Below are 113,219 nucleotides of genomic sequence, written 5' to 3'. Positions count from 1 at the left end.
ACCGGCTGCCGTTGCCGGTGCGTCGGCGCCTGGTCCGGTTGGCGGTGCCGAAGTACATCGTCGGCGCGGTGACCCTGGTCCGGGACGCCGAGGCGACGGGCGCGGGTCGGTTGCTCATGCTGCGCCAGCCGCCCGGCAAGGGTTGGTCACTCCCCGCCGGCCTGCTCAACAGGGGCGAGGCGCCGGTGGTGGGCGCGGCCCGTGAGCTGTTCGAGGAGTCCGGGGTCCGACTCCCCCCGTCCCGGCTGCGCCCGGCGGTGCCGAACGCGATAGTGCACGCCAAGGGCTGGGTGGACATGGTCTTCGAGGCCGAGGTGCCGGCGTCCAGCACCGAGCTGACAGTCGACGGCGGGGAGGTCTTCGAGGCCGCCTGGCACCCCCTGGACGACCTGCCCAAGCTGACCTGGCCGACGGCCCGGCTGCTCGCCTACTACGACATCGGGCCGCTGGCCGGGCAGTTCCCGCCGCCGGTGCCCGACGACACCCCGTGACCGGCGTCCCGGCGGAGTTGTGCGCCGTGGTGCTCGCCGCCGGCGAGGGCACCCGGCTGCGCCCGCTCACCGAACGGGTGCCCAAGGCGCTCTGCCCGGTGGGCAACGTTCCCCTGCTGGAGCTGGCGTTGGCACGGCTGGCCGGGTTGGGCCTGACCGGTCCCGACCGGGTCGCGGTGAACGCCTGCTACCTCGGCGACCAGGTGGTGGCGCACGTCGGCGACCGCGCGCACCTGTCGATGGAGCCGGGCGACCCGCTCGGCACCGCGGGCGGGGTGGCCAACCTGCGGGACTGGATCGACGGGCGGCCGGTGCTCGTCGGCAACGCCGACGCGTACCTCGCCGATTCGGCTGCTCCCCCTGGCCCGGACCTGTGCGCCCTGCTCGACGGCTGGGACGGGCAGACCGTACGCCTGCTCGGCCAGCCCGCCGCTGACCCGACGGCGCCCGGCACCTTCGCCGGGCACTGCTTCACCGGCTTCTCGCTGCTGCCCTGGCGGCTGGTCCGGGACCTGCCTGTCGTCTTCTCGGACCTGGTCCGGGCAGTGTGGCGGCCGGCGGAGGCGGCCGGTGCCGTGACTGTGGTGCCCTATCCGGGCACCTTCTTCGACACCGGCACCCCGGCCGACTACCTGGCGGCCAACCTGCACGCCGCGGCGGGCGGTGCTCTGGTCGACGAGTCGGCGACGGTGACTGGCCGCTGCGTGGAGTCGGTCGTCGGCGCTGGCGCACTGGTGGATGGTGACGTGTCCCGCACCGTGGTGTGGCCCGGCGCGACGGTACGTGCCGGCGAGCGGCTGCGGAACGTGATCCGGGCCGGGAGCGACCTGACGGTGCCGGGCCCCGCCCACCGCTGAGCCCGGTACGGTCCCGGCCTGGAACATCTAGCATGAGCGACGACGTCGACGAACGGAGAAATGCCCCGTGATCACCGCGATCGTGCTGATCGACTGCGCCACCGATGCGATCCCCGAGGTGGCGGAGAACCTGGCCAACCTTCCCGGCGTCAGCGAGGTCTACTCGGTGGCCGGGCACGTCGACCTCATCGCCATCGTCCGGGTTCGCGAGTTCGACCAGATCGCCCAGGTCATCGCGGGCAGCATCTCCAAGGTCCCGGGCGTGCTCAACACCGAGTCCCACATCGCCTTCCGGGCGTACTCCCAGCACGACCTGGAGGAGGCGTTCGCGATCGGTCTGGCCAGCGCCGACTGACCCGCTCGGAGGCCGGCACACGGGGCGCAGGGCGGCCGGCCCACCCCGTGGGGTGGACCGGCCGTCTGGTGTGGCTACGTCAGCTCTCGCTGGGAGCCGGTACCTCGGTGGTGCCGCCGCCCGGAGCCGGGGACTCGGTGCCACCGCCCGGAGCCGGCGACTCGGTGCCGGTGCCGCCCGGAGCCGGCGACTCGGTGCCGGTGCCGCCCGGGCTGGGCGTACCGCTGGCGCTGGTCTGCGGAACCGGAATGCCCAACTTGTTGGCGAGCGCCACCAACTCGTCGTAGTGCGTCTGCAGCGTCGGAAGCGCCGTCTGCGCCAACTGGACCACCGACTGCTCGGAGCCCTGCGAGATCTCCGTCTGGGTGGCCTGGATGGCCTGGACGTGACCGGCCAGCTCACTGGTCACCCAGAGCCGGTCGAACTCAGCGCCGCTGGCGTTGTTCAGCTTGTCGATGACCGTCTGCTGATCGGCGCTGGGCTCGTTCGGCAGTTCCACGCCGAGCTGCGACGCGGTCTGCTGCACGGTCTGGTCCAGCTGGGTGTGGTCGGTCTTCAGCATCGCGCCCAGGTCCTTGACCCCCTGGTCGTGACCCTTCTGCTGAGCCAGGTCACCAGCGGTGATCTCGAACAGGTTGACCTGGTGCACCGCCTGCAGGTACTGGGTGTCCTGCGTCGACGGCTGTGCCGCGGCCTGCGCCGCCGCAGCCGGCGCGACACCGACAAGTACCAGCGCGGCCAACAGGCCGAGGCGTTTGATACCCAACATGCTTCCCCCCCTTGAGACGTTGGACCGCACGGATACCCGGCTCACCGGGGTTATTCCTGCGATCGCCCGTCGCGCGGGGTCGACCGGTCCGGTCCGGGCCGTCCGACTCCTGGTCGGATGGGGCGGGGGACGCGGATACGACGGGGCGCCCGCCGGAATCCGGCGGGCGCCCCGTAACGGTGCGACTGGGCGGTCAGCGGCGGCTTTCGCCGCTGCCGATCTCCTCGCGCTCGGGTCGAGCCTCGACCGGCGGGTGCCCCGGCGAGACAGGTGCCTCGACCGGCTTCTCGATCGGGTAGAAGAAGCCCCGGATGGCCGGGCCGAGGGCCCCCAGCCGGTTCATCTTCTTGGGCACGACCCAACCGACGTAGTCCAGTTGGCCGTGACCGTCCGCGTGCCCGTTGGACGCGCTGAGCGGCTGGTGCACCTCGACGAACCGACCGTCCGGCAGACGCCGGATGATGCCGGTCTCCACGCCGTGCGCGAGGACCTCCCGGTCGTGCTGCTGCAGGCCCAGGCAGAGCCGGTAGGTGACGTAGTACGCCAGCGGCGGAACCACGAGCAGGCCGACCCGGCCCGCCCAGGTCATCGCGTTCAAACTGATCTGGAACTTGTCCGCGATCACGTCGTTGGCGCCGGAGAGCGTCAGCACGATGTAGAACGCGACGGCCATGGCGCCGACGGCGGTGCGGGCCGGTGCATCCCGAGGCCGCTCGAGCAGGTTGTGGCTCTTGCGGTCCTTGAGCTGGCGGGCTTCCAGGAACGGGTACATCGTCGACAGGCCCACCAGGATGCCGGGCAGCACGACAGTCGGCCAGAACAGCGGCGGGATGACGTACCCGTCGCCGAGCGGGATGTTGATCTCCCAGGCCGGCATGAGCCGGGTCGAACCGTCGAGGAACATGACGTACCAGTCAGGCTGGCTCGCGGCCGAGACCACCCACGCCTCGTACGGGCCGAACAGCCAGATCGGGTTGATCTGGAACAGACCGCCCATCAGCGCGATGACGCCGAAGACGACCATGAAGAAGCCGCCCTGCTTCAACGCGTAGCGGGGGAACATCCGCTCGCCGACCACGTTGTTGTTGGTCCGGCCGGGGCCGGGCCACTGGGTGTGCTTCTGCTTGAAGACGAGACCCAGGTGGACGCTGATCAACGCGACGAGCAGACCCGGAATGAGCAGCACGTGGGCGATGAAGAACCGGCTGATGATGATCGTGCCCGGGAACTCGCCGCCGAAGACCGACGACGTGACCCAGGAGCCGACCACCGGGATGGACAGCATGATCGCCGAGGCGATCCGCAGGCCGGTGCCGGACAGGCCGTCGTCCGGCAGCGAGTAGCCGGTGAAGCCGGCCAGGAAGCCCACCCAGAACAGCAGCGAACCGATGATCCAGTTGGTCTCGCGCGGCTTGCGGAAGGCGCCGGTGAAGAAGACCCGCAGCATGTGCACGACGATCGCGGCCATGAACAGCAGCGCCGCCCAGTGGTGCATCTGCCGCATCACCAGACCACCGCGGACGTCGAACGACAGGTCCAGGCTGGAGGCGTACGCGGCGGACATCGGCGTGCCCTGCAACGGCGCGTAGCTGCCGTCGTAGACGACCTCGGTCATCGCCGGCTCGTAGAAGAAGGTGAGGAACACACCGGTCAACAGCAGCACGACGAACGAGAACAGCGCGATCTCGCCCAGCAGGAAGGACCAGTGGTCCGGGAAGACCTTGTTCAGCAGTTTGCGCAGCGGCGTGGCCACCTGGAAGCGGTCGTCCACTCCCACCGCGGCCTTGCCCGGCGTCGCCGCAAGGTCAAACTTTCGACGCTTCATGGCCGCTCCCAGAAATCAGGCCCGACGGTCTCGGTGTAGTCGGACTTCGCCACGAAGAAGCCCTCGGAGTCCACCTCGATCGGCAGCTGCGGCAGCCGCCGGCTGGCGGGGCCGAAAACTGGCCGGGCGTTGTCGGTGATCAGGAACTGGGACTGGTGGCACGGGCAGAGCAGCCGGTTGGTCTGCTGCTCGTACAGGCTGGCCGGGCATCCCGCGTGCGTGCAGATCTTGGAGAACGCCGCGTAGTTGCCCCACATGTAGTCGCCGTGGCCGACCCGCTCGTTGGCCCGGCGCGACTCCTGCGCGTCGGCGTCGCGGAGGTGGATCAGCAGCGTCGGCGAGTCGGCGTGCCTGTTGCTCACGCCGTGCTCGATGCCGGGGAAGACGGTGATCTGCCCACCGGTGCTGATGTCCGCCGGGCGGATCGGGCGGCCGTCCTCGCGGACCAGGCGGATCCGCTGGGCGCCCTCAGGCGTCGCGAACCCGGTGGTGAACATCTGGTTGTTCTTGTGCGGCTGCGAGATCAGGCCGCCGACCAGCGGTGCCGCGGCGACCGCGGCGACCGGCGCGAGACCCGCCAGCAGCGAGATGCCGAGCAGGGGGCGACGCTTCACGCCCAGCTCGTCGGCCATGTAGAGCATGGTCTGGCCGGTGACGGTGCGGCCCTCGGAATCCACCTGACCCTCGTGCCGGTCCTGGATCGAGACCTCCTTGGGCAGCAACTTCTTGCCCCAGGTCAGGATGCCGAAGCCGACGGCGAGCAGCGCCACGCCGAGGGTGAAGCCGAGCAGCGGGGTGTAGAACTTGTCGCCGCCCCGGCCCGCCTCGTACTGCCACGGCCACCAGATGTAGATGGCCAGGAAGGCGGTCGCGGCCAGGCCGGTGATCAGGAAGAAGCCGGCGACCACCCGGGTCAGCCGACGCTCGGCCTTGGTGCCCGGCAGCACCTGCTGCTCGTAGTGGACGATCTCGATGTCGTCCCGGCGCGCGCCCTCACGAACGATGTCGAACCGGGTCAGCTTGGGGTCGTTCACGTCGAGCGGCTCCTGGCCCTGCGGGGCCTGGTGCTCGGTGTGGGTGCTCATGCCGTCACCTCGCTACGGGTGGCGCCGAGCGGCACCACAGCACTGAATCGGAAGGCCTGCTCGATCACGACTTACCCGCAATCCACAGGCTAGCGAAGACGAGCGCCACGATGCCAATCAGGAAGATAGCCAGACCCTCGGTGGAGGGGCCGTACCGCCCGAGGTTGAACCCACCCGGGTCCTGGTCGTGCTTCAGCGTCTCCTGGATGTAGGCGATGATGTCGGCCTTCTGCTCCGGCCGGAGCTGGTTGTCGCCGAACACCGGCATGTTCTGCGGGCCGCTCAACATCGCCGCGTAGATCTGGCGGTCGGTGGCGGGGTGCAGGCTCGGGGCGAACTTGCCCGAGGAGAGTGCACCGCCGCCGCCACCGAAGGCGTGGCACTGCGAGCAGTTGATCCGGAACAGCTCACCGCCGGAGGCGACGTTGCCGTCCTCCCGGAGGTCGTCGCCCGCGGGCACGACCGGGCCGCCGCCAAGCTCCTGGATGTACTGGGCCAGCTGACGGGTCTGCTCGTCGGTGAAGACCGGAGGCTTGCGGTGCGCCTGGGCCTCCTGGCGGGCCAGTGGCATCCGCCCGGAGCTGACCTGGAACTCGACAGATGCCGCGCCCACACCGATCAGGCTCGGTCCGCGGCCCTCGACACCCTGGGCGTTACGGCCGTGGCAGGTCACGCAGCTCACGTCGAACAGCGCCTTGCCCTCGGCGGCGGCGCCGGTCAGCTGGGGGTTGTCCTGTGCCTGGGCGCCCGGGGCGAAGACTGTGTATGCGCCGCCCGCGAGCATCAGCGCGGCGATCAGCCGGACCGCGGCGCCCAGCCGGCGGCGGCCCCTGCTGCGCGCGGCGGGCCGCTCGCGCAACCGCGCGAGCAGACCGCGTCGGCGGTCGTTGTCAGAAGTCATGAGCGGTGTCCTTAACCGGTTGGACCTGTCTCAGGGGACGGAGCAGCAGCGCGGAATGTGACGCGCAAGATCACTGGAGCCAGTAGATCATGGCGTACAGCCCGATCCACACGACGTCGACGAAGTGCCAGTAGTACGACACGACGATCGCCGACGTCGCCTGCGCCGGAGTGAACCGGCCCATGGTCGTACGGACCATGAAGATGATGAAGGCGATCAGACCACCTGTCACGTGCAGGCCGTGGAAGCCGGTGGTCAGGTAGAACACCGACCCGTACCCGTCTCCGTTGATCTTGATGCCGTCCTCGACCAGGTGCCGGTACTCGTTCAGCTGGCCGAGCACGAAGATCAGGCCCATCACGAAGGTGACGGTGAACCAGCGCCGCAGCGCGTGCACGTCACCCTTCTCCGCCGCGAAGACGCCGAGCTGGCACGTCACCGAGGACAGCACCAGGATCACCGTGAAGGTGGTCGCGTACGGGATGTTCAGCGCCTCGGTGTGCTTCTCCCACTGCTCCGGCGCAGCCGCGCGGATGGAGAAGTACATCGCGAACAGCGCCGCGAAGAACATGAGTTCGCTGGAGAGCCACACGATCGTCCCGACGCTGACCATGTTCGGTCGGGTCAGAGAGTGGATCCGGCTCTTGTCAATGGCTGGGGCCGCAGTCACGCCGTCATTATTGCCCCTGACCGGGGCCGGCGATCAGCGGGGTGGCAAACCTGCGCCTTCCGTGGCCCGAGCGTCACGGTCCGGTTCGCCTGGCCTAGCCTGAAAAGCGTGCTGCACGTCGATCCGATCTTCGCCGCCACCTCGGCCCCGCCGCCGTTCACCGTCGGCGCGGTGCTGACCGAGACCCGGCTGGACAGCTGGCTGGCCCTCGGCCTGGTGCTCGCCGCCGGCCTCTATCTCTACGGGGTGTACCGGCTGCGCCTGCGTGGCGACCGCTGGCCGGTCATCCGGACCGTGTTCTTCCTCGGCCCCGGGCTGGGCGGCATCGCGCTCGTCACGGTCAGCGGGCTGCACGCGTACGACACCGCACTGCTGTCCGTGCACATGATCCAGCACATGGTGCTCTCCATGGTGGCGCCGATCTTCCTGGCGCTCGGCGCGCCGATGACCCTGGCCCTGCGCACCCTGCCGGTCCGGCCCCGTAAGCGCCTGCTCGCGATCGTGCACAGCCGCGTCGCCCGGGTCTACAGCTTCCCGCTGGTGGCGTTCGCCATCTTCGTGGTCAACCCGTTCGTGCTGTACTTCAGTGACCTGTACCGCTACACCCTCGAACACGCCTGGGCGCACGAGCTGGTGCACGCGCACTTCATCATGACCGGCTGCGTGTTCTTCTGGCCGCTGCTCGGCCTCGACCCGCTGCCCGGCCGCTGGCCGTACCCGGCCCGGGCGCTGCTGATGCTGCTCTCCGTGCCGTTCCACACAGTGCTCGGCCTCACCATCATGCAGAGCAGCACGCTGTTCGGCGGCGACTGGTACCCGTCGCTCAACCTCGGTTGGGTCGACCCCTGGCAGGACCAGGTGGTCGCCGGCGGCATCCTCTGGGCCGGCGGCGAGTTCGTCAGTGTGACGATGCTCGCGGTGCTGGTGGTGCAGTGGGTCAAGCAGTCCGAGCGGGAGGCCCGCCGGGTGGACCGCGAGCTGGACCGCCAGGAGGCCCGCGAGCGCGCCGCCGACACCGCGCCCGCCTGAGCTGCCCGGACGGTACGCCCCGACGCGCGACGTCGGGCGGGATGTCGGCTGCGTCACGCCGACCGGTACGATCTCCGAGCAGCTACGAAGTGGAAGCGGAGTGCCGGCATGAGTGATCGACTTTGCACCGTGTTGCTCTACAGCGACGACCCGCAGGTCCGTGATCGGATGCGGATGGCAGTCGGCACCCGACCCGCGCCGGGTCTGCAGATCGAGTTCGTCGACGCGTCCACCTACGCGGAGACCATCCGGCTCGTCGACGACTACGAGATCGACCTGCTGGTGCTCGACGGTGAGGCGAGCCCGGGCGGCGGCATCGGCATCGCCCGGCAGATCAAGGACGACCGGGACGACGCTCCCCCGACCTGTCTGGTGATCGCCCGCGCCGCCGACCGATGGCTCGCCGCGTACGCCGAGGTCGACGCGACGCTTGTCCACCCGCTCGACCCGGTGACCACCGGCGGCACGGTGGCCGAGCTGCTGCGGACGCACGCACCCGCCTGACGTCCCACGCTCCTCCGGCACCCCACGGCGCCGGATCTCCTCGGCGCCGGTTCCAGCCCACCCGCACTTCGCATGCTCGGGAGGCCCGCCATGGGCGATCGGACCTGGCCGCACCTGCTCAACGCGCTGCTGCGCGGTGACGAACTTTCCACCGCCGACACCGCGTGGGCGATGGACGAGATCATGACCGGCTCGGCGAGCGCGGCGCAGATCGCCGCCTTCGCCGTGGCGCTGCGAGCCAAGGGCGAGACCCCCGCGGAGCTGGCCGGCCTGGTGGAGGCGATGCTGGGTCGTGCGGTCCCGGTGGCGCTGCCCGAGGAGCTGCGCCGTACCGCGCTCGACGTGGTCGGCACCGGCGGTGACCTCGCCCACACGGTGAACATCTCCACGATGACGGCGTTGGTGGTCGCCGGCGCTGGCGTCCGCGTCGTGAAGCACGGCAACCGGGCCGCCTCATCCCTGTGCGGCACTGCCGACCTGCTGGAATTCCTCGGCATCCCGCTCGACCTCGGCCCGGAGCAGGTCGTCCGCTGTGTCGAGGAGGCCGGCATCGGCTTCTGCTTCGCGGCCCGCTTCCACCCGGGGATGCGGCACGCCGGCCCGGTCCGTCGCGAGGTGGGCGTGCCCACCTTCTTCAACTTCCTCGGCCCCCTGACCAACCCGGCCCGCCCCCGGGCCGGCGCGGTGGGCTGCTTCGACCTCCGGATGGCCCCGGTGATGGCGAGCGTGTTCGCGGGCCGTGGTGACTCGGCGATCGTGATGCGCGGCGAGGACGGGCTGGACGAGTTCACCACCGCGGCACCGACCCGGATCTGGGCGGCCCAGGGCGGCACCGTACGCGAGGCCGTGCTGGACGCGACGGACCTGGGTGTGCCCCGGTCCACCCTGGCGGACCTGCGGGGCGGTGACGCCGCGTACAACGCGGGGGTGGCCCGTCGCCTGTTGGCCGGCGAGACGGGCCCGGTCCGGGACGCGGTGCTGGTCAACGCGGCGGCGGCGCTTGCCACCCAGGGCCCGCTGGACGGCGACCTCACCGAGGCCCTGCGCGCCGGCCTGGCCCGCGCGGCCGAGTCGATCGACTCGGGCGCTGCCGCCGCGACCCTGGACCGCTGGATCGAGACCGCCACCGCTGACCTCACCACCGCCTGACCCGTCAGCGCCCGCATCGTCCGTCGGCAGGTGGCGTCCCGGCCGGTGATCGACTCGGTTTCCGTGAAACCGCGGTGTCCCGGCAGCTCGGATGCCCCTACGTCAATGATGTCGAGTCGATCACGTGCCGAATCGGCCGGTGGACCACCGTGCGCGGAGATTTGTCGGACCCGTCTGGGAAACTACAGGTGAGTAGTTCTCTGCTGCCGTCGGTGCGCCGTTGTCGCATCCGGGGGCGGTCCGCCTGGTTTCGAGAGGAGACGCCCGTGTCGCATCGCGAGCTTCACTGCGACGTCTGCGAGGGGGTGGCGCTGTTCGAGGCGCCGCCCTGCGTCGACGCCCATGGCACCGACTGTCCAGAGCTGATCTGCACCGGTTGCGGCGCCGCCGTGCTGGTCAGCACGTTCACCTTCCCGGCCATCCGGCTGACCGCCCGCCGCCAGCCCGCCCGCCGGCGCGCCGCCTGACCCCGGCGCCACCCGAGCGCAGCCTGCACCGTGACCGAAGGCCCGCTCCCCTCTCGGGGAACGGGCCTTCGTCGTGCCAGGTCGGTCGCGACGGCGACCGGGGTGGGTCAGTGCTCGGCGGTACGCCGGGTGCCGCTGTAGTACTCGAACAGGAGCCCGCAGGCGGCGAAGACAACTGCCAGCAGGCCGCCGCCGATCAGCCAGAACTGCCAGAACACCAGGCCGAGCGCGGCGATCGCGGCAGCCAGCGCCAGACCGAACGGCCAGTAGCTGCCCGGGCTGAAGAAGCCGACCTCACCAGCGCCGTCGGCGATCTCGGCGTCCGGGCGGTCCTCCGGGCGGAGGTCGATGCGGCGGGAGACGAACCAGAAGAAGCCCCCGCACATCGAGCAGAGCAGGAACGACAGGAGCAGGGCGACCGTGCCGACCCACTCGACGCCGCCCGACTCCCCGTGCGTCCAGGCGCCGTAGAGGATGGTGGCACCGAAGAGGAACCCGGCGATGATCAGGAAGATACGCCACTCGGTCTTCATGCGGCTGCCTCAGCTTCCCGTGCGGGCCGGAGCGTCGTCCGGGTTGAAGTTGTCCTGCGTCCGCCGCGTGTCGAACGGCTGCGTGGTCTTCGCGTACGGCTGCTCGCCGATCGCGCTCAGCGCGTCCTGGGTGGACTTGCCGCTCTGCTTGGCCGCGAGGAACTGGTCGAACTTCTCCGGCGAGACCACCCGCAGCTCGAAATTCATGAACGCGTGGTAGCTGCCGCACAGTTCGGCGCAGCGCCCGACGTAGGCGCCCTCGGCGTCCAGGCTGGAGACCTCGAACACGTTGCGGATCTTGCCCGGCATGACGTCGCGCTTGAACAGCAGCTCCGGCACCCAGAACGAGTGGATGACGTCGCGGCTGGTCTCCTCGAACCGGATGGACCGGTTGGTCGGCAGCACCAGCACCGGGATGACCTCACTGGTGCCGAGCGTCGACGCCGTGGTGCGGGCTTCCGTGCCCTGACCGTCGCGGTAGTTGAACTGCCAGTTCCACTTGAAGGCGACGACCTCGACAGTGACGTCCGGGTTCTTCGACAACTTGTCGACGTCGGTCTGCACGATCGCCGTGTAGTAGAAGAGCACGGAGACGATCAGGATCGGCGCGATGGTGTAGAGGAACTCCATCGGCATGTTGTAGCGGGTCTGCACCGGCAGCGCGTTGCCACGCTTGCGGTAACGCACGACGCACCAGAAGATCAGGCCCCACACGAAGACGCCGACCGCGAGCGCGGCGATGCAGGAGGCGATCCACAGGTCGTACATCCGCTTGGACTCCGGCGAGATGCCGCCCTGCGGCCAGCCGAAGCCGTGGAACGTCTGACCGACGTCACAGCCGGTGAGCAGAACCAGCAACGCCACGCCACCGAGACCGAGCCCGGTCAGGCGACCAGCACCACGCCCCCGGCGTCCACCAACCCGTGGGGAAGCGCTGTGCCGTACGGCCGACGGCCGTACCTCCGAACTCCTTGCGACCACCTGGTCCTGCCTCCCTAGCGCGCCGCGGTGCGTCTTTCGTCAGCACCGGCGGCAAAGGCGTCACCGACGGTCGCAGATTACTCGACCATGGCGGACTCGGCGGTGGTGGGGTCACTGTCTCACCCCCATCGGGGGGATCCTGGGCATACCGCCGCGATAGCGTCTTGACGTGTGAGCGCGAGGAGCGAGCCGGGGTGGCGAGCCCCGCAGCCGCGAACGAAGGCAGGTCTGTGAGCGCATCCCCGGTCTACCTGGACGCGGCGACCGCCGCGCCGATGCACCCGGTCGCGCGGCAGGCGCTGCTGGCCGCGTTCGACGACGGTTGGGCCGACCCGGGCAAGCTGTACACGCAGGCCCGCCGGGCTCGGCAACTACTCGACGCCGCCCGCGAGGCCACCGCGCTGACCCTCGGCGTCCGCGCCGACGAGGTCTCCTTCACCCCCAGCGGTACGACGGCAGCGCACGGCGCGGTGCTCGGTGGCCTGTTGGGGCGGCGCCGGGTCGGGTCGACGCTCGTGCACTCGGCGATCGAGCACTCGGCGGTGCTGCACGCCGGGGAGCGGCACGTCGGCGCGGGCGGGTCCGCCACCGAGGTGCCGGTGGACCGGTTGGGCCGGCTGGACCTGACGGCGTGGTCGAGCGCCGTTGCCGCTCCGGGGGTCGCGTTGGCCGCGTTGATCACCGCCAGTCATGAGGTGGGTACGGTGCAGCCGGTCGCCGAGGCGGCTGCCGCGTGCGCCGACGCGGGGGTGCCGCTGTACGTGGACGCGGCGCAGTCGGTGGGCCGGGTGCCAGTGCCGGCCGGTTGGTCGGTGCTCACGGCGAGCGCCCACAAGTGGGGCGGGCCACCCGGGGTGGGGGTGCTCGTGGTCCGTAAGGGCGCCCGCTGGGAGTCGCCGTGGCCGGCCGACGAGCGGGAGGGTGGACGTACCCCCGGGGTGGTGAATCTCCCGGCGGTCGTGGCGGCGGCGGCGAGCCTGCGGGCGGCGGCGGCCGACGCGGCGGCCGAGGCGACCCGGCTGGCCGCCCTGGTGGACCGGGTCCGCGAGCGGGTCGCGGCGGAGGTGCCCGACGTGGAGGTGGTTGGCGACCCGGTGCTCCGGCTCCCCCACCTGGTCACCTTCTCCTGCCTGTACGTCGACGGGGAGGCGCTGCTGCACGCCCTGGACCGGCGGGGGTTCGCCGTGTCGTCCGGTTCGTCCTGCACCTCGTCCACGTTGCGCCCGTCGCACGTGTTGGAGGCGATGGGGGTGCTCTCGCACGGCAACGTGCGGGTCAGCCTGCACCGGGAGACGACCGAGGCGGACGTGGAGCGGTTCCTGGGCGAGTTGCCGGGGATCGTCGCCGGGCTGCGCGCCGAGGCCGGGGTGGTTGGGCTGTGACGATGCCGGACGAGGTGATCGACTGCCGGGGGCAACGATGCCCGCTGCCGGTGATCGCGGTGGCCCGGAGGATGCCCGAGGTGCCGGTCGGCACCGTGGTCCGGGTGCTGGCCGACGACCCGGCGGCGGCGGTCGACATCCCCGCCTGGTGCCGGATGCGCGGCCAGGAGTTCCTCGGCTCGGTAGACGGCCCGGACGGCCCCGCCCACGACGTCCGCCGCACCCACTAATCCACGTCATTCGTCGATCCAGACCAGCCTCAGTCGACGGCCCGACCGAGCAAAGAGCCGCACCGCGCTGTCCGGGCTCCGAAACCTCCCGGTGTACGCCTGTCCGTCGTCGCAGAGCAGGGCGCTGTCCTCGAATGCGAGACCCCACGCGAAGACGCGTCCGTCTATCCGGTCCCCGTACTCCTCGCAGATTGCGAAGCGCCGGGGTGCGAAGGCGTTGACCAGCTCGACCAGCATCAGGTGAAACTCTTCCTGTGTGCCGAGCGGTGCGGTAGCCGGATCGAGCATGGACACCTCCAACTAGACATAGCTATACGTATAGCCGCCTGCCTTGCGCAATGGAAGAGGGGACGGCAAAATAGCTCCCACCGTCGACCCACTGGAGGCGAGTTCGATGGGACCACGCACCGACCCCTCGGCCCTGCGCTGGCTCATCGGCGCCGAACTCGGCCGCTACCGCCGCGAGGCGACGATGACGCTCGCCGAGCTGGCCGCCAGAACCGGCATCGGCAAGCCGAAGCTCGGTCACATGGAGACCGGGCGCTACCAGCAGTTCCCGGAGGACATCGCGACAGTGCTGCGGGCCTGCGGCGCGGACCAACCCGCGATCGACCGACTCACCACGCTCGCCACCCGCTCTGACGCCAAGACCTGGTGGGCACCGTGGGCCGCGGTGATGCCCGACTGGTTCAAGACGTACGTGGGCTTGGAAGGGCTGGCCGACGGCGCGTTCGTCTTCGAGTCGATGGTCATCCCCGGCCTGCTTCAGACCGAGGACTACGCCCAGGCGCTCACCCTCGGCACCGGGTTCGTCCGCCCCGACCACGCCGAGCGATTCGTGTCGTTTCGGCAGACGCGGGCTCGACGGCTCACCGACGACGACCCGCTCGTCCTGCATGCGGTCATCGGCGAGGCGGCCCTGCGGCTGCGGGTCAACGGCGACGAGACCCGTCGCGCCCAACTCGCACACCTGATCACCATGTCCGAATTGCCGAACGTCACAGTGCAGGTGCTCCGCCCCGAGGACGGGCCGCATGCCGCTGGCGCGATCGGCAAGTTCGTCCTGCTGGACTTCGTTCACGTCCGGCCGATCGCCTACACCGAGGTGCTCGACGGGGCGATGTACGTGCAGGATCCGGACGGTGTGCGGACCTATAACATGGTGGCAGACAACCTGCGCCAGGTCGCCCTCTCGCCCGCCGAATCGCGCGCGTTGATCAGGGAGCTGGCCGGCGCGGCCTAGCCCCGGAGGCCACCGTGCCCACCCCCGACCTCGCCACCGCCCGCTGGTCCGTCAGCAGCCGCAGCACCAACAACGGCGACTGCGTGGAATGCGCCGTCCTGCCCGGGCAGATGGCAGTGCGAGACAGCAAGGACCCATCGGGTCCCGTGCTCGTCTTCCCCGCGTACCAGTGGTCAGCCTTCATCGCCGTAACCGGCGTGCTGCCGTCCGGAAGCACCCAGGCACCTCGCTGAACGTCGCATCGCGTCCCCCCCTGCACTCCTCTCGATCGCTTGACGCTCAGCATGCGCCCCGCCCGCGCCGATGTTGCAGTTTCAGTCGCCGATATGCGCGGAATACTCCGTTAGGTCGCGACAGTAAGCGCAAGATCGCGGAGGCGGCAGCCCACCCTGGTCGATCATGGAGTTACGGTGCCTGGTTTGGCTCGGCGTGGGCACTTTGTCACCCACCACAACTCCATGATCGACCGGACAGCGCCGGGTGACGAACAGCCACTCCGTCTAGCGCAACGGTGTTGCACTGCTGAGCGTCAACCGATCAAGAAACGCCGGGCTTGTGGGGCGGCGGCCTCAACCGCACGATCGGCCTTGGTAACGACACTGCCGTCCGACTTCAGCTCCCGAGGAAGCTCGGCGAGGGCAGCAAAGCACCGGAGGCCCACCGCAGCACCGGCGAGAGCAGCACGGCGAGCGACCGACAGGTCACTCATGGCAGCAGGTGGGGGCGGACCTCTTCTGCTGCGGCGTCGCCGTAGGACTCGGCGAGCCGCTTGACGAACAGGTCGCGGCGGACCTCGTACTCCTGGGTGCCGACGGTCTCCAGGACCAGCGTGGCCAGCAACGAGCCGACCTGGGCGGCCCGCTCCAGGCCGAGGCCCCAGGAGAGCGCGGTGAAGAAGCCCGCCCGGAAGCCGTCGCCGACGCCGGTCGGGTCGACCGCCCGAATCTCCCGCGCGATGGGCACGTGGATCGGGTCGATGCCGCGCCCGGCGATCTCCACACCGTGCTTGCCCAGCGTGGTGACCCGCACCTTGACCAGGTCCAGCAGTTGGTCGTCGCTGAGCTGCGTCTTGGACTGCAGCAGCGACTTCTCGTAGTCGTTGGTCATCAGGTACTCGGCGCCTTCGATGAGCGCCACCACGTCCTCGCCGGGCATCCGGGCGAGCTGCTGGGACGGGTCGGCGGCGAAGGCGTACCCGCGGCTGCGGCACTCGGCCGAGTGGCGCAACATCGCCTCGGGGTCGTTGGCGCCGACCAGCACCAGGTCCAGACCGCCGAGCCGGTCGGCGACCGGGGCCAGCTCGATGTTGCGGGCCTCGCTCATCGCACCCGCGTAGAACGACGCGATCTGGCACATGTCGGTGTCGGTGGTGCAGACGAAGCGGGCGGTGTGCGCCACCTCGCTGATGTGCACCGAGTCGCAGTCCACGCCGTGGCGCTCCAGCCAGGAGCGGTAGTCGGCGAAGTCCGCCCCCACCGCGCCGAGCAGCACCGGACGCATCCCGAGCTGGCCCATCCCGAAGGAGATGTTCGCCGCCACACCACCGCGGCGCAGCACCAGGTCGTCGACCAGGAACGAGAGGGACACCTTGTGCAGCTGATCGGCGATGAGCTGATCGGCGAAGCGACCGGGGAAGCTCATCAGGTGATCGGTGGCGATCGAGCCGGTGACGGCGATCTTCATGTCAACCCTCGGGGTCGGGAGCAGGGCGCGGTCAGCCTACCGGCACGGCAACCCGATGGTCACCGCTCGGTCGGACAACGGAAACCAAACCGCCACTGCCTGCGTCGGGACCGCTCCCAGGCCGGCGCGACCGCCCGCGGGTACGACGATGGGGCCGTCCCGCGGGACGGCCCCATCGTGGTGCGGAGTGTGACTCAGTTGAAGGAGTCACCGCAGGCGCAGGAGTTGCCCGCGTTGGGGTTGTCGATGGTGAAGCCCTGGGCGTCGATACGGTCGGCGAAGTCGATCTTCGCGCCGGAAAGGTACGGGGCGCTCATCCGGTCGACGACGACCCCGACACCGTCGAAGTCGGTCACGACGTCACCGTCGAGCGAACGCTCGTCGAAGAAGAGCTGGTACCGCAGGCCGGAACAGCCGCCCGGCTGCACGGCGACGCGGAGCCGCAGGTCGTCGCGGCCCTCCTGCTCGATCAGGGCCTTGACCTTCTGCGCCGCGACGTCGGTGAGGACGACGGAAGTAGGGGCCTGGGCCTCGGTCGACTCGGTCTGCGCTGGCGTGGTCACGTGGAAGTCTCCCTGCGCGGTTTTGGGTCCGGACGCACTGGCCAACGTCGCGCGCCGTCCAGTGATTCCCGGTTGTGGTCCTCAGCCGATCGTACGCCGCCCCGGCCGGGCACACCTGCGTGGCGTGACGGCCGCCCCAGGTCGGCCCCGGTCGGGGGTGGGGACCCGGGCGGGCGGGACGCTCAACGGCTCCACTGCCGGGCCAGCCGGGCGCCCAGCTCGCGCAGCCCCTCCGCGGGCCGGCTCAGCGCGGCGTCGAGCCCGCCACCCTCCTCGCCGCCGAAGTGCTCCACCAGGCTGTAGGCGTCGGTCACGCCGGCCGAGGCGGCCTCCCGCCGGCCGGTGCTCACCTGCCCGGCCACCACCACGCAGGGCACTCCCCGGTCGCGGGCGGCACCGGCCACGCCGGCGACGACCTTGCCGCGCAGCGACTGGTGGTCGAACGACCCCTCACCGGTGATCACCAGGTCGGCGGTGTCCAGGGCGTCGTCGAGTCGGGTGGCAGTGGTGACCAGGCCGATGCCGGAGTCGCTGTCGCCGCCCAGGGCGAGCAGCGCGGCACCGATGCCGCCGGCCGCCCCACCCCCGGGCAGCGCGCCCAGCCCCGGCGGGCAGCCGGTCAGGTCCCGTTCCAGCACCGCCGCGAAACGCTCCAGGGCGGCGTCGAGCAGCAGCACGTCGGCCCGGTCGGCGCCCTTCTGCGGCCCGAACACGTTGCTCGCGCCGTGCAGGCCGAGCAGGGGGTTGTCCACGTCGGTGGCCGCGACCAGCCGGACGCCACGCAGTCGGGGTGCGCCGTCGAGCGCGTCGACGGCGGCGAGCGCCGCCCCGCCGTACGGCAGAGCGGCGCCGCCCTGGTCGAGGGGGGTCACGCCCAGCGCGGCGAGCATTCCGGCGCCGGCGTCGTTGGTGCCCGAGCCGCCCAGCCCGATCACCACGGTGCGGGCACCGCTCTCCACTGCGGCGGCCACCAGCAGACCCAGCCCGTACGAGGTGGTGGTCTTCGGGTCGCGCTCGGCAGCGGACAGCAGGTGCAGGCCGCACGCCTGAGCGCTCTCCAGGTAGGCGGTCGCGCCGTCGGCGGTGAGCAGGATCTCACCGACCGCCGGACGGCCCAGCGGGTCGACCGTCGGCACCGGCACGCGCCGGCCGCCGAGGGCTTCGGCGAGCACCTCCACGAAGCCAGGGCCGCCGTCGGCGAGGGGCCGGATCAGCAGATCGTCTCCGTCGGTGACGGTGCGCCAACCGGCGGCGACGGCGGCGGCCACCTCCGGTGCGGACAGGGTGCCGGCGAACTTGTCCGGGCAGAGCAGCACGCGCATGCCGAGCAGTGTGGCAGCCCACACCGAGCGGAGCTGCGGCGCGCTCGTGCTGTGGGACCATGGGCTACGTGACTTCGACCTGGGTGGAACCCTCCAACACCGCGACGGCCCTGCTGCTGCTCGGCCGGGGCAGCGACCCCGACACGGAGCGCGGCGTCGAGTGTCCGGGCGACCTGCCGGCGCCCAGCGACCCGGATCTGGTGGCCCGCGCGACCGCCGCGAAGGCGAAGCTGGGCAGCAAGGTCTTCGTGCTGGGGCACCACTACCAGCGCGACGAGGTGATCCAGTTCGCCGATGTGACAGGCGACTCGTTCAAGCTGGCCCGGGAGGCCGCGGCCCGCCCGGACGCGGAGTACATCGTCTTCTGCGGCGTGCACTTCATGGCCGAGAGCGCCGACATCCTCACCACCGACAGCCAGCGGGTGATCCTGCCCGACCTCGCGGCGGGTTGCTCGATGGCGGACATGGCGGTGCTGGGCCAGGTCGAGGCGGCGTGGGACACGCTCACCGAGCTGGGCATCGCCGGCGAGACGGTGCCGGTGACGTACATGAACTCCTCGGCGGACATCAAGGGTTTCGTGGGCCGCAACGGCGGTGTGGTCTGCACCTCGTCGAATGCCAAGCGCGCCCTGGACTGGGCCTTCGAGCAGGGGTCGAAGGTCCTGTTCCTGCCGGATCAGCACCTGGGCCGCAACACAGCGGTGCTGGAGATGGGCCTGTCCCTCGACGACTGCGTGCTCTACGACCCGCACAAGCCCGGTGGTGGGCTCACCCCTGAGCAGCTGCGCGACGCCAAGATGATCCTCTGGCGGGGGCACTGCTCGGTGCACGGCCGGTTCACGCTGGAGAGCGTCAACGACGTACGGGAGCGGGTGCCCGGGGTCAACGTCCTGGTCCACCCGGAGTGCCGGCACGAGGTGGTCACCGCCTCCGACCACGTGGGCTCGACCGAATACATCATCAAGACGATCGAGGCGGCTCCGGCCGGCTCGGCGTGGGCGCTCGGCACCGAGCTGAACCTGGTCCGCCGGCTCGCGCTGGCGCACCCGGACAAGCAGATCACGTTCCTGGACAAGGCCGTCTGCTACTGCTCGACGATGAACCGGATCGATCTGCCGCACCTGGTCTGGGCCCTGGAGGAACTGGTCGCGGGCCGGGTCGCCAACCAGATCACAGTGGATCCCGACACCGCACACCACGCCCGGGTCGCGCTGGACCAGATGCTCGCGCTGCCCGGCACGGACACTCCGCCACCGACGACAGCCTGATCACGATCCGTAGCGCTCTTGGTACACAAAAGTGCCGGATCACCGATTAATGCCACACACGCCGATGTGACAGAGTCCTTTTTCGTCACCGAGGGCTATGCTGCCGAAGCGACGACATACGCGGGCCGTTTCGACCTGGCCGCATCCGGGGTAGCGAGGTACAGGCACCCCACCATCAACACGGCAGCACCGACGCGCTGGAGGTTGCGTTGACCGACGACGTCCTGGTTGTGCACGGAGGTACTCCGCTCGAAGGGCGGATCCGCGTGCGCGGCGCGAAGAACCTGGTATCGAAGGCTATGGTCGCCGCGCTTCTCGGCGACAGCCCGAGCCGACTGTTCGACGTGCCAAAGATCCGCGACGTCGAGGTGGTGCGCGGCCTGCTCGGCCTGCACGGCGTCAAGGTCACCGACGGCACCGAGGACGGTGAGCTCGTCTTCGACCCGGCGAACGTGGAGAGCGCCAGCACCGACCAGATCAACGTGCACGCCGGTTCCAGCCGGATCCCGATCCTGTTCTGCGGCCCGCTGCTGCACCGCCTCGGGCACGCGTTCATCCCGGATCTGGGTGGCTGCCACATCGGCCCGCGTCCGATCGACTTCCACCTCCAAGCGCTGCGCGAGTTCGGTGCCACTGTCGAGAAGCGGCCGGAGGGTCTGCACCTGTCCGCGCCGAACGGGCTGCACGGCACGAAGTTCGCACTGCCGTACCCGAGCGTCGGCGCCACCGAGCAGGTGCTGCTGACCGCCGTGATGGCGGAGGGCGTCACCGAGCTGCGCAACGCCGCGGTCGAGCCGGAGATCATCGACCTGATCTGCATCCTGCAGAAGATGGGCGCGATCATCAAGGTCCACACCGACCGGGTGATCGAGATCCAGGGCGTGCCGAAGCTGCACGGCTACACGCACCGGCCGATCCCGGACCGGATCGAGGCGGCGAGCTGGGCGGCTGCCGCCCTGGCGACCCGCGGTCACGTCGAGGTGCTCGGCGCACAGCAGGCCGACATGATGACCTTCCTGAACATCTTCCGCTCGGTCGGCGGCGAGTACGAGGTCACCGACGCCCGCGCGCCGAAGCTGGGCGACCCCGGCCAGGAGGGCGGCATCCGCTTCTGGCACCCGGGTGGCGAGCTGAACGCCGTGGCGTTGGAGACCGACGTGCACCCCGGCTTCATGACCGACTGGCAGCAGCCGCTGGTCGTGGCGCTGACCCAGGCCCGCGGCCTGTCGATCGTCCACGAGACGGTCTACGAGCAGCGGCTCGGCTACACCGAGGCGCTCAACTCGATGGGCGCCAACATCCAGGTCTACCGGGACTGCCTCGGCGGCACCCCGTGCCGCTTCGGCCGGCGCAACTTCAAGCACTCCGCGGTGATCGCCGGGCCGAGCAAGCTGCACGCCGCCGATCTGGTCATCCCGGACCTGCGGGCCGGTTTCAGCCACCTGATCGCGGCGCTCGCGGCCGAGGGCACCTCCCGGGTGTACGGCGTGGACCTGATCAACCGGGGCTACGAGGACTTCGAGGCGAAGCTCGCGGACCTGGGAGCGCACACCGAGCGTCCGTAACCTCGGTCACCAGATCGTTCGGCCACGACGGCTCCGGGTCGCACTGCGACCCGGAGCCGTCGGCCGTTGGACCGCGATGTGCACGGCGTGCGAACCGTTGGCTACCCTTGCCGCGTGCCGTCGCTCTTTCGCCGCAAGTCCACCGACCTCGTCGACGAGGCCGTCACCTCGGTGACCCCCGAGGAGACCGCCGACCGTCCCCGGGGTTACACCCCGGCCAAGGGTCGGGAGACGCCGAAGCGGCCCACCGCCGGCCGTCGTCCGGCCGGCCCCAGCCGCCCCCTCACCAAGGAGGAGGAGCGGGAGCGTCGCCGCCAACTGCGCGCCGAGGCCGCGTCGGAGTTCCGCCGCGAGGGCGGCCCCCGCGACCGCGGCCCGGAGCGGCTGCTGGCCCGCAACGTGGTCGACTCCCGGCGTACCGTCGGCACCTGGTTCTTCGGTGGCGCGCTGATCGTGCTGGTCGGCTCGAACGCGGCAATGCCGGCGCCGGTCCGGTTGATCTCCAACGTGCTCTGGGGCGCGCTCGCGCTGGGCGTGGTCGTCGACTCGGTGCTGATCTGCCGCAAGATCAGCAAGTTGGTCCGGCAGCGCTTCCCGAAGTCCGACCAGCGGATGGGCTCGCTCTACCTCTACGCGGTCATGCGGTCGATCACTTTCCGGCGGATGCGCGCTCCGGCGCCCCAGGTCAAACTCGGCGAAAAGGTCTGACCCCGGGTTCCCGCACCTCCAGGATCCGCGCGACGTCCGCGAAACTGCTGCCTCAGCCAACCCGGAGGCAGCAGTTTCGCCGTATCTGCGCGGATCGTGCCGCACGTTCATCATGCTGAACGGGTTGCCCCTGTTCGCCACACCGAACGTTCGACCCCATGGAGCGAAGGCATGCCTTCGGAACCGGCTGCCCCGCTGGCCACCATCGCCGCCGCCCTGCGCCGGGAACGGGAACGGGTCGGCGTCTCGCTGACCGAGCTGGCCCGCCGGGCGGGGGTGGCCAAGTCCACGCTCTCCCAACTGGAGTCGGGAACCGGCAACCCGAGCGTGGAGACGCTCTGGTCGCTGGGCGTCGCCCTCGGTGTGCCGTTCAGCCGGTTGGTGGAGCCCTCGGACGACGGCGTACGGGTCATCCGGGCGGGCGACGGGCCCAACGTCCGCTCCGAGCAGGCGGATTTCAGCGGAACGCTGCTCAGCGCCGGCGCGGCGCACCTCCGCCGGGACGTCTACCTGATCAGGCTGGAACCGGGGGCGGTCCGGGTCGGACACGGACACACCCCGCGCAGCACCGAGCACGTGGTGGTCGCCGCCGGCCGACTGCGGGTAGGACCCGACACGAAGCCGGTGGAACTCGACCCCGGCGACTACGCCACGTTCCCCGGTGACGCCCCGCACCGTTACGAGGCGCTCGCTCCCGGTACCTTCGCCGTCCTCATCATGGAGCACCCCTGAACGAGGGCGGCGATCCCGCCGCAGCGGGCTGGGCTTCGAGTGCGGTAGGGTCGGAGTTCAGATTCGGTTATAGGACCAAATGTCCGAAACCAATGGGATAACGTTTGCGTCGGTGGGCGGCAGCACAGTGGCGGTGAGCGAGCCCACGCCGTTACCCTCCATCCGCAGCCACGGCCTGCCGGAGCGGCGATCTGACCAGCATGTGCGGCCCCAGCGCGACAATTTGCAACGAGGTGACAACGCGTGAGCGAGCGGACGCGAGCCGGCCACCGGGGCGTGGCAGGCGGCGACCGGACGCCCAGCGGTCACCCGGCGACGGTTGCGGGCACCTCACGCCCGGCGAGGATCGGCCCCGGGGCCGGGTGTGGCGACGGGCTCGACGGATGAGCGGCCGCTACGCCGACCGGTGGCCCGACCCGAACGAGCCGTCCTGGGTTGTCGAACCGACCACCGAGTGGCACCCCCAGTTCCCCGGCCAGCGCTACGCCGGCGACATCGGCAGGACTCACCAGCCGGCACCGCGCGGCCGCGCGACGGTGTCCGGCCGCGCCGAGGTGCCGCCGCTCGCTCCCACCCGCCCGGACGGCACCTACCTCGGCCGGTCGTGGTCCGACGAACCACCAGCGGACCAGGCTCCCCAGGGCCGATCCTGGGTGGAGGACGAGCCGGACGAGTCACCCGCGTACGGCCGACTCCGGGGCGACGAGCGCCCGGCGGACACCGCCGCCTACGGCCGGCCCGACACCGCCGACTCCCGGCACTACGACCACGAGCCGTACCGTCGTCCGCTGCCCGAGCCACCCCGCCGCGACGAACGCCGCTCCCCCGATTCGGACCGGCGTACCGCCTGGTCCGACCGCCGCCCCGGCGACGACCGGGGACCCGCGCGGGAAGCCGCCTGGCACCGCGACCAGCCCCACCCCGAGCGGTACGACAGCCGCCGCCCCCGACCGGAGCCCGATCGGGGTTACCGGGGCACGCCGCCGGTCTCCCCCGCGCCCCGACCCGAACCCGGCTGGGTGCCCGAGCCGGACGACACACCACGCCGGCGCGGCACACCGGAGCGACAGGCCGCCGGTTACGAGCGGCACCCCGACGACGGGTACGCCGGCCGGACCCGCGACCACGACGGCCGGGTCGCCGACGCGGCCGACCCGTGGGCGCCTGTGGAAGGCCGCCCGCGATACCGCGCCGACGGGTACCCGGACCGGGCGGCCGACGACCCGCGCCGCCCCGAACCGCGCTACCGCGCGGACGAGGGCGTTGGCGCAGCGCCGTCACCCAATGGTGGACGACGACGTCGCTCCGAAGCGGACCTGCCTGACCAGCCTCACCTCGACGACGACCGGCGCCGGCCCGACCCCGACCCGCGCTGGCAGCAGCCCCGGGAGGCGGCGGCCCGCGCCGAGACGTACCCGGACCGGCGAGCCCGCGAACAGGCCCGCCCGGACGAATACCGCGAGAACGGGTACCGCGAGAACGCGCCCCGTGAGGACCCCCACCGTGAACCTCGGCCGCAGCCCGGCCAACGGTCGGACGGCAGTCTGCCCTGGCCGCCGCCGGGTCCCGTGCGCCAGGACCGCACACCGGACCGCGCCCGGGAGCCGGGTCACCGGACCGACCCGCACCGCACCGCCGACCCGCACCGCACCGCCGACCCGCACCGCGGTCCCGACCCGCACCGCACCGCAGACCCGCACCGCGGTTCCGACCCGTACCGCACCGCGGACCCGTACCGCGGCACCGAGCCGGGCGTCGCGGCGCGACCGGCCGCCCGGTCCGAACGGCCGACGGCCACGCCGTCCCGGCCCGACGAGCGACCGGCGCCCACCCCGGCGCGCTACGACGATCGGCAGGTACGCCCGGCTGCCTCGGCACCGCCCGCCGCCAGCGGCGCCCTGCCGGTCTCCCCGGAACGACCGGTGTCGCCGGCCCCCGTCTCGCCCGGTTGGGACCGACCGCTGTCGGCCGTCCCGGTCTCGCCCGCCTTTCCGGAACGGCCGGTGTCACCAGCACCGGACCGCGGCTGGGACCGACCGGTGTCGGCCGCCCCGGCCACCCCGGAACGGCCGGTCTCGCCGGCACCCGCCGCGCCCGGCTGGGACCGACCGGTGTCGGCCGCGCCAGTCTCCCCCGCCGCCGACCGGCCCGTCTCGGGGCCCCCCGCCGCCCGCCTGCGCCTGGAGTACCTGCCCGCGCCGGTGGACTCGCCCAGCACCGACGAGCGGTCGAGCGCCCCACCGGCACCGGCACGGCGGCCGCTGGCCGAACCGCCACCGGCGTCCGGGTCGCACCCCACCCCGCCGCCGCGTTACCCCGGCGCCGGGGACCGCCCGGCGGAGCAGTGGCGCGGCGAGGAGTCGGACCGCCGTCGGGCCGGCGATCCGCTGGCCGGCACCACACCGACCGACCGCCGCCCGGTCTCTCCGGACCGCACGCCCGCCCCGGAGCGGCCGTACTCCGCCGACCGCCCAGCTTCGCCGGAGCGCCCCTACTCGCCAGAGCGGTCCCACTCCAGCGACCGCCCGGCCGCGCCGCAGCGCCCGTACTCGCCGGAGCGTAAGTACCCGACGGAGCGTCCGGCCCCGACGGCGGACGCACGCCCGTCGGTGGCCCCGCCACCCACCTGGCAGGCGCCGGAGCCACCGACGACCCGTCCTGCCCCACCCCCGGCCGACCCGACCCCCGCAGCTCCGGCTCCGGCCGCCCAGCCCACAGAAGACGCGGCGCCGGCGCTCCCGCTGGCTCCCGGCACGCCGCGCCGCTACGTACCACCGCCGCCCTCGGAAGAGCCGGTGGCGCCCGTTCACGAGCCGGACGACGTCCCGGTCGGCCGCGGGCCGGAAGCGTGGTTCAGCCCCGCTCAGCCCGCCGATGCCGATGCCGAGCAGGGCGAGCCGACGCCGGATCGGCAGTCGTTCGACCCCGCCGACGGCCCCGACCCCGCCCCGCGACCTGCCGCACCGGACGCGGAGGAGACATCGGCACCGCCGGTCGACGCCCACCTCGACGTGGCCGACGCGCGCCCCGGCGGCTCGACACCAGACGACGCATTCGCCCCGGTCTCCGCGCCGCCGGCTGAGCCGTTCGAGAGTGGCTCCCGACTCTGGTCGGACGACCTGGACGACGAGCCGCTGCCCGCCGCCGATGCGGCACCGGCGGACGGCGACCAGCCCGTCTCCGGCGCACCCGTTGTCGCGATGCCCGACCAGCGGGCCGAAGCCGACAGCCAAGCCGAGGTCGCGGCGGACCAGCAGCCCTTCACCGCTTCGCCCGACGAGGTCGCCGATCCCTTCGCGTACGACCGCACGGACGAGACCGCGTCCCACGACGAGCCGGCGGAACCGGCTGGCGATCCGGCTACGAGCCCGACGGATGGCTGGCGAGCCGACGAGTGGCCGCTGGACACCGCGCTGCCCGTGACAACCACCGACGGCACGAGCCCGCCCGTCTCGGCACCGCCGGTCTCGATCACGCCGGTCTCCGCGCCGCCCGCCGCGATCACGCCGGTCTCCGCGCCGCCGGCGATCGCGACGGCACCCGTCTCAGCCCCACCCCTCACCGCCGCTACGCCGGTCTCCGCGCCACCCCCCGCGACCGCGCCCGTCTCCGCGCCGTCAGCGGCCCCGGTGTCCGCACCACCTCACCCGGCCCAGCCGGACCCCGCAGCGCCCGAGACAGCACCCACCGAGGGCCCACCAGAGCCCGTCTCCGCGCCATCAACCCCCGACGCAGCGTCCGTTTCCGCGCCAGCAGCGCCCGAGACAGCACCTACCTCAGGCCCACCAGCGCCCGTCTCCGCGCCGCCGGCGTCGGGGGACCCGACGTCCGGGGCACCGGCCTCGGCCGTACCCGGTCCGCGCAGTGGTTCGGACGCGGCGAACGTGCCGGTGTCCGCGCCACCCGACGCGCCGCCGGTGGTGGCCCGCCCGTCACTGGCCGATCCGGGCGACCCGGAGCAGGTGCTGTCCGCGTACCGGTGGCGGTTGGACCCGGTGACCCTGCGCGAGGAGTTGACGGAGCCGGACGACCTGCGGGCGATCCGGCGGCGGCTGACCGAGAAGTTGGGCTCGGCCGTCGACAACCGGGCCCGGGCCCGGCTGCTCAGCCTGCGGGCGGTGGCGTCTCGGATTCTCGGCGACCTGGACGACGCGCTGGCCGACGGTCGGCTCGCTCTCACCTACGCCGAGGCCACCGGCGAGTTGCGCCGGACCGCGCTGGCCCAGGCCCGGCTGGCCCACGTGCTGCGCTGGCGCGGCGACTTCGCCGAGGCCGACCAGCTCTTCGCCCAGGCCAACTCGGTCGAGTTGCCCGACCGGCTGCGTGCCGCGCTGCACGAGCACGCCGGACGGTCGTGTTACGACCAGGGACGGCTCATGGAGGCCTGCGAGCACTTCGAGAAGGCGCTCGACCTGCGCGGCGCGGGTGACGCCGAACTGCTGGACCGGGTCCGGGTGGCCCTCGACGCGGTCACCGTCCGGGCCGAGGCCGGTGGCTTCGGGCCGTACCCCAGAGGTCGGGACGAGGTGCTCGACCGGGACCGACCCCCGTTGCCGGACCAGGACGGGCAACTGTGGGGTTACACCAGCCAGGACGGCGAGGTGGTCGTTCCCGCCAGGTACGCCGAGGCGCAGCCCTTCCACGACGGGTTGGCCTGGGTCCGTCGCCCGGACACCGACCGCTGGTCGCTGATCAACCTGCTGGGTACGACGGTGATCCCGCCGTCCTTCCGAGCTGCGCATCCGTTCAGTGACGGCCTGGCCTGGGTGGTCGGTGAGGGCGGCTGGACGGCGATCGACGCGACCGGCGCGGTGCAGGTCGCACCGAACTTCGCCGAGGTACGACCGTTCCGGCGAGGGCTGGCGGCGGTGCGGCGCGAGGGGTGGGGGGCGGTCGACCGGACCGGCCGGATCGTCGTGCCGACCCGCTTCCACGGTTTCGTCACCGAGTTGGCCGACGGGCGGAAGTTCGACGGTTTCACCGACGAAGGGCTGGCCGTGGTCGACGTGGCGGGCCGGCGGGGCGTCGTGGACCGCACCGGCACGGTGCTGGTCCCGCCGGCGCACCCGATGCTGGTGATCCACCCGGTGGCGTTCCTGGTGGAGAGCGGCAACGGGCGGTGGGGTGCGCTCGACCGGCGCGGCGTGCCGCTCATCGACCCGGTGCACCGCGACCGCGCCGAGGTGCTCGAAGAGATCGACCGGCTACTCACCGACGCCAATCCGGTGCTCTGAGTCGCCGGTCGTCAGCGGTGATCCACCCGGGCTAGGGTCGGTACATGGAATTCCGACACCTGGGCCGTTCCGGCCTGATGGTCAGCGAGATCTCGTACGGCAACTGGATCACCCACGGTTCGCAGGTCGAGGAGGACGCCGCGTTCGCCTGCGTCCGGGCCGCCCTCGACGCGGGGATCACCACCTTCGACACCGCCGACGTGTACGCCGGCACCCGGGCCGAGGACGTCCTCGGCCGGGCGTTGCAGAACGAGCGCCGCGAGGGCCTGGAGATCTTCACCAAGGTCTACTGGCCGACCGGGCCCGGCCGCAACGACCGTGGTCTGTCCCGTAAGCACATCATGGAGTCGATCAACGGCTCGCTGCGCCGACTGCGCACCGACTACGTGGACCTCTACCAGGCCCACCGCTACGACAGCAGCACCCCGCTGGAGGAGACGATGGAGGCGTTCGCCGACGTCGTCCACTCCGGCAAGGCGCACTACATCGGCGTCTCCGAGTGGACCGCCGCCCAGCTGCGCGCCGCCCACCCGCTCGCCCGGGAACTGCACGTCCCGCTGGTCTCCAACCAGCCGCAGTACTCGTTGCTCTGGCGCGTCATCGAGGCCGAGGTCGTGCCGGCCAGCGAGGAGCTGGGCATCGGGCAGATCGTCTGGTCGCCGATGGCGCAGGGCGTGCTCTCCGGCAAGTACCTGCCGGGTCAGCCGCCGCCGGCCGGTTCCCGTGCCACCGACGAGAAGTCGGGCGCGGGCTTCATCTCCCGTTTCATGAACGACGACGTGCTGACCCGGGTCCAGCAGCTCAAGCCCCTCGCCGAGCAGGCCGGGCTCAGCATGGCCCAGCTCGCCGTGGCGTGGGTGCTGCAGAACCCGAACGTCTCGTCGGCGATCATCGGCGCGTCCCGCCCCGAGCAGGTGCACGACAACGTGAAGGCGGCCGGCGTGAAGCTCGACGCCGACCTGCTCAAGGCGATCGACGACATCGTCGAGCCGATCGCCGAGCGCGACCCGGCGAAGACCGAGTCCCCCGCGCAGCGGCCCTGACGCCGTACCGGCCCGGCCGGCGCGAACCGTCGCGCCGGCCGGGCCGGACCGGGTCAACCCAGCCGGGTCAGCCCTGCCAGAAGCGGATCAGCTCCAAGCCGGTGGCGTAGAGCCACGACGGCAGGCCGAGCAGGTCACCGACCGCGAAGACCGCGTCGAAGAACCAGCCGCCGATCCGCGGGTTCCACAGCAACGCGAAGAGCAGGATGAAGCCGTACGGGGCGAACAGGTCGTACATCTTGCGCCACTGCGGGGTGAGCCACGGCTGGATCATGTTGCCGCCGTCCAGGCCGGGCACCGGCAGCAGGTTCAGCACGCTGGCGGTGAGCTGGAGGAAGGCGAGCAGCGCCACCCCGGCCCAGAACTCCACCGGACCACCCGACTGGGTGCCGAGCCGCACCACCGCGACCAGCACCACAGTGAACAACACGTTCGTCGCCGGGCCGGCGAGGCTGACCAAAGTGTGTCGCAGTCGGCCCGGGATGGCGTGCCGGTCCACCCAGACCGCCCCACCGGGCAGGCCGATGCCACCGAGCAGCACCACCACCACCGGCAGCACGATCGACAGCAACGGATGCGTGTACTTGAACGGGTTGAGCGTCAGGTAGCCGCGGTGGGCGATGTCCCGGTCACCGGCCCGGTAGGCCACCACCGCGTGGGCGTACTCGTGCAGGCAGAGCGACACCAGCCAGCCGGACACCACGAAGAGGAACACGTTGAACCGGACGCTGCCGTACCCGTTCCAGGTCAACACCCCGCTGACCGCGAAGAGCGCGACCAGACCGAGGAAGACCGGGCTGGGCCGGAACGCCGCCTTCGGTACGCCGAGGACCAGCCCGTCACCGCCCGGGCGGTCGTACGCCATCACTCGGCCGTGGGCAGCAGGCTCATCCGGTACTCCACCCGGTCGTCCTCCACGAGCGCGACCGAGGTGACGCCGGACGCCGCGAGCTCCCGCCAGGTCTGACCGATCCAGGATTCGGCATCGGCCTGGCTGCCGAACGACTCCGCCGGTCCCTCGACCGTCTGGCCGTCCGTGCCCTCGTACCGCCAGCTCCACGCCATGCCGCGTCTCCCCTCGCCGCTGAAGTCCCCGTGGGACGAACCCTCGCCAGCGTAGTCGGCCCGGCGCGCAACGGCCGCGCGCTCGCCCCGGCGGGAACCCGGCGGAGGGCTGACCCGCCTGTCGCTGGTGACCGACAGTCACCGCCCGCCGGTACGCGTGGGCTTGGGCACCGCTCCGACGGCCGCTGAGGGCTGGGGCGACGTGCCCAGTCCTGGAAGAGGCGAACTAAGGTACGGGCATGTCCGTAGACGGGTGGAACACGGTCCTGGTGCTCGGCGGGATCCGGTCCGGCAAGTCCGAGTTCGCCGAGTCCCTGGTCACCGACGCGCCGGTGGTCCGCTACGTCGCCACCGCGCCCGAGGGCGACCCGGAGGACACCGAGTGGGCGACCCGGCTGGCGGCGCACCGTGCCCGACGGCCGGGCAGTTGGACCACCGAGGAGACCACCGAGGACCCGCGTCGGCTGGCCGACGTGCTCGCGTCTGCCGAGCCCAACGAGTTGCTGCTCGTGGACGACCTGGGCGGCTGGGTGACGGTGCTGCTCGACCCGGACCACCAGCCCGCCGACGACGTGGCGACGATCGCCGAGTTGGCCGAGGCAATCCGTGGGTGCGCCGCCCGGGTGGTGCTGGTGAGCCCCGAGGTGGGGCTGTCGCTGGTGCCGACCACGCCGCTGGGCCGGGCCTTCACCGACGCGCTGGGCGCTGCCAACCGTGCGGTCGCCGACGCCTGCGACGCGGTCGCGCTTGTCGTCGCCGGTCAGCCGGTCTGGCTCAAGGAGGGCGCGACGGCAGCGGCCCCGATCACGCCGACGGCCGCCGCGACGGCAGCGGTGGTGACGAGCCTGGCCGACACCGAGCCGACCCCCGAGGTGCAGCTACCCGACGTGCTGACGCTCACGCCGCCGGCCGCCCCGGAGCCGGAGCGGAGCAACCCGTGGGCCGCGCCGACGATGGCGCTGCCGATGGTGTCCACCGGGCTGGTCATCCAGCCCGGCATGGAGCTGCCGATGCCCGACGAGTACGCGGGCCCGCAGGCGGTGGACCGGCTGGCCACGCTCGACGTACCGGGCGCGGGGTTGGGCGTGCTGGACCGGGTGGTGGGCTTCGCCGCCGCCACCCAGGGCACCTCGATCCCCGCCGCCTGGGGTTCGGTGCGGGTGCTGCTGCTGCACGGCGACCACGCCGGCGGCGCGTCGGCCGGCACCGTCGCCGGTGAGTCGGCACGCCGCGCCGCACAGGCCCGCGCCGGCCGGGGCGCGTTGGCGCGGTTGGCCGCCGAGAGCGGCGCCAGCCTCCAGGTGGTGGACACGCCGGCCGCCGCACCGATCGAGAACGAGCCAGCTCTGACGCCGGAGCAGGTGGAGTCCGCGCTGCGCTACGGCTGGCGGTTGGCCGAACAGGCAGCCGACGCCGGCGTACAACTGTTGGTGCTCGGGGCGTGCGGCGCCGGCACCGAGGCGGCGGCCGCGGCGGTGCTCGCGGCGACCGCCGGCGCGGAGCCGCCCGCCGTGCTGGGCCGGGTCATCACCGAATCCGGCGAGATCGACGACGCGGCGTGGATGATCCGCTGCGCGGCGGTCCGCGACGCGCTGCACCGCACCCGACGCTCGTCCCGCGGCGCGAAGGACATCCTCGCCGAACTGGGCGGCGGCGACGTGGCAGTGGCCACCGGCGTGCTGCTCGGCGCCACCGCCCGCCGGGTGCCGGTGCTGCTCGACGGGCCGGTCGGCCTGGCCGCCGGCATGGTGAGCCGTGACCTGGCCGGGCAGGCCCGGCACTGGTGCCTGCTGGCCGACCACGGCGGGCACCCGGCCGTGCGGCTCGCCGCCGACGTGCTGGGCCTCACCCCGCTGCTCGACCTGCGGCTGGATCTCGGCGAGGGAGCCAACGCGCTCGTCGCGCTGCCGCTGCTGCGCTCGGTGCTGGCGCTCTCCGCCGCGCTGCCGGTGCACCCGTCGCTGGGCGGCACCGACGACACCGACCCGGCCGCCGACGGGCCGGAATCCACCGACCCGAGCTACGCCGACCCGGATCTCACCGAACCCGACTACGCCGAACCCGACTACGCCGAGCCGCAGCCGGTCGGGCCGGGCCCGACCAGCACCGAGGCGGACGAACAGCAGGCGTCGGGCTGGCGTGCCGGCTGAGCCACGGCTCCTCGCGGGAGCCCGGCTGGCGGTCACCACGTTCACCACACTGCCGGTGCGGGCCGGGCGCATCGACCGCCCGGTCGCCGGCACGGCCATGGCCCTCGCCCCGGTGGTCGGCGCGCTGCTCGGTGTCCCGCTGGCCGGTGTGCTGCTGCTGACCGGCCAGCTCGCTCCCCCGCTGGTCGCGGCCGGTGTGACAGTCGGCGTCGCGGCGCTGCTCACCCGAGGGCTGCACCTGGACGGGCTGGCCGACACCGTGGACGCGCTCGGCTCGTACCGGCGGGGCACGGCGGCCCTGGAGATCATGAAGAAGCCGGACGTCGGCCCGTTCGGAGTGGTCGCCCTGGTCGTCGTACTCCTGATCCAGGCGGCGGCGCTCGCCGACCTCGCCGGCCGGTCCTGGCCGGCCGGGTTCGCGGCGGTGGTCGCGGCGACCGCCGCCGGGCGGTTCGGAGTCACAGTGGCCTGCCGGCGGGGGGTGCCGGCGGCCCGGCCCGACGGGCTGGGCGCGCTTGTCGCCGGCACTGTCGGCCCGCTGGCAGTGGCCGCCGGCGCGGCCGCCGTCGTGCTGCTGGCGGTGCCCGCGGTGCCGGGCCGCCCGTGGCAGGGGCCACTGGCCGTCGTCGCCGCGATCGCCGTCGCACTACCGCTGCTCACCCACGTGGTACGCCGGCTCGGCGGCATCACCGGCGACGTCCTCGGCGCGACCGTCGAGGTGGTCACCACGCTGGTCTACCTGGGTCTGGTGCTGTCCGGCTGAACCTCACCCGGCGGGCCGGGTAGCGTTCTCCCTCGACAACACCGGCGCGGCCACCGGGGGATCCCACAATGCTCATCACGGACGACTTCCTGCCCGTACCGGTGCCGGAGTCGCTCAGCGCGACCTACCTGGTGCCGATGGCAGGGCTACCGAAGGTCAGTGCGAAGACCGCGGTGGCGGCCCTGACCGGCCGGCTGGCCGAGCCGGTGCACGGGCTGGCCCGGCAGATGCTCGACAGCCCGCTGATGAGCGTCGACACCCGGCCCATCTCCGAGTTCCCCGAACTGCCACCGGACCTGCTCACCGCGTTCGGCGCCACCAAGGAGCAACTGGACCGACTGGCCGCGGCGACGCACCTGGTGGTCGTCCAGGCCGAGTACCGGCCCGGTTGGCCACCCGCGCACGAGTGGGCCGCCCGGGCGGTGGCCGCCGCCGTCGCGGAATCCGTCGACAGCGACGTGGTGGACGTCTTCGGCCTCCAGTTCCTCGACCCGGCGACCGCGCTGCGCTCCCTCCCCGACGAGCAGGGCCGCATCCGACTCGTCGACTGGGTGCTGGTGCCGTACTCGTCGGACACCGAGGGCCTGTGGTTCACCACCAAGGGGCTGCGCCGGTTCGGCCTGCTGGAGTTGCAGACCCAGGGCGTACCCGACCACCTCACCCGCGCCTGGGGTGCGGTGATGACCGGGGCGGCCCGTCGGCTGCTGCGGGACTGGACCGACGGGCTCACCGGCGAGGAGGTGCCGGCCTTCGTCCAACTGCCGGTGCTGGCGACGGTCACCGGGCACGACATCGCCGTGGCGTACGGCAACCCGGAACAGCACGGCGCCACCGCCCCGGTGCTGCTCCGCCTCGAACTGGACCCGGCGACCGACCCGGAGGCCGACTCGTTCCTCAGCCTCCGCCCACCGGCCGGGCATCCCGGCCCGGACGGGCGCTACTACGCCGCCGCCTGCGCGACGCTGTTCTCCGGGATCCAGCCGGACGTGCGCTACGCCCGCTCCGGCGACGCGATGAGCCGTGCGGTAGCCACCGCCCGGGCCGCCCTGGACGACGCGCGGGCCCGGTTCGTCGCCGGTCACCTTCCCGCCGAGTCGCAACTGGTGGTGAAGTACGGCCTGCCCGGGGACGACGGCCCGGAGTACGTCTGGGCGGGCGTCACCACGTGGGAGACCCCGGAGCGCATCGCGGGCGTGAGCGCCAGCGACGCCAACACCGACGAGAGCGTCCGCATCGGCTCCCCCGTGGTCGTGGAGACGTCCGACGTGGTCGACTGGGCCGTCCTGGACGCGACGGGCGTCATCGAAGGCGGCTGGACCCAGGCAGTCCTGGATTCCGGCGAACCCCCCAAACCCCAGACCCCCTAACCCGAAACGGCGTTGATCATGAGGTTGGCGGGTCGTTTGGAGATCAACGACCCCGTCCACCTCATGATCAACGCCGAGGGAGGGGGGTTAGCGGACTGAGGGGGTTACGAAGGGGGGTTTCGTCAGAGTTAGCGGGGCTCGGCGGCCTCGGATGTCGATTTCCACCTCGGCGCCGTCCGCGAGGTTGGCGTCGGTGTTCAGCAGGGCCAGCGCGATGCCCTGCTTCCTCGTCGGGCTGAAGGTGCCGCTGGTCACGGTGCCGACCTGGGTGTCGCCCACGTGCAGGGTCATGCCGGGGCGGGGAATGGCCCGGTCGACGGCCACCAGGCCGCGCAGCGTACGCCGGGGGCCTGCGGCCTTCTCGGCGAGCAGCGCGTCGCGGCCCCAGAAGGCCGGCTTGTCCCAGCCGACCGCCCAGCCGGAGCGGGCCTGCACCGGGCTGATGTCCAGGGAGAGGTCCTGCCCGTGCAGCGGGTAGCCCATCTCGGTACGCAGCGTGTCCCGGGCGGCCAGCCCGCAGGCGCGCAGCTCGAACGCCGCGCCGGCGGCGAAGAGCGCGTCCCAGACGGCCACCGCGTGCTCCGCCGGCACCACCAGCTCGTAGCCCAGCTCGCCCGTGTAGCCGGTACGGCAGACGGTCAGCTCAACCCCGGCCAGGCTCGCCGCGGAGAAGCTCATGTAGCCGTGCTCGGTGGGCAGGCCCAGGGCGGCGAGCAACTCGGCGGAGCGGGGGCCCTGCACGGCCAGCACCGCGTACGCCTCGTGCTCGTCGGTGACTGTCACCTGCGCGGGCGCGGCGGCGCGCAACCGGCGCACCACCTCCGCGGTGTTCGCCGCGTTCGGGATGAGGAAGACGTGGTCGTCGGCGTAGAGGTAGGCGATGATGTCGTCCACCACACCGCCCGTGGCGTCGTCGCAGCAGAGCGTGTACTGCGCCCGGCCGGGAACGATCCGGCCCAGGTCGTTGCTGAGGCAGGAGTTGACGAAGTCGGCCGCGCCGGGGCCGCTCACCCGGGCCTTGCCCAGGTGTGACACGTCGAAGACCCCGACCGCCGTCCGTACCGCGGTGTGCTCCTTGAGCACCCCGCCGCCGGCGTATTCCAGCGGCATCTCCCAGCCCCCGAAGGGGGCGAACTTGGCTCCGGCGGCGAGGTGCCGCTCGTGCAGCGGGGAACGGCGCAGCCGGGTCGCGGCGGCGTCGGAGGTCACGTCGGTCATGGGTGGCAACTTACCGGGGACAACGTGTCTGGTTAGCATCGGCGGGAGCCCGCTGGCCCTGTCGGCGGGACAGCCATGACGTCCGGCGGGTAGGTTCCGCCGGAGACCTTCACCGCTGGTACGCGACGCCGCGACCGGCCCGGCCCGCCCGGAGTAGCTTCAGTGACTTCACCCCGCACCACCAACCTGAGCCTGGTCGACACCGACCCGGCCGAGCTCGCCGTCGACGCGATCGTGATCGGCGTGCACAGCCAGACCGGAGAGCAGGGCGCCACCAGCGGCCTCGCCGGCACCCTGCTGCTCGCCAGCGGCGCGGAGAGCATCGCGGCCGCGTTCGACGGCAAGCTGACCGAGACCCTCGCGCTGCTCGGTGCGACCGGCGGGCCGGGTGAGGTCATCAAGTTGGCCACGCTGGGCACCGTGACCGCCCCGCTGGTCACCGCGGTCGGGCTCGGCCCGGAGCCGTCGGGTGCCGCCCCGGCGCCGGAGACGCTGCGCCGGGCCGCCGGTGCGGCGATCCGGGCTCTGGCCGGCGCACCCCGGGTCGCGTTGGCCCTGCCGCTGCCGGACGACGCTGACGCGTCGGCCGAGCTGCGGGCGGTCGCCGAGGGCGCGCTGCTGGGTGGGTACCGGTTCGCCGGCTACAAGACCCGCCCCCAGCCGACCCGGCGGGAGCCGGTCGCCGAGGTTCTCGTCGCGGTGCCGGACGCCGGTGACGCGGGTGCCCAGGCGGAGATCGCCCGGGCGCAGGCGGTGGCGGGCGCGGTCCGGCTGAGCCGGGACTGGGTGAACACCGCGCCGAACGAGCTGCGTCCGCCGTCGTTCGCCGACGCGGTCGCCGACGCGGCCCGCGAGGCGGGTCTCGGCGTCGAGGTGCTGGACGAGGCGGCGCTGGCCGCCGGCGGCTACGGCGGCATCGTCGCGGTCGGGCAGGGTTCGGAGGCTCCGCCGCGGCTGGTGAAGCTGACCTACACCCCGCAGGGCGGCGGCAACGGCAAGCGGGTCGCGCTCGTCGGTAAGGGAATCACGTTCGACACCGGCGGTATCTCGATCAAGCCGGCGCAGGGCATGTGGGAGATGAAGTCCGACATGGCGGGTGCCGCCGCGGTGGGCGCTGCCATGCTGGCGATCGCCGCCCTGAAGCCGACCGTCGCGGTCAGCGCGTACCTGCCGATGGCGGAGAACATGCCGTCGGGCACCAGCTACCGGCCGGGTGACGTGATCACCATGTTCAACGGTAAGCGGGTCGAGGTGCTCAACACCGACGCCGAGGGTCGGATGATCCTGGGTGACGCCATCGCCCGCGCCTGCGCGGACGGCACCGACTACCTGTTCGAGACCTCCACCCTGACCGGCGGCCAGGTCATCGCGTTGGGCAAGCGGGTCGCCGGCGTGATGGGCACCCCGGAGCTGTGCGACCGGGTCAAGGTGGTCGGCGACTCCGTCGGCGAGCCGGCCTGGCCGATGCCGCTCCCCGACGACGTCCGTAAGGGCATGGAGTCGGACGTGGCCGACATCTCGCAGGTCAACGCCGGCATGGACCGGGCCGGTCACATGCTGCAGGGCGGCGTGTTCCTGCGCGAGTTCGTGACCGACGACGTGGCGTGGGCGCACATCGACATCGCCGGCCCGGGTTACCACTCAGGTGAGCCGACCGGCTACTGGACCAAGGGCGGCACCGGCGTTCCGGTCCGCACGCTTGTGCAGCTCGTCGAGGATGTCGCCACCAACGGCTGACGGCACGGAAGGCGAGGGGCTCCCGGTCGACGCCGGGGGCCCCTCAGTGTCTCTCGGGGCGACGTTTGCGGCGCTCGTTGAAGTCGCGCATCCGCTGCGGGTAGCCCATCAGCCGGACGTCGTACACCGGGATGCCCATCCGGTACGCGAAGCGCCGGGCACCGTCCGGGCCGTCGATGCGCCGACGGGTCCACTCCCCGTCGTCGGCGATCAGGATGACTGTCGTCTCCGTCACCGTCGTCCGGGGCTCGATGAACGCCTCGACGCCGCGCCGACTCCGGATGAAGTTCTCCAGATGGTCCAGATCGCCACGATCGGCGGCACGGTCACGGCTCGGCACAGCGGCCTGTTTGCGACGCCGGAACAACCCCACCGGATCTCTCCCCCACCGTGCGTCATCGACAACGGTGCCAAGGGTACGTGTCGATGACGTGTCGTTGGGCACCTCAGTACGCACCCTGTGCCCAGTGGTGACAAGATGACCGAGGTGGGGTGTGTCCGTGTTACATCCCCGTGACCCCCGATGCAGCGACGCGACCTGGGAGTTGGACGTGAGCGAGCCGAACGAAGCGACCTTCGACATTGTCATTCTCGGAGGTGGCAGCGGCGGCTACGCGACCGCGCTGCGCGCCGTCCAGCTCGGCCTGAAGGTCGCGCTGGTGGAGAAGGGCAAGCTCGGCGGCACCTGCCTGCACAACGGTTGCATCCCGACGAAGGCCCTGCTGCACGCGGCGGAGATCGCCGACCAGGCCCGCGAGTCGGAGCAGTTCGGCGTCAAGGCCGAGCTGATCGGCATCGACATGGCCGGGGTCAACTCGTACAAGGACGGCGTGATCGCCCGCCTGTACAAGGGCCTGCAGGGCATGCTGAAGGGCAACAAGGGCATCACGATCGTCGAGGGCCACGGCAAGCTGGTCGACAAGAACGTGGTCGAGGTGGACGGCAAGCGCTACACCGGCCGCAACATCGTCCTCGCCTCCGGCTCGTACGCGAAGAGCCTGCCCGGCCTGGAGGTCGACGGCGAGCGGATCATCACCAGCGACCACGCCCTCACGATGGACCGGGTGCCGTCGTCGGTGATCGTGCTCGGTGGCGGTGTGATCGGCGTCGAGTTCGCCAGCGTGTGGAAGTCCTTCGGCGTGGACGTCACGATCGTCGAGGCGCTGCCCCGACTGGTCGCCGCCGAGGACGAGGAGTCGTCGAAGGCGCTGGAGCGGGCGTTCCGCAAGCGGAAGATCAACTTTAAGGTCGGCAAGCCGTTCGAGAAGGTCGAGAAGACCGAGCAGGGCGTCAAGCTGACCATCCAGGGCGGCGAGACCGTCGAGGCCGAGCTGCTGCTGGTCGCCGTCGGTCGCGGCCCGAACACCGCCAACCTCGGGTACGAGGAGCAGGGCGTCACGATGGACCGCGGCTACGTGCTGACCGACGAGCGGCTGCGCACCAGCGTGCCGAACGTCTACGCCGTCGGCGACATCGTGCCCGGCCTCCAGCTCGCGCACCGGGGCTTCCAGCAGGGCATCTTCGTGGCCGAGGAGATCGCCGGTCAGACCCCCGCCGTGATCGACGAGGTCGGCATCCCGCGCGTCACCTACTGCGACCCGGAGTTGGCGTCGGTGGGTCTCACCGAGGCCAAGGCCAAGGAGCAGTACGGCGCCGACAAGGTCAAGACGTACAACTACAACCTGGGTGGCAACGGCAAGAGCCAGATCCTCAAGACCACCGGCTTCGTGAAGCTGGTGCGGGTCGACGACGGTCCGGTGGTCGGCGTGCACATGATCGGCGCGCGGGTGGGTGAGCTGATCGGTGAGGCGCAGCTCATCTACAACTGGGAGGCGTACCCGGCCGAGGTCGCCCAGCTCGTGCACGCCCACCCGACCCAGAACGAGGCCCTGGGCGAGGCGCACCTGGCCCTCGCCGGCAAGCCGCTGCACGCGCACGCCTGATCATCCACAACCGCGGCGTCCGGCGACGGGCGAAGATCCCACCAGGGGAATGAAGGAGTCTCAGAAAATGCCGGTATCGGTCACCATGCCCCGGCTCGGCGAGAGCGTCACCGAGGGCACCGTCACGCGCTGGCTCAAGCAGGAGGGCGACACTGTCGAGGTCGACGAGCCCCTGCTCGAGGTCTCGACCGACAAGGTCGACACCGAGATCCCGTCGCCCGCTGCGGGCGTGCTGAGCCGGATCGTGGTCGGCGAGGACGAGACCGCCGAGGTCGGCAGCGAACTGGCCGTCATCGCCGGTGAGGGCGAGTCGACCGGCGGTGGCGAGGCCGCCCCGCAGGAGCAGGCCCCCGCCGAGTCGGTCGAGCCGGCCGCCGAGCCGACGGCCGCTGCCGAGGGCACCGCCGACGAGGTGGCCCAGGACGAGGCTCCGGCCGATGCGCCGGCTCCGGCCGCCGCCTCGTCGGGCGAGGGCACCGCGGTGAAGATGCCCGCCCTGGGCGAGAGCGTCACCGAGGGTACTGTCACCCGCTGGTTGAAGCAGGTCGGCGAGACCATCGAGGTCGACGAGCCGCTGCTGGAGGTCTCCACCGACAAGGTGGACACCGAGATCCCGTCGCCGGTCGCCGGCACCGTGCTGGAGATCAAGGTCGCCGAGGACGAGACCGCCGCGGTCGGCGCCGACCTGGCGATCATCGGCGTTGCCGGCGCGGCCCCCGCCCCGGCGAAGTCCGAGCCGGAGCCCGAGCCGAAGGCGGACGCCAAGCCGGCGCCGAAGGCCGAGCCGAAGCCGGAGCCGAAGGTCGAGGAGCCGACGCAGGGCGCCTCCTACAGCGAGCCCGCCGCGGAGACCGAGAGCTCGGCGCAGCCGGCGAAGACCGAGCAGGCCGCGCAGCCGGCCGCGTCGACCTCGGCGCCGGCACGCCCGTCCGCCCCGGCGCCGGGTGCCGGCGAGGAGGCCGCCGGTTACGTGACCCCGCTGGTGCGCAAGCTGGCCAGTGAGCACGGCGTCGACCTGGCCGCGCTCAACGGCACCGGCGTGGGTGGTCGGATCCGCAAGCAGGACGTGCTGGAGGCCGCCGAGAAGGCGAAGGCTGCCAAGGCCGCTCCCGCCGCCGCACCGGCGCCGTCGGCCGCACCGACGGCGGCTGCGGCCAAGCCGGCCGCGAAGCCGCAGCCGAGTGGCAAGCGGGGCACCACCGAGAAGCTCCCCCGGATCCGCAAGGCCATCGCCAAGCGGATGCACGAGTCGCTGCACGAGATGGCGCAGCTCACCACGGTGGTCGAGGTGGACGTCACCCGGATCGCCAAGCTGCGGACGCAGGCGAAGGAATCGTTCGTGCAGCGGCACGGCGTGAAGCTGTCCTTCCTGCCGTTCTTCGCCCTGGCCGCCGTCGAGGCGCTGCAGACGTACCCGATCGTCAACGCTCAGTTGGACCTGGACGGCGGCACGATCACCTACCCGGCAGCGGAGCACCTCGGCATCGCGGTGGACACCGAGCGGGGTCTCGTGGTGCCGGTCATCCACAACGCCGGTGACCTCAACCTGGGCGGCATCGCCAAGCGGGTCGCGGACCTGGCCGAGCGGACCCGGACCAACAAGATCAGCCCGGATGAGCTGGCCGGGGCGACCTTCACGCTGACCAACACGGGCAGCCGGGGCGCGCTCTTCGACACCCCGATCGTGCCGACGCCGCAGTCGGCGATGCTCGGCACCGGTGCCGTGGTCAAGCGTCCGGTCGTGGTCAACGACCCGGACCTGGGCGAGGTCGTCGCGGTCCGGTCGATGGTCTACCTGGCCATGTCCTACGACCACCGGCTGATCGACGGCGCCGACGCGGCCCGCTTCCTGAGCGCGGTCAAGGAGCGGCTGGAGGCCGGCAACTTCGAGCCGGAGCTGGGCCTGGCCTGATCCACCCGCAACGCCGAAGGGCGCCCCGGTCGTCGACCGGGGCGCCCTTCCGTTCGCGGTCCTCAGCCCGTGAGCCCCGGCCCTCAGCCCGTGGGCCCTGGTCCTCAGCCCCTTGAGCCCCGCCCCTCAGCCCTTGAGCAGAGTGGTCGAGACCTGCCAGAGCCGCTCGGCGGCCTCCGGGTCCAGCGCGTACGCCGCGACACCCGTCCGCCCACCGGCCTGGTGGGGAGCCGCCTCCTGACAGTCCTCGAAGTAGCGCCCGCCCACGCCGTCGAGCAGCGGCGAGGCCGCGACCAGGACGGAGGTGGCGGCACCCTGCTCGACGGTCTTCCAGGTCGCCGCGTTACCGGAGCGCAGGCGATCCAACTCCTCCTCGCTCACGTAGCGCTGGAGGTTGGTCCGGATCGCGCCGGGCATCAGCGAGTTGGTGAGGATGCCGTCGTCGGCCCAACGGCGCGTCGCCTCCACGGCGAACAGCACGTTGGCGGTCTTGGACTGCCCGTACGCCTGCCACGGCTCGTACTCACGCTTGTCGTACTGGATGTCCTCGAAGACCACCGGTGAGCGCAGGTGGGCGGCGGAGCTGACCGAGACGATCCTGGCCCCGTCGCCGGAGGCGAGTGCCGGGCGCAGCCCGGTGGCGAGGGCGAAGTGCCCCAGGTGGTTGGTGGCGAACTGCATCTCCCAGCCCTGCGGGGTGCGGGACAGGGGCGCGGCCATGATGCCGGCGTTGTTGACCAGGATGTGCAGCGGGCCGTCCCAGTTGGCCACGAAGTCGGCGACCGATCCCTGGTCGGCGAGGTCGAGCGGGGCGACCAGGACCCGGTCGTTGCCTGTGGTGCCGGTGATGTCGTTCGCGGCCTGCTGACCCGCGTCCGGGTTGCGGACAGCCAGGGTGACCTCCGCGCCGGCGCTGGCGAGGGCGCGGGCGGTCTCCACTCCGATCCCGGAGGACCCGCCGGTGACGATCGCCCGCCGGCCGACGAGGTCCACGCCCCGGATCACGTCCGTGGCGGTGGAGTGATTGTCGAACGAGGTGCTGATCGGGTTGTTGGTCGTCATTGTCCATCCTTGTCCGGGGTGGGGCGGACCGGCCGGCCCGCTGCGGGAGGCCGTGGCCACGGTGTTTCCCCGAGCTGGACGGAGGTAACGCCGGACTCCGTCGCCATTGCCGTTCGGGCCTCCGACCAGCCCCGACGCTGCCAGAGTGGGATCGTGGGCGGCTACCGGCGGCGTGGGCAGCTGGGACCGGCCGTCCCGATCGCCCCCGGGGCCCGGGTGGACAAGTTCGAGGTCTTCTTTGATCTGGTCTTCGTCTTCTCGTTCTTCATCATCACCCGCGCCACGGCCGCGAACATCTCCGGCCGGCAGTTGCTGCACGCCGGCCTGGTGCTCGCCGTGCTCTGGTGGATCTGGGTGGTGCACAGCCTGGTCGCCACCCGGGTGCGGCTCGGCGAGGGCTACGTCCCGGTGCTCATGGTGATCGCGATGGTCGCCCTGTTCGCGTTCGCGTTGGCGCTGCCGCAGGCGTTCAGCGACCCGAAGGGGAGCGCCGCCGGCCCGATGCTGGTGGCCATCAGCTATGTCGTGGTCCGGGCCGTACACATGATCCTCTATCAGCACGTGGTGCGGGACAGCCCGAAGGAGCGGCGGCAACTGCGGCGGTTCGCACCGGAGCTGGCGGTGAGCATCGTGCTGCTGCTGGCCGCCGCGCTCATTCCGCCGCGGATCACCGATCCCGACCGGGCCGCCCTGGTCCGCGACGGCCTGTGGATCGCCGTGGTGGTGGTGCAGTACGCCACCGGCTTCATCGTGGGCACGTGGGGTTGGGGGGTGACGAGCGCCGAGCACTGGACCGAGCGGTACGACCTCATCCTGATCATCGCGCTGGGCGAGTCGATCATCTCCACGGGAGTGGGCGGCAACCTCCTCGGCAAGCCCGTCACCTGGCCCGCGGTGGCCGCCGCCGCGCTCGGCATCGTGGTCACCGCCGCCCTCTGGTGGGCGCACTTCGACTTCATCGGGCCGGCCGCCCGGATCGCCCTGCACGCGGCGGAGGGCGGCCCCCGGGTGGCGATGGCCCGCGACGCGTACGCGTACGCGTACCTGCCGATGATCGCCGGGGTGATCCTCTTCTCGATCGGCAACGAGGAGATCCTGCACAAGATCACCGACCCGGCCGGCGGTATCGCCGAGAAGGTCGATGGACCTGCGATACCGATGCTCTTCGGTGGGTTGATCTGCTACTTCGCCGTCAACCTGCTCTTCCAGTTGCGCACCCTGCACACGGTGAGCTGGACCCGCGTCGGCGTCATCGTGGTGCTCACGGCGGCCCTCCCGGTCGGGCACCACCTGCCGGCGCTGGGCGCGCTCACCCTGGCGACGATCATCTGCGTGGCGCTGGTGGCAGTGGAGGTGACTGTGATGTCGCAGTCCCGGCACGCCCTGCGGGCCGCCGTCTTCGAGGAACGGACCACCCACGAGGCCCACGAGGCCGCCTGGCGTGCGCGCTGGCACGACGTCCGGGAGACCGACGAGCCGACCACTCCGTGACCCGGACCGTGCGGGTTTGAAGACGTGAACGGCCGGCCCTAGACTCGGGCGCAGCGTCGCAGTGCACCCGGCCCGAAGGCCGCCGTGGGCATGGAGGCGCGGGGACAGCATGGGACGAACGTGCACCCAACCGGTTCACCGGCCGGCCGGCTCGCCGCCGTCGGCAATCAGATGATCGAGATCCACCTCTGGCTCAGCGCGGAGTTGGCCCGGCTACAGGCGAACCTCGACACCCCTTCCCGGGACCTGCGGGCGCACTGCCTGGCCTTCTGCGCCGCGCTCGGTCGACACCACACGGGTGAGGACGCGGGCGCGTTCCAACTGCTGGCCGAGGAGGCCCCCGAGCTGCGCCCGGTCATCGACAACCTGATCACCGATCACCACGTGGTCGCGGGGATCCTGGAACGGGTCGAGGCGCTGCTGGGCGGCGACACGGCGGTGCCGGTGGCCCAGGTGCGCACCGAGTTGGCCGGGTTGGCCGCCCTGTTGCAGTCGCACTTCCGCTACGAGGAGAAGCGGCTGGTCACCGCGCTGAACGCGCTCACCGGTCGACCCGGGACGACCGAGGATCTGCTCGGCCTGAGCACGCCTGGTTCTCCCTAGCCGGCCTCCGGGTCCGGGGCGGTGGCGGGCAGTTGCTCGTAGAAGCGGATCTTGTCCCGCAGGTGGTCGTACTGGCGCTGGAGCAGGCGCATCTGCTCCTCGACCTGGGTCGCGTGGTGACGCAGCAGCTCGTGCCGCTCGTCGGCGGTGTGCTCGCCGTCGCGGGCCAGTTGGGCGTAGCGGCGCATCTGCGCGATCGGCATCCCGGTGTCGCGCAGGCAGCGGAACAGCACCAGCCAGCCGAGGTCGTCGTCGGTGAAGACCCGCTGCCCGCCCGTCGTGCGTTCCACGTCCGCGAGGAGGCCGATCTTCTCGTAGTACCGCAGAGTGTCCAGGCTGAAGCCGCTGCGCCGGGCGGCCTCCGAGGGGGCGTAACCGCTCATGTCGCGATGGTAGTGCTTGACCTGGAGTGCGCTCCAGGTTGGAGGCTGGCGACCATGACGACGACACGGACGCTGGGACGCAGCGGCATCACGGTGAGCGCGATCGGGATGGGGTGCTGGGCCATCGGCGGCCCGCTCTGGGGTGACGACGGGCAGCCGTTCGGCTGGGGTGCGGTGGACGACGACGAGTCGATCCGGACCATCCACCGTGCGCTCGATCTCGGGGTGACGTTGTTCGACACCGCCAGCAACTACGGCGCCGGGCACAGCGAGCGGATCCTCGGTCAGGCACTCGCCGGGCGGCGGGACAGCGTGGTGATCGCCACCAAGTTCGGCAACGTCAGCGAGGAGACCACCCGGCGGGCGCTGGGCACCGACGCCAGCCCGGCCTTCGCGGTGCGCAGCCTGGAAGACTCGCTCCGCCGGCTCGGCACCGACCACGTCGACCTCTACCAACTGCACATCAACGCACTGCCGGTGCCCGCCGCGCTCGATCTCGTCGACACCCTGGAGGCCCTGGTCGACCAGGGCAAGATTCGGGCGTACGGGTGGAGCACCGACGACCCGGCCTCGGCGGAGGCGTTCGCGGCCGCAGGCCCGCACTGTGCCGCGATCCAGCACGACGAGTCGGTGCTGCGCGACAACGCGGCGGTGCTGGCGGTCTGCGACGAGCACGACCTGGCCAGCCTCAACCGTGGGCCGTTGGCGATGGGGCTGCTCACCGGGTCGACCCGCGCGGTCGGGGCGGACGATGTGCGCGGACGGGCACCGGAGTGGCTGGAGTGGTTCACCGACGGCCGGCCCACGCCACGCTGGGCGGCCCGGGTCGACCAGGTCCGCGCGGCGCTCACCGCCGACGGGCGCACCCTGGCCCAGGGCGCGCTCGGCTGGCTGCTGGCGCGCAGCCCACGTACCGTGCCGATCCCCGGCCTGCGCACCGTCGCCCAGGCGGACGAGAACCTGGCCGCCCTGGAGCAGGGACCCCTGAGCCCCGACTCGTACGCCGAGGTGGAGCAACTCCTAGCCGACCTACGCCCAACCCCAGCCCTCTAACCCGCCCCTACCCCACCCCCGCCCCGTCGATCTTGCAGTTTTGGTGGCGACGAAAAGGACGTTACGGGGCGTAACGGCAACAGAAAGTGCAAGATCGACGAGGGGTGCGGGCGGGGGGTGCGTCCGGGGGCGGCGTTCTGGACGAAGATGGGGGTATGCGCATCCTTCTGGCCGGCGCGTCCGGCTTCCTCGGCACCCGGCTGGCCGACGTGCTCGTCCGCGACGGGCACGAGGTCACCCGGCTGGTCCGTCGGCCGCCGCGCGACCCGCAGGAGCGGCGGTGGGACCCCGCCGCCGGGCAGCTCGACCCATCCGTGGTCGCCGAGGTCGACGCGGTGGTCAACCTGGCCGGCGCGGGTGTCGGCGACAAACGCTGGGACGACGACTACCGCCGGTTGATCCGCACCAGCCGGGTGGACAGCACCACCACGCTGGCGACCACGATCGCCGGCCTGCCCGCAGCGGCACGACCCCGGGCGCTGCTCAACTCGTCGGCGGTCGGCTGGTACGGCAACACGGGCGACCGGGCCGTCGAGGAGGACGCGCCGGCCGGCGAGGGCTTCCTGGCCGACGTCTGCCGGGTGTGGGAGGCCGCGACCCGGCCCGCCGAGGACGCCGGGGTACGCGTGGTGCGGCTACGGACCGGCCTGCCGCTGCACCGCGAGGGTGGGCTGCTCAAGCCGCAACTGCTGCCGTTCAAGCTGGGCATCGCCGGTCGGCTGGGCAGCGGCCGGCAGTGGCTGCCGTGGATCTCGATGTCCGACTGGCTGGACGCGACCCTCTTCCTGTTGAACCACGACGAGGTGGCCGGCCCGGTCAACGTGGTGGGGCCGAACCCGGTGACGAACGCCGAGTTCACCCGCGAACTGGCCCGGCAGCTGCACCGGCCGGCGATCATCCCGATCCCCGCGCTGGCGCTCAAGGTGGTCCTCGGCGGCTTCTCCCACGAGGCCCTCACCAGCACCCGCGTCCTCCCCGGAGTCCTGACGAGAGCCGCCTACCGCTACCAGCACCCAACCCTCCCCCAAGCCCTCCAAGCAGCCCTAACCCCCTAACCCCCACCCCCACCCCCCACCCCCCAACCCCACCTCCCGTTCGCGTTGATCAAGAGGTTCGCGTCAGCCAGGAGCCTGGATCTGACGCAAACCTCTTGATCAACAGGGTCGGGGCGGGCGGCAGGGGCGGGGCGGGCGGGGCTGGGGGGATCAGCAGCCGATTACCCAGTAGTTGGAGGCGGTCTGCTTGAGGGTTGAGGTGTAGAAGGTGTTGTAGAGGCCCATGCGCTGGTTGGAGCCGTTGGTGTAGGCGTAGCCGCCGGACTGGTACGCCCGACCGGCCGCCACGTGCGCGTAGTTGCTGGCCGTCACGCAGGTCGGCGGCGTGGTCGGGGTGGCCGTCGGGGTCGGGGTCGGGGTGACCGTCGGGGTCGGCGTGGGGGTGGCGGTGGCCGTCGGGGTCGGGGTCGGGTTCGTGCCGCCACCGTTCAGGCCGAAGAAGAGCGCGTCCCGGTACGTCGAGCAGATGGTGTCCAGGAAGTACGCGGCAGCGGTGCCGCACTGGTCGGCAGCCGAGCCGGGGTCGACGGGGGTGCCGTGGCCCATCCCGGAGACGCGGTAGAGGCGTACGTCGTCGTTGCCGTACACCTCGAGGCTGGTGTTGCCGGGCAGCGACGAGGTGCTGGTCGGGGTCTGCGACACGCCCCGCACGTTCGTCCACTGGTCGCGGGACTCGGTGCCGTTGAGCGGGGTGACAGTGGTGTCCGAGGTGCCGTGCCAGATCGACACCCGGGGGCGCGGGCCGGTGTAGCCGGAGTACGCGCCGCGGACCAGGTCGCCCCAGGCGGCCGGGGTCTTGTCAGTTCCCGGGTTCATGCAGCTGAACGCGTTGACCATGCTGGTGGCGCAGCGGTACGGGATGCCCGCGATGATCGAGCCAGCGGCGAAGACGTCCGGGTACGTGGCGAGCATGACAGCGCTCATCGCCCCGCCGGCGGAGAGCCCGCTGACGTAGACCCGGGAGCCGTCGACGCCGAAGTTCGCCTTGGCGTGGTCGACCATCTGCTTGATCGACAGCGCCTCGCCCTGCCCCCGGGCGGTGTCGCCGGCCTCGAAGAAGTTGAAGCAGGAATTGGCATTGTTGCCGGAGGGCTGCTGGGCGACGATCAGGGAGAACTTCCACTGGTCGGCGTACTTCTGCCAGCCGGAGTTGGCGAAGTAACCGGAGGCGTTCTGGACGCACCCGTGCAGGAGCACCACGGCCGGGGAGTTGGCCGGCAGGTTGTCCGGCCGGTAGGCGTACATGGCGAGGTTTCCGGGGTTGGAGCCGAACCCGGTGACCTGGGTGAGGGTGGCGGCCTGGGCGGGTGCGGCGACGGCGACCGCTCCCGCGACGGCGAGGGCGAGCCCGGCGACCGCACCGAGCAGCCGGGTGATGGTGGACGAGCGGCGCACTGCGGCCTCCTGAAGGGGCGGACTGTGAACTGGGTCACGGTCGAGTTGCCGAGACGTTACGACGATGTGTCGCCGCTATGACATGGGGCGCGCTCACACATTCACGGCCGGCGCTGTGTACGCCGAACCACGCTCCGCCGACGCGGCACCGAAACCGACGACAACCGCCGGTCTGACCGGCCCGTCCAGGTCCGGTTGGTAACGTCCGCTGCGTGCCGTCCTCCCCGTCGCTGGCCACCGGGCCCGCACCCGCGTCACCGCCGCGCACCGTCCGGGACCGCCGGGCCGACCTGATCGTCGTGCTGGTGGCGCTCGCGCTCGCCGTCTGGGTGACCAGCGGGCTGTGGCGGGACCCGAACGTCCGCACCATCACCGTCAACTCCAGCGACCAGGCGCTGTTCGAGTGGCTGTTGGCCTTCGGTGGTCACGCGGTCACCCACGGGGACAACCCGCTCTTCACCTATTTGATCAACGTCCCGGATGGCGTGAACCTCGCTGTCAACACCTCGATCACCGTGTACGCGGTGGTCTTCGCCCCGCTCACCTACCTGATCGGACCACCGGCGACGTTCCTGGTGATCCTCACCCTGAACCTGCTGGCCACCGCGCTGGTCTGGTACTGGCTGCTGTCCCGGCACCTGGTGCGCAGCCGGCTGGCCGCCGGGGTCGGCGCCCTGTTCATCGCCTACTCCCCCGGCATGGTGTCGCACGCCAACGCGCACCTGAACTGGACCGCCGGTTGGCTGGTGCCGCTGCTGATCTGGCGGCTGTTCGCGCTGCGCCGCGCGGGGCACTGGCTCCGCGACGGGCTGATCCTCGGCGTACTGGTCGCGGTGGCCTTCTCGATCGCCGCCGAAGGGCTCTTCTTCGCCGCGCTGGCGCTGGGCGTGTTCGTCGCCATCTGGGCGCTGCACCCGGCCAACCGGGTGGAGGCACGCGCCGCGCTGCCCACCTTCCTGCGCGGGCTCGGGGTGACCGCCGTGGTCGCCGGCGTGCTGCTGTCGTACCCCCTGTGGTTGCACTTCGCCGGGCCGCAACGGTTCCACGGCACCGGCTTCGACCCGGTGATCCACTCCGAGGACATCGCGGCGTTCGCCGCCTTCCCGCGCCGCTCGCTGGCCGGCGAGGCCGGGCTGGGCACCTCGTTGGCACCGAACCCGACCGAGGAGAACTCGTTCTTCGGCATCCCGCTGCTGGTGCTCACAGTGGTCTGTTTCGTCGTGCTCTGGCGGCGGGCCGACCCGCACCGCCGGGCCACCCTCTGGGCGCTGGGCGCCGTCGCGGTGATCTTCACGGTGCTCTCCTTCGGGCCGGTCGCCAAGGTCGACGGCCGGCGCACCGACCTCCCCATGCCGTTCGACCTGGTCGGGCAACTGCCGGTGGTGAACGCCGCCCTACCGGCCCGGCTGGCGCTCGTGGTGGCGCCGGTGGTCGGGCTGTTGCTGGCGTACGTCATCGACCAGTTGCGCACCGCACCACCCCGGCACCGCTCCACTGAGCTGGCGTGGCTGCTCGGCTTCGCGGTGGCCCTGGTGCCGCTGCTGCCCACCCCGCTGCTGACCGACGAGCGGGAGCCGATCCCGCACTTCATCACCTCCGGCACGTGGCGGGACTACGTCTCACCCGACGGGGTGCTCACCCCGGTGCCGCTGACCGTGGACATCTACCCGGACGGCCAGCGCTGGCAGGCGTACGCGTTGTCGCACCGGCAGGGCGAGTTCGAGATCCCCGGTGGTTTCTTCCTCGGCCCCGGCGGGCCGGACGGGCGGGGTCGGATCGGCCCGGTGCCGCGCACGCTCAGCGCGTTGATGGACCAGGCTGGCCGTACCGGGCTGGTGCCCATCGTCACCGACGGCACCATCCGAGAGGTCCAGTCGGACCTGCGGCACTGGCGCATCGAGACGGTGGTGCTCGCCGACGAGGTGCACGGCGCGAAGTTCGAGGTCGACGAGGAGGCGCTGCGGCGTACCGGCGTCGCCCTGTTCGGCGAGCCGCAACGGGTCGACGACGTCTGGCTCTGGCGCATCCCGCCCGCCGACAGGTAGACGCCTGCCTGTCGGTGCACCGGGGCGGGCGACAAGCCCCGGTGAGGCGGCTCACCAGGGAAGATCGCCTCTGACGGGACTAGGCTGGTTGCCGTGACGACGACGACCCCCGGCCTGACGGCCGTCCGCGCCGGCCTGCTCGACTACCAGGCCGCCTGGGACGAGCAGCGACGCCTGCACGAGTCGGTGGTGGCCGGCGAGCGCGGCGACACGGTGCTGCTGCTGGAGCACCCGAGCGTCTACACAGCGGGCAAGCGCACCGAGCCGTGGGACCGGCCGACGGACGGCACCCCGGTCGTCGACGTGGACCGCGGCGGCAAGATCACCTGGCATGGGCCGGGGCAGCTCGTCGGCTACCCGATCGTGCGGCTGCCCGACCCGGTGGACGTGGTCGCCTACGTCCGCCGGACCGAAGAACTGCTCATCGACGTGTGCGCCGAGTTCGGGCTGACCGCCGGCCGGGTCGAGGGGCGCAGCGGGGTCTGGGTGCCCGAGGACGACCGGGGGCCGGCCCGCAAGGTGGCCGCCATCGGCATCCGGGTCGCCCGGGGCGTCACCCTGCACGGCTTCTCGATCAACTGCGACTGCGACCTGACGTCCTTCGACCGGATCGTGCCGTGCGGCATCCGGGACGCGGGCGTCACCTCGCTCACCGCCGAGCTGGGTCGGCCGATCGGCGTCGCCGACGTGCTCCCGGTGGTCGAGCGGCGACTCGCCACCCTCATCGAGGTCTGAGCACGCGCGGGCTGAGGGCTCGCCCTCAGCCCGCGCGTCCACTCACGGCGTCAGGCGGTGCAGGTCGCGCGGGAACGCGGTGACCTCACGGACGTTCGCCGCGCCGACCAGCCGGGCCACGAACCGTTCCAGGCCGATGGCGAAGCCGCCGTGCGTTGGCATGCCGTGCCGGAACGCGTCCAGGTACCCGGCGTACGGCTCGACCGGCTCGCCCCGGGCCGCCAACGCCGCCAGGTAGTCGGCGTGCCGATGCAGCCGCTGCCCGCCGGTGACCAGCTCCAGACCGCGAAAGAGCAGGTCAAAACCGTTCGAGTACGCGGGCAGCGCCGGGTCCGGGTGGGTGTAGAACGGCCGCTTCGCCATCGGGTAGCCGGTCACGAAGAGGAAGTCCGAGTCGTGCTCGCGGAGGGCCCACTCGCCCAGTGCCCGTTCGTGGGCGGGCGCGAGGTCCGGCTCGTCGGCGGGCGCGCCGGCGATCGTCAACGCCTCGGTGAAGTGCACAGCCGGAATCTGCGCCGGTACGACAGGCACCTCGACGCCGAGGGTGGCCAGCGCGCCGGCGGCCCGCTCGCCGACGGTGCCCAGCATCCCGGCCACCGTGTCGCGCAGCACCCGCATCACGTCCCGGTGGTCGGCGATGAAGCCCAACTCCGCGTCGAGGGACGTGTACTGCGCGAGGTGCCGGACGGTGTCGTGCGGCTCGGCCCGGAAGACCGGCCCCACCTCGTAGACGCGTTCGAAGACGCCGACCATCAGCTGCTTGTAGAACTGCGGTGACTGGGCCAGGTAGGCGGGCCGGCCGAACCAGTCCAGCGCGAACACGTTCGCCCCGCTCTCGGTGCTGGAGCTGACCACCTTCGGTGTGTGGATCTCCACGAAGTCGCTGGCGTCGAGTGCGGCCCGGAACCCGGCGACCGCAGCCGCCGAGATCCGCAGCGCGGCCGACCGGGTCGGGTGCCGCAACGCCGTGGGCGCGTTGTCCAGTTGGGTGGGCAGACTGGCGGTGAGCGACGGCCGGTACAGGTCGAACGGTGGCGGCACGGCGGGCGGCCCGAGGGGACGTACCGACGGGTTGGTCAGCTCGACCCCGGCGGGCGCGGTGTCGTTCGCGGTGGCCGTCGCGGTGACCTCGACGACCGTCTCCTCGGTGAGTTTGTCCAGCTCGGCGCGGACGGCCGGGTCGGTGACGACCACCTGGGCCAGGCCGGTGGCGTCCCGCACGATCAGGAAGGCCACCGACTTGAGCAGTCGGCGGCGGTGCACCCAGCCGGCGATCCGCACTGTCGTGCCGATTCTGGCGGGCAGGTGCTGGGACAGGGTTCGTTGCATGGCGGGCTGCTCCTCGGTCGATCGCCACGCCGTCGCCGCCCTGGGGAAGCGAAGCGTCGCATCAGCCCCAGGGAGGTGTGGGCGAGCGGGAACCTCGCGGTGCCACCACACCTTCACCCCCACCGAAGCGGGGGCCTCTTTCGTCGCCTGATGACCGGGGCCAGCCGGGCGGGCTCTACTGGGCGCGGGTGACCCGCGGCCGTTCTTCCCGCAGCTCAGGAGGGTCTTCGCGCCCCGGCACCAGACCGCCTCTCAGCACCGGCGGCTCTCTGCACTGGCGGGTCGGGGTGCTACTCGGCTCCGTCGTCGCTGTTGGCGGTGACCGTAGCACCGGAATCCCCCTCGTGTGACGCACATTTTCGACACCCCGGTGTCCGGCGTCACAACGTTTGGGGCGTGACGCCGGTCGCCTGACGCACATAGACGGCTGCCGTCCGGCGTAGGCTCATTTTCGTGACGATCGAGCACTCCGCGCCGACGACCGGCCAGGCAGCGCGCACCGCAACGGCGGCCCCCGAGGGGCGGCGTCTGCTGCGGATCGAGGCGCGCAACGCCGAGACACCGATCGAGCGCAAACCGCCATGGATCAAGGTCAAGGCCAAGATGGGCCCGGAGTACACCCAGTTGCGCGGGCTCGTCTCGCGCGAGGGGCTGCACACCGTCTGCCAGGAGGCCGGCTGCCCCAACATCTACGAGTGTTGGGAAGACCGGGAGGCCACCTTCCTCATCGGCGGCGACCAGTGCACCAGGCGCTGCGACTTCTGCCAGATCGACACCGGCAAGCCCGCCGAGTTCGACGCCGACGAGCCGCGTCGGGTCGCCGAGTCGGTGGTCTCGATGGGGCTGCGCTACGCCACCATCACCGGTGTCGCCCGTGACGACCTGCCCGACGGCGGGGCCTGGCTGTACGCCGAGACCGTCCGACAGATCCACGCCCTCCAGCCCGGCTGCGGCGTCGAGCTACTGATCCCGGACTTCAACGCCGTCCCCGAGCAGCTGGCCGAGGTCTTCGGCTCCCGTCCCGAGGTGCTGGCGCACAACGTGGAGACCGTGCCGCGCATCTTCAAGCGCATCCGGCCGGCGTTCCGCTACGACCGCTCGCTGGACGTGATCCGGCAGGCCCGCGCCGACGGTCTGGTCACCAAGAGCAACCTGATCCTCGGCATGGGCGAGGAGCGGGCCGAGGTCTCGCAGGCGCTGCGCGACCTGCACGAGGCCGGCTGCGAGCTGATCACCATCACGCAGTACCTGCGGCCCTCGCCCCGGCACCACCCGGTGACCCGCTGGGTCAAGCCGGAGGAGTTCGTGGAGCTGCGCGAGGAGGCCGAGGAGATCGGCTTCGCCGGGGTGATGAGCGGGCCGCTGGTGCGTTCGTCGTACCGGGCCGGCCGGCTCTACCAGCAGGCCATCGACGCCCGCGCCGCCGCAGCGGTGGTCACCGCCAGCTGACACCGCCGGCAGCGTCGCACCGCCGTTCGGCGCCCGGGTGTCATGATCCTGTGATGACCGTCGGCGTACGCGAGCAGCCGCGCGGTGCGGGCTCGCCCCGCCCACGACCCGGCACCCGTCACGGGCTGGTCGGTTGGCTCACCGGGTTGGCAGTGGTCGCCGGGTTGGGTTACCGGCTCTGGCTGCTGCTGCACGCCGCACCGGCGACGAACAGCGACGAGGCCACCATGGGGCTGGCCGCGCTGCACATCGCCCGGGGCGAGGACTTCCCGGTCTGGTTCTACGGCCAGCAGTACATGGGCACTGTGGAGGCGTACCTGGCCGCGCCGGTCTTCGCCCTCGCCGGTGAGCCGTCGCTGCTCGGTCTGCGGCTGCCCACGCTGGCCCTGTACGCGCTGTTCCTGCTGCTGGCCTGGCGGTTGACGCTGCGGCTGACCGCTGACCGGTGGTTCGGGCTGCTGATGGTGGCGCTGCTGGCCCTCGGCTCCGACCGGATCGTCAAGAACCAACTCATCGCCGGCGGCGGCTACCCCGAGATGAACGCGGCCGGGGCGGCGCTGGCAGTGCTCGCCGTCGAGCTGGCCGCCGGTCGACCAGGGCGGCGACCTGCCGGCACCGGGCGACCCGACGGGCGCACGGCCGACGCCGGACGACAGGGCTGGCGGCTGGCGGGCTGGGCGACGTGGGGATTCCTGGCCGGACTGATGCTCTGGGTCGACCCGCTCGTGCTGCCGTACGTCGCGGCGACCGGCGCGGTGCTCGTCGGGTTCTGCCGCCGGGAGCTGTGGGGTGCCGCCGGGGCACTGCTCGGGGCGGCGGCCGTGCTGGGAGCGGCCCCGCTGCTGCTGCACAGCCTGCTGACCGGGCGCAACCCGCTGCACGCCGTGCTCGCGGCCAGCGGCGCGAACGCCAGCGCGGGCTGGCCCGACCGGCTGCACGGTGGCCTGGTGCTCGGCCCCGGGCTGGGCATGGGCTTCTGCGCCCCCGGGCAGTGCGCCACCTGGCAACTGTGGTGGGCGCTTACCCTGCCGCTGCTGCTGGCCATCGCCGCCGTCACCGCCTGGCGGGCCCTTCGCACCCCCGATTTGGCCGCTGTCGGCCCGGACGCGGTGTCGCCTCGGGTGGCGGCGGCCCTCCGGCTGGCGCTCGTGCTGGCCGCGGTGGCCACCCTCGGCGCGTACACGGCGAGCAGCTCCGCCGGGCTGACCCCCGTGGAGAGTTCCCGTTACCTGTCCTGCCTGCTCATCTCGCTGCCGGCGCTGCTCTGGCCGGTGTGGGCGGTGGCCCGGCACGGGCTGCGGGCACCGGTGACCGGCCGACACGGCGTCGGGTCGGCGCTGGCCCAGTTGATCGCTGTGGTGCTGCTCGCCGCCACACTGGGCACCGCCGCCCACGCCACCTGGCGGGCGACGCAGACCGTCCCGGCGATCCGGGCCGCCGAGGCCCGGCACACCGATTTGGTGAGCACCCTGCGTCAGCTCGGCGTCCGGCACGTCCGCGCCGGCTACTGGACCTGTAACCGGCTCACCTTCGCCAGCGCGGAGCAGGTGGTCTGCGCCGTCGTCGACGACACGTTGCGCCAGGGTTTCGACCGCTACCCCGCGTACCGCCGGGAGGTCGACGGCTCGGCGGCACCGGCCTGGGTCGCGCCGGCCGGCTCGCCCCTGGCGGAGGTGCTCGACGAGCGGCAGCGGGTCACGCCGGGCAGTCTCGACCTGGTCACCATCGAGGGCTGGCGCATCTACCTGCCCCGCTGACCATTGGGGCGCCCGTCAGTGCGCGCGGCGGTTCCCGGGTGTGCGTGGGTCAGCGTGGCGCGGCGGGCTCGGTGAGCAGGCCGAGGCGGTGGGCCAGGGCGGCGGCCTCCATTCGGTTGGTCACCCCCAGCTTCGCGATGATCCGGGAGACGTGCACGCTCGCCGTCTTCGGCGAGATGAACAACCGCTCGGCGATCCGGCTGTTGCTGTGCCCCTCCGCGACCAGACGCAGCACCTCCCGCTCGCGGGCGGTCAGCAGGTCAGAGCCGGCCCCACCCCCGGCCGCACCCCGCAGGCCCACCCGCCGGGCCAGGGTGGCGGCTGCCTCGACAAGCGGCGTCGCACCCAGCCGCCGGCCGATCTCGGTTGCCTCGGTGACCGCCGCCGCCGTCTCGTCGCGTTCCCCGGCCGCTGCTGTCGCCTCGGCCAGCGCCAGCAGCGCCCGACCCAGCGGGTAGGGCTGCCCGTCGGCCCGCCACGCGCCGACAGCCGCACGCCACGCCGGTAGTGCCTGGTCGCCGACCGCGAGCAACGCGGTGACCTGGGCGGCGTGTGCACGGGCCGCCGGGTGCCGCGCCGGCAGGTCGGCGGCGAGCGCCGCCACCGCGACCGCCACCTCCCGGTCACCCACCCGGGCCGCGGTACGCGCGGCGGCGCTGAGCACCGGCCACCCCTCCCGGGGCAACTGCGGCAGGCTCTCGTCGGCCACCGCGACGCGAGCCGCGCGTACCGCCTCGACCTTGTCGTCAGCGGCCAGCGCCGCCTCGATCGCCAGCTCGTGCAGGGGCAGTCGGTGGTTCGGCCACAGGTACGGCCGGTTGAGGAAGGTGAGCGCCCGGTCGACCAGCTCGTCGGCCCCCGGATGGGCGCGGGCCAGCCGCAGCCCGGCGCCCAACTGGAGCCAGTGCAGGCCGGTCACACCGGACAGGTCGATCCGGGCGGCCTCCGCGCAGACCGCCTCGGCCTCGTCCCACCGGCCCAGCGCGATCAGCGCCTCGGCCCGGTTGGAGAGCAGGTACGCCCCGGTGGAGCGGCTGATCCCCACCCGGCGCGCCTCGGCCACGCCCGTCTCGGCGGCCTGCGCGGACTCGGCGTAACGGCCCAACTCGCAGAGCATGTCCGACTCGAACACCATGGCGAGCACCAGCGTCGGGGCGTCCCCCGCCGCACGGGCAGCAGCGGCCGCCTGGCCCAGCTCGGCCAACCCGCCGGTCAGGTCCCGCTCGCCGTGGCAGAGCAACGCGATCCGCGTCGACAGCAGGGCCACGTTCACGTCGAACGCCTCGGCGTCGGCGGCGGCCTCGGCCGCCACCCGGGCCGCCTTCCGTGGGTCGATCTTGACCAGGTGGGTGGCGATGTCGGCGAGCAGCCGGACCCGCTCCGCGCCGGGCGGCCCACCGGCAGCCAGCCGGTACGCCTCGTCCAGCTCGCGGCTGCCGTCGCTCTTGCCGAGCAGGGCCATCAGTCGACCGCGCTGGTCCAGCAGGCGGGCGGCGCGCAGCGGCGTGGCGTCCGCGTCCACCTCCGCCAGCCCGGCCCGGGTCAGGGTGATGGCCCGGCTGAAGTCGCCGGCGGTGACCGCGGCGTCAAGGGTCTGCTCCAGCAGCGCCAGGTGGTCCATGCCGAGCAGATCAGCGGCGTCCGGCACCAGCTCCCACAACTCCAGCGCCCGCTCCAGCAGCCGGCGCTGCTCGGCGTACGCGTACCGGTCGGCGGCGGCGCGCGCCGCGGCTCGTGCGGCGACGAGGGCACGCGGGTGGTCGTGCGCGGCGTGCCAGTGGTGGGCGATCTCGGCCGGGGCCCGGCCGGCGGCGACCAGGTGCGGCTGGGCCTCGATGGCGGCGGCGAAGCGGGCGTGCAGCCGGGCGTGCTCACCGGGCAACAGCTCGTCGTGTACGGCCTCGCGGACCAGCGCGTGTCGGAACTCGTAGTCACCGTCCCGGTCGGCCACCACCAACTGGGCGGCGACGGCGGCGCGCAACGCGTCCTCCAACTCGGCCTCCGGCAGCCCGGCGACCTCGGCGAGCAGGTCGTGGGCGAAACGGGTGCCACCGGCGGCGGCGATCCGCAACACCCGCTGGGACGGGTCGGGCAGCCGGTCCACGCGGGCCAGCAGCAGGTCACGCAGCGTCTCGGGGAGCGCGGCACAACCGATCGGGTCACCGGCGACGGCCAGCTCCTCGATGAAGAACGGGTTTCCCTGGGTGCGGTCGTGCACATCGTCGACGGCACGGGCGAGCGGCTCGGCACCGAGCAGGTCGGCGAGGATCGCGGCCGTGCCGTCCCGGTCCAGGCGGCCCAGCTCGACCCGCTCCACCCCCCGGGCCCGATCCAGCTCGGCGAGGAACGGGCGCAGCGGATGCCCCCGCTGCAACTCGTCGGTGCGGTAGGTGCAGACCAGCAGCAGCCGGCCCGGCCTCGCCGCCCGGACGAGGAAGCCGATGAGGTCGCGGGTGGAGCGGTCCGCCCAGTGCAGGTCCTCGATGATCAGGACCAGCGGGCGCGCATCGGCCAGCCGCTGGAACAGCTCGGCGACCAGGTCGAACAGGTACCCGCGCGGCGCGTCGCTGAGGGCGACGGCACGAGGGGTGGCAGGCGTCGCCGACGCGCGACCCAACTCCGGGAGGAGCGGGGCGAACTCCGCCTCGTACCCGGCGAAGACCTCGGGGCCGTCGGCGCGGAGCACCGCGCGCAAGGCTGCGGCGAACGGGGCGAACGGGAGCCCCGCCTCGCCCAACTCCAGGCACTGGCCCACGAGCACCCGCGCCCCGCCGTCGATGGCCCCGACGGCGAACTCCTCCAACAGCCGGGTCTTACCCACGCCCGCCTCGCCGCCGACGAGCACGCTTGTCGGTTCCCCGGCCCGCGCCCGGCCCAGCGCGTCCCGTAGCGCGGCGGTCTCCCGATGACGTCCGACGAGGACGGAGCTGGCGGCGCGTACGGTCACGTGTTCGAGCATGCCATGGCGGCCCGCCCCGCCGGCCCCGCCGATCAGCCGGCGGCCGGGCGGCGAGGTCGGATCGGCTCGACCGGACAGCACCGCCACCGCTGCCCCCGTGTCAGCGGTGGCGGGTACCGCCCACGGGGCAGCCCCGCCGGGCGCGGTCACCGGCGGGCGTCGCTGGTGCGACCGGCCTGCCGGCGGCGGCCCAACCACTCGCGGGCGGTGGGACGCGACAGCGACCGGGCGAGCCGGTCCGCGGCGGCGTCGGCGCGCAGCTCGGCCGAGTGGGTACGGTGCAGGGTGAGCAGGAAATCTGCGTCGTTGCCGAACATGTCGGGCTCCTTCGTGGCGTCGTCGTCTGCTGCTGACGACTCTTCGCGCGAAGGCCCCACCCGGGCATGGGCACGGTGCCTCATCTTTTCCGCCCACAGCCTCCTTACCCGGCCCGTCCGGGCGCGTACGGCGACGTAAGGTACTCAGCTGCCCCGGCACCCGGACGCGGATCAACCGGGCCGACGGCGACCACTAGACTCTGCGGCATGGCAAAGCCCCAGGAAAAGGTCTCGTTCGGCCAGCGGCTGAAGCAGATCGGGATGGTGTTCCAGTTCACCGCCAAGCAGGACCGGTGGTTCGCGCCGTTGGTCGCCGCGGCGGTGCTGATCCCGCTCGCGCTCACCGTGGTCGCGGTCATCCTCTGGGGCTGGATCTGGCTGCCGCTGGGCATCCTGTTCATCCTGCTCGCGGTGCTGATCGTGCTCAACCTGCGGTCCAACAAGGCGATGATGAACGCCGCCGAGGGGCAACCCGGCGCGGCGGCGCAGATCATGGAGAACATGCGCGGCGACTGGCGGGTGACCCCGGCGGTCAGCTCCACCACCCAGATGGACATGGTCCACCTGGTGATCGGCCGCCCGGGTGTGATCCTGCTGGCCGAGGGCAACCCGCAGCGGGTGCGCGGCCTGCTCGGCCAGGAGAAGCGGCGGCTGTCCAAGGTGATCGGCTCCGCTCCCCTGCACGACTACGTGATCGGGCAGGAGGAGGGCGAGCTGCCGATCCGCAAGCTCCGGACGACGCTGCTGCGCCTGCCCCGCGCCCTCTCCGGCAAAGACGTCAACTCGCTGGACAAGCGGCTCAAGGCGCTCACCGCCCGGCCGCAGATGCCCAAGGGCGCGATCCCGAAGAACATGCGGCCGCCAGGCGCCGCCCGCCAGCAGCGGGGCCGCTGACCCCTCGGGTGTACGCCAGAAGAGCCGGACCCGGACGGGTCCGGCTCTTTCGCATCGTGGTGCCTCGCGCCCCGCGCCCCGCGCCTAGCGCCCCGCGCCCAAGATCCGCACAACATCAGAGATGATGTTGCCTCAGACACGCCGCAGACACCAACATCCCTGATGTTGTGCGGATCTTGGCGGCCCTGGGCAGGCGTTGTCGGGGTCGGGTCAGCCTCGGGGGGCGTCGACGATCACCGCGTCGGCCAGTCGGTCGTGCAGGCCGCGCCGGTGCTCGTCCATGATCAGCGCGGGGACGACCAGAGCCAGCAGCAGGCCCCGGATCAACCCACGGAGCACGCCGATCCGGCCACCGTCGTGCCAGTTCACGCAGCGGATCTTGGTGATGTACATGCCCGGGGTCTGGGCGAACAGGCCGAGGAAGATGCCGTACACCAGGACCAGCACCAGCACCGGCGCCCAGCCGTCGCGTACCGGGTCGGCGAAGAAGTTGGACACCAGCAGGCAGAGCACCCAGTCGATGATCAGCGCCCCGAACCGTCGACCGAGGCTCGGTGGGATGAACGTGCTGTCGGTGGCCGGCGCTGCCGGGAGGTGCGGATTGGTCACAGCGGTCAAGGGTATCCGCGCCGGACTGAGAGCTCGCCGGGGTGCCGCCGCCACTGCGTGCCGATTCAGGCTAAAGGCATCAGATGTCATTACACTGGCACAGTCGGTACGGCGTTCCTGGCGGGCCGCAGGCGTGGCAGGGGCGTCGCTGACGCTCCGCGAGGGACGTAACACGGCAGAAACAACGGAGACACGGCCGGGCAACCGCCCGGCCCTAGCGTCGCCAGAAGCCTAGCCACCCCGTGGACGTGCCAGGAGGATGTGTGTTCGCCAATCCCGAGGAACTGCTGCGATACCTCAAGAACGAGGACGTGAAGTTCGTCGACGTTCGTTTCTGTGACCTGCCCGGCGTGATGCAACACTTCAACCTGCCGGTCGAGTCCGTCAACGACGATCTCTTCACCGACGGCCTCGCGTTCGACGGTTCGTCGATCCGCGGTTTCCAGGCGATCCACGAGTCGGACATGCTCCTGCTCCCGGATGTCGCCACCGCTTTCATCGACCCGTTCCGCGCGCAGAAGACGCTCGCGCTCAACTTTTTCATTCACGACCCGTTCACCCGCGAGGCATACAGCCGCGACCCGCGCAACGTGGCGAAGAAGGCCGAGGCGTACCTGGCGGCGAGCGGCATCGCCGACACCGCCTACTTCGGCGCCGAGGCGGAGTTCTACATCTTCGACTCGATCCGTCACGAGACCTCGGCGCACCAGTCGTTCTACTACATCGACTCGATCGAGGGCGCCTGGAACACCGGCCGCGAAGAGCCGGGTGGCAACCTCGGTTACAAGACGGCCTACAAGGGTGGCTACTTCCCGGTGCCGCCGGTCGACCACTACGCCGACCTGCGTGACTCGATCGTGCGCCGGCTCGTCGACACCGGCTTCAACGTGGAGCGCTCGCACCACGAGGTGGGCACCGCCGGCCAGTCCGAGATCAACTACCGGTTCTCGACCCTGCTGCACGCCGGTGACCAGCTTCAGCTCTTCAAGTACATCGTGAAGAACGAGGCCTGGGCCAACGGCAAGACCGCGACCTTCATGCCCAAGCCGCTGTTCGGCGACAACGGTTCCGGCATGCACACCCACCAGAGCCTCTGGCTCAACGGTGAGCCGCTCTTCTACGACGAGACCGGCTACGCGGGTCTGTCCGACATGGCCCGCTGGTACATCGGCGGCCTGCTGCACCACGCGCCGTCGCTGCTGGCCTTCACCAACCCGACGGTCAACTCGTACCGCCGCCTGGTGCCCGGCTACGAGGCCCCGGTCAACCTGGTCTACTCGCAGCGCAACCGGTCCGCCTGCACCCGCATCCCGGTGACCGGCAGCAACGCCAAGGCCAAGCGCGTCGAGTTCCGCGTCCCGGACCCGTCGGCAAACGTCTACCTGGCCTTCTCGGCCATGATGATGGCCGGCCTGGACGGCATCAAGAGCAAGATCGAGCCGCCGACGCCGATCGACAAGGACCTCTACGACCTCCCGCCGGAGGAGTGGGGCGACGTCAAGCAGGTCCCGGGCTCGCTGCCGGCCGTGCTCGACTCCCTGGAGGCCGACCACGACTACCTGCTCGACGGTGGCGTCTTCACCCCCGACCTGATCTCCACCTGGGTCGACTGGAAGCGCGCCAACGAGGTCGACCCGGTGCGTCTGCGCCCGACCCCGCACGAGTTCGCCATGTACTACGACTGCTGAGCAGTCAGACGCACGACGACTGCTGAGCAGTCACTCGAACACCGGCCGGGCCGGCTCCGCTCACCGCGGAGCCGGCCCGGCTCGTCTTTCCCCCGTCGCTCAGCCACACCCCCAGCGCCGGGCACCGGTTGGTGGCCGCAACTTCGAGGATGTTGCTGCCTCCGACGGCCGCACCTGCCCCGAGTGATCATGAGGTTGGCCGGTGATGTTGTCCATTTCATCCCCGTCAACCTCATGATCAACCGGGATGGTCGTCCCCGGGGGTGGGGGTGGGGGTGGGGGTTGGGGTTTGGGGCCTTCGGCGCAGGGCGCGAGCGAGCACGATCAGGAGCAGGGCGGTCATCGCCAGCGCACCCGGGGCCTTCGTGAAGCGGGCCAGGTTGGTGCCGTCGGGTAGGGCGAGGAAGGCTACCGCCGCGACCGGCACCACGAACCACGTCGTGCGGGCGGCGGTGATCGCGAGCAGCGCCAGTGGCCAGGTCGCGTACCAGGGGTGGAAGACCGGGGACAGGACCACTGTGGCGACCAGCGCCAGCGCCGCTCCGTGCAGTGCCACCCGGGGAGCCGTGGTCGCGGGCCCCGCCACCTCGTGCAGCCGCCGGAGGGTCTGCCAGGTTCGCCACCAGAGCACCACCAGCACCCCGGCGAGCAGCAGCAGCGCGACCGCTCGGACCGCCGGTACCGCGTGCGGGTCCCGGTCGACCAGCGCGCCGACATAGTCGATCACGAAGCCCACGGCGGTGGGTGGTGACGTCCACTGCTCCGAGTCGCCGCTGTGCGTGAGCCCGCCCACCCAGCCGAGGCCGAGGCCGGACGCCGCCGAGGTGACCAGCACCGCGCCGAGCAGCCCACCGGCCAGCCAGCCGCCGTCGCGCAGCAACGCCCGTACGGTGTGACGACCACGGACCGCGGCCAGTGCGGCGAACGGCACCACCACGACCGCGCTGGCCTTCACCGTCACCGCCAGCCCGAGCAGCGCCCCGGCCAGCAGCAGTGCCGGCGGCCAACCCGGTCGCCGGATCGCCACCAGCAGCCCGCAGAGCAGCAGACCCAGCATCACGGCGTCGTTGTGCGCCCCGGCCACCAGGTGTACGCCGATCAGCGGGCCGGCCAGCGCCAACCAGACGGCCCGTCGGGCCGGCACCCCGGCCGCCCACCCAGCCGGCACTCCCGGCTCTCCCCCGGCAGGCACCCCGGCCGCCCGTGCCAGGGCGGGCAGGCAGAGCGCGGCCAGCAGCAGCCCGGCGACGGCGATCACGCGCAGCGCCACGATGGTGCCGGTGAGCCCGCCGCCGAGGCTGACGGCGAGCGCCGCGAGCAGGACGAACACCGGCCCGTACGGTGCCGGGGTGTCCCGCCAGATCGGGGCCACGGTGTCCAGCCAGGGGCAGCCGGCCGCCGCCGCCCCCACGGCGTACGGGTCGACGCCGTGCGCGTACGTCCAGCCCTGGCAGGCGTACGAGTAGACGTCCCGGCTGCCCAGCGATGGCGCGACGAGCAGCGGCAGTGCCCACAGGCCGGCGGTGACGTACGCCCAGCGGGTCGACGGGGCACCGTCGCGCAGCGACCACCACGCCCCGACCAGCAGGACGGTGCCGATCAGCCAGCAGGTCAGTGTGGCCGGGCCGTCCGGGGCCCGCCAGATCGACGCGGGTGTGACGCCCAGCGGGGCGTCGGGCAGCGCCCCACCGAGGTATCCGGCCACGGCGAGCAGGACCGCCCCGACCAGGCCCGCGTACCGGGAGAGAGCGGCACCGGGAGCGGTCACCGGCACACCTTCCCTCAGTCGGCGGCGACCGGCTGTCGGGCCGCCCGAGCCGACCGTACCAACCGGATGACCAGCACGATCACCAACAGCGTCATGAGCGGTGCTCCGACGGTCTTGGTGTATCGGGGCAGCCCGGTGCCGTTGGGCAGCACCAGGAACGAGCCGATCAGTGCGACCACGATGAACCATCTGGTCCGCTGGGCGGTGGCCGCCAGCACGAACAGCGGCCACGTCCAGTACCAGGGGTGCACGACGGGGGCGAGCGCGACGGTGAGGGCGAGCGCGAGGCCGGCGTAGTACAGCGGGTCGCGGGTGCGGGCCCGCCACCAGAGCCAGACCAGCAGGACGGCCAGGAGAACCACGGCGATCCCCCGGGTGACCGGTAGCGCGTCGATGTGAGCGCCGAACAGCGCCGCGACGTAACCGACAGTCTGCCCGACGGCGGTCGGCGGGGAGGTCCAGGCGATGGCAGCGCCGCCCTGGGACAGCCCGCCGACCCAGCCGAAGTCCAGCCCTCCGGCGACTGTCACACCGACCACTGTGGCGACCGCGCCGCCGACGACCCAGCCGCCGTCGCGGATCAGCGTGCGGATCCGGTACGGCCCGGCGGTGGCCGCCAGCGCGGCGAACGGCACCACCACCACCGCGGTCACCTTGATCGCCACCGCTACTCCGAGGAGCAGTCCGCCGACCAGCAGCATCGCGCGTCGGCCCGGGTGCGCGGCCACCACGGCCAGCCCGCCGACCAGGGCGGCGAGCATCAGCACGTCGTTGTGAGGGCCACCGATGAGGTGCGCGGCGACCAGCGGGGAACCCAGTGCCAGCCACACCGCCCGCTTCGCCGGCACACCGGCGCGGCGGGCCAGCGCCGGCACGGCCCAGGCGGTGAGGATCACGCCGACGAGCGACAGCGCCCGGAACAGCACGATGCTGGCCGTCAGCGAACCGGTGGCCTTCACCACGGCGCCCGCGATGAGTACGAACAGCGGCCCGTAGGGCGCCGGGGTGTCGCGCCAGATGACCGAGACCGTGTCCAGCCAGGGGCAGGGCAACGCGGAGACGCCCTGTTCGTACGGGCTGATGCCGCCGACGAAGCTGGCGCCCTGGCAGGCGTACGCGTACACGTCCCGGCTGCCGAAGGGCGGTGCGATCAGCAGCGGCAGCATCCAGAGCCCGACGGTGACCAGCGCCCACCGGGTCGAGGGGCCCCCGTCGCGCAACGCCCACCAGGCGTACGCCATCAGGCCGGTGCCGACCGCCCAGGCGGCGAGGATCAGCGGGCCGTTGGGCCCCTGCCAGATGCTGACCGGGGTGCTGCGCAGGGGGCCGCCGGGGAACGCGCCGCCGAGGAAGGCGGCGAGTGCGAGCAGCATCGAGCCGGCGAGGCCGGTCCAGCGCGCGAGGTGGGAAGGCACGCCGGACATGCTGCCAGCATCACGGCGGGGTACCGACGGCAGGCACCCGGACGGTCAGCAGTGGCGCGCGGGCACCAACCCGCTCGAGACGGAGTAGTCGCCGGCGGCCCGGACCCGCACCTCGGTCCACCCGTCCGCCCCGGGTCGGAGGCAGCCGTCCGGGCCGTTCAGTGTGAGCCAGCGCGACCAGCGCACCCGGACCGGCACGTCCCCGGGTGTGGCGGTCAGCCGGACCGCGCCGCGATCGGCGTCGACGAGTCGACCCGGGGCACCGACCAGCGGAGTCGGGTCGGCCACCTCGTACATCCGCCAGGTCGGGTCACGCCAGACCTCCCGCAGGTACGGCAGGCCGGCGCGGATCAGTGCGGCCTCGTCACGGCCCCACTTGTCCGCGGGCGCGTCGGGGGCGAGCACCACATGGGTCACCGCCTCGTGCCGGAGCCACTGCTCGTACGTCTGCGAGCTGAGGCTGCCGTCGTAGAACAGCGCGTTGCGGTCGCTGTCGACCTGGCGTTCCCAGCCCCGGGCCAGTGGCACTGTCGGCGGCAGGTACGCGGACTCCCAGTGGTCGCGTAGCGGCACCACCTCGACCCGCCCGGCCGGTTGCCGCCTGTCGAGTTCGGCGACGAGCGGCTGGTAGAAACCCGCGGAGCTTTCCGGCGCGCCGGCCCGGGTCACGTCGCTCACCATCACCGGCGACTGCCACCAGACCGTCGCGGCGAGCAGCCCGGCCAGCCACGCCCCCGGCAGCGCGGCGTACCCGGCCAGCACGGGCACTGCGAACAGCATCGGCAGCCGCAGCGCGTTGGACCCGATCGGGCTGGGCAGGTAGTACGCCCCGATCAGCAGCAGCACGGTGAGCGCCGCGCCGACGCGCAGCACCCGGCGGCGACGCGGAAGCACGACCGCCACCAGCACCGTGAGCGCGACGTTGATGCGCATGGACTCGGCCGAGTACGGCTGGGTGCCGCCATTGCCGAACACGAACGCGATCGGGGCGAGCGTAACGGCGGGCGCCACGGCCAGGACGAACCCCTCGGCCAGTGGTCGCTCGGCGCGCCAGCCTCCGGGCAGCGGGCGGCCCGGCCCGGCACCGGTCCGCAGGGCCGCCAGCAGCAACGCCGCGCCGGCCAGCCCGGTGAACAGGCCGGCGACCGGGCTGGCCGCCGTGGCCAGGGCGGCGCAGGCGGCGGCGAGCGCCAACCGGGCCCAGCGCGGCGGGCGTTCCGCGCTCACCGCACACAGCGCCAGCAGCCCGAACGCCAGCCCGACCGCGAAGGTGATCCGACCGCTCGCCAGGTTGCCGACGAGCACCACCGCGCCGAGGACCCCGGCCAGCAGCGGCCGGCGGGCCCGGTTGCGGGCGAACAGCCAACCCAGCGCGGCCGCGCCGACCACCGCGGCGATCGCGCCCAGCGGACGCACCCCGATCAGCGCCCCCAACCGGGCGGTGAAGAGGCTGTAGCCGTACTGGTTGACGCCGCCGTACCAGCCGAAGTCGACGGGCGCGGCCCCGTACCGCTCGGTGAACCCGGCACGGGCCACCTGCGCGGCGAGGTCGGTGCCCATCGGCGGCGCGAGCAGGAAGGCGGCGGCGAGCACCACCGCGACCCCGGGCGCCGCCACCCAGCCCGCGACGCTCCGCCCGGTCGGGCGCGGCGACGCGTCAGGCATCGAGGACCCGTTCGGCGGCGGCGCGGGAGCGACGGCCGGTGCGCAGATACTCGTCGAGGAACTCCCCCGGATCGTCGCGACCGAGCAGCCGGGCCACCCCGGCCAACTCCACCCCGTGCCGGGGCAGTTGGTCGCCGGCGCGGCCCCGGACCAGCATCAACGCGTTGCGGACCTGCGCGGCCAAGGCCCAACCGGCGGCCATCTCCGTGGCGTCCGTCGGGTCGACCAGGCCGGCCCGCTCGGCCGCCGCGAGGGCATCGAGGGTACGCGTGCCGCGCAGCTCCGGGATCGCCCCGGCGTGCCGGAGCTGGACGAGTTGCACAGCCCACTCCACGTCGGCGAGCCCACCTCGACCCAGCTTGGTGTGGGTGGCCGGGTCGGCGCCCCGGGGCAGTCGCTCGGTCTCCACCCGGGCCTTGATCCGCCGGATCTCGACGACCTGTTCGCGGGTCAGCCCGTCGGCCGGGTAGCGCACCGGCTCGATCATCGCCTCGAACTCGGCGCCCAGGTCGGCGTTCCCGCAGACGAACCGGGCGCGCAGCAACGCCTGCGCCTCCCACACCCGAGACCAGCGGGCGTAGTACTGCGCGTACGCGGCGAGGCTGCGCACCAGCGGACCCTGGCGCCCCTCCGGCCGCAGGTCGGCGTCGACACCCAGCGGCGGGTCGGGGGCGGGTACGCCGAGCAGTCGGCGCAGCTCCTCGGCGACGGCGTGCGCGGCGGCACTGGCAGCGCTCTCGCTGGTGCCCGGGGGCGGGTCGTAGACGAACAACACGTCGGCGTCGGAGAGGTAGTTCGACTCGTACCCGCCGAGCCGACCCATGCCGATCACCGCGAACCGCAGGCCTTCCGGTGCGGGTTGGCTGGCCTGCGCGGCCCGCAGCGCGGCGGCCAGGGTGGCGTCGGTGACGTCGGCGAGCGCCGTACCGACAGCGGTGATGTCGGACAGCCCGGGGGCACGTTTCGCGTCGTCCGCGCGGGTGGGGCTGGGCGCGAGCGCGCCCGCCCGGCAGAGCACGTCGGCGCAGGCCACCCGGACCAACTCCCGACGTCGGAGCGCTCGGACCGCGCTTGTCGCCTCGACCGGGTCAGAGTGCCGGGCCGCCGCCGCCAGGAACCCCTCCCGCAGCACCTCGGGCGGGCGGGGTGCCAACTCGTTCTCCTCGGCCAGCAGCCGCAGCGCCTCCGGGTCGCGGGCGAGCAGGTCGGCGACGTACCGGGACAGCGCGAGCACCCGGGCCAACCGGCGGGCCACCGGGCCGCCGTCGCGCAGCAGCCGCAGGTACCAGGGGGTGCTGCCCAGCTTGTCGGAGACCTTACGGTAGTTGAGCAGCCCCCGGTCCGGCTCCGGCGCGTCGGCGAACTCGCTGAGCAGCACCGGCAGCAACGTGCGCTGGATGGCCGCCGTGCGGCTCACCCCGCCGGTGAGAGCCTGGAGGTGACGCAACGCCCCGGCCGGGTCGGCGAAGCCGAGGATCTCCAGACGGTTCCGGGCCGCCTCCGGGGTGAGCCGCAGCCCGTCGGCCGGAACCCGGGCCACCGACTCCAGCAGCGGCCGGTAGAGCAGTTTCGCGTGCAGCCGTCGTACCTCGGTGGCGTGGGTGACCCACTCGGCCCGGAAGCTCTCCACGGCGCTGCGCCCCGGCGCTGCGGTGAAACCCAGAGCGGCGGCGAGCCAGCGCAGCGCGCCCGGCTCGGCCGGCACTGTGTGCGTACGACGCAGGCCCTGGAGTTGCAGCCGGTGCTCGACGCTGCGCAGGAAACGGTAGCCGCGCAACAGGGCCTCACCGTCGGCCCGGCCGACGTAGCCGCCGGCGACGAGCGCCCGCAACGCCGGGATGGTGCCGGGCGGGCGCAGCGTCTCGTCGCCGCGACCGTGCACGAGTTGCAGCAACTGGACGGCGAACTCGATGTCGCGCAGCCCGCCGGGGCCGCGCTTGATCTCGCGCTCCAACTCCTTCGGCGGAATGTGGTCGATGATCCGGCGACGCATCGCGCGGACGTCCTCCACCGCCTCGGGCCGCTCGGCCGCCCGCCAGACCAGCGGCGCGAGCTGGTCGATCCACTCCTGGGCCAGGGGCAGGTCCCCGGCGGCCGGGCGGGCCTTCAGCAACGCCTGGAACTCCCAGGTACGCGCCCACCGCCGGTAGTAGGCCAGGTGGCTGGCAAGGGTCCGCACCAGCGGGCCCCGGCTGCCCTCGGGGCGCAGCGCGGCGTCCACCGGCCAGGCGACCAACCCGCAGATGGAGATCAGACGGGTCGCCACCTGGGTCGCCGCGGACAGATCGGCGTCCTCGGCGGCCACGAAGATGACGTCCACGTCGGACACGTAGTTCAGTTCGCCGCCGCCGCACTTGCCCATCGCCACGACCGCCAGCCGAGGCCGCTCGGTGCCCTCCGCCAACTCCTCGACAGCGATCTCGTACGCCGCGGAGAGCGTCGCGTCGGCAAGCGCCGACAGCGCGGCCATCGTCTGCTCCAAGCCGCGACCGCCCGTCAGGTCGGCCGCCGCGATCCGCAACAACGCCAGCCGGTACGCGGTCCGCAGCGCCGCCACCGCGTTGACGCCCTCGGTCGGGTCCAACCGCCCCTCGGCGGTCGGGGCGAGCCCGTCCGGGGCGGTCCGCAGCGTCTGGTAGTGCTCCGGGTGGGCCACCAGGTGGTCGCCGAGCGCCGCCGACGCGCCGAGCACCGCGATCAGCCGCCGCCGCAGCCCGGGATCCTTGTGCAGATCCGCGAGCAGGGGCGATCCGGCGGTCCGGCCCCCGGCGCTGCCGTCGGCGGCGGTCCGGCTCCCGGCGCTGCCGTCGGCGGCGGTCCGGGTTGCGGCGCTGCCTTCCGTGGCGCGGCTCTCGGCCTCCACGATGCGGTGCAGTTGGCGCAGCGCCAGGTCCGGGTCGGCGGCCCGGGACAGCCCGGCGAGCAGCTCGGCCGCGGCCTCGTCGACCGGCTCCTGCTCGGCCGGCTGCCACAACCGCAGCCCTTCCGGGCCGAGCAGGTCCGCGGCCCGCGCGCCGCCGTCGCCCTCGGCCGTGCCGAAGCCGTACCGGGCGAGCCGGCCCGGTGCCCTGGTCGGCCTGCTCATCAGTGCCCGAGCAGCGGCAGGCCGCGCCGCATCGTGCTGTCGTCCAACTCGCCGAGGGCCAACGCGGCGAACCGCGCGGCGAACGGTTGCCAGACCTCCTCGACGTCGGCCAGCACCGATGCGCAGGCGGCGACCACCAACTCCGGGTCGTAGCCCAGCTCGGCGAGTTGGGCCGAGTCGGTTGCCCAGTCGGCGATCATCGCCGCGTCGCACTCGATGTGGAACTGCAGACCCCACGCCCGGTCACCGAGGCGGAACGCCTGATGCGGATAACGGGTGGAGGCGGCCAGCAGGGTCGCGCCCCGCGGCAGCTCGGTGATCTCGTCGGAGTGCCACTGGAGCACGTCGGGGATCAGCGGCACGTACCGGAACAGCGGGTCGTTCTCGGCGGCGTCGCGCCGGCCGACCACGCCGGGGCCGATCTCCGGCCCGGACGGGCTGCGCTCCACCGACCCGGCGTGCGCGGTGGCGAGCAACTGCGCGCCCAGGCACACCGCCAGGGTCGGCACCCGGTATCGGACCGCCTTGCGCAGCAGGCCCTCCACCGCCGGAAACCACTGTGCACCCGGCGAGCCGTCCGGCAACGGGTACGCCTGTTGGTCCCCGCCGAGCACCACGAGCGCCGTGTACCCCTCCAGGTCGGCGGGCAGCTCGTCGCCGGCGTGCGGGCGCACCACCCACAGCTCCAGCCCAGCCTCGGTCAGCCACTCACCCAGCCGGCGCGCGTCGTCCGTCGGGTCGTTCTCGATCACCAGCGCGGTTGCCACCCGTCGAGGCTAGCCGGTACACCGCACGGCACCGCGCCCCGGCACGGGCCACACCACGCATCCGCCGCCCGTACGCGGGCCCCGGCCACCCGCGCGCTGCCTCCCCTCCCCCGTGGGCGGGCCCCGGCCACGGCAGGGTGGTTAGGCTCTGCGGTTGTGATCAGCGAGGACAGCGCCTCCGTACGCCCGCCCGTGCTGCGCCCGGGTGACACCGTCCTGCTGGTGTCCCCAGCCGGGCCCACCTCACCGGAGCGGGTGGCCCGGGGCGTGGAACTGCTCACCGGCTGGGGACTGCGCCCGGTGCCGGCGCCGCACGCGTACGACCGCCACGGTTACCTCGCCGGCACCGACGACCTACGCGCTGCCGACCTGAACGCGGCCTTCGCCGACCCCGAGGTGCGAGGGGTGATCTGTACGCGCGGCGGCTACGGCGCCCAACGGATCGTGGACGCCATCGACATGGCCGCCGTCCGCCGTGATCCGAAGGTGGTGGCCGGTTTCTCGGACATCACCGCCCTGCAGTTCGCGCTGTGGCGGGGCGCCCGCCTCGCCGGGGTGCACGGCCCCGGGGCGGCCTGGCGCGACGAGCGGACGCCGCTGCGCTCCGCCGAATCCCTGCACGCGGCGTTGATGACCACCGAACCGGTGTCGATCACCGCGGTCCCCACCGAGGAGACCTTCGGCGTACGCGTACCGGGTCGCGCCACCGGCACCCTGCTCGGCGGCAACCTGTGCCTGATCGCCGCGTCGATCGGCACCCCGGATCTGCCGGACCTGACCGGTGCGGTGCTGTTGATCGAGGATGTGCAGGAGCCTCCGTACAAGGTCGACAGGATGCTCACCCACCTGCTGCGCGCCGGCGCGTTGGACGGACTGGCCGGGGTGGCCGTCGGGCAGTTCACCGAATGCGGCGACGGCTGGGACACCACGATCGTCGACGTCCTCACCGAACGCCTCGGCGACCTGGGCGTACCGGTTCTCGGCGGCCTCCCCATCGGCCACGGCCCCGACCAACTGACAGTCCCCGTCGGCACCACCGCCACCCTCGACACCACCACCGCCACCCTCACCGCGGCCCCCGCCGTCCAGTAACGCACCCCTCCACCCCGCCCTCCCGCCCGCACCCCGCCCCGCCCCACCCCGGTGATCAAGAGGTTTGCGTCAGGATCCGCTCCGAAACTGACGCAAACCTCTTGATCAACCAGGGCGAGGGGGTGGGGCGGCCGGGTGGGGGTGGGGGTGGGGGTGGGGGTGGGGTTTAGGGGGGTGGGGTCAGGTGGGCTATGGCGCCGATTTCCAGGGCGGCCCAGATGCCGGTGGGGGTACGGGTGATTCCGTGTGGCTCGGCGTCGGGGGTGGGGAGGGCGTAACCCTCGATCCGTCCGGTGGGATCGAGATGACCGATCCGGTTGGCACCCCACTCGGTGAACCACGCGCCGCCGTCCGGGTCGGTCACTATCGCGTGCGGACGGGCCGCCCGGTCCGGCAGTGGGAACTCGGTGATCTCGCCATCCGGGCTGATCCGACCGAGCTGACCGGCGGCGATCTCCACGAACCAGATCGCGCCGTCGTCGCCGAGGGTGATGCCGACCGGGCCGGCCTTCGCGGTGGGTAACTGATGCAGCGTGACAGCGCCGTCGAGATCGATCCGACCGATCGCGTTCGCCTGGTGGAGGGTGAACCAGAGAGCCTGGTCCGCGCCAGCAGTGATCATCGAGGCGAAACCGCCGGTCACCGGCAGCGGGAACGCGCTGTGGGTGCCGTCGGTCTCCACCCGGCCGATCGTGTCGGAGGTCATCCCGGCGTACCAGAGCGCGCCGTCAGGCCCGACTGCGATGCCGCCGGGCCCGGTGCCGGCCGGCAGGGCGACGGTGCGCTGCTCGCCGTCGACGGTGATCCGTCCGATCCGGTCGTCTCCCGAGCGGGTGAACCAGAGCGCCCCGTCCGGGCCGGTCGTGATGATCAGCGGACGGCCGCCGGCCGGCTCCAGCGGGTACGTCCGGACCGCACCCTCGGGCGACAGCCGGGCGATGCCACCGGCACGGGCCAGCGTCAGCCACAGCGCGCCGTCCGGGCCTGCCGTGATGCCGTACGGCCCGGCGTCTGCCTCGACGAGTGGAATCTCCCGAATCTGGACCGTCATTCCGTCGTGTCCTTCCGCCGGTGGATCGTCCACCCTGACCGCTCAACCAGCGACGACACAACCGATTTCCGCCCCCGCCCCAGGATTGTCAGCTCGCTGACAGGTTCGCCACGGCCTTCCCCCAGACAGCTCCGTCACTGTCGGTTACGACAGCGCAGGATGACCGAACCTCTGGAGGAGAGCATGTCCCGCACCATCCGTAGGAAGCACCTGCTGGCCGGCCTGGCCACCGCCGGCGTCCTCGGCGTCGGGATCGCAGCCCCGACGATCGCGTTCGCTGCCGACACGCCAACGCCGACACCGAGCGCCAGCACCGCCCCGGCTCCCGACGCGGGCCCGGGCACCGCTCCCGGCGCGAAGGCCGACCGGCAGGGCAAGTTCGCCGAGTCCCTCGCCAAGGAACTGGGCGTACCCACCGACAAGGTGACCGCCGCACTGGAGAAGATCCGCGAGCAGCACCGGCCGGCCGACCGCCCCCAGCGCCCGTCCGCCGAGGACCGGCAGGCCGCGCTGAAGCAGCGCCTGGATCAGGCGGTCAAGGACGGCAAGCTCACCCAGGAGCAGGCCGACGCCATCACCAAGGCCGTCGAGGCCGGCGTCTTCCCCGGCCCGGGCGGTCACCGCGGCCCCCACGGCGAAGGTACGCCGGGCAAGTAATCGGGCGGCCCCGGGCCGGCCGGCACACCGGCGGGACCGGGGCCGCTCCTGGTACGCCCCGGTCGGCCCGGGCCTGTCGCGGCTTGATCGACTCGGTTTCCAAGAAGTCGCGGTGATCCACGCACGCGGACACCCCGACATCAAGGAAGCCGAGTCGATCATCGGCAGGCGGGCCGGCAGGCTCGGACGACCGCCCGGATGGCCCGTGGGCCCGCCGGCGCGGAAGGCCCGTGGGCCCGCCGGCGCGGAAGGCCCGTGGGCCCGCCGGCGCGGAAGGCCCGTGGGCCCGCCGGCGCGGAAGGCCCGTGGGCCGGCCGGCGCGGAAGGCCCCTGGGCCCGCCGGCGCGGACGACCGCGCCGGTACGGCGACCCGGGTGACCGACCGCCTCAGGCGATGCAGGCGCAGACGATCAGTGCGGCCCCGAAGTGGGTGGCGGCGCTGACCCGGGCGGCCGGGTGCGGTTCGGGTGAGCAGATGACCTCGCCGAGCTTGCCGGGCGTGAGCAGATCCAGCACCACGAAGGCCAAGGCCATGATCACCAACCCGACCAGCCCGAAGACCGCGGTGGAGGCGAGCCCCTTCCCGAAGTCGCTGTAGCTGGTCAGGATCGCGGTGAAGACGATCCCGGCGATGCCGAGCTGGTTGGCGGCGAGCAGCAGCCCCGCGTTGGCGTTGCGGTCGACCCAGATCAGGTCGCGCAGCCGGCCCGGGGTGAGCAGGTCGACGAGCCCGAAACCGGCTGCCATGAGCCCGATGCCGACGATCCCGAACACGACGCTCTGCCAGGCACCGCTGAGCACATCCTCCAGCACCGACTGCCTCCCGACTCTCCGCCCGGAGGGGTACCGGCGCGGTGATCGAGACGATAGCGGCACCGCGCAATCGCGGCAGCCCCGGCTTCTACAGCGCCAGGTAGCGCTGCCGCTCGTACGGGGTGACCTCGCGCCGGTACTGCTCCCACTCGGCCCGCTTGTTGCGCAGGAAGAAGTCGAAGACGTGCTCGCCGAGCACCTCGGCGACCAGTTCGGAGCCCGCCATGACGTCGATGGCCTCGGCGAGGTTCTCCGGCAGCGCCTCGTAGCCCATGGCGCGCCGCTCCGCGCTGGTGAGCGACCAGACGTCGTCCTCGGCGCCCGGCGGCAGCTCGTACCCCTCCTCGATGCCCTTGAGGCCGGCACCGAGCAGCACCGCGAAGGCGAGGTACGGGTTGGTCGCCGAGTCCAGCGAGCGGACCTCGACCCGGGCCGAGTTGGGCTTGCCGTACGCGGGGACCCGGACCAGCGCGGACCGGTTGAGGTGACCCCAGCAGACGTACGCGGGGCTCTCGGTGATCCGGTCGGGGAGGTGCTGCGGGAAGAGCCGCTTGTACGAGTTGACCCACTGGTTGGTGACCGCCGTGTATTCGCGGGCGTGCACCAGCAGGCCGGCGATGAAGGACTTCGCCACCTTGGACAGCTTCATCGGGTCGCCGCTGTCGTGGAAGGCGTTGCGCTCGCCTTCGAAGAGCGAGAGGTGGGTGTGCATCCCGCTGCCCGGCTGGTCGGTGAACGGCTTCGGCATGAAGCTGGCCTGCACACCGGTGGAGAGCGCGACCTCCTTGACCACGTGCCGGAAGGTCATGATGTTGTCGGCGGTGGTGAGCGCGTCGGCGTAGCGCAGGTCGATCTCCTGCTGGCCGGGCGCGACCTCGTGGTGGCTGAACTCGACCGAGATGCCGATCCGTTCCAGCGCCAGTACGCCCTGGCGGCGGAAGTCCCGCGCGACGGCGTGGGTGGTGTGCTCGAAGTAGCCGCCGGTGTCGACGGGGGTGGGCACCGAGCCGTCCTGCGGACCGTTTTCGAGCAGGAAGAACTCGATCTCGGGGTGGGTGTAGAAGGTGAAGCCCTTTTCGGCGGCCTTCGACAGCGCGCGGCGCAGGACGTGCCGGGGGTCGGCCCAGGACGGCCCGCCGTCGGGCAGGAGGATGTCGCAGAACATGCGGGCGCTCTCGCCGCTGACGCCACCCTCGAAGGGGAAGACCTGGAAGGTGGTCGGGTCGGGCATGGCCACCATGTCCGATTCGAAGACCCGGGCGAAGCCCTCGATCGCCGAGCCGTCGAAGCCGATGCCTTCCTCGAAGGCCGCCTCGAGCTCGGCGGGTGCCACCGAAACGCTCTTGAGCGTGCCCAGAACGTCGGTGAACCACAGCCGGACGAAGCGGATGTCCCGCTCTTCCAGCGTGCGGAGGACGAACTCCTGCTGACGGTCCACTTCCCCAACCCCTCGCGACACTCTTTTGTCCGCCTTGGTCGGGCTGCACCCGACCTGACCGCCCAGTGTTCCCGGGCCTGGTTACGCAGACGTTACGCGAACTGCCGCCGCCCGTCCCCTCGTGTCCCGCCGGGCGAGCGTGGGCCCGGCCCTGCCGCCCGCGCCCGCCGCCGGGACGGCCCAGCGGCACCGGGGCGCCAGTCGCGGCAGGTGGCGCCAATCTCCTCCGAGGGTACGGATGGTCGCGACGGGGCTGGGGCAAGATGAAGGTATGCCCACCCTGCGTCTCGCCCTGTCCCAGGTCAACCCGAGCGTCGGCGACCTTGCCGGAAACGCCGACCTGGTCCGTAGCTGGACTCGCCAGGCCGCCGATGCCGGCGCCCAACTGGTGCTCTTCCCGGAGTTGATGCTCACCGGTTACCCGGTCGAGGACCTGGTTTTTCGGCGTTCCTTCGTGGCCGCGTCCCGGGCCGCCGTCGAGCGGTTGGCCGCCGACCTGGCCGCCGATGGTCTCGGCGAGGTGCCGGTGGTGGTCGGCTTCCTGGACGCCGACGGCCCGCCGCAGGTCAGTGGGGACGCCGAGCCGGGCCGGGGTGCCCGCAATGCCGCCGCCCTGCTGCACCGGGGTGTGGTGGTCGCCCGCTACTTCAAGCACCACCTGCCCAACTACGGCGTCTTCGACGAGGACCGGTACTTCGTCTCGGGCGACGAGCTGGCTGTGGTGCGGATCGGCGGCGTGGACGTCGCGCTGACCATCTGCGAGGACCTGTGGCAGGCCGGCGGTCCGTTCGCGGCCGCCCGCCGGGCCGGGGTGGGCCTGGTCGTCAACATCAACGGCTCGCCGTACGAGCTGAACAAGGACGACGTACGGCTGCCACTGGTCCGCCGCCGGGCCGCCGAGGCGGGCGCCGCCGTCGCGTACGTCAACATGACGGGCGGCCAGGACGAGCTGGTCTTCGAGGGCGACTCGATGATCGTGACCGCCGATGGTGAGCTGCTCACCCGGGCACCGCAGTTCGTGGAGCACCTGCTCGTGCACGACATCGAGTTGCCGGCCGCCGCCACCCCGCCGCCCGCCGACACGCTGGCCAACGGCATGCGGATCGTGCACAGCACGATTGACGGCATTCCGCCTGCGCCGTCCGGCCCGGCCGCCACCGGCGGGCTGATCGAGCCGGTGGCCGACGAGGCCGAGGTGTGGCAGGCGCTGGTGCTGGGTCTGCGCGACTACGTCAACAAGAACCGGTTCCCCTCGGTGGTGCTCGGTCTCTCCGGCGGCATCGACTCGGCGGTGGTGGCAGCTCTCGCCGTCGACGCGCTCGGGCCGGACCGGGTGGTCGGGGTGTCGTTGCCCAGCCAGCATTCCTCGGAGCACTCCCGGGAGGACGCCGCCGACCTGGCTAAGCGGACCGGCCTGGACTACCGGATCGAGCCGATCCAGCCGATGGTCGACGGTTTCCTCGCGAACCTGTCGCTGTCCGGCGTGGCGGTGGAGAACCTCCAGGCCCGGGTTCGTGGCGTGATCCTGATGGCGCTGTCGAACCAGGAGGGCCACCTGGTGCTGACCACCGGAAACAAGAGCGAGCTGGCGGTGGGCTACTCCACCCTGTACGGCGACTCGGTGGGCGGTTTCAACCCGGTGAAGGACGTCTGGAAGACGCTGATCTGGCGGCTCGCGAAGTGGCGTAACCGGGACGCGGCTCGCCGCGGTGAGACCGCCCCGATCCCGGAGAACTCGATCGGTAAGCCGCCGAGCGCCGAGCTGAGCCCGGGCCAGCTCGACAGTGACAACCTGCCCGACTACGACGTCCTGGACCCGATCCTGATCGGCTACGTCGACGGCGACCTCGGCCGGGACGGCCTTGTCGAGTCGGGTCACGACCCGGCGATCGTGGACAAGGTGCTGCGGCTGGTGGATACCGCCGAGTACAAGCGACGGCAGTCGGCTCCGGGCACGAAGATCTCCATCAAGGCGTTCGGTCGGGACCGCCGGCTGCCGATCACCAACCGGTGGCGCGAGCACGGTTGAGCCGTACCCCTTGGGGTGCCGGGGTCGGCGCGCGGTGACCTCGCGGCGCGGTCCCGCGCTGGTGGAGTGACATCTTGCACTGGGCCCTGCCGTCGGCCCGTCTCGCGGTGCGACGATCGCGACGGAACCCGGGGACCGCGCAGGCGGCCTCGAGGAAGGGAGACGAAGATGGTGGAGTCCACTCCGAACGAGGTGACCGCGCTGTACGGCGGCCCGGCCACCCGGCGGGTCCGCACCCGCGACCTGACGGCCGCCAAGGAGCGCGGTGAGCGGTGGCCGATGCTCACCTCCTACGACCAGTACACAGCGTCGATCTTCGACCAGGCCGGTGTGCCGGTGCTGCTCGTCGGTGACTCGGCCGCCAACAACGTGTTCGGTTACGAGACCACGTTGCCGATCACCGCTGACGAGCTGCTTCCGCTGGTCCGGGCCGTGGTACGGGCGACCCGGCAGGCGCTTGTCGTCGGTGACCTGCCGTTCGGCTCGTACGAGGAGGGTCCGGCCCAGGCGTTGCGGACCGCCGTCCGGTTCATGAAGGAGGGCGGCTGCCACGCGGTGAAGTTGGAGGGTGGCCGTCGTAACGCCGCGCAGATCGCGGCGATCGTCGGCGCCGGCATCCCGGTGATGGCGCACATCGGGTTCACGCCGCAGAGCGAGCACACCCTGGGCGGCTACCGCGTGCAGGGTCGCGGCGAGGCCGCCGACGAGGTGCTTGCCGACGCACGGGCGGTGGCCGAGGCGGGCGCGTTCGCCGTGGTGTTGGAGATGGTGCCCGGCGAGGTGGCCAAGCGGGTCACCCACGAGCTGCCGATCCCCACAGTGGGCATCGGCGCGGGCCCGGACACCGACGCGCAGGTGCTGGTCTGGCAGGACATGGCCGGGCTGCGGACCGGCAAGGCGCCGCGCTTCGTGAAGCGGTACGCGGACCTGGCCGGGGCGCTCACCGACGCCACCCGCAGGTTCGCCGACGAGGTCCGCGACGGCGAGTTCCCGGCCGCGGAGCACACCTTCTAGTAGTGCCGAGCACGGCGTGATCCACTCGGTTCTGCCGAGCCGCGGTGTCCGGGACACCGCGCTTCCCCGACGCCGGAGTGGATCACGCCGCTCGGTCAGAGGTCGGTGACGCGGATGCCGGCGTGTGCCTTGTAACGCTTGTTGATGGCGATCAGGTTGGCGGTGAACGCCTCGATCTGGTGGGCGTTGCGCAACCGGCCGGCGTAGATGCCCCGCATCCCGGGGATCCGGGCGGCGAGCGCGCCGACGATGTCGACCAGCTCGCGGTCCTCGGTGCAGATCAGCACGTCCAGATCGATCCGGTCGACCTCGGGGTCGGCCAGCAGCGGAGCGCTGACGTGGTTGAACGCGGCGCAGACCCGGGAGTCGGGCAGCAGAGCGGCGGCCTGCTGCACGGCGCTGCCCTCGGCGACGGTCAGCGCGTACGGGCCCTGCTTGTCGAAGCCGAGCGGGTTGACGCAGTCGACGACGATCCGGCCGGCGAGCGGTTCGGCGAGGGCGGCCACCGTGGCGGCGTGCCCGTCCCACGGCACCGCGATGATCACCACGTCGCTGCGGCGGGCCACCTCTTCGTTTGCCGCACCGGTGACGCTGCCGCCGGCCGGCACCCCCGGCAGGGCGGCGATCTCGGCCGCGGACTCGGCGGCCCGCTCAGCCGACCGGGACCCGATCAGCACCGTCTGGCCGGCCCGCGCGAACCGGTAGGCGAGGCCCCGCCCCTGGTCGCCGGTGCCGCCGATGATGCCGACCGTCAGCCCGGACACGTCGGGCAGTGTGCTCGCGTCGTATGCCATGGCCTCATCCTCGCAAACCGCCCGGTCGCCCAGCAGCGCCGAGTGCTGTGAGAATCCCCGCTGCCGCCGACCTCAGCGCCTTGGCGGGCGCGGACGAGGACCAGAACCGGCTCCCGGTCAGGCCAGCTCGAACAGCACGGTCCGGGCCGCCGGGTCGGCGGTGACCAGTCGGACGCGGACCCGTTCGCCGAGCGGCAGCTGGCCGAGGCAGCGGGCGCGCACCGGCGGGGCGTCCAGCGCGACGGTGCCGCCGGGCGGTCGGGGCCGGGACTTGCCGTTGGCTGGGGCGTCGACGTCGAGGACCGCAGCCTCGAAGGTCTCACCCACCCGGTGTTCCAACACCGCCGCCTCGGCCAACTCGACGGCGCCACGAGCGGCAGCCGAGGCGACCCGGTCGGTGCTCGCCATCACCTCCGGCAGCCGCGGCAGCGCGGCGCGGGCCCAGTCGGGCACCGGCTGGCCCGTGTGCAGGGCCAGGCAGACCTCGGTGGCGTACCTGTCGGCCAGCCGTCGCAACGGTGCCGTCACGTGGGCGTACGCGGCTGCCACGCCGCCGTGTTCCGGGTGCTCCGGCACCTCCCCGTCGAAGGCGGTGTACGCGGCACCGCGCATCAGCTCGGCGGCCTGGTCGATGAACGCGGCGGCGCGCGGCTGGGCGGCGTCCAGACCGGCGATGACCTGTCCCGGGCCCACGTCGTCCGGCCAGTGCACGCCCAGCGGCGCGGCGGCGGCCCGGAGTCGCTGCACCGCCTCCGGCTTGGGCGCGGGCATGGTCCGCAGCAGGCCGACCCGACCGGCCAGCATGATGTCGGCGGCGGCCATTCCGGTCAGCAGGGAGATCTGCGCGTTGTGCTCCTCCATCGGCATCGGTGCGCGCAGCACCAGCTGCCAGCCCTCACCGTCGGATTCCAGATCCTGCTCGGGCAGCGGCAGGTTGATGGCGCCCCGGCGCAGCCCACGGGCTGTCAGTCGGTCGCCGATCTCCGGCAGCAGCGCGATCGGGTCGGGTAGCCGCCCTGCCTCGGCTGCCGCCTGCACCCCTGCGTAGTCGAGTTTGGCGCGACTGCGGACGAGGGCGCGTTCCAGCTCGACGGCCACCGTGCCGCCGTCGGCGTCCAGGTCGATGGTCCAGACCACAGCGGCCCGGTCGTCGTCGGGGAGCAGGCTGGCGGCACCCTCGCTGAGGGTGTGCGGGTGCAGCGGCACGTTTCCGTCGGGCAGGTAGATCGTCTGCCCCCGCCGCCACGTCTCCGCTTCCAACGCCCCACCAGGGGTGACGTGCGCGGCGACGTCGGCTATCGCGTACCGCACCCGGTAGCCCTCACCCGGGCGGCGGCTGAGGTGCATCGCCTGGTCCAGGTCCCGGGAGCTGGCGGGGTCGAGGGTGACGAACGGTATGTCGGTGCGGTCGACGGGCGGCTGCGGCGGTGCCGCAGCCGCCTCGTCGGCTTCGCGCTGGGCGTCGGCCGGAAACTCCTCGGGCAGGCCGAGCTCGCGGCGCAACGCGCCGAAATCGATGCGGGGCGCGAGTACGCGTCGGATGACCACGGGTCAATCCTGACAGCGCCACGGGTGATCCGCTTCCGGTGACTGGTCGGAAATCCGCCCGACGCGGTGTGGCAGGTACTCAGCCGGTCGCTTTCCGAGCGGCGCTGCGGGTACCCCTCGGGGCGGTGGCTCGGGCGGCGACCGGGCGGGCCGGCGACTTGCGGGCGGTCACCTTGCGGGCCGGTGCCTTGGCCGCGACGGTCTTCTTCGCCGGGGCATTCTTCGCCGCCGCCTTGCGGGCGGTGGTCGACGAGGTGCCGGTAGCCTTCGCGGCCGGGGCTTTCTTGGCCGGGGCCTTGCGCGCGCCGCCGCTGGGCCGGGTGGACGCGGCCTTCTTCGCCGGGGCCTTCTTGACGGCTGCCTTCGTCGCGGCAGTCTTCTTCGCCGCCGTCGTCCTGACGGTGGACGCCTTCGTCGCGGTCTTACGGGCCGGAGCCTTGGCCGCGGTGGTGGTCTTCTTCGCCGCCGAGGTGGTGGTCTTCTTCGCGGCGCTCACTGTCTTCTTCGCGGCGCTGGTGGTCTTCTTCGCAGTGCCAGTGGTCTTTTTCGCGGCGCTGGTCTTCTTCGCAGTCGCGGTGCTGGTGCGCGTCGACGGCCGCGTCGTGGCGGCGGTGGAGGTGCGCGACGAGGGGGCCCGCTTCGCGGCGACCGTCGTCGTGCGGGTGGTGGTCTTCTTCGCCGGGGCCTTCTTGGCCGTGGTGGTGGCCCTGCTCGTCGTCGTGGCCTTGGTCGTGGCCTTCTTCGCGGGGGCCTTCCGGGCTGCCGTGGTGGTCTTCTTGGCCGGGGCACGCCCCGCGCCGCCGGCGGCCTTGCGCGCCGGGGCCTTCGCCGCCGTCGCACCGGCGGTGGACTTGCGGACGGGGGTGGTCCGGCTCGCGGCCGTGTTGCGCTCCGCCGCGGCGGTCTTCTTCGCGGTGGTACGTCGGGCCGCCGGGCGCTTGGTGGCCTGCTGTGCTTCGGCCATCGTGGTTCCCTCCTCGGGGGACGTGCTCTCGCGTGCGTCCTCGCGGAGCACGAAGTACCTCGGCGCGAGCCGTCCCGCGCCGCCTATCTGTTCTCCCCGGCCCAACGAGCGTCCTCGGCATCCCACGCCTCGTTCCGCTCCTGCACTCGTTGCAGGGCGTTCTCCGCGTCGGCCGCCGAGTCGTACGGGCCGAGTACGTGCTTCGCCGGACACACGTTGGCGTCCGTCTCGACCCGGTGATGCCGGGTGCACCAGTAGAACTGCCCACTTCGTTCGCTGTCGCTCATGGGAATCACTGTGCACCGCGAACCGGCCGGCCGCCACCGGATCGCACAAGTCGCCGACGATCTCCACAGTAGATATGCATGGCGTCCGTCGGGCCGGAACAGCAAAAGAAGCCCAGGCGGGGACACTTTTCCTCCGCCACCGGCTGTCGGCTGAACGGCCAGTTCCGGCGTACGGCGGCCTGGTGCAGGATCGTCCCGTGATCAACGCGGTGACCGGTACGGGGGCGTGCCCGGGGTGTGGAGCCACAACGACATCCGTCCTTGACGCGGTGCCCTGGTGCCCCCGTTGCGAGTGGAATCTGGACACGTACGACCCGGTGCGACGCGAACGCGAGTTCGGCTGGACCTGGGTCGACAGGTGGACCTACCGGATGGCGTTCCGGACGACCACACGGCAGTTCACTGAGCTGGCCGGGCGACCGCTGGGAGCGAGGGGATCCAGTCGCGCCCGCACGCTGACCGCGCTGGCGTCCCTGGTGCTCGTCGCGGCGGTATTCGCGCTCGCGGTCGTCGGAGTGTGGCTGACTGTGGCGTTTCCGTTTCCCAACCTGGCGATCCTGCCCGGTGTCGCGATGGTCGGTCTGGCTATCGCGCTGCGGCCCCGGTTCGGTCGACTCGACCCGGAACTGGAGGTGCTCTCCCGAGACCGGGCACCGGAGCTGTTCGCGCTGATCGGCGAGGTGGCCACCGCGATTGGGGCGCCGACGCCGGACGTGGTCGGCGTCGACAGCGAGATCAACGCGTACGCGGGTGCGGTGGGCCTCCGGCGCCGGAAGGTGCTCTGCCTCGGATTGCCACTGTGGGGTTCGCTCACTGCCAACGAGCGGGTCGCGTTGCTCGGCCACGAGCTGGGGCACTTCGTCAACGGCGACCCGCGCCGGGGCCTGCTCACGCAGCCCGCGTTCACCATGCTCGGCTCTGCCGCGGACCTGTTCCGGCCGGTGCAGACCGTCGTCGGCGGTGGGCTGGTGGAGATGGTGGGTGATGCTCTGGGTCGGGCGTTCCAGTGGGTGATCTCCCGGGTGTTGTTCGCCGCCCACCTGCTGCTGGTCAGCGTGGCGCTGCGGGACAGCCAACGGGCCGAGTACCTTGCTGACGAACTCTCTGCTCGGGTGGCCGGCTCCGCTGGCGCGACCGAACTGCTCGACGCCCTGGTCACTGCGGAGTCGATGAAGCTGGCGGTTCGTCGGGAGACCCGGGCGGGGCACGGCCCGGACCGATGGCGCTCGGCGTTGGCTGAGGCTCGTGCCACGAACTCCGATCGGTTGCCGCTGCTACGCCAACTGTCGGTACGTGATGAGGCGTCTCTGTTCGCGGCCCACCCACCGACCGGACTGCGCCGCCGGATGCTCACCGACCGACAGTGGCAGAGCCCCTCGGTGGTGCTCACCGAGGCCCGCATGGAACGCATCGACGCCGAGCTCGCCCGGGAGTACGAACGCTTCCGCCGTACCGTCGCCTGGTCAGGCTGACTCTCGCGGCGACGGCGTCGGCAGCTCGCTGGGGGTCGCGCCTATGATCACCGGGTGGCGATACCGGACTACATCGTGGGGATGCGCAAGCACGTCGGCAGCGACCTGCTCTGGCTGCCGAGCGTCAGCGCTGTGGTCCGCAACGACGCCGGGGAACTGTTGCTCGGGCAGCGCGCCGACGACGGGCGCTGGTCGGTGATCAGCGGTTTCGTCGAGCCGGGCGAGCAGCCGGCCACCGCCCTGGTCCGCGAGGTGCGCGAGGAGACGGGCCTGGACGTCGCCCCGGTGCGGATGTCCAGTGCCGTGTCACACCCGCACACCTACGCGAACGGGGACCGCTGCGAGTACCTGAACCTGGGGTTCCTGTGCCGGCTGGTGGCCGGCACCGCCCGGGTCAACGACGACGAGTCGTTGGACGTGCGGTGGTTTCCGTTGGACCGGCTGCCGGAGCTGGACAAGCACGCCCTGCTGGTCATCGCTTACGCGCTGCGCGAGAACCAGCTGACCGGTTACCTGGAGCCGGGTGCCACCTGGGACGACGTACCCGACTGAGGTTCAGGCCGGGGTCGGCGCGAGGGTGACCGACTCGGCGGGCGCCGACCGGGCCGCCCGGATGGTGTACGCAAGCGCGTACGGCATGCAGGCCAGGTAGAGCATGGGCTCGATCAGCACCCGGTTGGTGATCAGGAAGATCTCCCACTGGATGGGCCGGGGCAGGCCGAAGTTCCAGTTCGTCCAGCAGGCGAAGAGCCACACCGGCGCGGAGATCGGGTCGACATGTTCCCGTGCCTCGATCGTCGGCCCTGCGCCGATCCCGCCCGGGTACGCGTCGACAACGGCGAGGATCACCGCGAGGTCCGCGGCGACGAGTGCACCGAGGACGCCCACCCACCAGGCGGCGCGGAGGCGACCTCGGGCGGCGAGGCTCGCCGCGGCCCAGAGCGCGAGGGTCAGGCCGGCCAACCAGAGCAACAGACCGGGTACGGCGCCGGCCAGGCTCTCCGGGTTGCTGACGCGCATGAACAGGATGACCGCCGTGCCGACGGGAAGCACCACGCCGAACGTTATGCGCAGCGGGCTGTCGAGGGCGCTGCGCCGGGCCCAGCGGGCGGCGAACGCCGCCAGCAGAAGCCCCAGCACGACGACGAACGCCGTCCAGATCGGCTTCTGCGCTCGTTCCGCCCAGCTCGCCCGGAACATCAACCAGTTGTAGAGCGGGAACATCGCCAACGCGCTGACAGCCATGATCCCGACGCAGGCGAGCGGGGACAGCAGCAACGCCGCCGCGGTCCGGCCCGCTCGACCACGCATCACGGTGCGGTCGACGAGTGGGGCACCGGCGCGACTCACGGCGAGGCTCATGGCGTAGCCCACCATCGTCGCCCGGCGCCCACTCTCGGCCAGCACGTGCAGCTCGGCTGCCCACTCGCGGTGCAGGTCGTCGCGAACCTCGGCCGGCCAGCGACGCGCGGCCAGCCCCAGTAACAGCGCGGCGATCCGGCGGGTCACCACGCCGGCGCTCCGGTGGGCTCGGTGCCGCCCCACGATCGACGAACGTCGGGGATGGCGGCCCGCAGGTCGGCGAGCGCCTGGCGGGCCTGGGTCACCCCAACGGCCGTGAGGCGGTAGTAGCGGCGGGCCGGTCGGCCGGCCGCGACGGGATCGATCGCCTCCCAGTCGGCGGCCAGCCAGCCGGCCCCCTGCAAGCGGTGCAGCACCGGGTAGAGGGTGCCGCTGGGCAGCCCGGTCAGTCGCATGAGGTCGAGCCCGTAGCGCTGTTCGTCGGGCTCGGCGAGCAGCGCCGCGAGCACCTTCGCGACCGGAATGGTCATCCGCATCCGACCACTGTATCGGAACTCTACATAGGGTTGGGGACCCGTTCGACGGGGATCCACAGCTCGGCGTCCGCCCGGGTGCCGTCCGCCGACACCCGCACCCTTGAGATCTCCGGGCCAGGTCGGCTGCGGTACGGGTTGGACGGAAACCACTGGGTGAACACGTCACGCCACAGGTACTGCACCGCCTGCGGAAACGCGCCGGACGTGCTGAACACCGCCCACGACCCGGCCTGCACCGGCAGCGCGTCCAGGTCCTCCGGAGGTGCGGCGCCGGTCACCACGCCGTGCCAGTAATCCAGCTCGGTGCCCTCCTGCCGGCTGTCGGCGAGGTTGTCGCTGACGTTGACGATCCCCTTCGGCTCCTGATCGGAGAGCGCCTCGATCCGCCCGGTCGTCTCCTCGTCGATGCTGCGGATGAACGCGACGATCGCCGGGTTCATCCCCTCGTGCACCAGCGGAACCCGGGCCTTGCGGCCCACCAGCGCGAACGCGTCCTTGTCGACTATCCGATACTCCATGCTGCCGCTCCCTTCGACAGTGAGTCGGAAGGACATCCGGGGCTGGGCGCGCAGCGCTGCCCCCGTACGCCGGGCAACTCCTGGCCCCACGCCGTGCACGGCGTGGAACGCCCGGGCGAACGCCTCCGCCGAGCCGTAGCCGTGGCGCACCGCGACGTCGAGCAACGTCCGCTCCCCCGCCAGCACGTCCGCACCGGCGACGGTGAGCCGACGCCGACGGATGTACTCCGACAGAGGCATCCCGGCCAGTGCGGAGAACAGCCGCCGGAAGTGGTACTCCGACGTGAGTGCGATCCGCGCCAGCTCCGCCACCTCGATCTTCTCGTCGAGGTGCCGCTCGATGTACGCCATGGCCTCGTTGAGCCGATCCAGCATCCGGGCCTCCTTCCCTTACGAGCAGCAACGCTAGAGGCGGCGCCGGTAGGCCCACCCGACATCCGATGCCCGCATCAGTCGGGTCAGCCCGCCCCGCCCCGCCGGGCTCAGCGCGGCGGCTGCTGCATCATCCAGGTGGGCACGGGCTCGGCCAGGGTGGCCACCACCTCCCAGCCGGCGCGGCGGTACAGCTCGACGTTGCCCGGGTTGCTCGTTTCCAGGATTGCCGGCAGTCCGTCGGCGGCGGCGCGCTCCAGCCCGGCCCGCATGACGGCGCGACCCCAACCGCGTCCGGCGCTGTCCGGGTGGGTGCCGAGGACACCCAGATACCAGAACGGGTACGTCGGCAGGGCGGCGTACACGACGTGGTCGTAGCCCTCGACCCGTGCCCGCACGTCGACCGGGTACAGGGATGCCTCCTCCGGCGACTGGTGCGCGGCGGTCGACGGGTCGGCCGGTGGCTCCCAGACGGCCACCGAGGCGCCACCACCGATCGTCCAGATCGATGACCGGTGCACCCGCTTGTCGAAGAGGTGCCCGAAGAAGGCGGCGGCGTACCGGGGGTAGGTGTCGTCGTCGGGGAACAGGTACCGCAGGACGGGGTCCTGCACGAAAGCGGCAACCAGGGTTCCGACCACCGCGTCGCGGTGGGCCGGGGCGGCGATGGTGATCTCGGGCATCGTCATGGCAATCGACGATATTGCAGGCCGGCCGACCCCACGGGTACGGCGCAGGAGGGCATGCTCGTCGCATGAACATCGATGACTACCGGCAGCACTCCCCGTACAGCGATCCCGGGCGGCATGCCGCGCTGCTCGACGCCGTCCCGGCCGACATTGCCTCGGTGGCGGCGACCGCCCGCAACGTGATCGTGCACTACCGTGCCGGTGGCGTCGAGTTGCCTCCCGACCGGCTCGAGGAGGTCAACTGCCGCTGGGTGGGCCGCATCCTCGACACCGACCAGTCCCGATTTCCGCTGCCTCTGGCCGCCGAGCGTCCGGCCGTGGATCGGGTGGCCGGCTGCTGTCGGGACCACACGTTGCTGTCGGTGGCGGTGCTGCGTCAGCACGGCATTCCCAGTCGCAGCCGGGTCGGTTTCGCCTCGTACTTCGTGCCCGGCTGGCACCTCGACCATGTGCTGGTGGAGTACTGGAACGGCGACCGGTGGGTGTGGGCCGACCCGGAGGTCGACCCGGCCGGCGACTGGGGGTTCGACGGCTACGACATCGACCCGAAGGCCGGGCTCTTCGACTCGGCGGCGCGGGCGTGGTCGGCGTACCGGGCCGGGACGATCGACCCCGACGTGTACGGCGTGAGCCCGGAGCTGCCGATCCGGGGGGACTGGCTCATCCACGACTACGTCCTGATCGAGCTGGCGCACCGGCAGAAGGACGAGTTGCTGCTCTGGGACCGCTTCGGCGCGATGACCGAGGACCTCAGCACCGCCGATCTCACTCTCGTGGACGAGATCGCCGCGATGCTGCTCGCCGCCGACGACGGTGACGAGGCCGCGGAGAAGGCCCTCGCCGACAGGTACGCCGCCGACGCCCGACTCCGCCCCGGGCCGCAGGTGCACACCATGTCACCGGTCTCCGGCACCGTCAGCGTTGCCGACCTGCGCCGCTGAACGGCCGGGGCGGTGCCTGGCTTCGACTATCCGAAGGTGAAGGCGTAGGCCTCGGCGCCGGGCTCGTCGAACGTGATCTCCAACGTCCGCTCAGCGACCGCGCCGTTCTGCCGGACGAGCTGGTGGAGGCGACCGTCCTGGAGTACGCCGTTGCCGTCCTCGTCGACGTCGACGCCGTGTGACGGGCCGGGGGCCGCGCCGTCGAGCAGCACGCGGAACGGAATCGACCGGCCCGCTCCGGGTGCCAGCACGAGATGGGCGTCGCGGGCGTGGAACCGGAAGGCGATGCCGCCACCGGCCTGGTCCAGCACCACGTTCTCCGAGCCGATCGTCCACTCCCCCGACAGCGCCCACTGGTTGAGGCCGAGGCTTTCCGGCACCTGGTAGCCGCGGCGTTCGTCGAGCGCGGGGCCGTTCGGCGACGCGAAGTGTTCGCCGCGATCGAAACCGAGGTACGTCTCGGGTGTCCGCAGGTTGGCCCAGTCGGCGTCCGCCTCCGGGCCGAGCCCCTTGACGGGTACGGGATCCCGCTCGATGCCGAGCAGGCGCTGGAGCACCCGCTCGGACTGCTCGTAGCGTCCCTCGCCGAAGTGCTCGTCGCTGATGACGCCGTCGCTGTCGACGAAGTAGAGCGCCGGCCAGTAGTGGTTGTCGAACGCACTCCAGATGGCGTAGTCGTTGTCGACGGCCACCGGGTAGTCGATCGACCGGGCCGCCACCGCGCGCCGCACCCAGTCGACGTCGTGCTCGAACGCGAACTCCGGTGTGTGCACCCCGACGACGACGAGCCCGTCGTCCCGGTACGCCTGCGACCAGGCCCGCACGTACGGCTCCTGACGCAGCCAGTTGATGCAGGTGAGCGTCCAGAAGTTGACCAGGACGACGCGCCCACCGAGGTCGGCGGGGCCGAGTGGCGCGGAGTTGAGCCACTCGGCCGCCCCGGTGAGCGGGGGCAGGTGCACTGCCATCTAGCGCAGCGACCGGAAGGCGGTGCGAAGCTCCTCGGAGAAGATTTTCGGCTGTTCCCAGGCCGCGAAGTGCCCACCCACGTCGAGCTTGTTGTAGTAGATGAGGTTGGAATAGGCCTGCTCGGCCCAACTCTGCGGCGCCTCGTACAACTCGTCGGGGAAGACGCTCACCGCGACCGGGACATTGACACCCTTCGCGGCGAAGAACGACAGCTTGTTCTCCGCGTACAGACGGGACGCGGAGACCGCCGTGTTCGTCAACCAGTAGAGCGAGATGTTGTCGAGGATGTCGTCGCGGGTGAGGCCCGCTTTCGCCCCGTCGAAGACCTGCGCGATAAGGGCCAGACTCTTCGCGTCGTGGTCGAGCAGGAAGGACGCCAGGCCGACCGGAGAATCCGCCAGCCCGGTGAGTGTCTGCGGCCGGGTCGCCATCATGAGGGCGTACGCGACGTGTTTCCAGACGAAGTTGACTTCCTCGGCGGCCCGCATCTCGTCGTTCGAGAGCCCTGATGGCAGTGAGCCCATGGCGTTGTTCGCGCCGGTGGTGTCGCCCTGGAACAGCAGGTCGATCTCGGGTGGGACGGCGCCTGGCATGTTGGTGTGGATACCGAGCAGCTCCGGAGGCGCCTGGATGCCCATCTGGTCCACTATCACCGCGCCCCAGTCGCCGCCCTGCGCGACGAACCGGTCGTAGCCGAGCCGCTTCATCAGCTCCGCCCAGGCGGTCGCGATCTTCTGCGGGTTCCACCCCGACTCGGTCGGCTTAGCGGAGAAGCCGTGGCCGGGCAGCGACGGGATCACCAGGTGGAAGGCGTCCGACGCGCTCCCGCCGTGCGCCGTGGGATCGGTGAGCGGTTCAATGATCTTCAACTGCTCGATCACCGAACCGGGCCACCCGTGGGTGACGATCAGCGGCAGCGCGTCCTCGTGCTTCGAACGCACGTGGATGAAGTGGATGTCCACGCCGTCGATGGTGGTCATGAACTGCGGCACGGCGTTCAGTCGGGCCTCGATCTTGCGCCAGTCGTACTCCTTCTCCCAGTAGCGGGCGACGGCCTGAATGGTCGCGAGTGGCACGCCCTGCGACTGGTCGTCCACCGTTTCCTTGTCCGGCCACCGGGTGGCAGTGATGCGCCTCTTCAGGTCATCGAGGTCGGCCTGCGGAATGTCGACCGAGAACGGCCGAATCTCCGTGGTGCCGGGACGAGTCTTGGTTTTGACAGCCATGCGTGTTTCCTCTCCGTCTAGGTTTGCGCCTCGCGAGGAGAAATGGTGGGCCTGTGCGCCATCTCGAAATGGGCACGCCGCCGCCATATCTCGGAGCGTAGAACGCCGTACCCCGGGCCCGTGGCGATACGGCTCGTCACCGCGTCCCGGGGGCTGCGACGGCGTGCTCGGCGGCGCGGCTGACCTGCTCCCAACTCGCCCAGGTGTCCATCCGCCGTCGGGCGATGTCGAACGCCAGGTCGTAGACCATGCTCCCGAGCAGGAGCCGCAGCGGCGGGTCGTCGCTGTCGACCAGTCGCAGCAACGCCTCGGCGGCGAGTCGGGGTTCGCTGTCGACGGAGCCTTCCGCCCACTGCCGCTCCAGTTCGGCGCGCAGTGGCGCGTAGGCGTCCATCGGGGTGGTGGCGCGCACGCTCGTGTAGAGGTCGGTCCAGTAACCGCCCGGCTGCACCATGCTGACCGTGACGTCGAAGACCGCCGCCTCCATCGCCAACGCCTCGCTCATGCCTTCCAGTGCGAACTTGCTCGCGCTGTACAGACCGGTGCTCGGGAAGCCGCCGAGCGCGGCGATGCTGGAGATCTGCACGATGTGGCCGGACCGTTGGGCGCGCAGGTGCGGCAGCACTGCCTGACTGACCCAGAGCGCGCCGAACAGGTTGACCTCGAACTGGGCGCGCGCCTCGGCCTCGGTGAACTCTTCGATCATGCCCATGGACAGGGTTCCGGCGTTGTTGACGACGACGTCGAGCCGGCCGAAGCGCGCGACGGCGGTGTTCACGGCGGCGATGACCGCCGCCCGGTCGGTCACGTCCAGGGTCAGGGCCAGCAGCCGATCGGCGTACGTCTCGTCGAAGTCGGCCTGGGCGATGGTCCGGGCGGCGGCGACCACCCGGTCACCCCGACCGAGGGCGGTGTCGGCGAACGCGCGGCCCAGGCCGCGGCTGGCGCCGGTGATGAACCAGGTACGCATATGATCCTCCAATTCTCAAGACGAGACGGTCCGTCTCGCAATGGCCCGAGACTAGGCCCGTGACTCCAGCATCGTCAAGACGAGACGGTTCGTCTCGTACGCTGGTATCGTTCGCCCCATGACGCCCAACACGGCCCGCCGGAACGAGACCTCCCGACGGGCCATCCTCACCGCTGCCTTCGACCTGCTTCAGGAGATGGGGTACGCGAAGCTCAGCATCGAGGGCATCGCCGCGCGGGCCGGCGTCGGCAAACAGACCATCTACCGCTGGTGGCCGTCGAAGGGCGCTGTCATCTTCGACGCCTTCCTCCTGCTCAGCGAGACCACCGAAGGCGGACCGCCGGCACTGCCGGACACCGGCGACCTCGCGGCGGACCTGACAGCGGTGCTGCGCGCGACAGTCGAGGAAATGAACGATCCCCGGTACGAGCAACCGATGCGCGCGCTGGCCACCGAAATCGCGCACGACCCCGAGCTGGCAGCGGCGTACGCCGAACGCCTGGACGGGCCCTTGAAGGCTGCCAAGCGGCAACGCCTGCGCAGCGCCCAGCAGGCCGGTCAGATCGCCGACGACGTCGACCTCGGCGTGGCAGTGGACCTGATCTGGGGACCGATACTCAACCGCTGGCTGCACCGCAGTGGGCCGCTCACCGCCGAATACGCCGACCTCGTCGTCAGCACCGCCCTCAACGGACTGCGCCCCCGCCGATCCGGCGAGTGACTGTCGGTGGGACGGCTTTGCCTTGCCGCAGCACGGTGCGGCAACATCAGACGCCGTGACGGCACCAGGCTCGGCCCCCGACAACCACACCCCCGCCAGCACGCCCCGGTTGGGTCGACGGGTCCGGCACTGGTTGGCCGGCGCCGGAGTCACCGCCCTGGCCGCCGTACTCGGCATCACCCTCGCCGTGCGCGGCGGCGCCACCCCGGCCTGCGCCGCGCCGCCCACCGGCAACGCCGTCCACAAGGGAAAAGCCAGCTTCTACGACGCGGGCCGCTCGGGTGGCAACTGCTCCTTCCCGGGCCCCCCGGCGGACCGGCTCTACGTGGCTCTCGGCGCATCCCAGTACTCCGGATCGGCGGCCTGTGGCAGTTACCTGGAGGTGAGCGGCCCGAAGGGCACAGTCCGGGTCATGGTCATGGACCAGTGCGGCGGCTGCGGACCCAGCAAGATCGACCTTTCCACCGAGGCGTTCACCAGGATCGCCGACCGGTCGCAGGGCATCGCCTCCGTCTCGTACCGGGCGGTGGTGAACCCGCCGCTCGACGGGGGCCTCACCTTCCGGATGAAGGGCGGCGCCTCGACGCACTGGTTAGCCGTGCAGGTGGGCAACCACGGCAACCCGCTCCGGTCGGTCGAGGCGAAGGGGCCGGCGGGCGGCTTCCGCAAGGCCGCCCGGCAGAGCGACAACCACTGGACCATCGACGGCGGGATCGGCCCCGGGCCCTACAACATCAGGGTCACCGACGTGTACGGCCGCCAGGCGACCGCCACCGGCATCCGCCTGGTCACGAAGCAGGTGCAACGCAGCACGGCCACCCTCGCCAGCGCCTCCCCCACGCCCAGCAGTTCACCCACGGCTTCGTTGACCCCGAGCGCTGTTCCCTCGCCGACTCCGACCGAATCGGTCGCACCCACGACGACAGTCGAAGCCCTCGCCGGCGCCGCGCCACTCGACCGCCCCCGCTGTTGAACGTCCTCACGGTCAGGTAGCCCGCCGCATCGCCGTCGTTCGAGCCCGGATGACCGTCGATCCACTCGGCTTTCAGGAAGTCGGCCCATCCCAGCCGTCGGACAGCCCGATTTCATGAAAGCCGAGTGGGCGCGAATCCGGGTTGCGGCAAGACCGGTAGCGACCGAGCATCGCCGTGTGGATGCTGTGGTGCAGTGGGTTCGCACGTCGTGGACCAGACGTTCGCGCGGTGGAGTCGAGGCGACCCGGCGTAACGCCGTACCGGTGTCGTTTCCCCTGCCGGCGCGGGCGGCGCCGCTCACCCAGGAGATCACTATGGCGGAGGCCGATGGCTTCGCGCCGCGCGAAAGCCTGAGCAGCCCGACGTACGGGAGCGAGGTGCGTCTCCGGCTGGCGGACGGCCGGCTCCGGGTTGAACTGCTCGCGTCGGCCTGGGGAATGCCGCGCCGTCACCGCCGGCCGCCTGCGGTGCGCCTCGCCGAGGGCGAATGGCTGCGCTGGCAGATCAACTACCGGTTCGTCGGGATGAGTGGTGGTGCCTGGTTGTACCGCCTGGACACGCTCAACCTGGCGCACGGCGCAGTTCCGCCCGACACCTTCCTCGGCGAGCCGCCTCGGTTCATCGACGAGCGCGCACAGATCTGGTAGCAGTCACCGCCGCACCTCGGCCCCCGTACCATCGGACCTATCCATGGCAGGCGCAGCCCAGGTGAGCCTCACACCGCGAAGGTGAAGATTCTGCCGCTCGGTGGCGCCGCCCGGGGTTGACCGTGAAACCGATGAACGCCAACAGAGAACAGCACGTCGGACGGCGCGTGGAAGGCCTCCTCGGCGAAGCCGGCGGCGGCGAACCAGCCGCGTATCGCCGGGGTCAGATCAGGATCGCGCCTGGTCCTGGTCCAGATCACCGTGGCGTTGGAGGCGCACAGTCGAGGCAGGGCGTCGACAGTTGCCCGGACGTCCTCATCGCTGATGTTGCCCAACACCCCGGCGAGGACGACCAGATCGGCAGGGGCAGCCGTCCGGTATGCCGTGAAGTCACCCGCATCGGCTTCGGTGGCCGTGAACCCGGTGAGCGTGACGGCGGCAATGCCCAGCCGAGCGGCGGCCACGTTGCGAGGGTCGTACTCGATCAGCTCCGCGTGTACCCGATCAGCGTCCGGCCGCGGCGCGAGGGCGCCGATGAGGTCACGCCCCTGTCCCGCGCACACACTGACGACCCGGAGCGAGGAGTCCGATCGTCGGTCAAGCCAGTCGTTGATGTGCTGCTGCACGAGCCGCAGCCTGCGCGACAGCGGCGACGTGTCGTCGTCGTAGGGCAGGTGCCAGTCATGCCAGTCGGTAGCAGCGGTCACCGGACCATGCTGCCACCGGATGGGCGGGCCGGGGCGGTGCGCTTCGCCGCTGGATGCGCAACCCGGCCCTCAAGACGTACAGCTCACGCTTTGCCAGAGCCGTGCCTCTCTCGTTCAGCACGTACCCGGTCAGCCAGATCCAGTCGTTGTACGGGTCGGCCTCGCCGATCGACATCAGTCGCAGCATCAACGCCCGGTCCCCCGAGAACTGCACCGAGCAGGCCGCCCCGATCAGCACCACGTCTCCCGGCTTCATGACAGCCACCCGAGGAACCTGCGGTACACCGTTTCGGCGAGAACCCCGGACATGTCCTGCCAGCCTGCGGTGAGGCGCGACCCGAGGTGGTCGGTCAACGCAGCCGGCGACGTGGCGCACTCCCCCAGCAGTTCCGCCCGGCGGTTCGCACGGGGCCAGGGCCGGTCGCACGTCCCACACAGCCACACCGGGAGAACCAGTCCGTGCACGGTCATCGGCCCTCACCTGGCCGGTGGCCGAGCTTGATCGGGATCTTGTGTCTGGCCCGACACGGCAGCCCGTTGCCGCACCTGCAGACGTTCCGCCACCTCACCCACGACCACACCGGCCTGTGTCTGCGAGCCAGGGTCATCGCTACCGCTGCCAGGTACTCGCCATACAGCACACGTCGGGCCATCCACCCATGGCATCACAAGCCGTTGTACGAGGGCAACCCCCTAAGGAGTTGTCGGACCCTGTTTATCTTGGTGCAACTCCCTGGGCTCCTACGGTCACATCGTGGAGTTGCTTGGGCTGGATGAGATCCGAGACTTGCTTGGCGGGATCAGCAAGCAGCGCGCCACGATCATTGTGGGCCGCAAGGGATTCCCTGACCCCCTCGCCACCTTGAGCATGGGCCGCGTCTGGGATGGCACGGCCGTCCGGGGGTGGATCGCCAAGAACCGGCCCGGCCCGGCTGACGAGGACTGACCCGGCAGGACGAAGCCCGCTCGACCACAAAGACCTTGCCGGCTACCGGAAGCTGTGGCGATGGGCTCGAAGCTGGACAGTTCCACCGCATACCTCTCCCTCCGCACTCCGGTCGAGTGAGACACACAGGATCCAGCTCAACCGCCCTCCGCCTCGTCGATCATGGAGTTGTGGTGGGTGACAAAGTGCCCGTATCGCCCTACGTCAGGCACCATAACTCCATGATCGACGAGGCCGGACAGCCGCAGACGTGGTTCCGTCATCGTCCTGCGGGAATGCCGTGATCAGCAGGGGTTCGACCGACGAACAGCGCCCCCGCCCACGGCCGGTTGATGCCGTACTCAGGCAGCCCCGGCCGGTGACGAGTCAGACGGGCTCGATCGCGAGGTCGGTCACCTGGTCGTCAGTGATGTCGAACACAAACGCGAACGACAGAGGCCCGCCGGGAAAATCACCGTCCCCGGAGGCGACCAGCCGATCGTCAGCGAACGAGGTCGGCGTGAGAACGACCTTCGGGTCGATCAGGTGCCCCTGAATCCACTCGCTGATCTCGGTCTCACCGGTCCAGCTCTTCCCGTCATCGCGCACTGTGGCCCCGTCGCCGAAGACCGCAGCCAGCGCCTTTGCGTCGTGCGCGTTTGTGGCCGCGATGAAGTTGTCGACGGCCTTGGGGAGGGTGATGTCGTTCATTTCTGCTCTCCAGTTTTCTCGGGTGCCAGGACGCGGGCGCGTGCTGGCAGGTCTCTGCGGCGCGAACGCTTCGCGGCAAGGTCGACTTCCGCGAGGCACAGTCACGACTTCGGGCAACCGGCTCAGAAGTCCGCTCCGCGGGAGAGCTTCTCGTTCGCGCGCAGCTCCGCGAGGGCGTTCTCGTGCATCTCTACAACAACGTCGTAGCCGGAGTTGCCGAGCACGATTCGCTTGGGTGGAACGGGTGCGTTCATCGCGCTGATCACGGCCTGCACTCCACGAACAGGGTCTCCTGCCTGCTTGCCGTTGTGGTCCACGAACGCCGCCTTGACGCCCTCGACCATCGGCACGTAGGCGTCGACGACCTCGTTGACGTCCTCGTTTCGGAAGTAGGTGAAGGCCTTCGTGCGGAACGCTCCCGGCTCTACGACGAGCACGCGGACACCGAACGGCTCAACTTCCTGGCGCAGTGTTTCCGACAGTCCTTCGACAGCGAACTTTGCCGCCGCGTAGTAGCCGAACCCCTGTGCGCCGACGAGGCCCGCCACCGACGACATGTTGACGATCCAGCCGTTGCCGCGTGCCCGCATACCGGGCAGGACCGCGCGCACCACCTCGACCACGGCGAACAGGTTGAGGTCGAACGTACGGCGGATCGTCTCCTGAGGGGCGCCCTCGATCGAGCCGTACCAGCCACGGCCCGCGCTGTTGACGAGCACATCGATCCCGCCGAACCGCTCTTCGGCCGTCTTGACCGCCGCACGCACCTGGTCGGTATCGGTGACGTCGAGCTGGAGGACCAACACACGGTCGCCGTGCGGTTCAGCCCACTCTCGCAGTTCAGAAGGCCGACGCGCGGTCACCACCACCTGATCGCCCAACTCCAGGGCAGCTTCGGCATAGACCAGGCCGAACCCGCCGGGGGTCCCACCCGTGATGAACCAAGTCTTCATGACTTCTCCCTTCGCTATAGAAAGCAATGTAGCGCTACATGAGGTAATGTAGCAACCATGCAGAACGCACGGGATCGGCTCCTGCTCGCCGCAGCGGAGTTGCTGGAGAGCGGCGGCACGGTGTCCACGAGGGCGGTGTGCGATCGGGCCGGGGTGCAGGCCCCGACGCTGTACCACCACTTCGGCAGCAAGCAGGGCCTGATCGACGCCGTGGCGAGCCACGGCTTCACCCAGTACACGGCGATCGAAAGCTCTGGCGACCCGCTGGACGACCTGCGCGAGGGCTGGGACAGGCACGTGCAGTTCGGGCTGGAGCACCCGTCGTTCTACGGGCTGCTCTACGGCCGCGCCCAGCCGGGAAAGCCCTGCGCCGTCACCGCTCCCGCGCACGCCGCGTTGCGCGAGCGGTTGACCGCCGCCCGAGACCTGCTCAAGGTGCCGGCGGCCGATGCCGCCGAACAGGTGTTGGCGGCCAATGTCGGCATCACGCTCACCTTGATCAGCCAGCCGGAACCGGATTTCGGGCTGTCCGGACGCGTTCGCGAGGCCGCGCTGGCCGGAGTCCTGCGCCTGCTCCCCACGGACGCCCGCGCGACTCGTGCGAGCGCCGCACTGACGCTGCGTGCGCTGGTCGGCGACGATCAGGGCGACCTCACCCCTGGCGAACACGCGCTGCTCGGCGAGCTACTGGACCGTCTGGCCCACTAGTCGAGCGACCGATTTCCAGGGGCTCTGAGCTGGTGGGCGACGGACGAGTCGACCTGTACGCCGGATTCTGTGCGCGGCGCGTACCCCTAGGGGTTTGCGCCGGCGGCGGCCATCCATCTCGGCCTGCCGTTGCCGGCAGGCTCCAGCGGCCTACCCGCAGACATCGGGCGGGCAGCCCTCAAGCGTCTGCGCCGGGTCGTCATCTAGCGGTGACGCCCCTTGCTTGGCCTTGCTCCGGGTGGGGTTTACCGAGCCACCCCGGTCACCCGGGGTGCTGGTGGGCTCTTACCCCACCGTTTCACCCTTACCGTCCCCGTTGGGGGTCGGCGGTCTGTTTTCTGTGGCACTGTCCCGCGGGTCGCCCCGGGTTGCCGTTAACAACCACCCTGCCCTGTGGAGTCCGGACGTTCCTCGGCGGCGGGCCGAAGCCCGCCGACGCGGCCGCCCGGTCGACTCGTCCGTCGCGCTCTCATCCTAACGACGCCGCCGGCACGCCTGTTGCCGCCCCGCAGGGCGGGTGCCCGCGCAGACCTGCCCCGCGGTGGGGCCTTCGACAGACCCGGCCCGCTGGGCAGCGCGCCGTGGGGACGGACATGGGGAGCGCCCGGTCAGCTCACGCTGATCGTCACGACACCGGTTCCGGCGTACGCCTTCGGCAACTCGGTGAGGACCGGCCGCCCGGTGGGCCACTCGGCGTCGGGACGTCCCAGCGCGGCGGCATGGGCTAGCTGCCAGTCCACACCTTGACGCAGCAGGCGCCCCACCAGCAGAGCGGTCGCGTAGCCCAGCTCGACGACCTCCAGCGCTGGTAGGGCACCGATGTGCTCTCCCACGGCCGGGCGGGTGGAGGTGGCTGCGGCAAGGCAGAGCGCCGGCACGTGGACGTGCCGCCCCGCACCCCGGTGTGCGGTGACCACGAGCCCGGAGAGCGCCGAGTTGCCGGCACCGAGCGCGAGCAACGCTGTGTGATCGAGGATGACCGCAGCCTCGTTCACGCCGCCCGCCGGCCATCTTCGGCCAGGGATTCCGGGACATTGCCAGCCTCGACAGCCGCCCAGACGTCCTCGCCCCGAGTGAGGTCGTCGGCGCTGAGGTCGGCATCGATCTTGAGCCGGACGTACTGCTCTGCACGCGCCGCGCGGTCGCGCAGTTCCTCGGCGGTGAGTGCCGCCTGGGTGAGCTGGGCGACGAGGTCGCGCATTGTCGTCCCGCGTTCGTTCGCCAGGAGCGCCAAGCGGTCGCGTACCTCGGTGTCGACTTTGATCGTGGTATCCACGACCGGAGTATACTACCGGTATACCGCCGCCCTGTTCCGCCTCGCCGGCCAGCTCACGACGGGTTCGGCGCGCGTACTAGCCTCGTAGGGCTATGGATCTCTCCCACGCCGCGCTGCTGCTCGCCGCCGGTCTCGCCGCTGGCACTGTCAACGCGGTGGCCGGTGGTGGTTCGCTGATCACGTTTCCGGCGATGATCGCGATCGGGTTGCCTCCGGTGCCGGCGAACGTCAGCAACTCCGTCGCTGTCTTCCCGGGTTACCTGGCCAGTGTGGCGGGCAGCCGGCAGGATCTGCCGCGACCACGCGCGCTGGCCACGCTGGTGCCCACCACCATCGCGGGCACGATCGTCGGGGCGTTGCTGCTGTTGGCGACTCCGGCCCGTGCGTTCGAGCTGGTCGTACCCTTTCTGGTTCTCGGCGCGACAGCGGTCCTGGCCTTTCAGGACCCGCTGCGCCGGCTGGTCGGCCATCCCCGGGATCTGTCGCCACGCCGGCGGACGGTGGCGGTGCAGACGATGGTCGCCCTCGGCGCGGTGTACGGGGGTTACTTCGGTGCGGCGCTCGGGGTGATGCTGGTGGCCGGGCTGGCTCTGGTGCTGGACGCGACCCTGGCCCGGGTGAGCGCCATCAAGAATCTGCTGTCGGCGGTGGTGGGGTTCACGACGCTCGTGGTGTTCGCACTGTTCGGCCCCTTGAACTGGGCGGCGGTCGCGGTGGTCGCGCCGGCCACCCTCATTGGGGGGTACGCGGGCGCTCGGCTCGTCCGTCGGCTGCCGCCGGTGGTGCTCAAGACGCTGATCGTGGTGTTCGGCACGACGATCGGCCTGTACCTGCTCTGGCGCGCTCTGCACTGAGCCGCCCGCCCGCACGCCAACACCCGGCCAGGCGTCCGCGCCCTCCCAAGATCCACGCAACGTCAGGGAGAGTGCCGCCTCAGCCGGCGGCGAGGCAGCAGTTTCCCCGGAAGTGCGCGGATCTTGAGGTTGAGCCGGGGCGAGCGCCGGCGGTCAGTAGGTTTCGCCGGCGGGCTCGTGTTCGGTGTCGGCGGCGGCGCGGTTCCAGCGGGACCACAGGACCCGTTCGCCGTAGCCGGCGGCCATCACGTGCGCGAAGGCCAGGTAGACGAGCACTCCGACGGCGAGCACCCCGAAGCCGACCCAGAACGGCAGCGCCAACGACTGCTCGGCGAGCTTGCCGGAGATGATCGGTGCCGGTGCGGCGGCGCCCCAGCGGACCAGGTTGAACGCGCCGGTGGCGACGCGCCTGTCACTGGAGCCGAGGCCGAGTGCCAGGTCGGTGAGGTTGGCGTTGGCCAGTCCCATGCAGAGTCCGGCGAGGACCAGCACCACGAGCGCCTCGGCGGTGCTGGTGGAGGTCGCGAAGAGGACCATGCAGACCAGCAGCCCGGCGATGGCCACGCCGACGGTCTGCACCGCGCCGATGCGGTGGGCCAGCCGGTGACCGATCACCAGGATGCCGGTGGCCAGGCCGAGACCCCAGCCGGTGAACGCGAGCCCCAGCGGGATGATGTCCAGCTTGAGGAAGAGCGGGGTGTAGCCGAGCACCACGAAGAACACGAAGTTGTACGCGGCGGTGACCGCGCAGAGGGCGATGAACGCCGGGCGGCGGTAGGTGGCGAAGATCTGGCCGACGCGTACCGGTGCCTGTCGGTTGGTGGGTTCGCGGAGTTTGCGGGAGGCCACGCCGAGGGCGAGGACCATGAAGACGCCGCAGACGAAGAACGGCAGCCGCCAGCTGACCTCGCCGAGCAGGCCGCCGATCAGCGGTCCGACGGCGAAGCCGAGGCCCAGGGCTGTCTCGAACAGGCCCACCACCCATTCCCGGTCGACGGCCAGGTTGACGAGCACCACCATGGCGGTGGCGAAGAACATCGCGTTGCCCAGCCCCCAGACGCCGCGCAGCACTGACAGCTGCACGATGGTGGAGCTGAACGAGGCGAGGATCGCGGCGAGGCCGACCACCGAGACGCCGGTGATGAGCACCGGCTTGAAGCCGAACCGGCCGCTGGCCAGCGTCGCCGGGATCATGCCGAGGGCCATGACCGCGATGTACGCGGTGAACAGCAACTCGACCTGCCAGGCGGTGACCCCGATCGCCTCGCCGATGGCGGGCAGGATCGGGTCGACGACGGCGATGCCGGCGATGGCCAGGAAGGCCACGAGTGTGGTGGCGTAGATGGCACTGCGGTTCGGTTCGGAACGCCGATCCACTCCGACTCCTCAGATAGCTGTATCGTACAGGTACTTATTCTGTATCATACAGCTATGAGCGATGACCACCACGAGAGCGCCCTCGGCCGGATCGAGACCGAGGTGGCCCTGCTGATGCGCTTCGGCGAGGCCACCCGGCGGGCCACCGGCACCGCCGAGCACCGGGTCCTGGACCGCGCGGCGTACGTCATCCTGCGCCACCTGTCCGACGCCGGCCCGCAGAACGTCTCCGCGCTCGCCGCCCGACTCAACCTGGACGGCTCGACAGTCACCCGGCAGGTGTCAGCGCTCCAGCGCGACGGCCTGATCACCCGTACCCCGGACCCGTCGGACGGCCGCGGCACCGTCATCTCCCCCACCTCGGCCGGTCTCCAGCGGATGGCCGCCGTGCAGGCTGCCCGCACCCGGCTCTACGGCGACATGCTCGCCGACTGGACCCCCGAGGACCGAGACACCCTGGCGGCCCTGCTGGGTCGCCTCAACCAGGCCCTGGTGAACCGCAACCGCCCCCGCTGACCAGGCGTGGCGGTGTCTCGGCCTCCCCCCGCTCGGTGATCTTGCACTTTCGGTTGCGGCACAACAGGTATTCCAGTCATATCGACGACAGCAAGTGCAAGATCGGCGCGATCTTGCCGCTCGGCGCGGGTCCGCGACCGACCGGGTTTCAGGAGAACGTGCGCCGCGCCCACGTTTGGAAGTCGGTGATCGGCAGGCCGAGAGCACGGGCCGCCTCCGGACGAGCGGGGCTGCCGATCTCGTTGATCTGCTCGACCGTGTTGACCATGGCGGGCAGCAGGCCGCGCTCGACGGCCTCCTGCGGGGTGAGCACGGGAGCGGTGATCGCCCGGCCGGTGACCTCGCTCAGGATGGCCGCGACCTCGGTCATGGTGAGCAGGTCACCAGCGAGTTCGATGTCCAGGCCGTCGAGCCTTCCCGGGTTGGTGAACGCTGTCGCCGCGGCTTCGCCGATGTCGTCGACGGCGATCCAGGGCATCCGCGTGTTTTCGGCGAAGCCCGTGATGATCGTGCCGGTGGACCAGTCACCGAAGAGGTAGGACCAGCCGACGAGGTTCTCCATGAAGGTCGAGGGCTTTAGTACCGTCCAGTGCGCGAAGCCACCCGAGCGGACCATCTCGTCGATCGCCGCCTTGCTCTCCCAGTAGTGCCTGTCCCACCGACCCTCGGCCCAGCCCGGCTGGCTGCGGTGGAAGTCGCCGGCACCCGAGACGCTGCTGTGCACGACGTGCGACACACCGGCCCGGCGCGCCGCCTCGACGACGTTGCGGCCACGGGTCACCTCGGCGTCGCCCTGCAGGTTCGTCACGTCGGGATACGGGATGGAGAAGAGGCCGTCCATCCCGTTCGCCGCGGCGACCAGCGAGTCGGCGTCGTCCAGGTCGCCGGTGACCAGTTCGGCACCTCGATCCCGCAGAACCTTGGCGCTGTCGGCGCCGGGATCACGGACCAGGGCACGAACGGGAACGCCACGGTCGAGCAGCGCCCGAGCCGTGGCCCCGCCCTGCTTGCCTGTCGCGCCGATGACGAGAACAGCCATGATGCCTCCCCCAGAAACAAGTGGGGTGTCCCCCCACTTTCCGTCGGCTACGATACGGGGGACCACCCCACTTCTGCAAGGCGGGCCATGAGAGCGGACGCGCAGCGCAACTACGACCTCGTCGTCAAGGCGGCCTCCGAGGCGATCGCCCGCGACGGCGCGTACGCCTCGCTGGAGGAGATCGCCCGATCCGCCGGGGTGGGTTCGGCGACTCTGCACCGGCACTTCCCCACCCGGTGGTCGCTGCTCCAGGCGGTCTTCCGCGGGTGTGTGCGCAACCTGGCCGCGCGCGCCGGAGATCTGCTCGCCGCGCCGGACGCCCACGACGCGCTGACGACCTGGCTGCACGAGGTCACCGCGTACGCCACGACAACCCGCGGCCTCGCGGATTCGCTCCTGAACGAGCCCCCCGAGGAGTCCGATGCCTGCGGCACGATGCTCGTCACCGCCGGTGAGCCACTGCTCCGCCGAGCCGTCGACGAGGGTTCGATACGGCCCGACATCACCATGGCCGACCTAATGATCCTCGCCAACGGCATCTCGCTCGCGGCGCAACCGATCGGTGCGACCAAGGCGGCACAACTGCTGACCTACGCCATACAGGGAATCGGGTCAGCGGACCGGCGCGAGGCGGTCCACAAGGGCCGGTGAGGCTCACGCTTCGTCGATCATGGAGTTGTGGTGGGGGACGACTGCCGTGAACAGCCATCAACCAGGCACCACAACTCCATGATCGACGCGGAAGGGCGCGAGGGGCGCGAGGGCCCGGTGCCCCGGGGCCGGGGTCAGGCGACCGGTTCGCGGGTTGGGTTGGCGTCGCTCTCGGTGCCCGGGGTGACGCGGGGGTCGCCCTCGTCGGCGAAGTAGTCGTCCGGCTCGGTGCCGTCGACCCCTTCCTCGACCTTCGCGGCCCGCAACGCGAGCGTCACCAGCGCCGCCACGGCCAGGTTGACCGCCACCGCCACGATGCCGACGTAGATCGTTTTGGTGGTGTCAGAGCCGAACTCCGACAGTGGGAACGCCGAGCCGCCGAAGTGCTTCCGGGTCGGACTGGCCACCTGGTAGAGCATCCACATGCCCAGCCCCATGCCGGCCGCCCAACCGACGATCAGGCCGGTGCGGTGGAACCACCGGGTGTAGAGGCCCAGCGCCACCGCCGGCAGCGTCTGCAGGATGATCACGCCGCCGATCAGTTGGAGGTCGATCGAAAACTGCGGGTCGAGGAAGACGATGCAGGCCACCGCGCCGACCTTCACCACCAGTGAAGTGATCTTCGAAACGTTCGCCTCCTGGGCCGGGGAGGCGTCCCGCTTCAGATACTCCTTGTAGATGTTGCGGGTGAACAGGTTCGCCGCCGCGATCGACATGATCGCCGCCGGCACCAGCGCGCCGATGCCGATCGCGGCGTACGCGACACCAGCGAACCAGTCCGGGAACTGCTGGTCGAACAGCAACGGCACGACGGTGTTGTTGTCCACACTGCCTGCCGAGGCGCCGGGCAGCGGTTTCACGCCGGCCGCGATGGCCATGTAGCCGAGCAGCGCGATCAACCCGAGCAGCAGGCTGTACGCGGGCAGCGCCGACATGTTCCGCTTGATCACGTCGCGGTTCCTGCTGGCCAGCACACCGGTGATGCTGTGCGGGTAGAGGAACAGGGCCAACGCCGATCCGAGCGCCAACGTCACGTACTGAAGCTGGTTGTTGCCGTTGAGCAGGATGCCGTCGTTCGGGTTGGGTGAGGCGTCGAACTTCGCGTCAGCGGCGGCGAAGATGTCACCCCAACCGCCCAGCTTGTACGGCAGGTAGATGACCGCCACCAGGATCACGATGTAGATCAGGCTGTCCTTGACGAACGCGATGAGCGCCGGCGCGCGCAGCCCCGACTGGTACGTGTAGGCGGCCAGGATGGCGAACGCGATGATGATCGGCAGGTGTCGGGCCAGCGCGTTGTCGCCGGTGACACCCATCGTCTTGAGCACCGCCTCGATGCCGATCAGCTGCAACGCGATGTACGGCATGGTGGCGACGATGCCGGTGATCGCGATCAGCAGCGCCAGCACCGGTGAGTCGAAGCGGTTGCGGACGAAGTCGGCGGGCGTGACGAACCCGTGCCGGTGCGACACCGACCAGAGCCGCACCAGCACCAGGAAGACGAGCGGGTAGATGACGATCGTGTACGGCACGGCGAAGAACCCGGCCGCTCCGGCACCGAACATCAGTGCCGGCACCGCCACGAAGGTGTACGCGGTGTAGAGGTCACCGCCGATCAGGAACCAGGTGATCCAGCCGCCGAAGCTGCGCCCGCCCAGCCCCCACTCGTCCAGGTGCGCCATGTCCTTCGGTGCCCGCCAGCGGGCGGCGACGAAGCCCATCGCGCTGACCAGGAGGAACAGCACGGAGAAGACGATGATCTCGGTCAGATGGTCGCGCCACATCAGGAACCACCCCGCTTCTTCGTCATCTGGTAGACCAACGTGGTGGTGCCGACGCCGAGCAGGATGAAGGCCAGTTGCAGCCAGTAGAAGCGCGGGAAGCCGAAGACCCGGGGCGAGTCGCCATTGAAGAACGCCGGGATCAGCGGCACCACGATGGGGATGAAGAGCAACCAGTTCCAGGGGCTGTGGTCCTTCGCCCTGGTCGGCGCCGTGGGCGGCGCCTCCGGTTCGGGTGCAGCCATCTGACACACCTCCGGGGAGTCGTGGCTCTCGATGTAACGGCCGGAGGCTACGACTCTGTGACGACGGTCACCCGACCCGCCCGGAGGGTGGTGCGCCGAACGGCCGGCCGGCTGCGCCGAACGGCGCGGCCGACCGGCCTACCAGGCGACTCAGTCGAGGGTGGAGAGGTGGGCGGTGTCGTTGACGGTGCGCACCGCCACGCCGCCGTCGGGCCACATGTCGAGCACCGAGATGCCGGCCGCGTCCAGGAAGAGCCGGTGCAGGAAGCCATCACCGGCCGCGAGGGCGTCGCGCAGCATCAGCTTGATCGGCGAGACGTGCGAGACCACCACCACCGTCTCACCGGGGTACGCGGACAGCAGCCCACTGACGACGCGGTGCGCGCGTTCGGCGACGTGGGTGAACGACTCCCCACCCGGCGGCGCGACCCGGGGTGAGGCGAGCCAGGCGTCCATCTCCCCCGGCCACTGCTGGCGTACCTCGGCGAAGGTGCGCCCCTCCCACTGGCCGAAGTCACACTCGATCAGGTCGTCCTCGGTGCGCACCGGCACGTCACCGAGAGCCCCGGCGATCGACGCCGCGGTGGCCGTACACCGGGACAGCGGTGAGCTGAGCACGGCCGCGACGGACGGGGCCAGCTCGGCCACCCGGGCGGCCGTGGCCCGCACCTGGGCCCGGCCACGTTCGGAGAGCGGCACGTCGCCGCGCCCGGAGTAGCGCCGCTGCTCGGTGTACGGGGTCTCGCCGTGCCGGACCAGGATCAGCCGGGTGGCGGTGAAGGTCGGGCGGGGCTCCCAGGAGGCCGGCGCGGTAGCCGGGTCGCTGCCTGTCGCGGGCTGCTCGGTGGCTGCCGTCGGCGCGGGACGGCTGGGGGCCGCAGCCGCCGGGGCCCGACCCGCTGCGGCGTCCATCGCGGCGTTGGCGAGGGCGTCGGCGTGCCGGTTCTGCTCACGCGGAATCCAGCTGAACCGGACCGCGCTGAACCGGCCGACGAGCGCGGCGGCCTGGGCGGCGAGGGGCCGCAGACCGGGGTGTTTGATCTGCCACCGGCCGCACATCTGCTCGACCACCAGCTTGGAGTCCATCCGGACGTCCACCTCGGCGGCACCCAGCTCGGCGGCGGCGGTCAGCCCGGCGATCAGGCCCTGGTACTCGGCGACGTTGTTGGTGGCCGTACCCAGCGACTCGGAGCGCTCGGCCAGCACCTCACCGGTCTCCGGGTCGCGCACCACCGCGCCGTAGCCTGCCGGGCCGGGGTTGCCCCGGGACCCACCGTCGGCCTCCATGGAGACCACGCGCGGCGCCACGACCTACAGGCCCGACTCGTTGGTGCGGACCATGATCCGTCGGCAGTCCTCGCAGCGAACCACGTCGTCGGGTGCGGCGGCGCGGATCCGGGCCAGGTCGGCACCGGACAGGTCCAGGCGGCATCCGCCGCAGCGACCCGCGGTGAGCAGCGCGGCACCCAACCCGGTGTCCGCGCGGATCTTGTCGTAGAGGGTGACCAGGTCGCTCGGGAGGTCGGCGGCGAGCGGCTGACGGGCCCCCCGCTTGAACTCCTCATCCTTGGCGATCTCGGCCAACGCGTCGTCGCGGCGCTGCTCGGTCGCGGCCCGCTTGTCCCGGGTCTCGGCCAGTCGCTGCTCCACGCCGTCCAGGACGCTCTGCGCGGTCTCCCGCTGCTCCATCAGCTCCAGCTCGGCGTCCTCCAGGTCACCCTGGCGGCGCTTCAGCGACACCAGCTCGTGCTGGAGCGCCTCCAGCTCGCGGGCCGGACCGGTGCCGGCGGCAAGCCGGTTCTCGTCCTTCTCCTTGCGGGCCCGAACCTGCTCGACGTCCTTCTCCAACCGGGCGATGTCCCGATCCAGGTCGTCCACCGCCACCTGGGCGCGAACCCGCTCGTCCTCCATCGACGACAGCTCCCGGGCCAGCGACTCCAGCTCGGCCCGCTCGGCAAGCGTGCGCCGACGGTGGGCGAGCTGGGCGAGGTTGGTGTCGATCGCCTGGAGGTCGAGCAGGCGGCGCTGCACCTGAGGGTCAGCCTTCACGGTCGGGCTCCTTGTCGTCCACAACGGGTGCGGCGGCGTGCACGGTCCACGGGTCGGTGTCCAGGTCGGACACCAGCGTCTCGACGGCCAGCGCCTCCTGGAGGAAGGCGGCCAGGTCGTCCAGCCACGGTCGTTCGGTCGCCCAGTGGGCGGCGTCGATCAGGGCGGGACCATCGGCGGCGAGGTGCTCGCCGGCCGGGTGGTGCCGCAGGTCGGCGGTGAGGAACGCGTCCACCCCGGCGGCGGTCGCGGCGCCGAGGAAGCTGTCCCCCGACCCGCCGCTGACGGCGAGGGTACGAACCATACGCCCGGGATCCCCCGCCGCGCGAACTCCCCAGGACGTGACGGGGAGCACCGCTGCGGCGTGCCTGGTCAGTTCGGCGAGGGTCATCGGCTCGGGCAGCTCGCCGATCCGGCCGAAACCCCTGTCGTCGCCGTGGGCGGGCGAGCCGGGCGCCGGCCGTTGCAGTGGGCGTAGACCGGTGAGCCCGAAACGGGCGGCGAGGGCGTCGGAGACGCCCGGGGAGGCCACGTCGGCGTTCGTGTGCGCCGCGTACAGCGCCACCCCGGCCCGGATCAACCCGTGGATGATCCGGCCCTTGAAGGTCGTCGCCGCTACCGACGACACCCCGCGCAGCAGCAGCGGATGGTGCGCGACGATCATGTCCGCGTCGGCGGCGAGGGCCTCGTCGACGGTCTCGGGCACCACGTCGACCACGCAGAGCACCCGGCGGACCGGGGCGGCCGGCTCGCCGAGCACCAGGCCCACCCGGTCCCACTCTTCCGCCCAGACAGGCGGAAAACGCCGTTCCAGCTCGGCCACCACGTCGCTCACAGTGGGCGCGGATCCACTTGTGCTCACGGCGGGCCAGCTTACCGGCGCGGAGGCCACCGGACGGTGACACCCGGCCCGGCCGCGTCGAGCCGGCGGACCGCCGGACGCGTCAGGCGGCGCTCCACGAGACGGTCTGCAACGCGGCCAGCGGCATCGCCCAGGGGAACGCGTCAGTGTGCTGCTCCCCCGTTCCGGGCGGATGCAGAGCGATCACATCGTCGCCGAAGAGCACTGTGATGCCCCACTCGGCCAACCGGGCCACCCCCGCCCGAAACGCCGGGTGGCAGGCCATCGCCGCGTTCGTGTACGGCACCGCGACGATGGGCACACCCTTGCCCTGGGCCTCGACCAACAGCCCGAGCGCCAGGGTGTCGGTGATCCCCGCCGCCCACTTGTTCACCGTGTTGACGGTGGCCGGGCAGACGATCATGGCGTCGGCGGGCGGCAACACGTCCGGGTCACTGGGATTCTTGTAGTGCGTCCGCACCGGGTGACCGGTCTGCCGGACCAGGGCCGGCTCGTCGACGAACTTCGCGCCGTCCGGCGTGGTGACCACGCAGACGTCCCAACCGTCCTGTTGGGCCAGGTCGACCAGACGGCCGACGTGCCGGGCCAGCGGCGAACCGCAGGCGATGACGTAGAGCACCTCGCGGCGCCCACTGTTGCGCGCTGCACCGGCCATCACACCGGCTCCGCGCTCATACCCCTACTCCCATGTGCTCAGCCAACTCCGCTACCGGAGAAGGCGGCGCACCACGTGTGCGACGAAGGATGTCGGACATCACCTCGTGCGCGATCGGCCGGCAGCGGATCTCCGACGGCGCGAGCCGATCACCGAGCAGCAGCATCTCGCCGGCGTTCGCCACGTCACCCAGTTGGGCGTACCCCCGGGCGATGTCGAGCAGGTGGTGGGCGCGACGCTCGGGCAGCAGCGCGTTGAACGCGGGTTCCGCGATGCGCAGCTGGTGCACCTCCACGGCCCGTCCACCGTCGCCCAACTCCACTGCGGCGGCGGCCCGGTGCAGTTCGACGTTTGTCGGGCCGAACGACGTCCAGTAGTGGTTGTGGTCCCCGCCGAGCAGGGTGGCGGCCTCCTGCGCACAGTTGATCAGATCGTCGACGCTTGCCGAGTCACCGATGCGGGACGCGGCCATCGCGCCCTGGAGGAGCAGCATCCCGTAGACGGAGAGCCGGGCCGGGGAGACCGGGTTGCTCCCGCCCGGTGCGAGCCGGTTGGCGATCTGGACGTTCAACTCCAACGCGGGACGGGCCCGTCCCATCGCGACGAGGGCGTTGCACACCCGGGTGGTGGCGATCCCGGCCAGCAGCGGGTCGTCCGCCCGCTGGGCCACCGCCATCGACCGGTCGGCAGCCAACCAGGCCAGCTCGCACTCGCCGAGCTTGCGCAGCACCGAGGAGGCGATCTGGTAGACCTGCGCGAGCAGGTGAGCCGCCTCGGCGGCCTGGTCACCGCCGTACGCCGCGTCGGCCGCCTGAGCGTCGCGCAGCAGCTTCGGCAGCGCCCGGGTGAGCATCCCGTAGCGGCCGTACTGGTAGGTGAGCCAGGCGTGGTTGACGGCCTTGCGCATGTCGTCCATCGGCGGAGGGTACGGCACCGCGTCGAAGTACGCGCTCATCGAGTCGTAGCGTTCCAGCGCCGCCCGGATCTCCTGCACCTCGAACTGGTCGATGCAGTTGAGAGCGTCGGCGCGCCGCTCCGGATCCTTACCCATCAGCAACTGCACGTCCATCTGGAGGATGTCGGCGATCTCGTAGAGGACGGAGAACTTGTCCAACCGGCGGACGCCGCGCTCGACCTTGTCCACCCAGCTCTTGGACTTGCCCAGCCGGTCCGCGAAGACCTGCTGCGACATCTTGCGTCGCCCCCGCCAGTAGGCCACTCGCCGTCCTATGGGTAGCTCGTCCATCTCCCCATCCTCCCCTGCCACCGACGACCAATCGAGTCGGGGCGATGTCCGCGGGTGCGGCGACTGCCGTTCGTTTTCAGGTTTTGCCTGGTCGCACAGGATGTACGTCAGCCATACGGCTGGTCCTCGTACTTTTCGTGCAAGTTGCACGAGCCGTTCGTCAACCTCAACGATCGTGGGTTACGGCAGTGACGGTGCTCGACATTCGACCTGGCGAACGCCAGAACCGACGAGAGGATTTGGCACACATGTGGGGAAATGTCGGACCACGCGTAGCCGAACTGTCGCCTCTGGAACGCGTCCGGCTGCGCCGCGTCGCCATCCGCTACGCCGCACACGGCTGGGAGGTGACACCCGGCGCCTGCCTGGCCCGCAGCCGCTTCGTCTGCGGCCGGGCCGGCTGCCCCACGGTGGGCTGCCACCCCGCCCTGGAGAACTGGGAACTGGCCGCCAGCGCCGATCCCGCCCGGGTGGCCACCTGGTGGCGGAGCCGACCGCACGGGGTGCTGCTGCCCACCGGCCGGGCCTTCGACGTGCTGGAGGTGCCCGCCCACCTCGGCCGGCACGTGCTCGACGCGGTCCAGATCCACCCCGCCGGCACCGGCGTACGCGGACCGGTACTCGTCACGCCCACCGGGAGGTGGATGTTCCTGGTCCGCCCCGGCGACCCGCTCCGACCGGAGTTGGAACACTGCTTCCACGTGGTCCGACACGGGCCAGGCTCGTGGATCCCCGCACCTCCCACCCGACTGCCGGAAGGCACCGTTCGCTGGGCGGTCGCCCCGGAACAGGCGCGCTGGCAGCTCCCCGACTCGTACCTCGTACAGAACACGTTGATCGGCGCACTGCGCGCCAGCGGAGTGACGCTCGCCCCCGACCTGCTCCCCGGCCACCTGCCGCTGCCCCGACGAGGCAGGTGAGATCGGCAGGACCGGCGATTCGATCAGGTGCCCGACAGCGTCGCCGAGGCGCCGGTCCTCGTTGAATGGAAGACGGTGCGAACGCGCGTCACGAACGGGGGAACGATGTCCACAAACGACAGAGCGCCTCACCCCGGCGGCACCGAGCCGCCCCGGCGCCGCCACCCAGGGCGCCGCTGGGCCGGCACCCGACCGTCCGGCTCCCGCCCCGGCCGCCCACGCCCCACCGGCTCCCGCCCAGCCGGCACCCACCGCCCCCTCCGCTAACCCGAACCAACCCAGCCCACCCGACCCTCCCCGCTCTCCCCGACCCAGCCCGAGCCCTCCGTTCGCGGATCCCGGCGATCTTGCACTTTCTGTCCCGACAATCTGCGCATAAAGGGACAGAAAGCCAACCGAAACTGCAAGATCGCGGGGGCTGGGCGGGGCGGGGGTTCGGGGGTGCGGGCTAGTCGGTTAGCGGCAGGTTGGTGGAGTGGTACTGGCGGGCGTTGTCGGTTATCGCCGCGTGGGTGTGGTCGTCCAGGCGGGCCAGCCAGTTGAGGCCGGGGGTGCCCATGGCCAGGGCAGCGGTGGCGTACGCGTCGGCCAACCCGAGGTCGGTGCCGACCACTGTCACCGATCGCAGCCCACTGGCCGGTGTGCCCCGGCGCGGGTCCAGCACGTGCCGGCCCCGCTCGTACACGCCCGACGTGGCCACTGCCAGGTCGGTTCCGGTGAGCACCAGGCAGGCCGCCATCGCGTCCCACGGGTGCCGGATGCCGATGCGCCACGGCTCCCCCGACGGCGACAGGCCCCGCACCCGGACGTCACCGCCGGCGTTCACGCAGTGGTTGACGGCACCGGCGGCGACGAGGCGGTCCGAGGCGACCTGGGCGGCCCAGCCCTTGACGAAGCCGGACGGGTCGAGCCGTCCGGTGGCGTACGCGTCGAAGAACCCGTCGGTGGCGCCCCACAGGTCGGCGCAGGTCTCCAGCACGTACCGCAGGTCCGCGGAGGCCTCGGAGTGCAGCACCTCACCCCTGTCGAAGCGGCACACCTCGCTGTCCGGCTGGTAGGTGCTGAACCGCGCGTCCACCTCGTGCATCCAGGCGAAGACCTCGTCCGCCAGTTCGCGCAGGGTCACCGGTGGGAGGTCGTCGGCGAGGTCAAGGGTGATCGTCGTACCCATGATCTGTTCGACCCGGCACAGCCCGGGTCGGGTCAGAGTGGCCCGCACCTCAGAATGCCTTCTCGATGGCGGACCGCAGGGACTTCTTGTAGGCGTCACTCGTCGCTGTGGCACCGGAAACGGTGTTGAGGTTGGCGCTCTGTTTCGCCACCACCTCGGCGCCGCTGCCGTCGTAGGCGGTACGAACGTCGCCGCTGTGGATGTCGGATTCACCTCCGCTGGGCAGCGACAGCGCGACGGCGTCGACGATCCGGTTACCGGAGACCACGATCTGCACTGTCACGAAGCCGTACGTCTGGCTGTCGTCAACCGCGTCGAAGGGCGCCCCGGTGACCCGGCGGGTGCTCGACTGGGGCGCCTTGGTGGTGGTCCGCGGGGCGCTGGGGGCCTTCGTCGTTTTGGTGCCCGACGGGCGGGCGGTGGTCTTGCCGGGCTTGGGTGACGTCGACGGCCCGGCGCTTCCCGATGGAGTCGGCGGGCCGGCGGCCGGGTCGGTGCCCGGTGCGGCCGGGGCGGCGGCGGGGTCGCTGCCCGGCCCGGAGGGGTTGACCGGCTGGGCGGTCGGCAGGTTCTGGGCGACCTGGCTGGTGCCTGGCGAGCCCTTGAACACCACCAATGCGGTGGTGCTGGCGGCCAGGCCGGTGATCGCGAGGAGCGCGCGACGCATGGGGATGCCCTTCCTACAGCTCGAACGTGGCCAGGTGGATCTGTCGTCGGGGCACGCCGGCCCGCCGCAGTGCCCGCACCGACTGTTCCACCAATCCGGGCGGCCCGCACAGGTAGACGTCGCGCCGGGCGACGTCGGGCACCAGTTGCCGCAAACCGTCGGGGCTCATCAGTTGCCGAGGGCCGGGGTCGTCGCGGGAGCCGATGACGTACCAGACGGAGGTGTCGCGTTCCTGGGCCAGCCAGTCCAACTCGCGGCTGAGCAGCACGTCGGCCGGTGTGCGGGCCCGGTAGATCAGCGCGGCACCGGGCGGCAGCTCCTCGAGCATCGCCCGGATCGGCGTGATGCCGCTGCCACCGGCGATCAGCAACGCCCGCTCGCGGAGCCGGTGCGCGGCGGTGAAGGTACCCGACGGGCCTTCCGCCCAGACCCGGGTGCCCGGTTCCAGGTCGCGCAGGTCGGCGGTGTGGGTGCCGACCACCTTGACGGTGACCCGCAGCCAGCGGCCGTTGGCGGCGGCGGAGACGGAGAACGGGTGCGACTGCCACCAGCAGCCCCGGGTGAGGAACCGCCAGCGGAAGTGTTGGCCGCCGAGCATCGCCAGC

At 71.6% G+C, this 113,219-nt stretch carries 108 protein-coding genes and 1 other RNA gene (2 of these 109 running past the window's edge); 49 read left to right on the top strand and 60 right to left on the bottom strand.

What is annotated here, in order from left to right; all coding sequences use genetic code 11:
- From ABZ406_RS12765 to ABZ406_RS12755, 3 genes are all read left to right on the top strand, one after another.
- Positions 1-491: the 3' portion of an NUDIX domain-containing protein gene (locus tag ABZ406_RS12765; protein WP_357759719.1), read on the top strand. Its footprint begins 52 nt before the window's first position; only the last 491 of its 543 coding nucleotides appear in the window; its start codon lies beyond the left edge, outside the window; the stop codon is at positions 489-491.
- Positions 488-1,348, top strand: coding sequence for a sugar phosphate nucleotidyltransferase (locus tag ABZ406_RS12760; protein WP_357759717.1), 861 nt, complete (start codon positions 488-490; stop codon positions 1,346-1,348). Before ABZ406_RS12765 ends, ABZ406_RS12760 begins: the two co-directional genes overlap by 4 nt.
- Positions 1,349-1,415: 67 nt before the next feature.
- Entirely contained in the window at positions 1,416-1,703 is a 288-nt protein-coding gene (locus tag ABZ406_RS12755; RefSeq protein WP_074313163.1) for an Lrp/AsnC ligand binding domain-containing protein, read from the top strand.
- A gap of 79 nt (positions 1,704-1,782) precedes the next feature.
- Here the strand turns inward: ABZ406_RS12755 and ABZ406_RS12750 are convergent, their stop codons facing one another.
- From ABZ406_RS12750 to ABZ406_RS12730, 5 genes are all read right to left on the bottom strand, one after another.
- Positions 1,783-2,472 (bottom strand): DUF4142 domain-containing protein, encoded by a 690-nt coding sequence (locus ABZ406_RS12750; RefSeq protein ID WP_357759714.1) that lies wholly within the window; start codon positions 2,470-2,472, stop codon positions 1,783-1,785.
- 193 nt (positions 2,473-2,665) lie between these two features.
- Positions 2,666-4,297 carry a cytochrome b N-terminal domain-containing protein gene (locus ABZ406_RS12745; RefSeq protein WP_357759712.1) on the bottom strand — a complete coding sequence of 544 codons (1,632 nt, stop codon included), beginning with the start codon at positions 4,295-4,297 and terminating at the stop codon, positions 2,666-2,668.
- The gene (locus ABZ406_RS12740; RefSeq protein WP_357759710.1) at positions 4,294-5,382 is read right to left on the bottom strand and encodes a Rieske 2Fe-2S domain-containing protein; all 1,089 of its coding nucleotides are present in this window, start codon (positions 5,380-5,382) and stop codon (positions 4,294-4,296) included. Before ABZ406_RS12740 ends, ABZ406_RS12745 begins: the two co-directional genes overlap by 4 nt.
- Positions 5,383-5,446: 64 nt before the next feature.
- A complete protein-coding gene (locus ABZ406_RS12735) occupies positions 5,447-6,283 on the bottom strand; it encodes a cytochrome c (RefSeq protein WP_357759707.1) in 837 nt (278 codons plus the stop codon).
- A gap of 70 nt (positions 6,284-6,353) precedes the next feature.
- Positions 6,354-6,953, bottom strand: a complete 600-nt coding sequence (locus ABZ406_RS12730; RefSeq protein WP_124820713.1) for a heme-copper oxidase subunit III — start codon at positions 6,951-6,953, stop codon at positions 6,354-6,356.
- Positions 6,954-7,052: 99 nt separating this feature from the next.
- On the opposite strand from ABZ406_RS12730, the gene ABZ406_RS12725 reads away from it, so the two are divergent.
- From ABZ406_RS12725 to ABZ406_RS12710, 4 genes are all read left to right on the top strand, one after another.
- Complete coding sequence (locus ABZ406_RS12725; protein WP_357759772.1) at positions 7,053-7,982, top strand: cytochrome c oxidase assembly protein; 930 nt, start codon at positions 7,053-7,055, stop codon at positions 7,980-7,982.
- A gap of 108 nt (positions 7,983-8,090) precedes the next feature.
- The gene (locus ABZ406_RS12720) at positions 8,091-8,486 is read left to right on the top strand and encodes a hypothetical protein (protein ID WP_357759704.1); all 396 of its coding nucleotides are present in this window, start codon (positions 8,091-8,093) and stop codon (positions 8,484-8,486) included.
- Between the two features lie 90 nt (positions 8,487-8,576).
- Positions 8,577-9,635 carry an anthranilate phosphoribosyltransferase gene (gene trpD, locus ABZ406_RS12715; RefSeq protein WP_357759701.1) on the top strand — a complete coding sequence of 353 codons (1,059 nt, stop codon included), beginning with the start codon at positions 8,577-8,579 and terminating at the stop codon, positions 9,633-9,635.
- Between the two features lie 266 nt (positions 9,636-9,901).
- A complete protein-coding gene (locus tag ABZ406_RS12710) occupies positions 9,902-10,102 on the top strand; it encodes a hypothetical protein (protein ID WP_357759699.1) in 201 nt (66 codons plus the stop codon).
- 107 nt (positions 10,103-10,209) lie between these two features.
- Here ABZ406_RS12710 and ABZ406_RS12705 read toward each other — a convergent pair whose 3' ends face one another.
- Together ABZ406_RS12705 and coxB are read right to left on the bottom strand one after the other, a co-directional pair.
- Positions 10,210-10,635, bottom strand: a complete 426-nt coding sequence (locus ABZ406_RS12705; protein WP_357759696.1) for a cytochrome c oxidase subunit 4 — start codon at positions 10,633-10,635, stop codon at positions 10,210-10,212.
- Between the two features lie 9 nt (positions 10,636-10,644).
- Positions 10,645-11,616 carry a cytochrome c oxidase subunit II gene (coxB, locus tag ABZ406_RS12700; protein ID WP_357759693.1) on the bottom strand — a complete coding sequence of 324 codons (972 nt, stop codon included), beginning with the start codon at positions 11,614-11,616 and terminating at the stop codon, positions 10,645-10,647.
- 230 nt (positions 11,617-11,846) lie between these two features.
- On the opposite strand from coxB, the gene ABZ406_RS12695 reads away from it, so the two are divergent.
- Together ABZ406_RS12695 and ABZ406_RS12690 are read left to right on the top strand one after the other, a co-directional pair.
- On the top strand, positions 11,847-12,998 hold the full coding sequence (locus ABZ406_RS12695) for an aminotransferase class V-fold PLP-dependent enzyme (protein WP_357759690.1): 1,152 nt from the start codon (positions 11,847-11,849) through the stop codon (positions 12,996-12,998).
- Positions 12,995-13,228 carry a sulfurtransferase TusA family protein gene (locus ABZ406_RS12690; protein ID WP_357759687.1) on the top strand — a complete coding sequence of 78 codons (234 nt, stop codon included), beginning with the start codon at positions 12,995-12,997 and terminating at the stop codon, positions 13,226-13,228. Before ABZ406_RS12695 ends, ABZ406_RS12690 begins: the two co-directional genes overlap by 4 nt.
- Positions 13,229-13,234: 6 nt before the next feature.
- On the opposite strand, the gene ABZ406_RS12685 is transcribed toward ABZ406_RS12690, so the two are convergent.
- Positions 13,235-13,528: a hypothetical protein gene (locus ABZ406_RS12685; protein WP_357759684.1), complete on the bottom strand. Its 294-nt coding sequence runs from the start codon at positions 13,526-13,528 to the stop codon at positions 13,235-13,237.
- A gap of 94 nt (positions 13,529-13,622) precedes the next feature.
- Between ABZ406_RS12685 and ABZ406_RS12680 the strand changes: the two genes are divergently transcribed.
- Both ABZ406_RS12680 and ABZ406_RS12675 read left to right on the top strand, forming a co-directional pair.
- Positions 13,623-14,471 (top strand): helix-turn-helix transcriptional regulator, encoded by an 849-nt coding sequence (locus ABZ406_RS12680; RefSeq protein ID WP_357759681.1) that lies wholly within the window; start codon positions 13,623-13,625, stop codon positions 14,469-14,471.
- A gap of 14 nt (positions 14,472-14,485) precedes the next feature.
- Positions 14,486-14,704: a DUF397 domain-containing protein gene (locus tag ABZ406_RS12675; protein ID WP_357759678.1), complete on the top strand. Its 219-nt coding sequence runs from the start codon at positions 14,486-14,488 to the stop codon at positions 14,702-14,704.
- A gap of 472 nt (positions 14,705-15,176) precedes the next feature.
- Here the strand turns inward: ABZ406_RS12675 and ABZ406_RS12670 are convergent, their stop codons facing one another.
- The 3 genes from ABZ406_RS12670 to ABZ406_RS12660 all read right to left on the bottom strand — a co-directional run bounded on the left by ABZ406_RS12670 (position 15,177) and on the right by ABZ406_RS12660 (position 18,039).
- On the bottom strand, positions 15,177-16,154 hold the full coding sequence (locus tag ABZ406_RS12670; RefSeq protein WP_357759675.1) for a carbohydrate kinase family protein: 978 nt from the start codon (positions 16,152-16,154) through the stop codon (positions 15,177-15,179).
- A 194-nt stretch (positions 16,155-16,348) separates the two neighbouring features.
- The gene (gene erpA, locus ABZ406_RS12665) at positions 16,349-16,717 is read right to left on the bottom strand and encodes an iron-sulfur cluster insertion protein ErpA (RefSeq protein WP_357759673.1); all 369 of its coding nucleotides are present in this window, start codon (positions 16,715-16,717) and stop codon (positions 16,349-16,351) included.
- 182 nt (positions 16,718-16,899) lie between these two features.
- On the bottom strand, positions 16,900-18,039 hold the full coding sequence (locus ABZ406_RS12660) for a glycerate kinase (RefSeq protein ID WP_357759671.1): 1,140 nt from the start codon (positions 18,037-18,039) through the stop codon (positions 16,900-16,902).
- A 68-nt stretch (positions 18,040-18,107) separates the two neighbouring features.
- On the opposite strand from ABZ406_RS12660, the gene nadA reads away from it, so the two are divergent.
- The 6 genes from nadA to ABZ406_RS12630 all read left to right on the top strand — a co-directional run bounded on the left by nadA (position 18,108) and on the right by ABZ406_RS12630 (position 28,589).
- A complete protein-coding gene (gene nadA / locus ABZ406_RS12655; RefSeq protein ID WP_357759669.1) occupies positions 18,108-19,307 on the top strand; it encodes a quinolinate synthase NadA in 1,200 nt (399 codons plus the stop codon).
- Positions 19,308-19,516: 209 nt separating this feature from the next.
- The gene (gene murA / locus ABZ406_RS12650; protein ID WP_357759666.1) at positions 19,517-20,872 is read left to right on the top strand and encodes a UDP-N-acetylglucosamine 1-carboxyvinyltransferase; all 1,356 of its coding nucleotides are present in this window, start codon (positions 19,517-19,519) and stop codon (positions 20,870-20,872) included.
- A gap of 114 nt (positions 20,873-20,986) precedes the next feature.
- Positions 20,987-21,580 carry a DUF3043 domain-containing protein gene (locus ABZ406_RS12645; protein ID WP_357759663.1) on the top strand — a complete coding sequence of 198 codons (594 nt, stop codon included), beginning with the start codon at positions 20,987-20,989 and terminating at the stop codon, positions 21,578-21,580.
- A gap of 171 nt (positions 21,581-21,751) precedes the next feature.
- Complete coding sequence (locus ABZ406_RS12640; protein WP_357759660.1) at positions 21,752-22,312, top strand: XRE family transcriptional regulator; 561 nt, start codon at positions 21,752-21,754, stop codon at positions 22,310-22,312.
- A 383-nt stretch (positions 22,313-22,695) separates the two neighbouring features.
- Positions 22,696-27,546 (top strand): WG repeat-containing protein, encoded by a 4,851-nt coding sequence (locus ABZ406_RS12635; RefSeq protein WP_357759657.1) that lies wholly within the window; start codon positions 22,696-22,698, stop codon positions 27,544-27,546.
- 44 nt (positions 27,547-27,590) lie between these two features.
- Positions 27,591-28,589 carry an aldo/keto reductase family protein gene (locus ABZ406_RS12630; RefSeq protein ID WP_357759655.1) on the top strand — a complete coding sequence of 333 codons (999 nt, stop codon included), beginning with the start codon at positions 27,591-27,593 and terminating at the stop codon, positions 28,587-28,589.
- A 67-nt stretch (positions 28,590-28,656) separates the two neighbouring features.
- On the opposite strand, the gene ABZ406_RS12625 is transcribed toward ABZ406_RS12630, so the two are convergent.
- Both ABZ406_RS12625 and ABZ406_RS12620 read right to left on the bottom strand, forming a co-directional pair.
- Positions 28,657-29,454, bottom strand: coding sequence for a site-2 protease family protein (locus ABZ406_RS12625; RefSeq protein WP_357759653.1), 798 nt, complete (start codon positions 29,452-29,454; stop codon positions 28,657-28,659).
- On the bottom strand, positions 29,454-29,654 hold the full coding sequence (locus ABZ406_RS12620; RefSeq protein WP_030337978.1) for a hypothetical protein: 201 nt from the start codon (positions 29,652-29,654) through the stop codon (positions 29,454-29,456). The genes ABZ406_RS12625 and ABZ406_RS12620 overlap by 1 nt, the downstream gene beginning before the upstream one ends.
- A 239-nt stretch (positions 29,655-29,893) precedes the next feature.
- Between ABZ406_RS12620 and ABZ406_RS12615 the strand changes: the two genes are divergently transcribed.
- The 3 genes from ABZ406_RS12615 to ABZ406_RS12605 all read left to right on the top strand — a co-directional run bounded on the left by ABZ406_RS12615 (position 29,894) and on the right by ABZ406_RS12605 (position 33,934).
- Positions 29,894-31,804, top strand: coding sequence for a bifunctional adenosylcobinamide kinase/adenosylcobinamide-phosphate guanylyltransferase (locus ABZ406_RS12615; RefSeq protein ID WP_357759650.1), 1,911 nt, complete (start codon positions 29,894-29,896; stop codon positions 31,802-31,804).
- Positions 31,794-32,567, top strand: coding sequence for an adenosylcobinamide-GDP ribazoletransferase (locus tag ABZ406_RS12610; protein WP_357759647.1), 774 nt, complete (start codon positions 31,794-31,796; stop codon positions 32,565-32,567). Before ABZ406_RS12615 ends, ABZ406_RS12610 begins: the two co-directional genes overlap by 11 nt.
- 68 nt (positions 32,568-32,635) lie before the next feature.
- Positions 32,636-33,934: a DUF2314 domain-containing protein gene (locus ABZ406_RS12605; protein ID WP_357759644.1), complete on the top strand. Its 1,299-nt coding sequence runs from the start codon at positions 32,636-32,638 to the stop codon at positions 33,932-33,934.
- An 87-nt stretch (positions 33,935-34,021) separates the two neighbouring features.
- On the opposite strand, the gene gcvT is transcribed toward ABZ406_RS12605, so the two are convergent.
- Positions 34,022-35,152: a glycine cleavage system aminomethyltransferase GcvT gene (gene gcvT / locus ABZ406_RS12600; protein WP_357759641.1), complete on the bottom strand. Its 1,131-nt coding sequence runs from the start codon at positions 35,150-35,152 to the stop codon at positions 34,022-34,024.
- Between the two features lie 162 nt (positions 35,153-35,314).
- Between gcvT and ABZ406_RS12595 the strand changes: the two genes are divergently transcribed.
- On the top strand, positions 35,315-36,889 hold the full coding sequence (locus ABZ406_RS12595) for a leucyl aminopeptidase (protein ID WP_357759639.1): 1,575 nt from the start codon (positions 35,315-35,317) through the stop codon (positions 36,887-36,889).
- Positions 36,890-36,932: 43 nt separating this feature from the next.
- On the opposite strand, the gene ABZ406_RS12590 is transcribed toward ABZ406_RS12595, so the two are convergent.
- The gene (locus tag ABZ406_RS12590) at positions 36,933-37,262 is read right to left on the bottom strand and encodes a hypothetical protein (RefSeq protein WP_357759636.1); all 330 of its coding nucleotides are present in this window, start codon (positions 37,260-37,262) and stop codon (positions 36,933-36,935) included.
- A gap of 178 nt (positions 37,263-37,440) precedes the next feature.
- Here ABZ406_RS12590 and lpdA point away from each other — a divergent pair, with 178 nt between their 5' ends.
- Complete coding sequence (gene lpdA, locus ABZ406_RS12585) at positions 37,441-38,832, top strand: dihydrolipoyl dehydrogenase (RefSeq protein ID WP_357759633.1); 1,392 nt, start codon at positions 37,441-37,443, stop codon at positions 38,830-38,832.
- A 67-nt stretch (positions 38,833-38,899) separates the two neighbouring features.
- Positions 38,900-40,744, top strand: coding sequence for a 2-oxoglutarate dehydrogenase, E2 component, dihydrolipoamide succinyltransferase (gene sucB, locus ABZ406_RS12580; RefSeq protein ID WP_357759630.1), 1,845 nt, complete (start codon positions 38,900-38,902; stop codon positions 40,742-40,744).
- Between the two features lie 126 nt (positions 40,745-40,870).
- On the opposite strand, the gene ABZ406_RS12575 is transcribed toward sucB, so the two are convergent.
- The gene (locus ABZ406_RS12575) at positions 40,871-41,806 is read right to left on the bottom strand and encodes an SDR family NAD(P)-dependent oxidoreductase (protein WP_357759627.1); all 936 of its coding nucleotides are present in this window, start codon (positions 41,804-41,806) and stop codon (positions 40,871-40,873) included.
- A gap of 153 nt (positions 41,807-41,959) precedes the next feature.
- On the opposite strand from ABZ406_RS12575, the gene ABZ406_RS12570 reads away from it, so the two are divergent.
- The gene (locus ABZ406_RS12570; protein WP_357759625.1) at positions 41,960-43,297 is read left to right on the top strand and encodes a low temperature requirement protein A; all 1,338 of its coding nucleotides are present in this window, start codon (positions 41,960-41,962) and stop codon (positions 43,295-43,297) included.
- A gap of 120 nt (positions 43,298-43,417) precedes the next feature.
- A complete protein-coding gene (locus tag ABZ406_RS12565; protein WP_357759622.1) occupies positions 43,418-43,900 on the top strand; it encodes a hemerythrin domain-containing protein in 483 nt (160 codons plus the stop codon).
- Here the strand turns inward: ABZ406_RS12565 and ABZ406_RS12560 are convergent.
- Positions 43,897-44,283, bottom strand: coding sequence for a MerR family transcriptional regulator (locus ABZ406_RS12560; RefSeq protein WP_357759619.1), 387 nt, complete (start codon positions 44,281-44,283; stop codon positions 43,897-43,899). The genes ABZ406_RS12565 and ABZ406_RS12560 overlap by 4 nt on opposite strands.
- Positions 44,284-44,337: 54 nt before the next feature.
- Between ABZ406_RS12560 and ABZ406_RS12555 the strand changes: the two genes are divergently transcribed.
- Entirely contained in the window at positions 44,338-45,336 is a 999-nt protein-coding gene (locus tag ABZ406_RS12555) for an aldo/keto reductase (protein WP_357759616.1), read from the top strand.
- A gap of 155 nt (positions 45,337-45,491) precedes the next feature.
- Positions 45,492-46,391 (top strand): TIGR01777 family oxidoreductase, encoded by a 900-nt coding sequence (locus ABZ406_RS12550; RefSeq protein WP_357759613.1) that lies wholly within the window; start codon positions 45,492-45,494, stop codon positions 46,389-46,391.
- A 150-nt stretch (positions 46,392-46,541) separates the two neighbouring features.
- On the opposite strand, the gene ABZ406_RS12545 is transcribed toward ABZ406_RS12550, so the two are convergent.
- A complete protein-coding gene (locus ABZ406_RS12545; RefSeq protein ID WP_357759611.1) occupies positions 46,542-47,786 on the bottom strand; it encodes a PHB depolymerase family esterase in 1,245 nt (414 codons plus the stop codon).
- A gap of 212 nt (positions 47,787-47,998) precedes the next feature.
- Here ABZ406_RS12545 and ABZ406_RS12540 point away from each other — a divergent pair, with 212 nt between their 5' ends.
- Entirely contained in the window at positions 47,999-49,831 is a 1,833-nt protein-coding gene (locus ABZ406_RS12540; RefSeq protein WP_357759607.1) for a DUF2079 domain-containing protein, read from the top strand.
- 93 nt (positions 49,832-49,924) lie between these two features.
- On the top strand, positions 49,925-50,566 hold the full coding sequence (lipB, locus tag ABZ406_RS12535) for a lipoyl(octanoyl) transferase LipB (RefSeq protein WP_357759604.1): 642 nt from the start codon (positions 49,925-49,927) through the stop codon (positions 50,564-50,566).
- A 42-nt stretch (positions 50,567-50,608) separates the two neighbouring features.
- On the opposite strand, the gene aspS is transcribed toward lipB, so the two are convergent.
- Complete coding sequence (aspS, locus tag ABZ406_RS12530; RefSeq protein ID WP_357759601.1) at positions 50,609-51,895, bottom strand: aspartate--tRNA(Asn) ligase; 1,287 nt, start codon at positions 51,893-51,895, stop codon at positions 50,609-50,611.
- A gap of 453 nt (positions 51,896-52,348) precedes the next feature.
- Here aspS and lipA point away from each other — a divergent pair, with 453 nt between their 5' ends.
- On the top strand, positions 52,349-53,344 hold the full coding sequence (gene lipA / locus ABZ406_RS12525) for a lipoyl synthase (RefSeq protein ID WP_357759598.1): 996 nt from the start codon (positions 52,349-52,351) through the stop codon (positions 53,342-53,344).
- A gap of 53 nt (positions 53,345-53,397) precedes the next feature.
- Positions 53,398-55,101: a hypothetical protein gene (locus ABZ406_RS12520; RefSeq protein ID WP_357759595.1), complete on the top strand. Its 1,704-nt coding sequence runs from the start codon at positions 53,398-53,400 to the stop codon at positions 55,099-55,101.
- 49 nt (positions 55,102-55,150) lie between these two features.
- On the opposite strand, the gene ABZ406_RS12515 is transcribed toward ABZ406_RS12520, so the two are convergent.
- A complete protein-coding gene (locus ABZ406_RS12515) occupies positions 55,151-58,048 on the bottom strand; it encodes an AAA family ATPase (protein ID WP_357759592.1) in 2,898 nt (965 codons plus the stop codon).
- A gap of 158 nt (positions 58,049-58,206) precedes the next feature.
- Positions 58,207-58,377 (bottom strand): hypothetical protein, encoded by a 171-nt coding sequence (locus tag ABZ406_RS12510; RefSeq protein WP_357759589.1) that lies wholly within the window; start codon positions 58,375-58,377, stop codon positions 58,207-58,209.
- A gap of 207 nt (positions 58,378-58,584) precedes the next feature.
- On the opposite strand from ABZ406_RS12510, the gene ABZ406_RS12505 reads away from it, so the two are divergent.
- Positions 58,585-59,271, top strand: a complete 687-nt coding sequence (locus ABZ406_RS12505; protein WP_357759586.1) for a DUF4191 domain-containing protein — start codon at positions 58,585-58,587, stop codon at positions 59,269-59,271.
- 210 nt (positions 59,272-59,481) lie between these two features.
- Here ABZ406_RS12505 and ABZ406_RS12500 read toward each other — a convergent pair whose 3' ends face one another.
- Positions 59,482-59,832 (bottom strand): RDD family protein, encoded by a 351-nt coding sequence (locus tag ABZ406_RS12500; protein WP_357759769.1) that lies wholly within the window; start codon positions 59,830-59,832, stop codon positions 59,482-59,484.
- 311 nt (positions 59,833-60,143) lie between these two features.
- Between ABZ406_RS12500 and glnA (ABZ406_RS12495) the strand changes: the two genes are divergently transcribed.
- Positions 60,144-61,568: a type I glutamate--ammonia ligase gene (glnA, locus tag ABZ406_RS12495; protein WP_357759583.1), complete on the top strand. Its 1,425-nt coding sequence runs from the start codon at positions 60,144-60,146 to the stop codon at positions 61,566-61,568.
- A gap of 238 nt (positions 61,569-61,806) precedes the next feature.
- Here glnA (ABZ406_RS12495) and mptB (ABZ406_RS12490) read toward each other — a convergent pair whose 3' ends face one another.
- Genes mptB (ABZ406_RS12490) through ABZ406_RS12470 form a run of 5 tightly spaced genes read right to left on the bottom strand, consistent with a single transcriptional unit; the run spans position 61,807 to position 70,277 of the window.
- Positions 61,807-63,336, bottom strand: a complete 1,530-nt coding sequence (gene mptB / locus ABZ406_RS12490; RefSeq protein ID WP_357759581.1) for a polyprenol phosphomannose-dependent alpha 1,6 mannosyltransferase MptB — start codon at positions 63,334-63,336, stop codon at positions 61,807-61,809.
- Between the two features lie 14 nt (positions 63,337-63,350).
- The gene (mptB, locus tag ABZ406_RS12485; protein ID WP_357759578.1) at positions 63,351-64,751 is read right to left on the bottom strand and encodes a polyprenol phosphomannose-dependent alpha 1,6 mannosyltransferase MptB; all 1,401 of its coding nucleotides are present in this window, start codon (positions 64,749-64,751) and stop codon (positions 63,351-63,353) included.
- A gap of 54 nt (positions 64,752-64,805) precedes the next feature.
- On the bottom strand, positions 64,806-66,425 hold the full coding sequence (locus tag ABZ406_RS12480; protein WP_357759576.1) for a hypothetical protein: 1,620 nt from the start codon (positions 66,423-66,425) through the stop codon (positions 64,806-64,808).
- The gene (locus ABZ406_RS12475; RefSeq protein ID WP_357759573.1) at positions 66,418-69,510 is read right to left on the bottom strand and encodes a bifunctional [glutamine synthetase] adenylyltransferase/[glutamine synthetase]-adenylyl-L-tyrosine phosphorylase; all 3,093 of its coding nucleotides are present in this window, start codon (positions 69,508-69,510) and stop codon (positions 66,418-66,420) included. Before ABZ406_RS12475 ends, ABZ406_RS12480 begins: the two co-directional genes overlap by 8 nt.
- A complete protein-coding gene (locus ABZ406_RS12470; protein WP_357759570.1) occupies positions 69,510-70,277 on the bottom strand; it encodes a type 1 glutamine amidotransferase in 768 nt (255 codons plus the stop codon). Before ABZ406_RS12470 ends, ABZ406_RS12475 begins: the two co-directional genes overlap by 1 nt.
- A 156-nt stretch (positions 70,278-70,433) precedes the next feature.
- Here ABZ406_RS12470 and ABZ406_RS12465 point away from each other — a divergent pair, with 156 nt between their 5' ends.
- Entirely contained in the window at positions 70,434-71,369 is a 936-nt protein-coding gene (locus tag ABZ406_RS12465; protein ID WP_357759567.1) for an LD-carboxypeptidase, read from the top strand.
- A gap of 166 nt (positions 71,370-71,535) precedes the next feature.
- On the opposite strand, the gene ABZ406_RS12460 is transcribed toward ABZ406_RS12465, so the two are convergent.
- The gene (locus ABZ406_RS12460; protein WP_357759564.1) at positions 71,536-72,420 is read right to left on the bottom strand and encodes a virginiamycin B lyase; all 885 of its coding nucleotides are present in this window, start codon (positions 72,418-72,420) and stop codon (positions 71,536-71,538) included.
- A gap of 183 nt (positions 72,421-72,603) precedes the next feature.
- On the opposite strand from ABZ406_RS12460, the gene ABZ406_RS12455 reads away from it, so the two are divergent.
- On the top strand, positions 72,604-73,077 hold the full coding sequence (locus tag ABZ406_RS12455) for a hypothetical protein (protein WP_357759765.1): 474 nt from the start codon (positions 72,604-72,606) through the stop codon (positions 73,075-73,077).
- A gap of 387 nt (positions 73,078-73,464) precedes the next feature.
- Here ABZ406_RS12455 and ABZ406_RS12450 read toward each other — a convergent pair whose 3' ends face one another.
- Entirely contained in the window at positions 73,465-73,890 is a 426-nt protein-coding gene (locus ABZ406_RS12450; protein ID WP_357759561.1) for a DUF350 domain-containing protein, read from the bottom strand.
- Between the two features lie 88 nt (positions 73,891-73,978).
- Positions 73,979-75,328: a type I glutamate--ammonia ligase gene (glnA, locus tag ABZ406_RS12445; protein ID WP_210787424.1), complete on the bottom strand. Its 1,350-nt coding sequence runs from the start codon at positions 75,326-75,328 to the stop codon at positions 73,979-73,981.
- 271 nt (positions 75,329-75,599) lie between these two features.
- On the opposite strand from glnA (ABZ406_RS12445), the gene ABZ406_RS12440 reads away from it, so the two are divergent.
- Together ABZ406_RS12440 and panB are read left to right on the top strand one after the other, a co-directional pair.
- The gene (locus ABZ406_RS12440; protein WP_357759558.1) at positions 75,600-77,357 is read left to right on the top strand and encodes an NAD+ synthase; all 1,758 of its coding nucleotides are present in this window, start codon (positions 75,600-75,602) and stop codon (positions 77,355-77,357) included.
- A 168-nt stretch (positions 77,358-77,525) separates the two neighbouring features.
- Positions 77,526-78,371: a 3-methyl-2-oxobutanoate hydroxymethyltransferase gene (panB, locus tag ABZ406_RS12435; RefSeq protein WP_357759555.1), complete on the top strand. Its 846-nt coding sequence runs from the start codon at positions 77,526-77,528 to the stop codon at positions 78,369-78,371.
- A gap of 95 nt (positions 78,372-78,466) precedes the next feature.
- Here the strand turns inward: panB and npdG are convergent, their stop codons facing one another.
- The 4 genes from npdG to ABZ406_RS12415 form a co-directional block, all read right to left on the bottom strand.
- Positions 78,467-79,165 (bottom strand): NADPH-dependent F420 reductase, encoded by a 699-nt coding sequence (gene npdG, locus ABZ406_RS12430; RefSeq protein WP_357759552.1) that lies wholly within the window; start codon positions 79,163-79,165, stop codon positions 78,467-78,469.
- Positions 79,166-79,282: 117 nt separating this feature from the next.
- Positions 79,283-80,713 (bottom strand): RNB domain-containing ribonuclease, encoded by a 1,431-nt coding sequence (locus tag ABZ406_RS12425; RefSeq protein ID WP_357759549.1) that lies wholly within the window; start codon positions 80,711-80,713, stop codon positions 79,283-79,285.
- 79 nt (positions 80,714-80,792) lie between these two features.
- Positions 80,793-81,677: a histone gene (locus ABZ406_RS12420; RefSeq protein WP_357759546.1), complete on the bottom strand. Its 885-nt coding sequence runs from the start codon at positions 81,675-81,677 to the stop codon at positions 80,793-80,795.
- 83 nt (positions 81,678-81,760) lie between these two features.
- On the bottom strand, positions 81,761-81,964 hold the full coding sequence (locus ABZ406_RS12415; RefSeq protein ID WP_357759543.1) for a hypothetical protein: 204 nt from the start codon (positions 81,962-81,964) through the stop codon (positions 81,761-81,763).
- A 317-nt stretch (positions 81,965-82,281) separates the two neighbouring features.
- Between ABZ406_RS12415 and ABZ406_RS12410 the strand changes: the two genes are divergently transcribed.
- Together ABZ406_RS12410 and ABZ406_RS12405 are read left to right on the top strand one after the other, a co-directional pair.
- The gene (locus ABZ406_RS12410; RefSeq protein ID WP_357759540.1) at positions 82,282-83,436 is read left to right on the top strand and encodes a M48 family metallopeptidase; all 1,155 of its coding nucleotides are present in this window, start codon (positions 82,282-82,284) and stop codon (positions 83,434-83,436) included.
- 54 nt (positions 83,437-83,490) lie between these two features.
- Complete coding sequence (locus tag ABZ406_RS12405; RefSeq protein WP_357759537.1) at positions 83,491-83,988, top strand: NUDIX domain-containing protein; 498 nt, start codon at positions 83,491-83,493, stop codon at positions 83,986-83,988.
- A 3-nt stretch (positions 83,989-83,991) separates the two neighbouring features.
- On the opposite strand, the gene ABZ406_RS12400 is transcribed toward ABZ406_RS12405, so the two are convergent.
- The 4 genes from ABZ406_RS12400 to ABZ406_RS12385 all read right to left on the bottom strand — a co-directional run bounded on the left by ABZ406_RS12400 (position 83,992) and on the right by ABZ406_RS12385 (position 86,853).
- Complete coding sequence (locus ABZ406_RS12400; protein ID WP_357759534.1) at positions 83,992-84,948, bottom strand: hypothetical protein; 957 nt, start codon at positions 84,946-84,948, stop codon at positions 83,992-83,994.
- On the bottom strand, positions 84,942-85,274 hold the full coding sequence (locus ABZ406_RS12395) for a helix-turn-helix transcriptional regulator (RefSeq protein ID WP_357759532.1): 333 nt from the start codon (positions 85,272-85,274) through the stop codon (positions 84,942-84,944). The genes ABZ406_RS12400 and ABZ406_RS12395 overlap by 7 nt, the downstream gene beginning before the upstream one ends.
- Before the next feature lie 20 nt (positions 85,275-85,294).
- Complete coding sequence (locus tag ABZ406_RS12390) at positions 85,295-86,167, bottom strand: AraC family transcriptional regulator (RefSeq protein WP_357759529.1); 873 nt, start codon at positions 86,165-86,167, stop codon at positions 85,295-85,297.
- A gap of 107 nt (positions 86,168-86,274) precedes the next feature.
- Positions 86,275-86,853 (bottom strand): GNAT family N-acetyltransferase, encoded by a 579-nt coding sequence (locus tag ABZ406_RS12385; RefSeq protein ID WP_357759525.1) that lies wholly within the window; start codon positions 86,851-86,853, stop codon positions 86,275-86,277.
- Between the two features lie 65 nt (positions 86,854-86,918).
- Here ABZ406_RS12385 and ABZ406_RS12380 point away from each other — a divergent pair, with 65 nt between their 5' ends.
- The gene (locus ABZ406_RS12380) at positions 86,919-87,794 is read left to right on the top strand and encodes a transglutaminase domain-containing protein (protein ID WP_357759522.1); all 876 of its coding nucleotides are present in this window, start codon (positions 86,919-86,921) and stop codon (positions 87,792-87,794) included.
- A 26-nt stretch (positions 87,795-87,820) separates the two neighbouring features.
- On the opposite strand, the gene ABZ406_RS12375 is transcribed toward ABZ406_RS12380, so the two are convergent.
- The 3 genes from ABZ406_RS12375 to ABZ406_RS12365 form a co-directional block, all read right to left on the bottom strand.
- Entirely contained in the window at positions 87,821-88,762 is a 942-nt protein-coding gene (locus ABZ406_RS12375; RefSeq protein WP_357759519.1) for a redoxin family protein, read from the bottom strand.
- Positions 88,763-89,989 carry an epoxide hydrolase family protein gene (locus tag ABZ406_RS12370; protein ID WP_357759516.1) on the bottom strand — a complete coding sequence of 409 codons (1,227 nt, stop codon included), beginning with the start codon at positions 89,987-89,989 and terminating at the stop codon, positions 88,763-88,765. It abuts the gene before it with no gap.
- A gap of 136 nt (positions 89,990-90,125) precedes the next feature.
- The gene (locus tag ABZ406_RS12365) at positions 90,126-90,959 is read right to left on the bottom strand and encodes an SDR family oxidoreductase (protein WP_357759513.1); all 834 of its coding nucleotides are present in this window, start codon (positions 90,957-90,959) and stop codon (positions 90,126-90,128) included.
- Between the two features lie 118 nt (positions 90,960-91,077).
- On the opposite strand from ABZ406_RS12365, the gene ABZ406_RS12360 reads away from it, so the two are divergent.
- The 3 genes from ABZ406_RS12360 (at position 91,078) to ABZ406_RS12350 (ending at position 93,301) form a co-directional block, all read left to right on the top strand.
- Positions 91,078-91,680 (top strand): TetR/AcrR family transcriptional regulator, encoded by a 603-nt coding sequence (locus ABZ406_RS12360; RefSeq protein WP_357759510.1) that lies wholly within the window; start codon positions 91,078-91,080, stop codon positions 91,678-91,680.
- 55 nt (positions 91,681-91,735) lie between these two features.
- Positions 91,736-92,653 (top strand): expansin EXLX1 family cellulose-binding protein, encoded by a 918-nt coding sequence (locus ABZ406_RS12355; protein ID WP_357759506.1) that lies wholly within the window; start codon positions 91,736-91,738, stop codon positions 92,651-92,653.
- 315 nt (positions 92,654-92,968) lie between these two features.
- Positions 92,969-93,301: a hypothetical protein gene (locus ABZ406_RS12350; protein ID WP_357759502.1), complete on the top strand. Its 333-nt coding sequence runs from the start codon at positions 92,969-92,971 to the stop codon at positions 93,299-93,301.
- A gap of 68 nt (positions 93,302-93,369) precedes the next feature.
- On the opposite strand, the gene ABZ406_RS12345 is transcribed toward ABZ406_RS12350, so the two are convergent.
- The gene (locus ABZ406_RS12345; RefSeq protein ID WP_357759500.1) at positions 93,370-94,008 is read right to left on the bottom strand and encodes a class I SAM-dependent methyltransferase family protein; all 639 of its coding nucleotides are present in this window, start codon (positions 94,006-94,008) and stop codon (positions 93,370-93,372) included.
- Positions 93,983-94,264 (bottom strand): hypothetical protein, encoded by a 282-nt coding sequence (locus ABZ406_RS12340; protein WP_357759497.1) that lies wholly within the window; start codon positions 94,262-94,264, stop codon positions 93,983-93,985. Before ABZ406_RS12340 ends, ABZ406_RS12345 begins: the two co-directional genes overlap by 26 nt.
- Before the next feature lie 498 nt (positions 94,265-94,762).
- On the opposite strand from ABZ406_RS12340, the gene ABZ406_RS12335 reads away from it, so the two are divergent.
- On the top strand, positions 94,763-94,954 hold the full coding sequence (locus ABZ406_RS12335; protein WP_357759494.1) for a hypothetical protein: 192 nt from the start codon (positions 94,763-94,765) through the stop codon (positions 94,952-94,954).
- A 366-nt stretch (positions 94,955-95,320) separates the two neighbouring features.
- On the opposite strand, the gene ABZ406_RS12330 is transcribed toward ABZ406_RS12335, so the two are convergent.
- Together ABZ406_RS12330 and ABZ406_RS12325 are read right to left on the bottom strand one after the other, a co-directional pair.
- Positions 95,321-95,644 carry a nuclear transport factor 2 family protein gene (locus ABZ406_RS12330; protein ID WP_357759491.1) on the bottom strand — a complete coding sequence of 108 codons (324 nt, stop codon included), beginning with the start codon at positions 95,642-95,644 and terminating at the stop codon, positions 95,321-95,323.
- Between the two features lie 122 nt (positions 95,645-95,766).
- Complete coding sequence (locus ABZ406_RS12325; RefSeq protein WP_357759763.1) at positions 95,767-96,597, bottom strand: SDR family NAD(P)-dependent oxidoreductase; 831 nt, start codon at positions 96,595-96,597, stop codon at positions 95,767-95,769.
- A gap of 57 nt (positions 96,598-96,654) precedes the next feature.
- Here ABZ406_RS12325 and ABZ406_RS12320 point away from each other — a divergent pair, with 57 nt between their 5' ends.
- Entirely contained in the window at positions 96,655-97,305 is a 651-nt protein-coding gene (locus ABZ406_RS12320) for a TetR/AcrR family transcriptional regulator (RefSeq protein ID WP_357759488.1), read from the top strand.
- Between the two features lie 40 nt (positions 97,306-97,345).
- Here the strand turns inward: ABZ406_RS12320 and rnpB are convergent.
- The 3 genes from rnpB to ABZ406_RS12305 form a co-directional block, all read right to left on the bottom strand.
- Positions 97,346-97,762: RNase P RNA component class A (rnpB, locus tag ABZ406_RS12315), an RNA gene on the bottom strand.
- A 151-nt stretch (positions 97,763-97,913) separates the two neighbouring features.
- Positions 97,914-98,300 carry a hypothetical protein gene (locus ABZ406_RS12310; protein WP_357759486.1) on the bottom strand — a complete coding sequence of 129 codons (387 nt, stop codon included), beginning with the start codon at positions 98,298-98,300 and terminating at the stop codon, positions 97,914-97,916.
- Positions 98,297-98,581 carry a hypothetical protein gene (locus ABZ406_RS12305; RefSeq protein ID WP_357759483.1) on the bottom strand — a complete coding sequence of 95 codons (285 nt, stop codon included), beginning with the start codon at positions 98,579-98,581 and terminating at the stop codon, positions 98,297-98,299. The genes ABZ406_RS12310 and ABZ406_RS12305 overlap by 4 nt, the downstream gene beginning before the upstream one ends.
- Before the next feature lie 92 nt (positions 98,582-98,673).
- Between ABZ406_RS12305 and ABZ406_RS12300 the strand changes: the two genes are divergently transcribed.
- The gene (locus ABZ406_RS12300; protein ID WP_357759480.1) at positions 98,674-99,435 is read left to right on the top strand and encodes a sulfite exporter TauE/SafE family protein; all 762 of its coding nucleotides are present in this window, start codon (positions 98,674-98,676) and stop codon (positions 99,433-99,435) included.
- 153 nt (positions 99,436-99,588) lie between these two features.
- Here ABZ406_RS12300 and ABZ406_RS12295 read toward each other — a convergent pair whose 3' ends face one another.
- The gene (locus ABZ406_RS12295; protein WP_357759477.1) at positions 99,589-100,812 is read right to left on the bottom strand and encodes an MFS transporter; all 1,224 of its coding nucleotides are present in this window, start codon (positions 100,810-100,812) and stop codon (positions 99,589-99,591) included.
- 54 nt (positions 100,813-100,866) lie between these two features.
- On the opposite strand from ABZ406_RS12295, the gene ABZ406_RS12290 reads away from it, so the two are divergent.
- Positions 100,867-101,328 carry a MarR family transcriptional regulator gene (locus ABZ406_RS12290; protein WP_357759474.1) on the top strand — a complete coding sequence of 154 codons (462 nt, stop codon included), beginning with the start codon at positions 100,867-100,869 and terminating at the stop codon, positions 101,326-101,328.
- Positions 101,329-101,476: 148 nt separating this feature from the next.
- On the opposite strand, the gene ABZ406_RS12285 is transcribed toward ABZ406_RS12290, so the two are convergent.
- The gene (locus ABZ406_RS12285; protein ID WP_357759471.1) at positions 101,477-102,367 is read right to left on the bottom strand and encodes an NmrA/HSCARG family protein; all 891 of its coding nucleotides are present in this window, start codon (positions 102,365-102,367) and stop codon (positions 101,477-101,479) included.
- Positions 102,368-102,454: 87 nt separating this feature from the next.
- Here ABZ406_RS12285 and ABZ406_RS12280 point away from each other — a divergent pair, with 87 nt between their 5' ends.
- Complete coding sequence (locus ABZ406_RS12280) at positions 102,455-103,018, top strand: helix-turn-helix domain-containing protein (RefSeq protein WP_357759469.1); 564 nt, start codon at positions 102,455-102,457, stop codon at positions 103,016-103,018.
- Positions 103,019-103,152: 134 nt separating this feature from the next.
- Here ABZ406_RS12280 and mctP read toward each other — a convergent pair whose 3' ends face one another.
- The 7 genes from mctP to ABZ406_RS12245 all read right to left on the bottom strand — a co-directional run bounded on the left by mctP (position 103,153) and on the right by ABZ406_RS12245 (position 109,856).
- Positions 103,153-104,802, bottom strand: coding sequence for a monocarboxylate uptake permease MctP (gene mctP / locus ABZ406_RS12275; protein WP_357759466.1), 1,650 nt, complete (start codon positions 104,800-104,802; stop codon positions 103,153-103,155).
- Positions 104,802-105,044, bottom strand: a complete 243-nt coding sequence (locus ABZ406_RS12270) for a DUF3311 domain-containing protein (RefSeq protein ID WP_238680505.1) — start codon at positions 105,042-105,044, stop codon at positions 104,802-104,804. The genes mctP and ABZ406_RS12270 overlap by 1 nt, the downstream gene beginning before the upstream one ends.
- Positions 105,045-105,194: 150 nt before the next feature.
- Positions 105,195-106,352 carry a bifunctional RNase H/acid phosphatase gene (locus ABZ406_RS12265; RefSeq protein ID WP_357759462.1) on the bottom strand — a complete coding sequence of 386 codons (1,158 nt, stop codon included), beginning with the start codon at positions 106,350-106,352 and terminating at the stop codon, positions 105,195-105,197.
- A 3-nt stretch (positions 106,353-106,355) separates the two neighbouring features.
- The gene (locus ABZ406_RS12260) at positions 106,356-107,093 is read right to left on the bottom strand and encodes a C4-type zinc ribbon domain-containing protein (protein WP_357759459.1); all 738 of its coding nucleotides are present in this window, start codon (positions 107,091-107,093) and stop codon (positions 106,356-106,358) included.
- Positions 107,083-107,955: a Nif3-like dinuclear metal center hexameric protein gene (locus ABZ406_RS12255; protein WP_357759456.1), complete on the bottom strand. Its 873-nt coding sequence runs from the start codon at positions 107,953-107,955 to the stop codon at positions 107,083-107,085. Before ABZ406_RS12255 ends, ABZ406_RS12260 begins: the two co-directional genes overlap by 11 nt.
- A gap of 82 nt (positions 107,956-108,037) precedes the next feature.
- Positions 108,038-108,610, bottom strand: coding sequence for a flavoprotein (locus tag ABZ406_RS12250; RefSeq protein ID WP_357759452.1), 573 nt, complete (start codon positions 108,608-108,610; stop codon positions 108,038-108,040).
- A gap of 16 nt (positions 108,611-108,626) precedes the next feature.
- Positions 108,627-109,856: a helix-turn-helix domain-containing protein gene (locus ABZ406_RS12245; RefSeq protein ID WP_357759449.1), complete on the bottom strand. Its 1,230-nt coding sequence runs from the start codon at positions 109,854-109,856 to the stop codon at positions 108,627-108,629.
- 248 nt (positions 109,857-110,104) lie between these two features.
- On the opposite strand from ABZ406_RS12245, the gene ABZ406_RS12240 reads away from it, so the two are divergent.
- A complete protein-coding gene (locus ABZ406_RS12240) occupies positions 110,105-110,776 on the top strand; it encodes a bifunctional DNA primase/polymerase (protein ID WP_357759446.1) in 672 nt (223 codons plus the stop codon).
- A 448-nt stretch (positions 110,777-111,224) separates the two neighbouring features.
- Here the strand turns inward: ABZ406_RS12240 and ABZ406_RS12235 are convergent, their stop codons facing one another.
- The 3 genes in view from ABZ406_RS12235 to ABZ406_RS12225 are tightly spaced (at most 49 nt apart) and all read right to left on the bottom strand, a layout consistent with a single transcriptional unit that may run on beyond the window.
- Positions 111,225-111,947 carry an FAD:protein FMN transferase gene (locus ABZ406_RS12235; protein ID WP_357759761.1) on the bottom strand — a complete coding sequence of 241 codons (723 nt, stop codon included), beginning with the start codon at positions 111,945-111,947 and terminating at the stop codon, positions 111,225-111,227.
- Positions 111,948-111,996: 49 nt separating this feature from the next.
- A complete protein-coding gene (locus ABZ406_RS12230) occupies positions 111,997-112,614 on the bottom strand; it encodes an FMN-binding protein (RefSeq protein ID WP_357759443.1) in 618 nt (205 codons plus the stop codon).
- Between the two features lie 13 nt (positions 112,615-112,627).
- Positions 112,628-113,219 carry the 3' end of a ferredoxin reductase family protein gene (locus ABZ406_RS12225; RefSeq protein ID WP_357759440.1) on the bottom strand. 827 nt of this gene lie beyond the right edge of the window, so only the last 592 of its 1,419 coding nucleotides appear in the window; the start codon falls outside the window, past its right edge — the gene reads right to left on this strand; the stop codon is at positions 112,628-112,630.

It is taken from the genome of Micromonospora sp. NPDC005710 (assembly GCF_040630995.1).
Classification (GTDB): domain Bacteria; phylum Actinomycetota; class Actinomycetes; order Mycobacteriales; family Micromonosporaceae; genus Micromonospora.
The sequence above is the reverse complement of the archived record's forward strand: the minus strand, read 5'-3'. Positions and strand labels throughout refer to the sequence as shown.

Bases quoted from the DNA above. Each gene is read 5' to 3' on its own strand.
- sucB (WP_357759630.1), top strand. From the start codon at position 38,900: ATGCCGGTATCGGTCACCATGCCCCGGCTCGGCGAGAGCGTCACCGAG.
- ABZ406_RS12680 (WP_357759681.1), top strand. From the start codon at position 13,623: ATGGGACCACGCACCGACCCCTCGGCCCTGCGCTGGCTCATCGGCGCC.
- ABZ406_RS12575 (WP_357759627.1), bottom strand. From the start codon at position 41,806: ATGACGACCAACAACCCGATCAGCACCTCGTTCGACAATCACTCCACC.
- ABZ406_RS12420 (WP_357759546.1), bottom strand. From the start codon at position 81,677: ATGGCCGAAGCACAGCAGGCCACCAAGCGCCCGGCGGCCCGACGTACC.
- ABZ406_RS12510 (WP_357759589.1), bottom strand. From the start codon at position 58,377: ATGTTCGGCAACGACGCAGATTTCCTGCTCACCCTGCACCGTACCCAC.
- ABZ406_RS12270 (WP_238680505.1), bottom strand. From the start codon at position 105,044: ATGGCTGCACCCGAACCGGAGGCGCCGCCCACGGCGCCGACCAGGGCG.
- ABZ406_RS12520 (WP_357759595.1), top strand. From the start codon at position 53,398: ATGACCGTCGGCGTACGCGAGCAGCCGCGCGGTGCGGGCTCGCCCCGC.
- ABZ406_RS12625 (WP_357759653.1), bottom strand. From the start codon at position 29,454: ATGGCGTACGACCGCCCGGGCGGTGACGGGCTGGTCCTCGGCGTACCG.
- panB (WP_357759555.1), top strand. From the start codon at position 77,526: ATGGTGGAGTCCACTCCGAACGAGGTGACCGCGCTGTACGGCGGCCCG.
- aspS (WP_357759601.1), bottom strand. From the start codon at position 51,895: ATGCAACGAACCCTGTCCCAGCACCTGCCCGCCAGAATCGGCACGACA.
- ABZ406_RS12285 (WP_357759471.1), bottom strand. From the start codon at position 102,367: ATGGCTGTTCTCGTCATCGGCGCGACAGGCAAGCAGGGCGGGGCCACG.
- ABZ406_RS12415 (WP_357759543.1), bottom strand. From the start codon at position 81,964: ATGAGCGACAGCGAACGAAGTGGGCAGTTCTACTGGTGCACCCGGCAT.
- ABZ406_RS12370 (WP_357759516.1), bottom strand. From the start codon at position 89,989: ATGGCTGTCAAAACCAAGACTCGTCCCGGCACCACGGAGATTCGGCCG.
- ABZ406_RS12280 (WP_357759469.1), top strand. From the start codon at position 102,455: ATGAGAGCGGACGCGCAGCGCAACTACGACCTCGTCGTCAAGGCGGCC.
- trpD (WP_357759701.1), top strand. From the start codon at position 8,577: ATGGGCGATCGGACCTGGCCGCACCTGCTCAACGCGCTGCTGCGCGGT.
- ABZ406_RS12620 (WP_030337978.1), bottom strand. From the start codon at position 29,654: ATGGCGTGGAGCTGGCGGTACGAGGGCACGGACGGCCAGACGGTCGAG.
- ABZ406_RS12455 (WP_357759765.1), top strand. From the start codon at position 72,604: ATGTCCCGCACCATCCGTAGGAAGCACCTGCTGGCCGGCCTGGCCACC.
- ABZ406_RS12720 (WP_357759704.1), top strand. From the start codon at position 8,091: ATGAGTGATCGACTTTGCACCGTGTTGCTCTACAGCGACGACCCGCAG.
- ABZ406_RS12375 (WP_357759519.1), bottom strand. From the start codon at position 88,762: ATGGCAGTGCACCTGCCCCCGCTCACCGGGGCGGCCGAGTGGCTCAAC.
- ABZ406_RS12705 (WP_357759696.1), bottom strand. From the start codon at position 10,635: ATGAAGACCGAGTGGCGTATCTTCCTGATCATCGCCGGGTTCCTCTTC.
- ABZ406_RS12745 (WP_357759712.1), bottom strand. From the start codon at position 4,297: ATGAAGCGTCGAAAGTTTGACCTTGCGGCGACGCCGGGCAAGGCCGCG.
- ABZ406_RS12555 (WP_357759616.1), top strand. From the start codon at position 44,338: ATGACGACGACACGGACGCTGGGACGCAGCGGCATCACGGTGAGCGCG.
- ABZ406_RS12380 (WP_357759522.1), top strand. From the start codon at position 86,919: ATGAACATCGATGACTACCGGCAGCACTCCCCGTACAGCGATCCCGGG.
- ABZ406_RS12480 (WP_357759576.1), bottom strand. From the start codon at position 66,425: ATGCCTGACGCGTCGCCGCGCCCGACCGGGCGGAGCGTCGCGGGCTGG.
- ABZ406_RS12290 (WP_357759474.1), top strand. From the start codon at position 100,867: ATGAGCGATGACCACCACGAGAGCGCCCTCGGCCGGATCGAGACCGAG.
- ABZ406_RS12235 (WP_357759761.1), bottom strand. From the start codon at position 111,947: ATGGGTACGACGATCACCCTTGACCTCGCCGACGACCTCCCACCGGTG.
- ABZ406_RS12230 (WP_357759443.1), bottom strand. From the start codon at position 112,614: ATGCGTCGCGCGCTCCTCGCGATCACCGGCCTGGCCGCCAGCACCACC.
- ABZ406_RS12640 (WP_357759660.1), top strand. From the start codon at position 21,752: ATGCCTTCGGAACCGGCTGCCCCGCTGGCCACCATCGCCGCCGCCCTG.
- ABZ406_RS12350 (WP_357759502.1), top strand. From the start codon at position 92,969: ATGGCGGAGGCCGATGGCTTCGCGCCGCGCGAAAGCCTGAGCAGCCCG.
- ABZ406_RS12460 (WP_357759564.1), bottom strand. From the start codon at position 72,420: ATGACGGTCCAGATTCGGGAGATTCCACTCGTCGAGGCAGACGCCGGG.
- ABZ406_RS12360 (WP_357759510.1), top strand. From the start codon at position 91,078: ATGACGCCCAACACGGCCCGCCGGAACGAGACCTCCCGACGGGCCATC.
- mctP (WP_357759466.1), bottom strand. From the start codon at position 104,802: ATGTGGCGCGACCATCTGACCGAGATCATCGTCTTCTCCGTGCTGTTC.
- ABZ406_RS12330 (WP_357759491.1), bottom strand. From the start codon at position 95,644: ATGAACGACATCACCCTCCCCAAGGCCGTCGACAACTTCATCGCGGCC.
- ABZ406_RS12735 (WP_357759707.1), bottom strand. From the start codon at position 6,283: ATGACTTCTGACAACGACCGCCGACGCGGTCTGCTCGCGCGGTTGCGC.
- ABZ406_RS12750 (WP_357759714.1), bottom strand. From the start codon at position 2,472: ATGTTGGGTATCAAACGCCTCGGCCTGTTGGCCGCGCTGGTACTTGTC.
- ABZ406_RS12740 (WP_357759710.1), bottom strand. From the start codon at position 5,382: ATGAGCACCCACACCGAGCACCAGGCCCCGCAGGGCCAGGAGCCGCTC.
- ABZ406_RS12245 (WP_357759449.1), bottom strand. From the start codon at position 109,856: ATGGACGAGCTACCCATAGGACGGCGAGTGGCCTACTGGCGGGGGCGA.
- ABZ406_RS12385 (WP_357759525.1), bottom strand. From the start codon at position 86,853: ATGACGATGCCCGAGATCACCATCGCCGCCCCGGCCCACCGCGACGCG.
- npdG (WP_357759552.1), bottom strand. From the start codon at position 79,165: ATGGCATACGACGCGAGCACACTGCCCGACGTGTCCGGGCTGACGGTC.
- gcvT (WP_357759641.1), bottom strand. From the start codon at position 35,152: ATGACCGACGTGACCTCCGACGCCGCCGCGACCCGGCTGCGCCGTTCC.
- ABZ406_RS12320 (WP_357759488.1), top strand. From the start codon at position 96,655: ATGCAGAACGCACGGGATCGGCTCCTGCTCGCCGCAGCGGAGTTGCTG.
- ABZ406_RS12560 (WP_357759619.1), bottom strand. From the start codon at position 44,283: ATGAGCGGTTACGCCCCCTCGGAGGCCGCCCGGCGCAGCGGCTTCAGC.
- ABZ406_RS12670 (WP_357759675.1), bottom strand. From the start codon at position 16,154: ATGAAGATCGCCGTCACCGGCTCGATCGCCACCGATCACCTGATGAGC.
- ABZ406_RS12505 (WP_357759586.1), top strand. From the start codon at position 58,585: ATGGCAAAGCCCCAGGAAAAGGTCTCGTTCGGCCAGCGGCTGAAGCAG.
- ABZ406_RS12325 (WP_357759763.1), bottom strand. From the start codon at position 96,597: ATGAAGACTTGGTTCATCACGGGTGGGACCCCCGGCGGGTTCGGCCTG.
- ABZ406_RS12550 (WP_357759613.1), top strand. From the start codon at position 45,492: ATGCGCATCCTTCTGGCCGGCGCGTCCGGCTTCCTCGGCACCCGGCTG.
- ABZ406_RS12250 (WP_357759452.1), bottom strand. From the start codon at position 108,610: ATGGCCGGTGCAGCGCGCAACAGTGGGCGCCGCGAGGTGCTCTACGTC.
- ABZ406_RS12340 (WP_357759497.1), bottom strand. From the start codon at position 94,264: ATGAAGCCGGGAGACGTGGTGCTGATCGGGGCGGCCTGCTCGGTGCAG.
- ABZ406_RS12390 (WP_357759529.1), bottom strand. From the start codon at position 86,167: ATGCTGGATCGGCTCAACGAGGCCATGGCGTACATCGAGCGGCACCTC.
- ABZ406_RS12660 (WP_357759671.1), bottom strand. From the start codon at position 18,039: ATGCGCGTGCTGCTCTGCCCGGACAAGTTCGCCGGCACCCTGTCCGCA.
- ABZ406_RS12440 (WP_357759558.1), top strand. From the start codon at position 75,600: ATGCCCACCCTGCGTCTCGCCCTGTCCCAGGTCAACCCGAGCGTCGGC.
- ABZ406_RS12630 (WP_357759655.1), top strand. From the start codon at position 27,591: ATGGAATTCCGACACCTGGGCCGTTCCGGCCTGATGGTCAGCGAGATC.
- ABZ406_RS12395 (WP_357759532.1), bottom strand. From the start codon at position 85,274: ATGCGGATGACCATTCCGGTCGCGAAGGTGCTCGCGGCGCTGCTCGCC.
- ABZ406_RS12365 (WP_357759513.1), bottom strand. From the start codon at position 90,959: ATGCGTACCTGGTTCATCACCGGCGCCAGCCGCGGCCTGGGCCGCGCG.
- ABZ406_RS12615 (WP_357759650.1), top strand. From the start codon at position 29,894: ATGTCCGTAGACGGGTGGAACACGGTCCTGGTGCTCGGCGGGATCCGG.
- ABZ406_RS12605 (WP_357759644.1), top strand. From the start codon at position 32,636: ATGCTCATCACGGACGACTTCCTGCCCGTACCGGTGCCGGAGTCGCTC.
- ABZ406_RS12635 (WP_357759657.1), top strand. From the start codon at position 22,696: ATGAGCGGCCGCTACGCCGACCGGTGGCCCGACCCGAACGAGCCGTCC.
- ABZ406_RS12240 (WP_357759446.1), top strand. From the start codon at position 110,105: ATGTGGGGAAATGTCGGACCACGCGTAGCCGAACTGTCGCCTCTGGAA.
- ABZ406_RS12475 (WP_357759573.1), bottom strand. From the start codon at position 69,510: ATGAGCAGGCCGACCAGGGCACCGGGCCGGCTCGCCCGGTACGGCTTC.
- ABZ406_RS12300 (WP_357759480.1), top strand. From the start codon at position 98,674: ATGGATCTCTCCCACGCCGCGCTGCTGCTCGCCGCCGGTCTCGCCGCT.